107 protein-coding genes (1 of these 107 running past the window's edge) are annotated in these 110968 nt (G+C 62.7%); 64 read left to right on the top strand and 43 right to left on the bottom strand.

The features are described 5' to 3' along the window. The 3 genes from KHO49_RS15210 to KHO49_RS15200 form a co-directional block, all read right to left on the bottom strand. Positions 1-1390 carry the 5' portion of a methyl-accepting chemotaxis protein gene (locus KHO49_RS15210; protein WP_123389995.1) on the bottom strand. Its footprint begins 218 nt before the window's first position, so only the first 1390 of its 1608 coding nucleotides appear in the window; it begins with the start codon at positions 1388-1390; the stop codon falls past the left edge of the window. A gap of 80 nt (positions 1391-1470) precedes the next feature. After that, complete coding sequence (gene tfpB / locus KHO49_RS15205; protein WP_213665222.1) at positions 1471-3249, bottom strand: type IV pilus assembly ATPase TfpB; 1779 nt, start codon at positions 3247-3249, stop codon at positions 1471-1473. Between the two features lie 111 nt (positions 3250-3360). Beyond that, complete coding sequence (locus tag KHO49_RS15200; RefSeq protein ID WP_102881221.1) at positions 3361-3690, bottom strand: ACT-like domain-containing protein; 330 nt, start codon at positions 3688-3690, stop codon at positions 3361-3363. A 124-nt stretch (positions 3691-3814) separates the two neighbouring features. Between KHO49_RS15200 and KHO49_RS15195 the strand changes: the two genes are divergently transcribed. Further along, positions 3815-4285 (top strand): Lrp/AsnC family transcriptional regulator, encoded by a 471-nt coding sequence (locus KHO49_RS15195; protein WP_065902318.1) that lies wholly within the window; start codon positions 3815-3817, stop codon positions 4283-4285. Positions 4286-4294: 9 nt separating this feature from the next. On the opposite strand, the gene KHO49_RS15190 is transcribed toward KHO49_RS15195, so the two are convergent. Continuing rightward, positions 4295-5662 (bottom strand): CYTH domain-containing protein, encoded by a 1368-nt coding sequence (locus KHO49_RS15190; protein WP_102862160.1) that lies wholly within the window; start codon positions 5660-5662, stop codon positions 4295-4297. Between the two features lie 159 nt (positions 5663-5821). Here KHO49_RS15190 and argE point away from each other — a divergent pair, with 159 nt between their 5' ends. The 11 genes from argE to coaA all read left to right on the top strand — a co-directional run bounded on the left by argE (position 5822) and on the right by coaA (position 17218). Then, positions 5822-6979, top strand: a complete 1158-nt coding sequence (gene argE / locus KHO49_RS15185) for an acetylornithine deacetylase (protein ID WP_102881220.1) — start codon at positions 5822-5824, stop codon at positions 6977-6979. A 136-nt stretch (positions 6980-7115) separates the two neighbouring features. Next, entirely contained in the window at positions 7116-8414 is a 1299-nt protein-coding gene (argA, locus tag KHO49_RS15180) for an amino-acid N-acetyltransferase (RefSeq protein WP_102862158.1), read from the top strand. Between the two features lie 499 nt (positions 8415-8913). Beyond that, entirely contained in the window at positions 8914-10281 is a 1368-nt protein-coding gene (locus KHO49_RS15175) for an OprD family porin (RefSeq protein ID WP_213665221.1), read from the top strand. A 274-nt stretch (positions 10282-10555) separates the two neighbouring features. Next, the gene (locus tag KHO49_RS15170; protein WP_102862156.1) at positions 10556-11194 is read left to right on the top strand and encodes a peroxiredoxin; all 639 of its coding nucleotides are present in this window, start codon (positions 10556-10558) and stop codon (positions 11192-11194) included. Between the two features lie 312 nt (positions 11195-11506). Beyond that, on the top strand, positions 11507-12100 hold the full coding sequence (gene ssuE, locus KHO49_RS15165; RefSeq protein ID WP_102862155.1) for an NADPH-dependent FMN reductase: 594 nt from the start codon (positions 11507-11509) through the stop codon (positions 12098-12100). A gap of 89 nt (positions 12101-12189) precedes the next feature. Further along, positions 12190-13155: a sulfonate ABC transporter substrate-binding protein gene (locus tag KHO49_RS15160; protein WP_213665220.1), complete on the top strand. Its 966-nt coding sequence runs from the start codon at positions 12190-12192 to the stop codon at positions 13153-13155. 24 nt (positions 13156-13179) lie between these two features. Further along, positions 13180-14328: an FMNH2-dependent alkanesulfonate monooxygenase gene (gene ssuD, locus KHO49_RS15155; RefSeq protein WP_213665219.1), complete on the top strand. Its 1149-nt coding sequence runs from the start codon at positions 13180-13182 to the stop codon at positions 14326-14328. A gap of 9 nt (positions 14329-14337) precedes the next feature. Continuing rightward, positions 14338-15126: an aliphatic sulfonate ABC transporter permease SsuC gene (ssuC, locus tag KHO49_RS15150; RefSeq protein WP_102862152.1), complete on the top strand. Its 789-nt coding sequence runs from the start codon at positions 14338-14340 to the stop codon at positions 15124-15126. Further along, the gene (ssuB, locus tag KHO49_RS15145; protein WP_102881218.1) at positions 15123-15929 is read left to right on the top strand and encodes an aliphatic sulfonates ABC transporter ATP-binding protein; all 807 of its coding nucleotides are present in this window, start codon (positions 15123-15125) and stop codon (positions 15927-15929) included. The genes ssuC and ssuB overlap by 4 nt, the downstream gene beginning before the upstream one ends. A 35-nt stretch (positions 15930-15964) precedes the next feature. Continuing rightward, positions 15965-16180 (top strand): TOBE domain-containing protein, encoded by a 216-nt coding sequence (locus KHO49_RS15140; RefSeq protein WP_011064106.1) that lies wholly within the window; start codon positions 15965-15967, stop codon positions 16178-16180. 120 nt (positions 16181-16300) lie between these two features. After that, the gene (coaA, locus tag KHO49_RS15135) at positions 16301-17218 is read left to right on the top strand and encodes a type I pantothenate kinase (RefSeq protein ID WP_102881217.1); all 918 of its coding nucleotides are present in this window, start codon (positions 16301-16303) and stop codon (positions 17216-17218) included. Positions 17219-17222: 4 nt separating this feature from the next. Here coaA and KHO49_RS15130 read toward each other — a convergent pair whose 3' ends face one another. Beyond that, on the bottom strand, positions 17223-17861 hold the full coding sequence (locus tag KHO49_RS15130) for a TetR/AcrR family transcriptional regulator (RefSeq protein ID WP_110594277.1): 639 nt from the start codon (positions 17859-17861) through the stop codon (positions 17223-17225). Between the two features lie 135 nt (positions 17862-17996). Next, the gene (locus KHO49_RS15125) at positions 17997-19373 is read right to left on the bottom strand and encodes a glutamine synthetase family protein (protein ID WP_085581012.1); all 1377 of its coding nucleotides are present in this window, start codon (positions 19371-19373) and stop codon (positions 17997-17999) included. Between the two features lie 278 nt (positions 19374-19651). Here KHO49_RS15125 and KHO49_RS15120 point away from each other — a divergent pair, with 278 nt between their 5' ends. From KHO49_RS15120 to KHO49_RS15085, 8 genes are all read left to right on the top strand, one after another. Next, the gene (locus tag KHO49_RS15120) at positions 19652-20434 is read left to right on the top strand and encodes a gamma-glutamyl-gamma-aminobutyrate hydrolase family protein (protein WP_102881215.1); all 783 of its coding nucleotides are present in this window, start codon (positions 19652-19654) and stop codon (positions 20432-20434) included. Between the two features lie 38 nt (positions 20435-20472). Further along, the gene (locus KHO49_RS15115; RefSeq protein WP_102862147.1) at positions 20473-21831 is read left to right on the top strand and encodes a glutamine synthetase family protein; all 1359 of its coding nucleotides are present in this window, start codon (positions 20473-20475) and stop codon (positions 21829-21831) included. A gap of 56 nt (positions 21832-21887) precedes the next feature. Further along, positions 21888-23252, top strand: a complete 1365-nt coding sequence (locus KHO49_RS15110; protein ID WP_102881214.1) for an aspartate aminotransferase family protein — start codon at positions 21888-21890, stop codon at positions 23250-23252. Between the two features lie 185 nt (positions 23253-23437). Further along, on the top strand, positions 23438-24535 hold the full coding sequence (locus tag KHO49_RS15105) for a polyamine ABC transporter substrate-binding protein (protein WP_102881213.1): 1098 nt from the start codon (positions 23438-23440) through the stop codon (positions 24533-24535). Positions 24536-24724: 189 nt separating this feature from the next. Continuing rightward, positions 24725-25819, top strand: a complete 1095-nt coding sequence (locus KHO49_RS15100; RefSeq protein WP_110652456.1) for a polyamine ABC transporter substrate-binding protein — start codon at positions 24725-24727, stop codon at positions 25817-25819. Positions 25820-25890: 71 nt separating this feature from the next. After that, complete coding sequence (locus KHO49_RS15095; RefSeq protein ID WP_041120308.1) at positions 25891-27033, top strand: ABC transporter ATP-binding protein; 1143 nt, start codon at positions 25891-25893, stop codon at positions 27031-27033. A 35-nt stretch (positions 27034-27068) separates the two neighbouring features. Beyond that, positions 27069-27950, top strand: a complete 882-nt coding sequence (locus tag KHO49_RS15090; protein WP_170001853.1) for an ABC transporter permease subunit — start codon at positions 27069-27071, stop codon at positions 27948-27950. Continuing rightward, positions 27947-28837 carry an ABC transporter permease subunit gene (locus KHO49_RS15085; protein ID WP_102862142.1) on the top strand — a complete coding sequence of 297 codons (891 nt, stop codon included), beginning with the start codon at positions 27947-27949 and terminating at the stop codon, positions 28835-28837. Before KHO49_RS15090 ends, KHO49_RS15085 begins: the two co-directional genes overlap by 4 nt. 103 nt (positions 28838-28940) lie before the next feature. On the opposite strand, the gene KHO49_RS15080 is transcribed toward KHO49_RS15085, so the two are convergent. Next, positions 28941-31349, bottom strand: a complete 2409-nt coding sequence (locus KHO49_RS15080; protein WP_213665218.1) for a penicillin acylase family protein — start codon at positions 31347-31349, stop codon at positions 28941-28943. Between the two features lie 108 nt (positions 31350-31457). Then, positions 31458-32036, bottom strand: coding sequence for a DUF6436 domain-containing protein (locus KHO49_RS15075; RefSeq protein ID WP_102881210.1), 579 nt, complete (start codon positions 32034-32036; stop codon positions 31458-31460). A 111-nt stretch (positions 32037-32147) separates the two neighbouring features. On the opposite strand from KHO49_RS15075, the gene bipL reads away from it, so the two are divergent. Further along, positions 32148-33086 carry a phospholipase BipL gene (bipL, locus tag KHO49_RS15070; RefSeq protein ID WP_102862139.1) on the top strand — a complete coding sequence of 313 codons (939 nt, stop codon included), beginning with the start codon at positions 32148-32150 and terminating at the stop codon, positions 33084-33086. Between the two features lie 147 nt (positions 33087-33233). Here bipL and KHO49_RS15065 read toward each other — a convergent pair whose 3' ends face one another. Beyond that, positions 33234-33986, bottom strand: a complete 753-nt coding sequence (locus KHO49_RS15065; RefSeq protein ID WP_102862138.1) for a DUF2059 domain-containing protein — start codon at positions 33984-33986, stop codon at positions 33234-33236. A 162-nt stretch (positions 33987-34148) separates the two neighbouring features. On the opposite strand from KHO49_RS15065, the gene KHO49_RS15060 reads away from it, so the two are divergent. Both KHO49_RS15060 and KHO49_RS15055 read left to right on the top strand, forming a co-directional pair. Then, complete coding sequence (locus KHO49_RS15060; RefSeq protein ID WP_162884161.1) at positions 34149-34781, top strand: 2OG-Fe(II) oxygenase; 633 nt, start codon at positions 34149-34151, stop codon at positions 34779-34781. 2 nt (positions 34782-34783) lie between these two features. After that, positions 34784-35266, top strand: a complete 483-nt coding sequence (locus KHO49_RS15055; protein ID WP_102881473.1) for a 2-thiouracil desulfurase family protein — start codon at positions 34784-34786, stop codon at positions 35264-35266. Between the two features lie 30 nt (positions 35267-35296). On the opposite strand, the gene KHO49_RS15050 is transcribed toward KHO49_RS15055, so the two are convergent. After that, on the bottom strand, positions 35297-36082 hold the full coding sequence (locus tag KHO49_RS15050; RefSeq protein WP_102881208.1) for a transporter substrate-binding domain-containing protein: 786 nt from the start codon (positions 36080-36082) through the stop codon (positions 35297-35299). Between the two features lie 132 nt (positions 36083-36214). Between KHO49_RS15050 and KHO49_RS15045 the strand changes: the two genes are divergently transcribed. Next, entirely contained in the window at positions 36215-36652 is a 438-nt protein-coding gene (locus tag KHO49_RS15045; protein ID WP_213665217.1) for a DUF4399 domain-containing protein, read from the top strand. Between the two features lie 85 nt (positions 36653-36737). On the opposite strand, the gene serA is transcribed toward KHO49_RS15045, so the two are convergent. Further along, positions 36738-37967, bottom strand: a complete 1230-nt coding sequence (serA, locus tag KHO49_RS15040; RefSeq protein WP_011064084.1) for a phosphoglycerate dehydrogenase — start codon at positions 37965-37967, stop codon at positions 36738-36740. 204 nt (positions 37968-38171) lie between these two features. Between serA and KHO49_RS15035 the strand changes: the two genes are divergently transcribed. The 4 genes from KHO49_RS15035 (at position 38172) to KHO49_RS15020 (ending at position 42376) form a co-directional block, all read left to right on the top strand. Next, the gene (locus KHO49_RS15035; RefSeq protein WP_110594287.1) at positions 38172-39566 is read left to right on the top strand and encodes a D-2-hydroxyglutarate dehydrogenase; all 1395 of its coding nucleotides are present in this window, start codon (positions 38172-38174) and stop codon (positions 39564-39566) included. Between the two features lie 43 nt (positions 39567-39609). Continuing rightward, complete coding sequence (locus tag KHO49_RS15030) at positions 39610-40275, top strand: fumarylacetoacetate hydrolase family protein (RefSeq protein WP_102862133.1); 666 nt, start codon at positions 39610-39612, stop codon at positions 40273-40275. 162 nt (positions 40276-40437) lie between these two features. Further along, on the top strand, positions 40438-41370 hold the full coding sequence (locus KHO49_RS15025) for an SdiA-regulated domain-containing protein (RefSeq protein WP_213665216.1): 933 nt from the start codon (positions 40438-40440) through the stop codon (positions 41368-41370). Positions 41371-41467: 97 nt separating this feature from the next. Continuing rightward, positions 41468-42376, top strand: a complete 909-nt coding sequence (locus KHO49_RS15020) for an SdiA-regulated domain-containing protein (RefSeq protein ID WP_102862131.1) — start codon at positions 41468-41470, stop codon at positions 42374-42376. An 86-nt stretch (positions 42377-42462) separates the two neighbouring features. On the opposite strand, the gene rpiA is transcribed toward KHO49_RS15020, so the two are convergent. Further along, positions 42463-43134, bottom strand: coding sequence for a ribose-5-phosphate isomerase RpiA (gene rpiA, locus KHO49_RS15015; RefSeq protein WP_102881205.1), 672 nt, complete (start codon positions 43132-43134; stop codon positions 42463-42465). A 227-nt stretch (positions 43135-43361) separates the two neighbouring features. Between rpiA and ilvA the strand changes: the two genes are divergently transcribed. The 4 genes from ilvA to KHO49_RS14995 are packed head-to-tail and all read left to right on the top strand — an operon-like array spanning position 43362 to position 47081. Beyond that, positions 43362-44876 carry a threonine ammonia-lyase, biosynthetic gene (gene ilvA / locus KHO49_RS15010; protein WP_110594292.1) on the top strand — a complete coding sequence of 505 codons (1515 nt, stop codon included), beginning with the start codon at positions 43362-43364 and terminating at the stop codon, positions 44874-44876. A 40-nt stretch (positions 44877-44916) separates the two neighbouring features. Then, positions 44917-45345: a DUF2269 family protein gene (locus tag KHO49_RS15005; protein WP_102881203.1), complete on the top strand. Its 429-nt coding sequence runs from the start codon at positions 44917-44919 to the stop codon at positions 45343-45345. A gap of 15 nt (positions 45346-45360) precedes the next feature. After that, complete coding sequence (locus KHO49_RS15000) at positions 45361-46617, top strand: SDR family oxidoreductase (RefSeq protein ID WP_213665215.1); 1257 nt, start codon at positions 45361-45363, stop codon at positions 46615-46617. Next, on the top strand, positions 46614-47081 hold the full coding sequence (locus tag KHO49_RS14995; protein ID WP_102862127.1) for a DUF2269 family protein: 468 nt from the start codon (positions 46614-46616) through the stop codon (positions 47079-47081). Before KHO49_RS15000 ends, KHO49_RS14995 begins: the two co-directional genes overlap by 4 nt. A 52-nt stretch (positions 47082-47133) precedes the next feature. Here KHO49_RS14995 and KHO49_RS14990 read toward each other — a convergent pair whose 3' ends face one another. Beyond that, positions 47134-47790: a histidinol-phosphatase gene (locus tag KHO49_RS14990; RefSeq protein WP_102862126.1), complete on the bottom strand. Its 657-nt coding sequence runs from the start codon at positions 47788-47790 to the stop codon at positions 47134-47136. A 144-nt stretch (positions 47791-47934) separates the two neighbouring features. Here KHO49_RS14990 and KHO49_RS14985 point away from each other — a divergent pair, with 144 nt between their 5' ends. Further along, the gene (locus KHO49_RS14985; protein ID WP_011064073.1) at positions 47935-48414 is read left to right on the top strand and encodes an RNA pyrophosphohydrolase; all 480 of its coding nucleotides are present in this window, start codon (positions 47935-47937) and stop codon (positions 48412-48414) included. A 22-nt stretch (positions 48415-48436) separates the two neighbouring features. Further along, positions 48437-50716 carry a phosphoenolpyruvate--protein phosphotransferase gene (gene ptsP, locus KHO49_RS14980; protein WP_102862125.1) on the top strand — a complete coding sequence of 760 codons (2280 nt, stop codon included), beginning with the start codon at positions 48437-48439 and terminating at the stop codon, positions 50714-50716. Positions 50717-50789: 73 nt separating this feature from the next. Here the strand turns inward: ptsP and KHO49_RS14975 are convergent, their stop codons facing one another. Beyond that, positions 50790-51536, bottom strand: a complete 747-nt coding sequence (locus tag KHO49_RS14975; protein ID WP_110594297.1) for an NRDE family protein — start codon at positions 51534-51536, stop codon at positions 50790-50792. 123 nt (positions 51537-51659) lie between these two features. Between KHO49_RS14975 and KHO49_RS14970 the strand changes: the two genes are divergently transcribed. The 4 genes from KHO49_RS14970 to KHO49_RS14955 all read left to right on the top strand — a co-directional run bounded on the left by KHO49_RS14970 (position 51660) and on the right by KHO49_RS14955 (position 55118). Then, on the top strand, positions 51660-52442 hold the full coding sequence (locus tag KHO49_RS14970; RefSeq protein WP_102862123.1) for a sulfite exporter TauE/SafE family protein: 783 nt from the start codon (positions 51660-51662) through the stop codon (positions 52440-52442). 81 nt (positions 52443-52523) lie between these two features. Beyond that, positions 52524-53333 carry a prolipoprotein diacylglyceryl transferase gene (gene lgt, locus KHO49_RS14965; protein WP_102862122.1) on the top strand — a complete coding sequence of 270 codons (810 nt, stop codon included), beginning with the start codon at positions 52524-52526 and terminating at the stop codon, positions 53331-53333. Positions 53334-53379: 46 nt separating this feature from the next. Next, positions 53380-54351 carry a thymidylate synthase gene (locus KHO49_RS14960; protein ID WP_015637397.1) on the top strand — a complete coding sequence of 324 codons (972 nt, stop codon included), beginning with the start codon at positions 53380-53382 and terminating at the stop codon, positions 54349-54351. A 179-nt stretch (positions 54352-54530) separates the two neighbouring features. Continuing rightward, positions 54531-55118: an undecaprenyl-diphosphatase gene (locus KHO49_RS14955; RefSeq protein ID WP_110594299.1), complete on the top strand. Its 588-nt coding sequence runs from the start codon at positions 54531-54533 to the stop codon at positions 55116-55118. A gap of 23 nt (positions 55119-55141) precedes the next feature. On the opposite strand, the gene cadR is transcribed toward KHO49_RS14955, so the two are convergent. Further along, complete coding sequence (gene cadR, locus KHO49_RS14950) at positions 55142-55591, bottom strand: Cd(II)/Pb(II)-responsive transcriptional regulator (protein ID WP_092308673.1); 450 nt, start codon at positions 55589-55591, stop codon at positions 55142-55144. Positions 55592-55679: 88 nt separating this feature from the next. Here cadR and KHO49_RS14945 point away from each other — a divergent pair, with 88 nt between their 5' ends. From KHO49_RS14945 to KHO49_RS14915, 7 genes are all read left to right on the top strand, one after another. Further along, the gene (locus tag KHO49_RS14945; protein WP_213665214.1) at positions 55680-58019 is read left to right on the top strand and encodes a heavy metal translocating P-type ATPase; all 2340 of its coding nucleotides are present in this window, start codon (positions 55680-55682) and stop codon (positions 58017-58019) included. A gap of 115 nt (positions 58020-58134) precedes the next feature. Beyond that, a complete protein-coding gene (locus tag KHO49_RS14940; protein ID WP_102881471.1) occupies positions 58135-58998 on the top strand; it encodes a LysR family transcriptional regulator in 864 nt (287 codons plus the stop codon). A 142-nt stretch (positions 58999-59140) separates the two neighbouring features. Continuing rightward, positions 59141-60217, top strand: a complete 1077-nt coding sequence (locus KHO49_RS14935; protein ID WP_102881196.1) for a putative 2-aminoethylphosphonate ABC transporter ATP-binding protein — start codon at positions 59141-59143, stop codon at positions 60215-60217. A 1-nt stretch (position 60218) separates the two neighbouring features. Next, positions 60219-61943 (top strand): putative 2-aminoethylphosphonate ABC transporter permease subunit, encoded by a 1725-nt coding sequence (locus KHO49_RS14930; RefSeq protein WP_102881195.1) that lies wholly within the window; start codon positions 60219-60221, stop codon positions 61941-61943. A 48-nt stretch (positions 61944-61991) separates the two neighbouring features. After that, entirely contained in the window at positions 61992-63017 is a 1026-nt protein-coding gene (locus tag KHO49_RS14925) for a putative 2-aminoethylphosphonate ABC transporter substrate-binding protein (protein ID WP_102881194.1), read from the top strand. A 90-nt stretch (positions 63018-63107) separates the two neighbouring features. After that, on the top strand, positions 63108-64241 hold the full coding sequence (locus KHO49_RS14920) for a TIGR03364 family FAD-dependent oxidoreductase (RefSeq protein ID WP_213665213.1): 1134 nt from the start codon (positions 63108-63110) through the stop codon (positions 64239-64241). Next, the gene (locus KHO49_RS14915) at positions 64241-64789 is read left to right on the top strand and encodes a phosphonate degradation HD-domain oxygenase (protein ID WP_102881192.1); all 549 of its coding nucleotides are present in this window, start codon (positions 64241-64243) and stop codon (positions 64787-64789) included. The genes KHO49_RS14920 and KHO49_RS14915 overlap by 1 nt, the downstream gene beginning before the upstream one ends. A gap of 125 nt (positions 64790-64914) precedes the next feature. Here the strand turns inward: KHO49_RS14915 and KHO49_RS14910 are convergent, their stop codons facing one another. Together KHO49_RS14910 and KHO49_RS14905 are read right to left on the bottom strand one after the other, a co-directional pair. Further along, the gene (locus tag KHO49_RS14910; RefSeq protein ID WP_110594304.1) at positions 64915-66294 is read right to left on the bottom strand and encodes a GTPase/DUF3482 domain-containing protein; all 1380 of its coding nucleotides are present in this window, start codon (positions 66292-66294) and stop codon (positions 64915-64917) included. Then, complete coding sequence (locus KHO49_RS14905) at positions 66287-67666, bottom strand: DUF2868 domain-containing protein (RefSeq protein ID WP_213665212.1); 1380 nt, start codon at positions 67664-67666, stop codon at positions 66287-66289. Before KHO49_RS14905 ends, KHO49_RS14910 begins: the two co-directional genes overlap by 8 nt. A gap of 96 nt (positions 67667-67762) precedes the next feature. Here KHO49_RS14905 and KHO49_RS14900 point away from each other — a divergent pair, with 96 nt between their 5' ends. Continuing rightward, a complete protein-coding gene (locus KHO49_RS14900) occupies positions 67763-68275 on the top strand; it encodes a dihydrofolate reductase (protein ID WP_213665211.1) in 513 nt (170 codons plus the stop codon). A 56-nt stretch (positions 68276-68331) separates the two neighbouring features. On the opposite strand, the gene KHO49_RS14895 is transcribed toward KHO49_RS14900, so the two are convergent. Beyond that, entirely contained in the window at positions 68332-69723 is a 1392-nt protein-coding gene (locus tag KHO49_RS14895; protein ID WP_102881188.1) for an L-cystine transporter, read from the bottom strand. 240 nt (positions 69724-69963) lie between these two features. On the opposite strand from KHO49_RS14895, the gene KHO49_RS14890 reads away from it, so the two are divergent. The 4 genes from KHO49_RS14890 to KHO49_RS14875 all read left to right on the top strand — a co-directional run bounded on the left by KHO49_RS14890 (position 69964) and on the right by KHO49_RS14875 (position 75166). Further along, complete coding sequence (locus KHO49_RS14890; RefSeq protein WP_102862110.1) at positions 69964-71019, top strand: HAD family hydrolase; 1056 nt, start codon at positions 69964-69966, stop codon at positions 71017-71019. Between the two features lie 383 nt (positions 71020-71402). After that, positions 71403-72803, top strand: coding sequence for an MBOAT family O-acyltransferase (locus KHO49_RS14885; RefSeq protein WP_349628963.1), 1401 nt, complete (start codon positions 71403-71405; stop codon positions 72801-72803). Then, complete coding sequence (locus KHO49_RS14880; protein WP_213665209.1) at positions 72790-73941, top strand: SGNH/GDSL hydrolase family protein; 1152 nt, start codon at positions 72790-72792, stop codon at positions 73939-73941. Before KHO49_RS14885 ends, KHO49_RS14880 begins: the two co-directional genes overlap by 14 nt. Before the next feature lies 1 nt (position 73942). Beyond that, complete coding sequence (locus KHO49_RS14875; protein ID WP_102881186.1) at positions 73943-75166, top strand: SGNH/GDSL hydrolase family protein; 1224 nt, start codon at positions 73943-73945, stop codon at positions 75164-75166. A gap of 148 nt (positions 75167-75314) precedes the next feature. Here KHO49_RS14875 and ilvD read toward each other — a convergent pair whose 3' ends face one another. Next, positions 75315-77156, bottom strand: coding sequence for a dihydroxy-acid dehydratase (gene ilvD / locus KHO49_RS14870; protein WP_102881185.1), 1842 nt, complete (start codon positions 77154-77156; stop codon positions 75315-75317). A 313-nt stretch (positions 77157-77469) separates the two neighbouring features. Here ilvD and KHO49_RS14865 point away from each other — a divergent pair, with 313 nt between their 5' ends. Further along, entirely contained in the window at positions 77470-78036 is a 567-nt protein-coding gene (locus KHO49_RS14865; RefSeq protein WP_102881184.1) for a hypothetical protein, read from the top strand. Positions 78037-78247: 211 nt separating this feature from the next. Here KHO49_RS14865 and KHO49_RS14860 read toward each other — a convergent pair whose 3' ends face one another. Next, positions 78248-79444, bottom strand: coding sequence for a class I SAM-dependent rRNA methyltransferase (locus KHO49_RS14860; protein ID WP_102862104.1), 1197 nt, complete (start codon positions 79442-79444; stop codon positions 78248-78250). 214 nt (positions 79445-79658) lie between these two features. On the opposite strand from KHO49_RS14860, the gene KHO49_RS14855 reads away from it, so the two are divergent. Beyond that, the gene (locus tag KHO49_RS14855; RefSeq protein ID WP_162884160.1) at positions 79659-80471 is read left to right on the top strand and encodes an HDOD domain-containing protein; all 813 of its coding nucleotides are present in this window, start codon (positions 79659-79661) and stop codon (positions 80469-80471) included. A gap of 33 nt (positions 80472-80504) precedes the next feature. Beyond that, positions 80505-81317, top strand: a complete 813-nt coding sequence (gene mutM / locus KHO49_RS14850; protein WP_102862102.1) for a bifunctional DNA-formamidopyrimidine glycosylase/DNA-(apurinic or apyrimidinic site) lyase — start codon at positions 80505-80507, stop codon at positions 81315-81317. Positions 81318-81401: 84 nt separating this feature from the next. Here the strand turns inward: mutM and KHO49_RS14845 are convergent, their stop codons facing one another. The 5 genes from KHO49_RS14845 to KHO49_RS14825 form a co-directional block, all read right to left on the bottom strand. After that, positions 81402-81653, bottom strand: coding sequence for a YfhL family 4Fe-4S dicluster ferredoxin (locus tag KHO49_RS14845; protein ID WP_011064042.1), 252 nt, complete (start codon positions 81651-81653; stop codon positions 81402-81404). 134 nt (positions 81654-81787) lie between these two features. Beyond that, a complete protein-coding gene (gene coaD / locus KHO49_RS14840; RefSeq protein ID WP_003195136.1) occupies positions 81788-82267 on the bottom strand; it encodes a pantetheine-phosphate adenylyltransferase in 480 nt (159 codons plus the stop codon). Positions 82268-82382: 115 nt separating this feature from the next. Beyond that, a complete protein-coding gene (locus KHO49_RS14835) occupies positions 82383-83978 on the bottom strand; it encodes a GMC family oxidoreductase (protein ID WP_102881182.1) in 1596 nt (531 codons plus the stop codon). Positions 83979-84153: 175 nt separating this feature from the next. After that, positions 84154-84699, bottom strand: a complete 546-nt coding sequence (locus KHO49_RS14830; RefSeq protein ID WP_102862100.1) for a twin-arginine translocation pathway signal protein — start codon at positions 84697-84699, stop codon at positions 84154-84156. Between the two features lie 27 nt (positions 84700-84726). After that, positions 84727-86157, bottom strand: coding sequence for a coniferyl aldehyde dehydrogenase (locus KHO49_RS14825; RefSeq protein WP_102862099.1), 1431 nt, complete (start codon positions 86155-86157; stop codon positions 84727-84729). A 145-nt stretch (positions 86158-86302) separates the two neighbouring features. On the opposite strand from KHO49_RS14825, the gene KHO49_RS14820 reads away from it, so the two are divergent. Beyond that, the gene (locus tag KHO49_RS14820) at positions 86303-86974 is read left to right on the top strand and encodes a TetR/AcrR family transcriptional regulator (protein WP_102881181.1); all 672 of its coding nucleotides are present in this window, start codon (positions 86303-86305) and stop codon (positions 86972-86974) included. A 33-nt stretch (positions 86975-87007) separates the two neighbouring features. After that, complete coding sequence (locus KHO49_RS14815) at positions 87008-87862, top strand: sulfurtransferase (protein ID WP_102862097.1); 855 nt, start codon at positions 87008-87010, stop codon at positions 87860-87862. Positions 87863-88014: 152 nt separating this feature from the next. Here KHO49_RS14815 and KHO49_RS14810 read toward each other — a convergent pair whose 3' ends face one another. The 5 genes from KHO49_RS14810 to KHO49_RS14790 form a co-directional block, all read right to left on the bottom strand. Continuing rightward, positions 88015-88845 carry an AraC family transcriptional regulator gene (locus KHO49_RS14810; RefSeq protein WP_213665208.1) on the bottom strand — a complete coding sequence of 277 codons (831 nt, stop codon included), beginning with the start codon at positions 88843-88845 and terminating at the stop codon, positions 88015-88017. After that, on the bottom strand, positions 88838-89839 hold the full coding sequence (locus KHO49_RS14805; protein WP_102862095.1) for a hydrolase: 1002 nt from the start codon (positions 89837-89839) through the stop codon (positions 88838-88840). The genes KHO49_RS14810 and KHO49_RS14805 overlap by 8 nt, the downstream gene beginning before the upstream one ends. 74 nt (positions 89840-89913) lie before the next feature. After that, complete coding sequence (gene rsmD, locus KHO49_RS14800; protein ID WP_123389951.1) at positions 89914-90534, bottom strand: 16S rRNA (guanine(966)-N(2))-methyltransferase RsmD; 621 nt, start codon at positions 90532-90534, stop codon at positions 89914-89916. Further along, the gene (locus KHO49_RS14795) at positions 90534-92024 is read right to left on the bottom strand and encodes a M16 family metallopeptidase (protein ID WP_123389949.1); all 1491 of its coding nucleotides are present in this window, start codon (positions 92022-92024) and stop codon (positions 90534-90536) included. The genes rsmD and KHO49_RS14795 overlap by 1 nt, the downstream gene beginning before the upstream one ends. After that, complete coding sequence (locus tag KHO49_RS14790) at positions 92017-93372, bottom strand: M16 family metallopeptidase (protein WP_102881176.1); 1356 nt, start codon at positions 93370-93372, stop codon at positions 92017-92019. Before KHO49_RS14790 ends, KHO49_RS14795 begins: the two co-directional genes overlap by 8 nt. A 355-nt stretch (positions 93373-93727) precedes the next feature. On the opposite strand from KHO49_RS14790, the gene ftsY reads away from it, so the two are divergent. From ftsY to rpoH, 4 genes are all read left to right on the top strand, one after another. Beyond that, the gene (gene ftsY / locus KHO49_RS14785) at positions 93728-95242 is read left to right on the top strand and encodes a signal recognition particle-docking protein FtsY (protein ID WP_102881175.1); all 1515 of its coding nucleotides are present in this window, start codon (positions 93728-93730) and stop codon (positions 95240-95242) included. After that, on the top strand, positions 95239-95910 hold the full coding sequence (ftsE, locus tag KHO49_RS14780) for a cell division ATP-binding protein FtsE (protein WP_016967614.1): 672 nt from the start codon (positions 95239-95241) through the stop codon (positions 95908-95910). The genes ftsY and ftsE overlap by 4 nt, the downstream gene beginning before the upstream one ends. Further along, a complete protein-coding gene (gene ftsX / locus KHO49_RS14775) occupies positions 95907-96929 on the top strand; it encodes a permease-like cell division protein FtsX (protein ID WP_102862090.1) in 1023 nt (340 codons plus the stop codon). The genes ftsE and ftsX overlap by 4 nt, the downstream gene beginning before the upstream one ends. Before the next feature lie 113 nt (positions 96930-97042). Then, positions 97043-97897 (top strand): RNA polymerase sigma factor RpoH, encoded by an 855-nt coding sequence (gene rpoH, locus KHO49_RS14770; protein ID WP_016967616.1) that lies wholly within the window; start codon positions 97043-97045, stop codon positions 97895-97897. A 97-nt stretch (positions 97898-97994) separates the two neighbouring features. Here rpoH and mtgA read toward each other — a convergent pair whose 3' ends face one another. Continuing rightward, positions 97995-98717: a monofunctional biosynthetic peptidoglycan transglycosylase gene (gene mtgA / locus KHO49_RS14765; RefSeq protein WP_102862089.1), complete on the bottom strand. Its 723-nt coding sequence runs from the start codon at positions 98715-98717 to the stop codon at positions 97995-97997. Positions 98718-98791: 74 nt separating this feature from the next. Here mtgA and KHO49_RS14760 point away from each other — a divergent pair, with 74 nt between their 5' ends. The 4 genes from KHO49_RS14760 (at position 98792) to trmB (ending at position 101136) form a co-directional block, all read left to right on the top strand. Beyond that, positions 98792-99172 (top strand): DUF423 domain-containing protein, encoded by a 381-nt coding sequence (locus tag KHO49_RS14760; protein ID WP_102862088.1) that lies wholly within the window; start codon positions 98792-98794, stop codon positions 99170-99172. A gap of 71 nt (positions 99173-99243) precedes the next feature. Next, complete coding sequence (thiS, locus tag KHO49_RS14755; RefSeq protein WP_162884096.1) at positions 99244-99444, top strand: sulfur carrier protein ThiS; 201 nt, start codon at positions 99244-99246, stop codon at positions 99442-99444. Between the two features lie 162 nt (positions 99445-99606). Further along, positions 99607-100401 (top strand): thiazole synthase, encoded by a 795-nt coding sequence (locus KHO49_RS14750; RefSeq protein ID WP_007921204.1) that lies wholly within the window; start codon positions 99607-99609, stop codon positions 100399-100401. A gap of 9 nt (positions 100402-100410) precedes the next feature. Continuing rightward, positions 100411-101136: a tRNA (guanosine(46)-N7)-methyltransferase TrmB gene (trmB, locus tag KHO49_RS14745; RefSeq protein WP_016967620.1), complete on the top strand. Its 726-nt coding sequence runs from the start codon at positions 100411-100413 to the stop codon at positions 101134-101136. 89 nt (positions 101137-101225) lie between these two features. On the opposite strand, the gene KHO49_RS14740 is transcribed toward trmB, so the two are convergent. From KHO49_RS14740 to KHO49_RS14690, 11 genes are all read right to left on the bottom strand, one after another. Continuing rightward, complete coding sequence (locus KHO49_RS14740) at positions 101226-101774, bottom strand: RNA 2'-phosphotransferase (protein ID WP_213665207.1); 549 nt, start codon at positions 101772-101774, stop codon at positions 101226-101228. A 104-nt stretch (positions 101775-101878) separates the two neighbouring features. Then, complete coding sequence (locus KHO49_RS14735) at positions 101879-102202, bottom strand: DUF3392 domain-containing protein (protein WP_011064021.1); 324 nt, start codon at positions 102200-102202, stop codon at positions 101879-101881. A 9-nt stretch (positions 102203-102211) separates the two neighbouring features. Beyond that, positions 102212-103414, bottom strand: coding sequence for a radical SAM family heme chaperone HemW (gene hemW, locus KHO49_RS14730; RefSeq protein WP_249735522.1), 1203 nt, complete (start codon positions 103412-103414; stop codon positions 102212-102214). After that, positions 103411-104007 carry an RdgB/HAM1 family non-canonical purine NTP pyrophosphatase gene (gene rdgB, locus KHO49_RS14725; RefSeq protein ID WP_170001860.1) on the bottom strand — a complete coding sequence of 199 codons (597 nt, stop codon included), beginning with the start codon at positions 104005-104007 and terminating at the stop codon, positions 103411-103413. Before rdgB ends, hemW begins: the two co-directional genes overlap by 4 nt. Then, positions 104004-104438: a DUF4426 domain-containing protein gene (locus KHO49_RS14720; protein ID WP_102881169.1), complete on the bottom strand. Its 435-nt coding sequence runs from the start codon at positions 104436-104438 to the stop codon at positions 104004-104006. Before KHO49_RS14720 ends, rdgB begins: the two co-directional genes overlap by 4 nt. A gap of 26 nt (positions 104439-104464) precedes the next feature. Then, complete coding sequence (gene metW / locus KHO49_RS14715) at positions 104465-105085, bottom strand: methionine biosynthesis protein MetW (RefSeq protein WP_011064017.1); 621 nt, start codon at positions 105083-105085, stop codon at positions 104465-104467. A 7-nt stretch (positions 105086-105092) separates the two neighbouring features. Further along, positions 105093-106232 carry a homoserine O-succinyltransferase MetX gene (metX, locus tag KHO49_RS14710; RefSeq protein WP_102862082.1) on the bottom strand — a complete coding sequence of 380 codons (1140 nt, stop codon included), beginning with the start codon at positions 106230-106232 and terminating at the stop codon, positions 105093-105095. Between the two features lie 163 nt (positions 106233-106395). Further along, positions 106396-106689 carry a DUF167 domain-containing protein gene (locus KHO49_RS14705; RefSeq protein WP_110594334.1) on the bottom strand — a complete coding sequence of 98 codons (294 nt, stop codon included), beginning with the start codon at positions 106687-106689 and terminating at the stop codon, positions 106396-106398. Continuing rightward, entirely contained in the window at positions 106689-107276 is a 588-nt protein-coding gene (locus KHO49_RS14700; protein WP_102862080.1) for a YggT family protein, read from the bottom strand. The genes KHO49_RS14705 and KHO49_RS14700 overlap by 1 nt, the downstream gene beginning before the upstream one ends. A gap of 24 nt (positions 107277-107300) precedes the next feature. Next, the gene (gene proC, locus KHO49_RS14695) at positions 107301-108119 is read right to left on the bottom strand and encodes a pyrroline-5-carboxylate reductase (protein WP_102862079.1); all 819 of its coding nucleotides are present in this window, start codon (positions 108117-108119) and stop codon (positions 107301-107303) included. Between the two features lie 34 nt (positions 108120-108153). Further along, on the bottom strand, positions 108154-108852 hold the full coding sequence (locus KHO49_RS14690; RefSeq protein WP_102862078.1) for a YggS family pyridoxal phosphate-dependent enzyme: 699 nt from the start codon (positions 108850-108852) through the stop codon (positions 108154-108156). A gap of 183 nt (positions 108853-109035) precedes the next feature. Here KHO49_RS14690 and KHO49_RS14685 point away from each other — a divergent pair, with 183 nt between their 5' ends. Beyond that, complete coding sequence (locus tag KHO49_RS14685) at positions 109036-110070, top strand: type IV pilus twitching motility protein PilT (protein ID WP_110594336.1); 1035 nt, start codon at positions 109036-109038, stop codon at positions 110068-110070. An 86-nt stretch (positions 110071-110156) separates the two neighbouring features. Here the strand turns inward: KHO49_RS14685 and KHO49_RS14680 are convergent, their stop codons facing one another. Beyond that, the gene (locus KHO49_RS14680; protein ID WP_102862076.1) at positions 110157-110780 is read right to left on the bottom strand and encodes a C40 family peptidase; all 624 of its coding nucleotides are present in this window, start codon (positions 110778-110780) and stop codon (positions 110157-110159) included. Positions 110781-110968: the final 188 nt, after the last annotated feature.

The following is a 110968-nucleotide window of genomic DNA, read 5'->3' as shown; positions in this document are numbered from 1 at the left end:
GAATCTCGTTGATCGAAGTCCCCGCTTGCTGGGCCATGTGCACCCCGTCGCTGACCCGGCTGACCCCGGTTTGCATGCTGCTCACTGCTTGCTCGGTGGTTTCACGGATGCGCTCGATCATGCCGGTGATCTCCCGGGTGGATTGCGCGGTGCGCGCCGCCAGGTTGCGCACCTCGTCGGCGACCACGGCGAATCCGCGTCCGGCCTCGCCGGCCCGGGCCGCTTCGATGGCGGCATTCAGGGCCAGCAGGTTGGTCTGCTCGGCGATGCCATTGATCACCTGGATGATCGAATGGATCTCCTCCGAGGACTGGCCCAGGGCGGTGATGCTCTGGGACGACTGGTTCACCGCCTCGGCGATGTGGCTCATGCCGTCCACGACCCCGAGGATCACCTGGCCGCCGCTGCCGGCCAGGGACTCGGACTGGGCGGCAATGCCCTGGGCGTTGCGGGCGTGCTCGGCGACCTGGGCAATGTTGCTGATCATCTGCTCCATGGCTGCTGCCATGTCGGTGGCGCCGTCGGCCTGCTCGGTGGCGCCGTCGGCGATGCCCAGCGAAGTGTCGCTGAGGCTGTGGGAACGCCCCCGCAACTCCTCGCTCTCATGGCGGATGGTGGTGATCATCTGCCGCAGGTTGTCCTGCATTTCGCCAAGGGCCTGTTGCAACTGGCCGGCTTCGTCCCGGCTGTCGACACTGATGGGCATGGTCAGGTTGCCCTGGGCGATGGCCCGGGCGGTGGCGACGGATTTTTCCAGGGGCTTGAGGACCCGGATGAGCAACTGGCGGGTCAACAGGCACAGGGCCAGGGCGGCAATCAGACTGCCGCCGATCAGCCACCAGGCGGCTTGGCGTACGGCGGTTTCACTGTCTGCGCTGGTCTGTGCGGTAGCGGCTTCGATCTTGCTGCTCAGTGCCGAGTTGCGGGCCTCCACTTCACTGAAACGCTGAGAAAACTCCGGCATTTGCAGGCGCGCGGCCTGGGGGTCCTTGAGGGCCTGTTCGGCGATGCTTTCGGCCGCATGAATGTAGCTTTCCAGGACCGGCTGCAACTCGCTGATGGCATCGCGGATATCCGGCGCCAGGGGCAGCCGGGCGTTTTCCGCCAGGGCCTTGCGGAACCAATCGCCGTGTTCGCGCAGACTGTTGCGCACCTCCTCTGCGGCCGCGCTGTCGCCGGGTTCGCTGCTCAGAGCCTCCAGCACATCGGCCCGCAGGGCGTCGTGCATCATGTCGGCTTCCAGGTGATTGCGCAGGGCACTGGCATTGACTTCATTGTCATGCAGGGCCTTGGCCAGGCGTGACTGTCCCCAGAGGCCGATGCCGGCTACCAGGGCAATGGCCAGCAGGCTGAGAACCCCGGAGGCGATCATGTTGTGACGAATATTCATGCCTGGTTTCCTGCTTGTCTTGGCGGTGGTTAAAGCGTAGCCCAGCACTTGGGGTTCGCCTCCGGGCGAGCGGGGCCTGGTTACTGGTTTTCGCTTTGAGGTGTCACCCGCAGCACTTCCTCCAGGCTGGTCAGGCCATCGGCAAGCTTTTGTGCGGCGGCCAGGCGCAGGCTGCGCATGCCGTCGTCGCAAGCCTGGCGACGCAGGCCGGCGAGGTCGAGGTCGTCTCGAACAAGGGCTTTGAGCGGGGTACTCAAGGGCATGATTTCGTAGACGCCGGTACGTCCGTGATAGCCGGTGCCACGGCACTCTGCGCAGCCCACGGCCTTTTTGCTCAGGGGCGGGAGCGGCAATTGTCGGGGGGAGGTCAGGCTCTGCCAGTCATCCGGGGCGAGGGCGGCGGGCGCCTTGCAGTGGGGGCACAGGGTACGCAGCAAGCGTTGGGCCATGACGCCGATCAGGGTGGCCTTGATCAGATAGTGAGGCACTCCCAGTTCCAGTAGGCGGCTGATGGCTCCGGGGGCATCGTTGGTGTGCAGGGTGGAGAGCACCAGGTGCCCGGTGAGTGCAGCCTGGATAGCCATTTCGGCGGTCTCCAGGTCGCGGATCTCGCCGATCATGATGATGTCCGGGTCCTGGCGCATCAACGCACGCACGCCGCTGGAAAAGCTCAGGTCGATATTGTGCTGCACCTGCATCTGGTTGAACGCCGGCTCGATCATCTCGATCGGGTCTTCGATGGTGCACAGGTTGATCTCGGGGCTCGCGAGCTTTTTCAAGGTGGTGTAGAGGGTGCTGGTCTTGCCCGAGCCTGTGGGGCCGGTCACCAGGATGATGCCGTGGGCCTGCGCGGTCATGGCTTGCCAACGGTTCAGGTCGTCGGCGCCGAAGCCCAGCTGATCGAAATCCTTGAGCAGCACCTGCGGGTCGAAGATGCGCATCACCAACTTTTCGCCAAAGACCGTGGGCAGGGTCGAGAGCCGCAACTCGATCTCGCTGCCTTCGGGAGTACGGGTCTTGACCCGGCCATCCTGGGGTTTGCGTTTTTCCGCGACGTTCATCCGTCCCAGGCTCTTGAGGCGGCTGACGATGGCCAGGGTCACCTGGGGCGGGAACTGGTAGACGCCGTGCAGCACCCCGTCGATGCGAAAGCGCAGGGTGCCGTGCTCGCGGCGGGGCTCGATATGGATATCGCTGGCCCGTTGCTGGAAGGCGTACTGAAACAGCCAGTCGACGATGTTGATGATGTGGGCGTCGTCGGCATCCGGCTCCTGGTCGCTGGCCCCGAGCTTGAGCAGTTGCTCGAGGTTGCCCGGGCCGCTTGTCCTTTGCTCGCTGCTGGCCCCGCTGACCGATTTGGCCAGGCGATAGAACTCCAGGGTCAGGCGCTGGATATCCACCGGGCTGGCCACCACCCGGTGGATCGAGCGCTTGAGGACATGGGCCAGATCGGCCTCCCAGGCGCTGACATAGGGCTGGGCGCTGGCCACGGTGACGCTTTGGGCATCCACCGCCACGGCGAGGATCTTGTGCCGCTGGGCGAAGGCGCAGGACATCAGCGGTGTGATGCTGGCGACGTCGATCTGCAACGGGTCGATGCGCAGGTAGGGCTGGCCGGCGCGCCGGGCCAGCCAGGCAGTGAGGCTGTCCAGGTCCAGATGCTGGCCGGGACGCTGCAAGTCCGGCAGATGCTGACTGGCGATCAGTTCCAGGGGATGCAAGGGGTTGCTGGTGCCGTGATGGCGGGCGCTGAGGGCCTGTTCGGCGGCATCCTGGCTGATGCGGCCCTGGGCCAGCAGTTCACGCAGCAGCTCACTGAGGTCCAGCCAGTGATCCTGGGCAATGTGTGCGGCAGCCATGGGGGCTCCTTGGGGCTGTTGTCCAGACGCGGGTCTCTGACCACAAATGGCCAAGAATAGCCCCGCCAGTCTGGGCCGCCGCCTGCCAAGGGTTGCAGGGTTTTTCCGGCCTCAGCCAGCGGCCTGCAGTTGCGCCGGCTCTGCCCGTTCCAGTTCTACCGAGCAGACGCTGATCAGGTTGCGCAACTTGTCGCCGATCACCCGAGCCCGGTGCCAACTCAGGCCGTCGAGTTCCACGTCGATGTGCAGCGTGGCGTCTTGCTGGATCACCGTGACCCGCTGGGGCACCAGAAATTGCAGGGCGAAGTGGTTGAGCACCCGACACAGGACATCGGCTTCGGCCTCGGCCGTCATCTGATAGTGCACGCGACAGTGGACATTGTTCTGGTTCCAGACATCGGCGCGGGATGATTGGCCAGGGGCGGGTTCGAGATGGGGCATGGCAGTCTCCAGATCAGTGGAGAAATTTTTACATTCGGTTTCGGGTATTTCTTATCTAAGATTGAGCGGAATTCATGAAAGTAGAATTGTTTGATTCAAGGTTTTATAGATAAGGGAATTTATTATGCATAGCGAGCTGGACGCCTACGACCGCCGGATACTCGCGTTGCTGCAAGAGGACGCGTCACTTTCCAGTGCGCAGATTGCCGAACAGGTGGGCTTGTCCCAGTCACCGTGCTGGCGGCGGATTCAACGCTTGAAGGAAGAGGGGGTGATCCGTGGCCAGGTGACCTTGCTTGATCGCAAGAAGATCGGCCTTAACACGCAGATCTTTGCCGAGATCAAGCTCAACGCCCACGGACGCTCCAACTTCACCGAGTTCACCGAGGCGATTCGCGGTTTTCCGGAGGTGCTGGAGTGCTATGTGCTGATGGGGGCGGTGGATTTCCTGCTGCGCATCGTGACCGCGGACATCGAAGCCTATGAGCGGTTTTTCTTCGAGAAACTGTCCATGGTGCCCGGCATTCAGGAGGTGAACTCGATCGTTGCCCTGTCGGAGATCAAGTCCACCACCAGCCTGCCGGTACTGCGCTGAGGGGGCGGCTTACATGCGCAGCAGGGTTTTCCAGGCGCGGTTCTGGAACACCGCGATGGCCTGTTGCTTGCGGGCATCGAGGGCTTCGTCGGTAATGGGCTCGTTGGCCAGTTGTGCCAGCTTGTTCAGTTCACCGTAGAGGCGGTCCAGTTCCGGAATGTCCAGTGCGGCGCGGGCGTGGTGCAGCCAGGCCTGGATACGTTCGATCCGCGGCAACTGCTCGGCCAGATCTTCCGGCTGCTGCTGGTAGCGCGGCAGTTGCAGGGAGGTCGCTTCCTCGGCCAGCAGGCGTGGCAGCCAGCTGCCCAGTTGCGCTGCACCCTGGCGGTTGCCACGGGTGTTGCGCTCGGCGGTCCAGGCTCGGGCCAGCAGCCAGCGCGAGGTGTTCAGGGAGAACAGGCCCCAGCGTACGTCCTGCAGTTCCTCGATGAACTGCTCCGGCGCGGCTTTGCGCACGTCTTCATCGTCGAGGCCGGCTTGTACCAGCGGACGCCAGTCTTCCAGCAGGGCATCCAGGGCGCTACGCAGCTCAGCGGTGGATTGGCGTGGCGCAGCCTGGCCCAGGCTGCTGGCCAGAGCGCGCAGCTCGGCGAGGTTATCCACCCAGTCCTGCAGCAGGCGCCAGTGACCGTTGAAGCGATACTGTTCGGCCAGGCGCTGGCTGCTGCCCAGCAGGTGCCAGGCCAGGGCGGCGAAGGCATCGTCCAGCGGGGTTTCGGCGCTCAGCTGTGGCGCCGGCAGGCTCAAGGAGTAGCTACCGGCATCGAACAGGCGATAGCCACGCTCGGCCTTGCTGATGTCGCAGGGCATCAGGGGCAGGGTGAGGGCCAGCTCCGCCGCCAGTTCCAGCAGAGCAGCGGGCTCGCCTTCACGCAGTTCCAGCTCCAGCTCGCAGATTTCTTCCTTGTGCTTGCCGGCGATCACTTGGCCCAGGTCCAGGGCCGCCTCGATCACCACTTTGGCCTTGCCACGGCCCCAGGCGATTTCCGCACGCTCACGGACAAAGTCGGTGGTGAACAGCGGCTTGAGGGTCTTTTTGTCCAGCTCGGCCAGGGCTTCGGGCCAGCATTCGCCGTCGAGTTTTTTCACGTCGAGCTTGGCTTTGGCCAACGACCAGTCGTACTCGTTGCGCTCGGACAGGCCAGCAACGCTCTGGCCGCTGGTCTTGAGGGTCTGGATCACTGCGTCACCGTCACGACGCAGGCGCAGGGCGACTTTGGCCCGGGCCAGATCGCGCTCTGGGGTGTCGAAGTACTGGTTCATCAGCTCACGGCGTTCCCAGCCACTTTTGTTGCGTTTTTTCAGTAGCGGGTGCTCGCGCAGGGCGGCGAGGGTTTCGCGGCTGACGCGGAGTTTGATTTCGGTTTCTTTCTGCATGGCCGGAAAATCCAGGATCGGGAGTGCAGCCGGGGGAAGAGTTGGCTGCCAAGGCCGTGCAGTGTACAGGACCAGGCGCCCGGAGGCGCCACGACGGTTCCTTCCTCTCACGAGATGCCTCTATGATGGTCCTTATCTTGGGATCTGCGGAGCCAGTTCATGCCATTGCCGTCCATGAAAGATCAGTTCGCTGCACTGATCGCCGCGCCGTCGGTGAGCTGCACTCAAGCGGCGCTGGACCAGTCCAACCGTCCGGTCATCGACTTGTTGGCCAGTTGGCTTGGCGACCTCGGTTTTGCCTGCGATATCCAGCAGGTCAGCCCCGGCAAGTTCAATCTGCTGGCCAGCTTCGGCAGCGGTCCCGGTGGCCTGGTACTGGCTGGGCACAGTGATACGGTGCCGTTCGATGCCGCTTTATGGCAGACCGATCCGCTGAAGTTGACCGAGGTCGACGGCCGCTGGGTCGGTCTGGGCAGTTGTGACATGAAGGGCTTTTTCGCCTTGATCATCGAAGCGGTGCGACCGTTGCTGGAGCAGCCATTCAAGCAGCCGCTGCTGATCCTCGCGACCTGTGATGAAGAAAGCTCCATGGCCGGTGCCCGGGCCCTGGCGGAAGCCGGGCGGCCCCTGGGGCGCGCGGCGGTGATCGGCGAGCCCACGGGCCTCAAGCCGATCCGCCTGCACAAGGGGGTGATGATGGAGCGCATTGATATCCTCGGGCGCAGCGGCCATTCCTCTGACCCGCGCCTGGGGCGTAGCGCTCTGGAGGCCATGCACGACGCCATCGGCGAGCTGCGGGGGTTGCGGCTGCTGTGGCAGCGCGAGTACCGCAATCCACAGTTCAGCGTGCCGCAACCGACCTTGAACTTCGGTTGCATCCACGGTGGCGACAACCCCAACCGCATCTGCGGCCAGTGCTCCCTGGAGTTCGACCTGCGTCCCTTGCCGGGCATGGACCCGCAAGTGCTGCGCGAGGCGATCCGGCAGAAACTTCAACCCATTGCCGAGCGGCATGAAGTGCAGATCGACTATGCGCCGCTGTTCCCTGCGGTGCCGCCGTTCGAGCAGCCCGAGGACGCTGAGCTGGTGCGGGTGGCGGAGCGGCTTACCGGGCATCGTGCCGAAGCAGTAGCGTTTGGCACTGAAGCGCCTTATCTTCAGCGCCTTGGCTGCGAGACGCTGGTGCTGGGCCCGGGCGATATTGCCTGCGCCCACCAGCCCGGGGAGTACCTCGAAATGTCACGCTTGCAGCCTACTGTGCAGTTGCTACGAGAGTTGATTGAACATTACTGCCTGACGCCGGCCCAATTTCAGTAAATTACCGGCGTCCTGATCCGTACCCATGAGGAGAGTAAGCGTGTTGCCAAGCCTGTTCCGACGATAACCATCAGCCCGCTGTGCGTTTTCCGTTTCGTCCTTTTATAGGCTGCTTTTTATTTACAGGCTCAGGTTCATGCCCGAATACGTCAATTGGCTCCGCCACGCGTCTCCCTATATCAACGCTCACCGTGACTGTACCTTCGTGGTCATGCTCCCGGGCGACGGCGTTGAACACCCCAACTTCGGCAATATCGTCCACGACCTGGTGCTGCTCCACAGCCTGGGGGTTCGCCTGGTGCTGGTGCACGGTTCACGGCCACAGATCGAAGCCCGTCTGGCGGCTCGCGGTCTGGCGCCCCATTATCATCACGGCCTGCGGATTACCGACGCGGCGACCCTGGAGTGCGTGATCGACGCCGTGGGCCAGTTGCGCATTGCCATCGAGGCGCGTCTGTCCATGGACATGGCCTCCTCGCCCATGCAGGGCTCGCGGTTGCGGGTCGCCAGCGGCAACCTGGTGACGGCCCGTCCGATCGGCGTGCTGGAAGGTGTCGACTACCACCACACCGGTGAAGTGCGTCGGGTCGATCGCAAGGGCATCAATCGCCTGCTGGACGAGCGCTCCATTGTGCTGCTGTCGCCTTTGGGGTATTCGCCCACTGGCGAGACCTTCAACCTGGCTTGCGAGGACGTGGCCACTCGCGCCGCCATCGATCTGGGGGCCGACAAGCTGCTGCTGTTCGGTGCCGACCCGGGGCTGCTGGATGAAAACGGCAAGCTGGTGCGCGAGTTGCGCCCGCAACAGGTTCCGGCGCACTTGCAGCGCCTGGGCAGCAATTACCAGGCCGAACTGCTGGATGCCGCTGCCGAGGCCTGTCGTGGGGGTGTGGGACGTAGCCACATCGTCAGTTATGCCGAAGATGGTGCCCTGCTGACGGAACTCTTTACCCGTGATGGCGGCGGCACCCTGGTGGCCCAGGAGCAATTCGAGCGGGTGCGCGAGGCGGCGATTGAAGATGTCGGTGGTTTGTTGGATCTGATCAGCCCACTGGAAGAACAGGGCATCCTGGTACGGCGCTCCCGGGAGGTGTTGGAGCGTGAGATCGAACAGTTCAGCGTGGTCGAGCGCGAGGGCATGATCATTGCCTGCGCTGCCTTGTACCAGATTGCCGACTCCGACGCCGGCGAGCTGGCCTGCCTTGCGGTGAACCCGGAGTATCGTCATGGCAAGCGCGGTGATGAACTGTTGGAAAGGATTGAAACCCGGGCCCGGGCTCAAGGGCTGAAGACCTTGTTCGTCCTCACTACCCGCACCGCCCACTGGTTTCGCGAGCGGGGTTTTGTGCCCAGCAGCGTCGAACGTCTGCCGTCGGCCAGGGCCTCGCTGTACAACTACCAGCGCAATTCGAAGATCTTCGAAAAGGCCCTCTGAGTCTATTTTTCGTTCTGCAATACACAACGCCTCGACCCCAGGATCGAGGCGTTGTCGTTTTCTGCACATGTCAGAAAAATTTCATTTCGACACAAAAACTGTAACAAATTGACGGGAGGATAGGCTCTTAGCCATGATGCGTCGCTTTTTTGATCCTCCATGACGTTTTACGCCTCTGGCGCGGGGGGACCTTGAAGGGCTGAATCGGGGAACAATTTTCAGAAATAAGCTTGCGAGTGCCTAGGCCGGGACTCTCGGCTTTACAGTGGCTAGCGTTATTCCTGAAAAGTATGAAAAAGGACTAAACAATTCTTTTTGGGTTTATGAGTAATTCATTACCCTGCATGGACCAAATCACTGCGATTAGACCATGGTCGTAGACATAGATAGTTACGATTGACTTGTCGGTCACGGTCTGGCGCTAATCGCGCATCTGTGGCACCCGGGCGTTCGATCTGGGGCCAGGAACCACAAGAATTAGAAACGAGAGGAGCGAAACATGAACAAGTCCACCTTGGCCCTGGCTGTGGCCGTAGGGGTTTTGGCGCAGCAGGCAGGCGCCGCCGGTTTCATCGAAGACAGCAAGGCTACCTTGGGGCTGCGCAACTTCTACATCAATACCGATAACCGTGATAGCAACACCAAAGCGGCGAAGGCTCAAAGCAAGCAGGAAGAGTGGGGGCAAGGCTTTCAGCTCAACTTCACTTCCGGTTACACCGAAGGCACCGTAGGTTTCGGTCTCGACGCGATCGGCCTGTTGGGCATCAAGCTGGACTCGGGCGGCGGCACCAACGGCGCTACTGCTTCCTCTTACGGCGGCACCGTATTCCCAAGCAAGTCCAATGGCGAAGCCGTTGATAACTACTCCAGCCTGGGTCTGACCGCCAAAGCCAAGGTCTCGCAGACCGAACTGAAGCTGGGCACCCTGCAGCCAAAACTGCCGGTTATCGTGACCAACGATGGTCGCATGCTGCCGCAAACCTTCCAGGGCGGCCAGATCACTACCAACGAGATCAAGGATTTGACTCTGGTCGGTGGCCAGATCGAGCACGCCAAAGGTCGTAACTCCAGCAACAACGAAGAGTTGTCCATTGCTGGCGCCAACAGCCGCGGTGCAACTTTCCGTGACAGTAACAAGTTCATCTACGGTGGCGGTGACTACAAAATCACCAAAGACCTGACGGCTCAGTACTACTACGGCAACCTGCAAGACTTCTACAAACAGCACTTCGTGGGCCTGCTGCACAACTGGGCTATCGGCCCGGGCGTATTGAAATCTGACCTGCGCTACTTCAACAGCCGTAACGACGGTGCCAATGGCCACGACTCGGCTTACTACACCACCGGTGACTACGGCACTGGCATCACCAAGGGCAAGGTTGATAACCGTCTGCTCAGTGGCTTGTTCCTGTACTCGGTTTCCGGCCACACCTTCGGCGGTGGCTATCAGGTCAGCAACGGTGACAGCGATTTCCCTTGGCTGAACCAGGGTGACGGCTCGTCGGCTTACCTGACCACCGACATGCAGATCCAGAAATTCGCCCGTGCCGGCGAACGCACCTGGCAAGCTCGCTACTCCTACGATTTCGCCAAAGTGGGTCTGCCAGGTCTGACCGCAGGTGTGGTTTACCTGCGTGGCGACAACATCGATACCGCTGGCAAAATCGGTGCAGATACCAAAGCGACCGCAGCCACTGGTCGCTCCGAGTGGGAACGCGACCTGACCGTTGCCTATGTGATTCCGGAAGGTCCGTTGAAAAACCTCGGCCTGACCTGGAAGAACGCCATGTGGCGTAACGACATCCCGGGCCAGCGCGATCAGGACGAAAACCGTCTGATCGTCAGCTACTCGATCCCGCTGTTGTAATAGCGCGATAAAGCCTCGCCCGGCGCAATGCCGGGCGAGGTATTGCTTCAAGTCAGGCCCACCCCCGTGAGCCCTTCCTGAATCCCCCTCTTTGTACAGCTACTCAAGGCCTTCTCGAACCTTGTTGAGAAGGGTGGTCTTCGCCTGCGCGCGCGTCCAGTGAAGAGATTTTTAATATTCAATTTGGTTATGAATAAATCTATATTTATTCTTTTTAAATAAGCTCCGGTGCAGGCAGAGTAGCTCCATCACGCACTCACAGGAGCAGCACCCCATGAGCCTCAGACTAGGCGACATCGCCCCCGACTTCGAACAGGATTCCAGTGCCGGCAAGATTCGTTTCCACGAGTGGCTGGGCGATAGCTGGGGCGTGCTGTTTTCCCACCCCGCAGACTTCACGCCGGTGTGCACCACCGAGCTGGGTTTCACCGCCAAGCTCAAGGACGAGTTCGCTCAGCGCGGAGTCAAAGCCATTGCCCTGTCGGTGGACCCGGTGGATTCCCATCACCGCTGGATCGAAGACATCAACGAAACCCAGCACACCATCGTCAATTTTCCGATCCTGGCGGACGCCGATCGCAAAGTGTCGGACCTCTATGACCTGATTCATCCCAATGCCAGCGACACGCTGACCGTGCGTTCGCTGTTCGTCATCGACCCGAACAAGAAGATTCGCCTGACCATCACCTATCCCGCCAGCACTGGGCGCAACTTCCACGAAATTCTCCGGGTGATTGACTCGTTGCAACTCACCGACAACTACAAAGTGGCCACTCCGGCCAACTGGCAGGACGGTGACGAGGTGGTGATAGTGCCCTCGCTCAAGGACGAGGAAGAGATCAAACGCCGCTTTCCCAGAGGTTATCGCGCAGTGAAGCCTTACCTGCGCCTGACGCCGCAGCCCAATCGCTGACCCACTCACCGCTGTAGGAGCCGGCTTGCCAGCGAAGGCGGTGGTCAGGCCGGTGCAAGTCTTGCGGACCCTTTCGCGGGCAAGCCCGTTCCTACGCAGAACGCTGAGGTAACAGAACCACAAAGCAGGGGTTTTAAGGCCGTTTCGACGGCCTATTTTTTTGCCTGGAAATCATCGCTCCTTATATTCATTTAAGGAATAAACAAATGAATAAATAAGATTTATGGATATATAAATTGGCTGTTAAGGTCTGTTCAGTCCGGCGAGATCGCATCCCGCGAATCGCTTTATCTTGTTCAAGGAATCCCCTGCATGCTGGTGGTCTCTCTCGGTGGCAGTCCCAGCCAACGCTCCCGTTCCGGGGTGCTGCTGGAGTTGGCCAAGCGCTGGTTGCAGCAGCAAGGCGTGGAAGTGGTCAGTTATCAGGTGCGGGACTTCCCGGCCGAGGATCTGCTTCACGCTCGCTTTGACAGCGCCATGGTCATCAACCTGCTGCAACACATTGAACAGGCCGACGGCCTGCTGATCGCCACACCGGTGTACAAGGCGTCGTTTTCCGGGGCGCTGAAAACCCTGCTCGATCTGCTGCCGGAACGCGCACTGAGCCACAAGGTGGTGCTGCCCATGGCCACGGGCGGCAGCATCGCCCACATGCTGGCGGTGGATTACGCCCTCAAGCCTGTGCTCTCGGCACTCAAGGCCCAGGAAATGCTCCAGGGCATCTTTGCCGAGGACAGCCAGATCGCTTATGGCGAAGGCAGTGTGCAGCCGCAGCTGGCCGAGGCTCTGGAGCTGCGTTTGAAAGAGGCTCTGGAGCAGTTTCACAGCGCCATGGCCCGTCGCCCCAAACCGCTGGACCCGCATGTATTGAATGAACGCCTGTTGAGTGCTCGCTGGAGCATTTGAGCCACACCCTGATTTGAAGTACTGGCCTTACTCGCCCGCCAACGGGCAAGCAGGTGCAGCCACAACCCCACAGCAAAAAGGAGAGCGCCATGCGCCCTGTCATTTTGCGTCGCGGTCTGGTCGCTCTGTTTGCTGCGGCTGTGTCCTTCGGCGCCATTGTTCAAGCTCAAGCCGAGACCTTGCGTATCGGTTATCAGAAATACGGCACCCTGGTGCTGCTCAAGGCCAAGGGCACCCTGGAAAAGCGCCTGGCGCAGCAGGGTGTGGACGTGAAGTGGACCGAGTTTCCTGGTGGTCCGCAGTTGCTGGAAGGGCTGAACGTCGGTTCCATCGACTTCGGCGTGACCGGCGAAACCCCGCCGGTGTTCGCCCAGGCCGCCGGTGCCGACCTGCTCTATGTGGCCTACGAACCACCGGCGCCCCATAGCGAAGCCATCCTGGTGCCCAAGGACTCGCCGATCAAGTCGGTGCAGGACCTCAAGGGCAAGAAAGTGGTGCTGAACAAGGGCTCCAACGTTCATTACCTGCTGGTCCGCGCCCTGGAAGACGCCGGCCTCAAGTACAGCGATATCCAGACCGTGTTCCTGCCTCCGGCCGATGCCCGAGCGGCGTTCGAGCGTGGCAGCGTCGACGCCTGGGTGATCTGGGACCCCTACCAGGCGGCAGCCGAGCAGCAACTGCAGGCACGCACGCTGCGTGACGGCAGTGGCATCGTCGACAACCACCAGTTCTACCTGGCGACCAAGCCCTACGCACAGCAGCACCCCGAGGTGATCAAGACCCTGGTGGAAGAAGTGCGGGCCGTGGGCGAGTGGTCCAAGGCCAACCCGCAGGAGGTCACCCAGCAAGTGGCGCCGTTGCTGGGCCTGTCTACCGACATCACCCTGACCTCGGTGAAACGCCAGGGCTACGGTGCGGCCTTCCTGACCCCCGAAGTGATCACCGCGCAGCAGAAAATCGCCGACAGCTTCTATCAGCTCAAGCTGATTCCCAAGCCGCTGAGCATCAAAGACGTGATCTGGACGCCCCCTGCCGCCGTGGCCAAAGCGCCGTAAATCGACCCCTTAGGAGACAACTCCATGAGCCTCAACATCTTCTGGTTTCTGCCCACCCACGGCGACGGCCATTACCTTGGCACCGCCGAAGGCGCTCGCGCCGTGGATCATGCTTACCTGCAGCAGATCGCCCAGGCCGCCGACCGCCTGGGGTTTGGCGGGGTGCTGATCCCCACCGGGCGCTCCTGCGAGGATTCCTGGTTGGTGGCGGCGTCGCTGATTCCGGTGACCCAGCGTCTGAAGTTCCTGGTCGCCCTGCGCCCCGGGATCATTTCCCCGACGGTGGCGGCGCGTCAGGCGGCAACCCTGGATCGCTTGTCCGGTGGCCGGGCGCTGTTCAACCTGGTGACCGGGGGTGATCCGGACGAACTGGCCGGTGATGGCCTGTTCCTCGACCATGAAGAGCGTTACCAGGCCTCCGTGGAGTTCACCCGTATCTGGCGCCGGGTGCTGGAAGGCGAAACCGTGGACTATGACGGCCAGCACATCAGCGTGAAGGGCGCCAAGCTGCTCTATCCACCGCTGCAGCAACCGCGCCCGCCGCTGTATTTCGGTGGCTCTTCGGAAGCCGCCCAGGACCTGGCCGCCGAGCAGGTGGACATGGTCCTGACCTGGGGCGAGCCACCGGCCGCCGTGGCCGAGAAGATCCAGCAAGTGCGGGACAAGGCAGCCAGGCTCGGACGCACTGTGCGTTTCGGCATCCGCCTGCATGTGATTGTGCGGGAAACCAATGCCGAGGCCTGGCAGGCCGCCGAGCGCCTTATTTCCCATCTGGACGACGACACAATCGCCCGGGCCCAGGCGTCCCTGGCACGTTTCGATTCTGTGGGCCAGCAGCGCATGGCGGCCTTGCACGGTGGCCGTCGCGACCAACTGGAAGTCAGCCCCAACCTTTGGGCGGGTGTTGGTCTGGTGCGTGGCGGGGCTGGCACCGCCCTGGTGGGCGATGGCCCTACCGTGGCGGCGCGGATGAAAGAGTATGCGGACCTGGGCATCGATACCTTCATCTTCTCCGGTTATCCACACCTGGAAGAGTCCTATCGAGTGGCCGAGTTGCTGTTCCCGTACCTGGATATCGAGCGGCCCAAGCTGCCCGAAGCCGCCGGTTACGTCAGCCCGTTCGGGGAGATGGTCGCCAATGACATCCTTCCCAAAGCCGCGTCCCAGAGCTGAGGTGCGGCCATGAATGGACAACGCATAGTGCATCGGCTGGCGCCCTGGGGGCTGCCGTTGCTGCTGCTCGCGGTGTGGCAACTGTCGGTGTCGGCGGGTTGGCTGTCGACCCGCATCCTGCCGGCTCCCAGTGCGGTGATCGAAGCCGGGATCAGCCTGGTCCGCAGCGGTGATATCTGGACCCACCTGGCCATCAGTGGCTGGCGTGCGGGGCTGGGCTTTGTCATCGGTGGCGGTATCGGCCTGGTGCTGGGCTTCATCACCGGCTTGTCGAAATGGGGTGAGCGCTTGCTGGACAGCTCGGTGCAGATGATCCGCAACGTACCGCACTTGGCGCTGATTCCCCTGGTGATTCTGTGGTTCGGCATCGACGAGTCGGCGAAGATTTTCCTGGTGGCGCTGGGCACTCTGTTCCCGATCTACCTCAACACGTACCACGGCATTCGCAACGTCGATCCGGCGCTGGTGGAAATGGCCCGTAGCTACGGCTTGTCGGGGTTTGCGCTGTTTCGCCAAGTGATCCTGCCGGGAGCCTTGCCCTCGATCCTGGTGGGCGTGCGTTTTGCCCTGGGCTTCATGTGGCTGACCCTGATCGTCGCGGAAACCATCTCCGCCAGCTCCGGCATCGGCTATCTGGCCATGAACGCCAGGGAGTTCCTGCAGACCGATGTGGTGGTGCTGGCCATCGTCATGTATGCGCTGCTCGGCAAGCTTGCAGACCTTGCGGCTCGGGGCCTGGAACGGGTCTGGCTGCGCTGGCATCCGGCCTATCAAGTGGCCAGGGGAGATGCCCAATGACGGCTCAACAACCTCCACGGCTGCTGCGGGGCATTCCCCTGGCCGTGCGCAAATTGCAAAAGACCTTTGGGGCGCGGCAGGTGCTGCGGGAAATCGATCTGCACATTCCTGCCGGTCAGTTCGTGGCTGTGGTGGGCCGCAGCGGTTGCGGCAAAAGCACCTTGCTGCGCCTGCTGGCCGGCCTCGACCAGCCTTCGGGCGGTGAGTTGCTGGCCGGTTCTGCGCCCTTGAGCGCAGCCATCGAAGACACCCGGCTGATGTTCCAAGAGGCGCGTTTGCTGCCTTGGAAGAAAGTCATCGACAACGTTGGGCTCGGCCTCAAAGGCAACTGGCGGCCCCAGGCCCTGGAAGCCCTTGAGGCGGTGGGCCTGGCGGATCGCGCCCATGAATGGCCGGCGGCGCTGTCAGGTGGCCAGAAGCAGCGGGTGGCCTTGGCGCGAGCCCTGATTCACCAGCCGCGACTGTTGTTGCTGGACGAGCCGCTGGGAGCACTGGATGCCTTGACCCGGATCGAGATGCAGCAGTTGATCGAACGTTTGTGGCAGCAACATGGCTTCACCGTATTGCTGGTGACCCACGATGTCAGTGAGGCGGTAGCGATTGCCGATCGGGTGATCCTGATCGAGGACGGCGAGGTGGGCCTTGACCTGCATGTCGAGCTTCCACGCCCGCGGGTGCGCGGTTCCCATCGCCTGGCGGCCCTGGAAACCGAAGTCCTCAATCGCGTGCTGTCACTGCCAGGCTCACCGCCGGAGCCGGAACCCGTTTCACCCTTGCCCACGCAGTTGCGCTGGGCTCTTTAAAACAGCGACTCATATTCGACCCCAGGAGAAATACCATGACCATTAAAGCCATCAACGTACGCAATCAGTTCAAGGGCACCATCAAGGAAATCGTCGAAGGTGATGTGCTGTCGGAAATCGACGTGCAGACGGCTTCCGGGATTGTCACTTCGGTGATCACCACCCGTTCGGTCAAGGAGCTGGAACTGTCCATCGGCAGCGAGGTGATTGCCTTCGTGAAATCCACCGAGGTGTCGATCGCCAAGTTGTGAGCGATGCAGTGCAACAGCCCCGAAGGGTGCGAGTCCTTCGGGGCTTTTTTCATGGACGCTGTAAATAACGGTCAGATTTGATACTTTCCCTGCTTTCGGCAAGGCCTGAACAGTACAAACATGACAACAGAGCAGGGTCCAAACGTAGGGTATCTGGAGTTTGATCGCGATCGCTGGTCAGCTCTGCGGGCCGCAGAACCCATGAGTCTGTCACCGTCCGAGATGGAGACGCTGACCAGTCCGACCCAGCCCATGGCGCCCGAGGAGGTGAGGCAGATCCTGCTCCCGCTGTCGCGCCTGCTGCATTTGCATGCGGCCCAGGTACAGTCACTCAAGGCCCCCCAGGCAGGTTTCAAGGCGCCTTATGTCATAGGTGTTTCCGGCAGTGTCGCGGTGGGCAAAAGCAGTTTTGCCAGGGTCCTGGCGGCCCTTCTGGCCTATTGGCCGGACAAGCCCAATGTGCATCTGGTGACTACGGACTCCTTTCTTTTCCCCCTGGCGACCCTTCAGGAAAAAAATATCCTGCACCGCAAGGGATTTCCCGAGTCCTACGATGAGCCGTTGTTCGTGGATTTTCTGCAGTCGGTGTGCAGGAAGGGCGAGTCCGTGAAGATCCCCATCTACTCCCACGTCCGCTACGATATCCTGGCCGATGAGGCGCAGTCGGTGGAGGCTCCGGACATCATCATCCTCGAAGGCCTGAATGTACTGCAGGGGGAGCAGGGGCAAGGCCTGAGCTCCCTGGATTTCATCGACTTCTCCATTTACGTCGATGCGTCCGAGGAGGCGATCAAAGCCTGGTACCTGGAGCGCTTTGTCTACTTGAAGAACACCGCTTTCCAGGCGGCAGATTCCTATTTCAACAAGTACAAGGGGCTTTCGGACCTTGATGCCTTGTCGGTGGCGTCCGATACCTGGGACCGGGTCAATCTGAAGAATCTCGTCGAAAACATCCTGCCGACCCGGGAACGGGCGAACCTGATCATTCACAAATCAGCGGATCACAGCATCGACAGGTTGCTGCTGCGGCAGGTGTGAGCGCTCAGAGCGGCGTTGGGCGCTTGGGCAGGTAGGGCGGCAAGTAAAGGCTCAGGTAGGCATCGAAGACCCGCATGCCTTCCTCCGCCATGCGCGGGGTGATCTGCCCGTGCTGCTGCACCGAACGGGCGTACACCCGGTCTCCCAGCTCCATGGCCAGGGCGAATACATCCACATCCTGGGGCAGGGTCGGCAGCTCGAAGTGGTGATTGAACAGCTTGTGCATCAGGTCACCCAGCTCGATATCGTGCTGACGATCGGCCTGGGTGACTTCCGTCAAACCGTGCTGGGCAAGGATCAACTGGCGGGCCGCCGCATCCTCGCCGTAGATGTCGAGCATGCGTTGTTCGACCAGGCGTGACAGGTCCCGCCAACTGTCGAGCCGGTCGTGGTCGATGGGCGCTTGCAGGCAGGCGCGAAACGCTGCGTGAACATCGGCGGTCAGGGCTTCCAGCAGGGCCGGCACACTGGCGAAGAAGTGATAGACCGAGGACGGTGGAATCTGCGCCCGTTCGGCCACGCTGTAGATCGACAGGCTGGCCACACCCTCGCTGGCGAGCAGGGTCCGGGCGGCGTCGAGTATCGAGTCGATCCGGGCCTGGCTGCGTGCACGGGGTTTGCGAAGAGGGGCGGTGCGCGTCATCGGTGTCTCCTACTGGGCAGCGGGCATTGTACGCGAGAGCGTCAGAATTCCTGTATCCGCCGGCCATGGATCAGTGGCACAAAAAAACGCCGCGGGGCTGTCAGCTCCGCGGCGTTGTTTTTTTGCAACAACCGCTTAAACGGTGTGCAGGTACCAGTTGTACTCGAGGTCGGAGATGGAGTGTTCGAACTCTTCCAGCTCGCTCTCTTTGCAGGCCACGAAGATATCGATGTACTTCGGATCGATGTACTTGGCCATTACCTCACTGTCGTCCAGCTCGCGCAGGGCATCGCGCAAGTTGTTCGGCAGGCTCTGCTCGTTCTGCTCGTAGCTGTTGCCTTCGGTCGGCGCCGGTGGCTCGATCTTGTTGGTCAGGCCGTGGTGCACGCCCGCCAGGACCGAGGCCATCAACAAGTACGGGTTGGCGTCGGCGCCGGCGACCCGGTGTTCCAGGCGCACGGCATCGGCCGAACCGGTCGGCACCCGCAGGGCCACGGTACGGTTGTCCAGGCCCCAGCTCGGCGAGTTCGGCACATAGAACTGTGCGCCGAAACGACGGTAGGAGTTGACGTTCGGGCAGAGGAAGGCCATCTGCGCCGGCAGGGTCTCGAGCACACCGCCGATCGCGTGACGCAGTGCGGCGTTCTGCTCGGGATCCTCGCTGGCAAAGATGTTCTTGCCATCTTTATCCAGAACCGAAATGTGGACGTGCAGACCGTTGCCCGCCTGGCCTGGGTAAGGCTTGGCCATGAAGGTGGTATCCATCTCATGGTCGTAGGCGATGTTCTTGATCAGGCGCTTGAGCAGTACCGCGTAGTCGCATGCCTTGATCGGGTCGGCCACGTGGTGCAGGTTGACTTCGAATTGTGCCGGGGCACTTTCCTTGACGATGGCGTCGGCCGGGATGCCTTGTTCCTTGGCACCTTCCAGAATGTCCTGGAGGCAGTCGACGTATTCGTCGAGATCGTCGATCAGGTAGACCTGGGTGGAATGCGGGCGTTTGCCGGAGATCGGCGAACGTGGCGGTTGTGGACGGCCGTTCACGTTCTCCTGGTCGATCAGGTAGAACTCCAGTTCGAAGGCGGCGCAGATGGTCAGTCCCAGTTCGTCGAACTTGGCCACGACTTGGCGCAGTACTTCTCGTGGATCGGCGAAGAACGGATCGCCTTCAAGCTCGTGCATGGTCATCAGCAGTTGCGCGGTAGGACGCTTCTGCCAGGGCTCGTTGCACAGGGTATCGGGGATTGGATAGCAGATTCGGTCAGCATCGCCGATGTCCAGGCCCAGGCCGGTGCTTTCCACCGTAGAGCCATTGATATCCAGGGCAAACAGGGAGGCCGGCAGGTTGATGCCTTTCTCGTAAACCTTGTGGAGGCTGGTGCGTTCGATGCGCTTGCCGCGCACCACACCATTCATATCCGCAATCAGAAGGTCAACGTACAGAACCTCAGGATGTTCCTTAAGGAACGCGTTCGCTTCGTTGAGCTGAACGGCACGCGGGGGTACCGACATGATGCAACACCTTTGTTGTTAAAAATATCAATCATTGATCTTTTCTGGTTTCAGTCAACCCGAACGGCATGCCGAAGTCAAGTAAGGCTCTTTACGCCCTAATAAAGGGCTGGCGAGGCTCTTTTGGGGCAAAACAGGGCGTTTTTTGGGACTCGACTGCCTCGGGTAGCGCAGACTTGAGCGGGCCGTGTTGTATTTTTTACGGGGGTGTTGTGTAAAAAAATGAACAAGGCTAAGCTCGAATCAAACCCATAACAGCAATAATACCGGGGTGTTTCATGTCTCGCCTGCCGTTAATCGGCATCACCGCCTGCTCCAGGCAGATCGGTCTGCATGCCTATCACATCAGTGGCGACGAGTATGTACAGGCAGTAGCCAGCGCAGCCCAGGGCGTGCCGGTGATTCTTCCGTCCATGGCGCAGTTGCTTTCCCCGTCCGATATTCTGGACGGCCTGGACGGCATCCTCTTTACCGGTTCTCCCTCCAATATTGAACCTTTCCATTACCAGGGGCCTGCCAGCGCACCGGACACTGCTCATGATTCTGCACGGGACGCGGCCACTCTGCCGCTGTTGAATGCCGCCGTCGAGGCGGGTGTTCCGGTGCTGGGCATCTGTCGCGGATTCCAGGAAATGAATGTAGCCCTGGGCGGCAGCCTTCATCAGAACGTGCATGACGTGCAGCCGTTCATGGACCACCGCCATGATGACGAGCCTGGTCAGCCCCTGGATGCCTGGTACGCGCCTGCCCATGATTTGCACGTCCAGGCGGGTGGGGTCCTGGCAAATCTGGGCCTGCCGCAGAAGATTCAAGTCAACTCGATTCATGCTCAAGGCGTTGAACGTCTGGCGCCGGGCCTGCGGGTCGAGGCGCTGGCGCCTGACGGCCTGGTGGAGGCCATCTCGGTCGAGGGAGGCAAGGCATTTGCTTTGGGGGTGCAATGGCACCCCGAATGGCAGGTAAGCTGCAATCCTCACTATCTGGCCATCTTCCAGGCTTTTGGTGATGCCTGCCGCAAACGGGCAAAACAACGCGACGCCGAAGCGTCACACAACGCCTGACTTAATAGAGAGTCAGGAAACTCAGCCTAGAGGCATTTATGAGTAACAACCTCGACCAGCTCACCGATTGGTTGAAAGACCACAAGATCACAGAAGTCGAATGCATGATCGGCGACTTGACCGGTATCACCCGGGGCAAGATCTCGCCGACCAACAAGTTCATTGCCGAAAAAGGCATGCGCCTGCCCGAGAGCGTGCTGTTGCAGACCGTGACCGGCGACTATGTCGAAGACGACATCTATTACGAGTTGCTGGACCCGGCGGACATCGACATGATTTGCCGCCCCGACCAGAACGCGGTGTACCTCGTGCCCTGGGCCATCGAACCCACTGCCCAGGTGATCCACGACACCTACGACAAGCAGGGCAACCCTATCGAGCTGTCGCCCCGCAACGTCTTGAAGAAGGTGCTCAAGCTCTACGCCGACCACGGCTGGCAGCCCATCGTGGCGCCGGAGATGGAGTTCTACCTGACCAAGCGCAGTGACGACCCGGACTACCCGCTGCAGCCGCCTATCGGCCGTTCCGGCCGCCCTGAAACCGGTCGTCAGTCGTTCTCCATTGAAGCGGCCAACGAATTCGATCCGCTGTTCGAAGATGTCTACGACTGGTGCGAACTGCAGGAGCTGGACCTGGACACCCTGATCCATGAGGACGGCACGGCGCAGATGGAGATCAACTTCCGTCACGGCGACGCCCTGTCCCTGGCCGACCAGATCCTGGTGTTCAAGCGCACCATGCGCGAGGCGGCCCTCAAGCACGACGTGGCGGCCACCTTCATGGCCAAGCCCATGACCGGCGAGCCTGGTAGCGCCATGCATTTGCACCAGAGCATCATCGACATCAACACCGGCAAGAACGTCTTCTCCAACGAAGACGGAACCATGAGCCAGCTGTTCCTCAACCACATTGGCGGGCTGCAGAAGTTCATCCCCGAGTTGCTGCCGCTGTTCGCTCCCAACGTCAACTCGTTCCGCCGCTTCCTGCCCGATACCTCGGCGCCGGTAAACGTCGAGTGGGGCGAAGAGAACCGCACCGTGGGCCTGCGGGTGCCGGATGCCGGACCGCAGAACCGTCGGGTGGAAAACCGCCTGCCGGGCGCCGACGCCAACCCTTACCTGGCCATTGCTGCCAGCCTGCTGTGCGGCTTCATCGGCATGGTCGAAGGCCACAACCCGAGCGCGCCAGTGGTCGGTCGTGGTTATGAACGACGCAACCTGCGCCTGCCGTTGACCATCGAGGACGCCCTGGAGCGTATGGAAAACAGCAAGACCATCGAGAAGTACCTGGGCCAGAAGTTCATCACCGGCTATGTCGCGGTGAAGCGGGCCGAGCATGAAAACTTCAAGCGCGTGATCAGTTCGTGGGAGCGGGAATTCCTGCTGTTCGCCGTCTGATTCGCCGGGCGCCGCTGCCCCCCAGCGGCGCCTTCACTGACACTTAGGAGAGATTGATGACTCATAAAAACCCGCAAACCCGCGAGTGGCAAACCCTCAGCAGTGATCACCACCTGGCGCCTTTCAGCGACTTCAAGCAATTGAAGGAGAAGGGGCCGCGGATCATCACCCATGCCAAGGGTGTTTACCTCTGGGACAGTGAAGGCAATCAGATTCTCGACGGCATGGCCGGCCTGTGGTGCGTAGCCATCGGCTATGGCCGTGACGAACTGGCGGAAGCCGCCAGCAAGCAAATGCGCGAACTGCCCTATTACAACCTGTTCTTCCAGACCGCCCACCCGCCGGTGCTGGAGCTGTCCAAGGCGATCGCTGATATCGCGCCAGAAGGCATGAACCATGTGTTCTTCACCGGTTCCGGCTCCGAAGGCAACGACACCATGCTGCGCATGGTCCGCCATTACTGGGCGATCAAGGGCCAGCCGAACAAGAAGACCATCATCAGCCGGGTCAACGGCTACCACGGCTCCACCGTGGCCGGCGCCAGCCTCGGCGGCATGAAGTACATGCACGAACAGGGCGACCTGCCGATTCCGGGTATCGTTCATATCCCGCAACCGTACTGGTTCGGTGAAGGTGGCGACATGAGCCCCGAAGAGTTCGGTATCTGGGCGGCCAACCAGTTGGAAGAGAAGATCCTGGAACTGGGTGTGGATAACGTCGGTGCCTTTATCGCCGAGCCGATCCAGGGCGCTGGCGGCGTGATCGTGCCGCCGGACAGCTACTGGCCGCGGATCAAGGAAATCCTCGCCAAGTACGACATCCTCTTCGTCGCCGACGAAGTGATCTGTGGCTTCGGCCGCACCGGTGAGTGGTTCGGTAGCGATTTCTACGACCTCAAGCCCGACATGATGACCATCGCCAAGGGCCTGACCTCCGGCTACATCCCCATGGGCGGCCTGATTGTCCGTGACGAAGTGGTGGCGGTGCTCAACGAGGGCGGCGATTTCAACCACGGTTTCACCTACTCCGGCCATCCGGTGGCCGCAGCCGTGGCCCTGGAAAACATCCGCATCATGCGCGATGAAAAAATTATCCAGCGCGCCCATGAAAAAGCGGCACCCTATTTGCAGAAACGTCTGCGTGAGCTGAGTGATCACCCGTTGGTGGGTGAGGTTCGCGGGGTAGGCCTGCTGGGGGCGATCGAGCTGGTCAAGGACAAGGCCACCCGCGCGCGCTATGAAGGCCGCGGCGTGGGCATGATCTGCCGACAGTTCTGCTTCGATAACGGTCTGATCATGCGTGCCGTGGGCGACACCATGATCATTGCGCCACCGCTGGTGATCAGCGAGGCGGAGATCGACGAACTGGTGGCCAAGGCGCGCAAGTGCCTGGATCTGACCTTGAGTGTGCTGCAGAACTGAGTGCTAGGCTTTGAGCGTGGTGCTTGCGGGCACGGCGCTCGAAGCAGATATAAAGGATGGGTCTTTCCTTGAAAGCCGGCCTTGGATCTTGCCAGACTACCCGCCGTTTTGGTTGCCCCGAGATTGGCCGCTGAGCGAGTGGTTAAAAAAGAATAATTGGAGCATTACGCATGAAGGCATTAGGTATGAAGTTAGCTGGCAAGACCCTCCTCGCCATGTCCCTGATGGGCGTGATGGCGGCGGCAGCGCAGGCGGACGATAAAGTACTGCACGTTTACAACTGGTCCGATTACATCGCCCCGGACACCATCAAGAAATTTGAAGCCGAGTCGGGCATCAAAGTGGTCTATGACGTGTTCGACAGCAACGAAACCCTGGAAGCCAAGTTGCTCGCCGGCAAATCCGGTTACGACGTGGTCGTGCCTTCCAACAACTTCCTGGCCAAGCAGATCAAGGCCGGTGTCTATCAGGAACTGGACCAGTCCAAGTTGCCGAACTGGAAGAACCTCAACGAATCGCTGCTCAAGGCGGTATCGGTGAGCGACCCGGGCAACAAGCACGCCTTCCCTTACATGTGGGGCTCGATCGGCATCGGTTTCAACGCCGAGAAGGTCAAGGCGGTATTGGGTGCCGACGCACCGACCAACTCCTGGGACCTGCTGTTCAAGCCGGAAAACGCCGAGAAGTTGAAGGCTTGTGGCGTCAGTTTCCTCGATTCGCCAACCGAGATGATTCCGGTGGCGCTGCACTACCTGGGCTACCCGACCGACAGTCAGGACAAGAAGCAACTGGCAGAAGCCGAAGCCCTGTTCCTCAAGATCCGTCCTTCGATCGCCTATTTCCACTCGTCCAAGTACATCTCCGACCTGGCTAACGGCAATATCTGCGTCGCCGTGGGTTACTCGGGCGATATCTATCAGGCCAAGGCTCGTGCCGCCGAAGCCGGTGACAAGGTCAAGGTCAGCTACAACATTCCGAAAGAGGGTGCTGGCAGCTTCTACGACATGGTCGCCATCCCTAAAGACGCGGAAAACGTCGACGGCGCCTACAAGTTCATGACCTTCCTGCAAAAGCCTGAAGTCATGGCCGAAATCACCAACGCCGTGCGTTTCCCCAACGGTAACGCGGCTGCAACCCCGTTGGTCGATAAAGACATCACCAGTGACCCGGGCGTTTACCCGCCAGCTGACGTACAGGCCAAGCTGTACGCGATTGCCGACCTGCCGGCCGCGACCCAGCGCATCCTGACCCGCAGCTGGACCAAGATCAAATCCGGCAAATAAGCCAATTTGCAGCACCACCTGTTGCCGTCATCGTGGCGAGGGCGGCAACAGGTAACAATTAAATGACAGAAAGTTTTGCTGGATTGGTTTATCGAGGGTAAGTTGCGCGCCGGTTTTGTTGCTGGGCAGCTCGGAGGCTGTCAGGTAGCGCGGGGCAGCTTGGGCCCAACTATTTAAGAGGACCTCCACTTGCCTATTTCTTTATTTCGCAAAGCCATGCTGGTCGCCGCCAGCCTGACGCTGGTGGCTGGCGCGCAGGCTGCACCGACCGTGCATATTTATAACTGGTCCGACTACATCGGTCAGAACACCCTGGCCGAATTTGAAAAAGCCACGGGCATCAAGCCGGTGTATGACGTTTTCGATTCCAACGAAACCCTGGAAGGCAAGTTGCTGGCCGGTCGCACCGGTTATGACGTGGTGGTGCCGTCCAACCACTTCCTGGGCAAACAGATCAAGGCCGGGGCTTTCCAGAAACTCGACAAGAGCCTGCTGCCTAACTACTCCAATCTCGATACGGCGCTGCTCAAGCGTCTGGAGATGAACGACCCGGGCAACCAGTACGCGGTGCCGTACCTGTGGGGCACCAATGGCATTGGCTACAACGTCGACAAGGTCAAGGCCGTGCTGGGCGTGGACAAGATCGACTCCTGGAGCGTGCTGTTCGAGCCGGAGAACATCAAGAAGCTCAACAGCTGCGGCGTGGCCTTCCTCGATTCTGCCGATGAAATGATGCCCACGGTCCTCAATTACCTGGGCCTGGATGCCAACAGCACCAACCCCCAGGACTACAAGAAGGCCGAAGCCAAGTTGCTGGCGGTGCGTCCCTACGTGACCTACTTCCACTCGTCCAAGTACATCTCGGACCTGGCCAACGGCAATATCTGCGTGGCCATCGGCTTTTCCGGCGACGTGTTCCAGGCCAAGGCCCGGGCCGCCGACGCTGGCAAGGGCGTGAACATCGCCTACGCGATTCCGAAGGAAGGCGGTGCCCTGTGGTTCGACATGCTGGCGATCCCCAAGGACTCGACCAACGTCAAGGAGGCTCACGCCTTCATCAACTATTTGCTGCAACCTGAGGTGATTGCCCAGGTCAGTGACTACGTCGGTTACGCCAACCCCAATCCCGGGTCGGACAAGCTGATGGAGCAATCCATTCGCACCGACGAAGCGGTTTATCCACCGCAAGCTGTACTCGACAAGACCTACGTGTCCATCGAGTTGCCACCCAATATCCAACGCTTGATGACCCGTAGCTGGACCAAGGTCAAGACGGGTAAGTAGTTCCACAGGCTCAAACTATCCAAGGTCCGCCCACGTGGGGTGGGCTGCAAATTTTGTTGGGAGTTTCGCAAATGGCAGTTGCCTCCGGCGCCTATAAGAAAGCCCTCGAGGGCGACCAGACACCTAAGCAGGTGCTGGTCAAGATCGACCGGGTCACGAAGAAGTTCGACGAGACGGTTGCCGTGGACGATGTGTCCCTGGAAATCAAGAAGGGCGAGATCTTCGCCCTGCTCGGCGGCTCGGGTTCGGGCAAGTCCACCTTGCTGCGGATGCTGGCCGGTTTCGAACGGCCAACGGAGGGGCGAATCTTCCTCGATGGTGTGGACATCACCGACATGCCGCCCTATGAGCGGCCGATCAACATGATGTTCCAGTCCTATGCGCTGTTCCCGCACATGACCGTGGCCCAGAACATCGCCTTCGGCCTCAAGCAGGACAAGATCCCTGCGGCCGAAATCGACGCCCGGGTGGCGGAGATGCTCAAGCTGGTACAGATGAGCCAGTATGCCAAGCGCAAGCCGCACCAGCTGTCCGGTGGCCAGCGCCAGCGCGTGGCCCTGGCCCGTTCCCTGGCCAAGCGTCCCAAGCTGTTGCTGCTGGACGAACCCATGGGCGCCCTGGACAAGAAGCTGCGCTCGCAGATGCAGCTGGAACTGGTTGAGATCATCGAGCGCGTAGGCGTGACCTGCGTGATGGTGACCCACGACCAGGAAGAGGCCATGACCATGGCCGAACGCATCGCCATCATGCACCTGGGCTGGATCGCCCAGATCGGCAGCCCGATCGATATCTACGAGACTCCGGTCAGCCGCCTGGTCTGCGAATTCATCGGCAACGTCAACATCTTCGAAGGTGAAGTGGTGGACGATGCCGAAGGTCACGCCCTGATCACTTGCAAGGATCTGGACCGCAGCATCTATGTCGGCCACGGCATCAGTACCTCGGTGCAGGACAAGTCGGTGACCTACGCGATCCGCCCGGAAAAGCTCCTGGTGACCGCCGAGATGCCGACCTGCGAGTACAACTGGTCCAGCGGCAAGGTGCACGACATTGCCTACCTGGGCGGCCACTCGGTGTTCTACGTCGAGCTGCCGAGCGGCAAGCTGGTGCAGTCCTTCGTGGCCAACGCCGAGCGTCGCGGCGCGCGGCCGACCTGGGGTGACCAGGTTTACGTCTGGTGGGAAGACGACAGCGGCGTGGTACTGCGCTCATGAACATGCGAAAGCTCAAGCGCCGACTCAATCGAATAATTCCCGGTGGCCGTCAGCTGGTCATCGGGGTTCCGTTCATCTGGCTGTTCCTGTTCTTCATGCTGCCGTTCTTCATCGTGCTGAAGATCAGCTTCGCCGAAGCGGACGTGGCCATTCCGCCGTATACCGAGATCTACAGCTACGTCGACCAGAAGCTGCAGGTGCTGCTCAACCTGGGCAACTACGCGATGCTCGGCGACGACGAGCTGTACATCGCGGCTTACCTCGGCTCGCTGAAGATGGCGTTCTTCAGCACCATCCTCTGCCTGCTGATCGGCTACCCGATGGCCTATGCCATCGCCAGTGCCCGTAAAGAGCTGCAGACCGTACTGGTGCTGCTGATCATGATGCCGACCTGGACCGCGATCCTGATCCGCGTCTATGCCTGGATGGGCATCCTCAGCAACAACGGCCTGCTCAACGGCTTCTTGATGTCCATGGGCTGGATCAACGAGCCACTGCAGATCCTCAACACCAACATCGCGGTGTACATCGGCGTGGTCTATTCCTACCTGCCGTTCATGATCCTGCCGCTGTACGCCAACCTGGTGAAGCACGACACCAGTCTGCTGGAGGCCGCGGCCGACCTGGGTTCGAGCACCTTCAACAGCTTCTGGAAGATCACCGTACCGCTGTCCAAGAACGGCATCATCGCCGGTTGCATGCTGGTGTTCATCCCGGTGGTGGGCGAGTTCGTGATTCCGGAACTCTTGGGCGGCCCGGAAACCCTGATGATTGGTAAGGTGCTCTGGCAAGAGTTCTTCAACAACCGTGACTGGCCGGTGGCATCCGCCCTGGCGGTGGTGATGCTGGCGATCCTGATTGTGCCGATCATCCTGTTCAACCGCAGTCAGGCCAAAGAAATGGAGGGCAAGGAATGAAGCGCTTCAGTTTCTCAAGCATGATGCTGGTGCTGGGCCTGTTGTTCATCTACCTGCCGATGCTGATCCTGGTGATCTACTCGTTCAACGCCTCGAAACTGGTGACGGTGTGGGGCGGCTGGTCGATCAACTGGTACATCGGCCTGCTGGATAACACTCAGCTCATGGGCTCGGTCCTGCGCTCCCTGGAAATCGCCTGCTACACCGCCGTTGCCGCGGTGGCCCTGGGCACCCTGGCGGCCTTCGTCCTGACCCGGATTACTCACTTCAAGGGCCGCACCCTGTTCGGTGGCCTGGTGACGGCGCCGCTGGTGATGCCTGAAGTGATCACCGGTCTGTCGCTGTTGCTGCTGTTCGTGGCCATGGCTCAGGCGGTCGGTTGGCCTCAGGAGCGTGGCATCGTCACCATCTGGATTGCCCACACCACGTTCTGCGCGGCTTATGTGGCGGTGGTGGTGTCGGCTCGCCTGCGCGAGCTTGACCTGTCCATCGAAGAGGCGGCCATGGACCTGGGCGCGCGGCCGTGGAAGGTGTTCTTCCTGATCACCATCCCGATGATCGCGCCGTCCCTGGCAGCGGGGGGCATGATGTCCTTCGCCCTGTCCCTGGATGACCTGGTCCTGGCAAGCTTCGTCTCTGGCCCTGGCTCCACCACCTTGCCGATGGAGGTGTTCTCGGCGGTGCGCCTGGGGGTCAAACCGGAGATCAACGCCGTGGCCAGCCTGATCCTGCTGGCGGTGTCCCTGGTGACCTTCCTGGTCTGGTTCTTCAGCCGCCGCGCCGAAGAAGCTCGCAAGCGCGCGATCCAGCAAGCCATCGAAGAGAGCGCTGCCGACTCCTGGAAGCAGCCTGACGTACGTCGGGCCCAGGCGCCGGAAGCGGTCTGACCTCAGGTTCGCAACACCTCAGGTTCGCAATAAAAAACCTCGCCCCGTAACCGGGAGCGAGGTTTTTTATTGCCCCATGCCGCCTGTTTCGCCGTAGGAGCGCTCAGGGGCGGCGCGCCGGCAGCAGCTTCAGGGTGCTGCGGGTGTTGGCGGTGACTTCCTCTTCGCTGAAGTGCGCCTGTTGGTAGACCCCTTCGATGTAGGCCTCGGCCTGGTCGTCGTAGTGCTTGTCGAACAGCACGCCGCTCTGGCCCACGGGGTTGATGGTCAGGCTGTGGGCCGGGTAGGCGAAGTCGATGATGCGCCGGGTCGAGGGGCCATACACCACGGACCAGGGTGCCGGGCCGATCTTGGCGGTGAGATTGTTCGGCACTTCATGGCTGCCCGGGGCGTCCAGGGGGCCGACGTTGAATACCCGGTCCAGAGGCTTCTGCATCCCCAGCGGGTGGCCGTGGGTCAGGGTATGGGCGCTGCCCCAGTGCCATTTCGCGGGGTTGGCGCCCAGGGTGCGCTTGAGGTGGTCGATGCTGGCGTGCCAGGCCACCTTGACGGTGTCGGCCCGGCTTTCACGCTGGGGCGTGGTGCGGTTGTCCCACCAGGGGGAATCGGGATCGGCCGCCAGCCGGGGCAGGGCAGCATCCACCACTCGGGCCTGGATCAGGGCATCGAAATAGGCGTCACCGAGTTTTTCATGGAAGGTGGCGTTGGCCAGCTCGAACAGGAATTGGTTGAACAGGGTGGCGCTGGTGGAGTCCAGCGGGTAGTCGCCCTGCCACTTGGCCAGTTGCTCCACCAGCTTCAGTTCCTCGGGCGCGCCGACCACTTCCCGCAGCACGGGCAACAGCGGTGCCAGCAGGCGCGGCCCGTAGGCGGTTGTCGTGCCCAGCTGCAGCTTCTGGGTGTTTTCCAGGTCCCATTTCACGCTTTTGTCACTGAGCTGACGGTCCAGTTGCTGGCCCCGGTCGGCGAGGTTGTAGTAGCCGGGGATCTCCATGCCGGTCGGGGAGACGGGCTGGAAGTTGGCGGAGACGATATAGCCCCGGGCCGGGTTCTCTTCCTGGGGGTTGGCGCTGAAGGGGTAGAAGCCCTCCTTGTCAGCCATGGCGGTGCTGCCGTCGAGCAGGAACGCCGGTTTCGCCCCGGTCGGGCGCTTGGGCAGCAGAGCCGCCGCCCACCAGCCGATATCGCCCTTGGCGTTGGCCCAGACAATGTTCAGGCCGGGGGCGTGGACCTTGGCGGAGGCCGCTCGGACCTTGGCCAGGGTATCGGCGCGGTTGAGCTGGTAGAAACCATCGAGGATCGGGTTGGGGGTTTCCAAAAAGCCCCACCACATGGCCACCGGGGCCTTGCCCACGGTGGCGCCGAGCATGTCGTTGATGATCGGGCCGTGGGGCGACTGGCGCAGGGTCAGGGTCACCGGCGCCTGGCCCTTGACTGCAATCTGCTGCTCGCTGCTGATCAGATCGACCCATTTGTCATGGAACCAGACCTGATTGGGGTTTTCCGGGTTGACCTTCTCGACGATCAGGTCGAGATCGTCGTTCTGGAACATGGTCAGGCTCCAGCCGAAGTCCAGGTTGTGGCCCAGGAAGGCGAAGGGCACCAGGGCCTGATGATGGCCGTAGAGTTCGAAGCCCGGTGCCGACAGCTGCGCCTCGTACCACACCGACGGCAGGGAGTAGCGGATGTGCGGATCGCCTGCCAGCAGCGGGCGTCCGCTCTTGGTTCGAGCGCCGGCCACGGCCCAGGCGTTGCTGCCTTCAAATTGCGGCAGTCCGGCCTCGCTCAGGGCTTGCTGGCTCAGGAGGGCGATCTGCCCCAGGTCCTGCCAGTCGACAGCGGCCAGGGGCTGGGACGGTTGCGGCTTGCCTTTGGCCAGCACGCCCTTGGGCTGCCAGTCGAGGTCGAAGACCTTCAGGTAATCGTTGCCCAACTGGTCGCGGATGTAGGTCAAGAGCGGTTCGGTGCGAAAGGCCATGGCGAAGCTGTAGGCCATGAAACCGGCGACGCTGACGGTGTCTTCTGCGGTGAATGGCCGTTTGTGGATGCCCAGGACATCGAACTCCATGGGGCTGGCGTGGCTGTCCTGATACTGGTTGATGCCATCCAGATAGGCTTCCAGGGCCTTCCAGGCGGGAGACTGACGGTCGAGCCCGGCCACATAGCGGTCAGCGCGCTCGCGGATGCGCAGGCTGCGGAACAGTTTGTCGGTATCCAGTAGCTTGGGCCCCAGGACCTCTGCCAGTTCGCCCCGGGACAGGCGCCGCAAGACTTCCATCTGGAACAGTCGGTCCTGGGCGTGGACGTAACCCAGGGCGCGATACAGGTCGGTTTCGTTCTCCGAGCGGATATGGGGCACGCCACGCTCGTCGTAACGCACAGTGACCGAGCCTTGCAGGCCACGGACTTCCACCTGGCCCTGACGCGTCGGCTGCTTGCTGTAGAGATAACCGACGACACCCGCCAGCACGGCGAGGATCAGGACAGCGACGACGGTCAGGCTGCGTTTCATGCGGGCTCCTTGCTGTTGTTTTCAGTGCCGCCCTGGAAGAGCAGCAGAGATTTAGCACAAGTCATGGGCCTCGCGCAGGAGGCAGTCCTTGAATAGGCGCGAATGCCTTTAATTGGCAGTGACTGGCCAGGGACAGTAGCAGCCTACCGCCAGGGTGTGGGTGGCATTGATCTGGCGATGGTTCTCCAGCGCCTGGAGGATAGGCTCGATGAAGCTGTTGCTGGAGTTGCAGGTCAGGCCTTCGCTGTAGGGCCCGAAGTAGGCCAGCTTGCCGTTGCGGTCCCAGATCGCCACCGCCGGACTGGCGGGAATCTGTTCGGCACCGGGCAGGCTGTCGAGGGGCTTCAGGTGGCCCAGGGTGGCGGGCAGTTGGCCTTGGCTGCCGGGCTTCTGCACGGAATAGAACTCCACGCCCCGCGGACCATAGGTTTCGATCAGTTCAGCCAGGTGCTGCTGGTTGCCGACGTTGCAGGGGCAGGCCGGGTCCCAGAAGTGCACCAGGCGGATGGCCCCGGGGCCGGCCAGCTCGGCGGGCAGTTGCAGCGGGTCGCCGGAGAACACCGCGGTGTGTTCACTGAAGGCCCGCAGATAGCGTCCCTGGAACCAGTCGTAGGCGCACCACAGCACCACGGCGCAGATCAGGACGAGCAGGCTGGCAAGCAGGGAGGTGCGGTAAGGCTGGCGCATTAAGATCGGTCCTCGAAGGTCGCGTAGCTTGCCATGCTTGCCGCGACAGATGAATATCGCAGGCCTAGAAAGCCTGTTTTATCCCCGGTGCCCCCCGCTTTGGAAAATCCCATGTCCGTGACCTTCGACCCCGACCACCTGCGTGCCAGTCTGCAACCTCTGGTGGCTGGGCAGCCCTTGTCGGTGGAGGCCCAGGCCTATCAGCGCTTCTATGGGCTGGACTTCGCCGGACGGGCGCTCGTGCCACGCAGTCGCCTGGGGCGCTTTCAAGTGGAGGGCTACGAGGTGGTCACGCAGGTGTGGTGGCCGGAGCAGCCACAGGCAACGCTGTTTCTGTTCCACGGTTTCTACGATCACATGGGCTTGTACCGGCATGTGATCGAGTGGGCCCTGCAGCGCCGCTTCGTGGTGATTTCCTGTGACCTGCCGGGGCATGGCCTGTCCAGTGGCGAGCGCGCCAGCATCGATGATTTCGCGGTGTATCAACAGGTACTGCAAGGACTGTTCGCCGAGGCGCGGTCTCTGGAGTTGCCCCAGCCCTGGCACTTGTTCGGGCAAAGCACCGGTGGCGCGATCATCATGGATCACTTGCTCAATCAGGGCGCCGAGAGCCCGGCCCAGGGGCAAGTGGTGCTGCTGTCGCCCTTGGTGCGACCTCGAGCCTGGGGCTGGTCGATGCTCAGCTATTACCTGTTGCGGCCATTTGTCAGCGGCATTGCCCGGCGCTTCAGCGAGAACTCCAACGATCCGGATTTTCTTGCCTTCCTCCAGGCCGATCCGTTGCAGCCACAACGTTTGCCCACTGCCTGGGTTGGCGCGTTGGCGCGTTGGATCAAGCGGCTGGAAGCCGCCCCGCGCAGTTCAAGGCAGCCGCTGATCGTGCAGGGGCAGGCGGACATGACGGTGGATTGGGAGCACAACCTGCAAGTGATTCGCGGTAAGTTCACGGCCCCCGAGGTCTTGATGCTGCCGGAGGCGCGGCATCACCTGGCCAATGAAATTCCCTTGTACCGCGATCAGTACTTCGCCTTTCTGACCCAGCACGTCTGAGCCGCGGGAGATGGGTGTAGCCGCTGCCGTAGGCTGCGAACGGCCCGAAGAGTCGCTGGAGGTTCGGCGCTGGATTGCCAGGCAAGGTCCTGCGGAGTTTTGCGCAGCCTCGCGGGCTCGGCAGCGGCTACAGGTGAGTTGGCTGGATCAGGGGGCGAGGCTGGAGGTACTCTGGCCGACCGCCAGGCCGGCGCGAATCGCTGCCAGGGCTGCCTGGTAATAGGCCTTGCCCTCAGTGGATTCGGCGAAGGTTGCGAATTCTTCCAGCTCGGTGTCGGACAGGTCCCGGTAAACGTACAGCAGGGTGTTGTTCAGGTCGTTGCCGATCTGCTGCATCAATCGCTGGCGCTGACCGTTGAGCATGCCCTGGGCCTGCCCCCCTCCCAGCAGGCCGGGAATCATCTGGCTCAGGCTGTCTGCGGCGACTCCGGCGATCGCCAGGCTGACTTCCGCGCCGGCCTCCTTGGCCGGTAGTGCCTGGGCCAGGTGGCCGATGATCAATTGGCGGTTATCGCTGACCTGCATCTTCGGCAGGCCCTGAGCATTCTTGGCCAACTGGTCGCGACGGGTGGCCAGCAGTTCGGCGGCGACGATCTTGCGGCCCAGGGGCGACTGGAAGAAAGCCAGGGCGGGGGCGGGATTGGCGAGATGCCGGCGCAGTTGCTCTTCGGCGCGACGGTCCACGGCCTGGGGCGCAAAGCGCTGGTTACTGTTGTCCACCAGGGCCTGGTAGACCGCCGGCGGCAAGCTGTTCTGGTAGCGCTGCTGGGCGGCGCTGAGGGCATCGTTGAAATGCGCGCGCTGTTCCGGCCAACCGGCGACCTTGTACAACTGGTCGTGGCTGTCTGCCCAGGCAGGCAAGGCGCAGAACATCAACAGTGAGAAAAGCAAACGGCGCATAAGGACTCCTGTCAGCAGGCGACTATTCTCCGGGGCAAGGCGATGGTTGTCGAGAATTCGTATCAGGATCGCCCGCTAAAGTAATGAATGGAAAATGCATTGGAAAAAAATGCGTGATCCTCCGCTCTGTGGCTCTGTCAGATTTATCTGATGCTGGATACTATGCGCGCCATGCAAATACCCTCTGATCATCCGCTGTTGTTGCGTATCGTCGACGACCTGGCCGCCTGTGGCTGGTCGCAGCAGAATATTTTCCTGCCCGAGGGTCTGACCCTCGAACTGGCGGCTGAGTGCCGTAAACGTGCAATAGAAGGTGAACTGGCGCCTGCGGCGGTAGGGCGAGGCCCGGCTCAGGAGATACGCGAGGGTATTCGCGGCGACCATATCCAGTGGCTCGAGCCCGGCCAGGCCGAGGCCGTCGATACCTATCTGGGGTTGATGGACAGCCTGCGCGAGGCCCTCAATCGAGGCCTGTTTCTCGGGCTTGAGGATTTCGAGTGTCACTTCGCGATGTACCCGCCGGGCGCCTTCTACAAGCGTCACGTGGATCGCTTTCGCGATGACGACCGGCGCATGGTGTCGGCAGTGATCTACCTCAACTCGCAATGGTTGCCCGAACACGGCGGGCAACTGCGCATGTACCTGAACGATCAGGAACCATACGATGTAGCCCCCGTCGGGGGCCGGCTAGTGGTGTTTCTCTCTGGCGAGGTGCCCCATGAAGTCCTCCCAGCGACCCGGGAGCGCCTGTCCTTGACCGGCTGGTTCCGGCGTCGTGGTAACGAGCCGTTCTGATGATGCACAAGATTCTGGTCAGTCGCTGTCTGTTGGGCCACCGCGTACGCTACGACGGCGGTGCCAGCGGCCCCTTCGATCAGTTGTCCAGCTGGTTGCAAGAGGGCCGGGTGGTTGCCTTGTGCCCGGAGGTGGCCGGCGGCTTGCCGACGCCACGGGCGGCCGCGGAGATTCCGGGCGGGCAAGGCGTCGAGGTGCTGGATGGCAAGGCTTCAGTGCTGACCTCTGAGGGGGAGGATGTCAGCGCCGAGTTTCTCTCCGGCGCCCGGCAAGCCCTGGAACTGGTGCGCAAGCACGGAATCCGTATCGCCGTACTCAAGGCCAACAGTCCGTCCTGCGGCAATGTGCTCACCTATGACGGCACCTTCAGCGGCATCAAGGTTCAGGGCGAGGGCGTGACTGCGGCGCTATTGCAGCGCCATGGCGTGCAAGTCTTCAGTGAGTTGCAGCTGCCCGAGGCCGCTGCTGCCCTGGCCGCCCTGTAGCCGCAGCGTGCGGCGGCTATTGGGCAAGGATTACTGCCCGGCTTCAGCCTTGGGCGGTTTGCTCGCATCCATGCCGAACCACTTCTCCGACAGGGCCATCAGTCGCCCATCGGCCTTGATCCGCTGCAGGGCGCTGTCCAGGCTCGCCTGGAACGCCGGGTTTCCTTTCTGGAAGGGAATCGCCAGGCTCAGGGTCGGGCCCACCTTGGCGCCTTCCTTTACGGGCAGGCGACTGTCGCGAATGGCATAGGGAATCAGCAGGCGGTCGCTGATGGCCGCGTCGATCTGTTTGTCCGCCACATCCTTGATCGGTTGCTGGGCATCGGCATAGCTGCGCAGGTTGATGCCTTCCACGGTCCGTGCCTGATCAACGAACTGGCTGCCCTGAGCCACGCCAAGCGCCTGGCCACGCAGGGCCTGGAGGGAAAGCAGCGGGCGTTGTTCTTCCTTGCGCACGATCAACTGGGCGCTGGAATAGCTATAGGGCTCGCTGAAATCGAAACGATCCTTGAGTTCCGGGGTCACTGCTATGTGGTTGATGGCCACGTCGAACTTGCCGCTCTCCACACCTGGCAGCAACTCGGCCGCCGCGGTCACCACGAAGTCCGCGCGCACGTCCAGCTCACTGGCCAGCAACTGCCCCAACTCCACCTCGAAGCCGGTGAGTTTGCCGTCGTCCTTGAAGTTGAAGGGTGGTGTATTGGCTTCCAGGGCGATGCGCAGTTCCCCGCGGTCATTGATGTCGTCCATCAGTTCGGCTTGAGCGCCAGTGCTCACAAGGGGTAGCAAAAGTATCAGGCCAGGCAGGAAACGCATGGTCACTCCTTGAATTTATATGAGCGATGCGCCGTTCAGGCTCGCTTTGCTAAGGTGTTGAGTGCCTTCGACAACGAATCGCCACGAAGTTGTCATAACCGTAAAAGATTTGCGGAAAAACTGGAGAAGATAATGAAAAATTTTATGTCCCGTGCGGCCTTGGCCAGTCTGTTGCTTGGAGCCTCGATGCTGGCGGGCGCGGCGGATATTCCTCGTACTCAGGCACCAGAGGGCGCCAAGGTGTTCATCGTTTCACCTGCTGATGGAGCCACCGTGGACAAGACCTTCAAGGTCAAGTTCGGCGTTGAAGGCATTGCCCTGGCACCGGCGGGCGATCAGACCGCCAATACCGGCCACCATCACCTGCTGATCGATGTCGATCAACTGCCGGCCGAGAACCTGCCGATCCCGATGGACGCCAACCACCTGCATTTCGGCAAGGCCCAGACCGAAACCGAAGTGACCTTGGCCCCGGGCAAGCACACCCTGCAGTTGGAGCTGGGCGACAAGAACCACGTGCCGTTCAGCCCGGTCATCGTCTCCAAGAAAATCACAGTAATAGTGAAATAATCGTAAACGCTGCGCAAAAAAAGGGAGCCTTGATGGGCTCCCTTTTTTGCGCAGCTAGCTGCAAGGTTTCAGCTACAAGCTGCTCTTAGAACAGCACACGGCAACGGATGGTGCCGTTGATGTGCTGCAGCTTCTCTTGCGCCAGGTCCGAGTACTCGGCGTCGACGTCGATTACCACGTAGCCGACCTTTTCGTTGGTCTGCAGGAACTGACCGGAGATGTTGATGCCGTTTTCGGCGAAGACCTTGTTGATCTCGCTCATCACACCCGGGATGTTCTCGTGGATGTGCAGCAGGCGGTGCTTGCCTGGGTGGGCCGGCAGCGCCACTTCCGGGAAGTTGACCGAGGAGACCGAAGTACCGTTGTCGCTGTACTTGACCAGCTTCTCTGCCACTTCCAGGCCGATGTTGGCTTGGGCTTCAGCGGTGGAACCGCCGATGTGCGGAGTCAGGATCACGTTGTCCAGGCCGCGCAGCGGGCTTTCGAACTCTTCGTCGTTGGAGCGCGGTTCAACCGGGAACACGTCGATGGCCGCGCCGATCAGGTGCTTGTCCTTGATCGCGTCCGCCAGGGCGTCCAGCTCAACCACGGTGCCGCGAGCGGCGTTGATCAGGATGCCGCCTTTCTTGATGGCGCGGATTTCCTTTTCACCGATCATCCACTGAGTGGCCGCGGTTTCCGGCACGTGCAGGGTGACGATGTCGGACATGCCCAGCAGTTCGTGCAGGTTGCCCACCTGGGTGGCGTTGCCCAGTGGCAGCTTGGTCACGGTGTCATAGAAGAACACCTGCATCCCTAAGCCTTCGGCCAGGACCGACAGCTGAGTACCAATGGAGCCATAACCGACGATACCCAGCTTCTTGCCGCGGATTTCGAAGGAGTTGGCCGCGCTCTTGATCCAGCCACCACGGTGGCAGGAAGCGTTTTTCTCAGGGATGCCGCGCAGCAGCAGGATGGCCTCGGCCAGTACCAGTTCGGCGACCGAACGGGTGTTGGAGTAAGGCGCGTTGAACACCGCGATGCCGCGCTCGCGAGCGGCGGACAGGTCAACCTGGTTGGTGCCGATGCAGAAGCAACCCACTGCGACCAGTTTCTTCGCGTGGTCGAAGATCTCTTCGGTCAGTTGAGTGCGGGAGCGAATACCGATGAAGTGTGCATCGGCGATCTTTTCCTTGAGCTGGGCTTCCGGCAGAGAACCGGTGAGGTACTCGATGCTGGTGTAGCCGGCGGCCTTGAGGACGTCGACAGCGGATTGGTGGACGCCTTCGAGGAGAAGGAACTTGATCTTGCTCTTATCGAGAGAAGTCTTGCTCATCTGCGTAAACCTGTGTCCCGGAGAAAAATGGCAGGGAAATGGACAGCTTGAGCTGACCTGGACGGCATGCAACCGCCACCGCAGAAAGGCCCTTGGGCACTCTCTAGCGGGGGCGGTATGCTAGCATACGCGCCCCGCTAAACACTCATTCCTGCGACGTGAAGCGTTCTCAGGATGACCATGAATTGTTCGAGAGTTCTGTCGATGACCAATCCTGCCCTGATTGATGAGCTGAAGACCCTGGTTGAGCCTGGCAAGGTGCTGACCGACGCTGACTCCCTGAATGCTTACGGCAAGGATTGGACCAAACACTTCGCCCCGGCCCCCACGGCCATCGTGTTCCCCAAGACCACCGAGCAGGTCCAGGCCATCGTGCGCTGGGCCAATCAGCACAAGGTCGCGCTGGTGCCTTCCGGCGGGCGGACCGGGCTCTCGGCCGCTGCCGTGGCAGCCAACGGCGAAGTGGTGGTGTCCTTCGACTACATGAACCAGATACTCGACCTGAACCTGACTGACCGCACCGCGGTGTGCCAGCCGGGGGTGGTCACCGAACAACTGCAGAACCTGGCGGAAGAAAACGGCCTCTACTACCCGGTGGACTTCGCTTCTGCCGGTTCCAGTCAGATTGGCGGCAATATCGGCACCAATGCCGGTGGTATCAAGGTGATTCGCTACGGCATGACCCGCAACTGGGTAGCCGGCATGAAAGTGGTCACCGGCAAGGGCGACGTGCTGGAGTTGAACAAGGACCTGATCAAGAACGCCACCGGCTATGACCTGCGCCAGTTGTTCATCGGCGCCGAAGGCACCCTGGGCTTCGTGGTCGAGGCCACCATGCGTCTGGATCGGGCGCCAAAGAACCTCACCGCCATGGTGCTCGGCACCGCCGATTTCGACTCGATCATGCCGGTGCTGCACGCTTTCCAGAGCAAGCTCGACCTGACCGCCTTCGAATTCTTCTCCGACAAGGCCCTGGCCAAGGTCCTGGCCCGTGGTGACGTGCCGGCTCCCTTCGAGTCCGACTGCCCGTTCTACGCCTTGCTGGAGTTTGAAGCGACCACTGAAGAAGTGGCCAACCACGCCCTGGAAACCTTCGAGCATTGTGTCGAACAGGGTTGGGTGTTGGACGGGGTGATGAGCCAGAGTGAAACCCAGTTGCAGAACCTGTGGAAGTTGCGGGAATACATCTCCGAGACCATTTCCCACTGGACCCCTTACAAGAACGATATTTCGGTCACTGTTTCGAAAGTGCCGGCTTTCCTCAAGGAAATCGACGCCATCGTCGGCAAACACTATCCGGACTTCGAGATCGTCTGGTTCGGTCACATTGGCGACGGCAACCTGCACCTGAACATCCTCAAGCCGGACAACCTGAGCAAGGACGAGTTCTTCGCCAAGTGCGCCACGGTCAACAAGTGGGTATTCGAAACCGTCGAGAAGTACAACGGTTCGATTTCCGCCGAACATGGCGTGGGCATGACCAAGCGTGATTACCTGACCTACAGCCGCTCGCCGGTTGAGATCGAGTACATGAAGGCAGTCAAGGCAGTGTTCGATCCGAACGGCATCATGAACCCGGGCAAGATCTTCGCTGTTTGAGTGCAAGCAGCGCCCTGATGAAGCACACGAGCAGGAGTCGGTAATGAGCTATCAGCACCAGTATGTCGACGGTACCCGGATTCATTTCCCTCTGGGCAAGGTGGTTTGCATCGGTCGTAACTACGCCGAGCACGCCAAGGAGCTGGACAACCCGGTTCCCACCGAGCCCCTGCTGTTTATCAAGCCCGGCAGTTGCGTGGTGCCGCTGGAAGGTGGTTTTGCCATTCCCACCGAGCGCGGCTCGGTGCACTACGAGGCGGAAATCGCCGTGCTGATCGGCAAGCCATTGTCCACCAAGCCCAGCCGCGAAGAAGTGCTGGACGCCATCTCCGGTTTCGCCCCGGCCCTGGACTTGACCCTGCGCGACAAGCAGGCCGAGCTCAAGGCCAAGGGCCTGCCTTGGGAAATCGCCAAGTCGTTCGATGGCGCGGCGGTTATCGCGCCATTCGTGGTGGGCAGCAGTTTTGCCGACCTGACGGATATCGGCATTCGCCTGACCATCAACGGTGAGGTACGCCAGGACGGCAACAGCAGTGACATGCTCAATCCCATAGTGCCGATGATCCAGTACATGGCCGGCTGCTTTTCCCTGCAGGCCGGCGATGTGATTCTCACCGGCACCCCGGTTGGCGTCGGGCCGCTGAATGTCGGTGATGAACTGGTATTGGAGCTGCCGGGCGTCAGTCGCTTCACCAGCAGCGTCCGTTGATCGGGAACTTTCTACGAGGACCCGGGAATCCGGCACACCTCGTAGAAAGATCATGGCCTTTTACTGTTTTTTCACATTCGTTCCGGATAATTCCTAGGTCTATGGTTCGCCGATCTGAACACTGCGTGCTATTAACCATGGCCGACTTCTGGAAATCTTGTGATGGACGCTCCTCCTCTGACTAAGCCTCTCGGCAGTCGTATGTCGCGTATTCGCCTGCGCATGCGCTGGTACTCCTGGCTGCTGCTGGCGGGTGTGATCTGCTATGGCGTTGCCAGTCTCCTGCATTGGGACGACCGTGGCGCGCTCTGGGTGCAGGAGCGGTTTGTCAGTCCTTCCGAGCGCAGCGCCAGCATCTGGCTACCCGGTTACCGCGTGGTCATCGATGCCAAGGCGCTGCCTGGCATGGAGAGCGATGAAGCGTCGGATCTCTCCTACAACCCGCAGACCAAAACCCTGTTTTCGGTGATGGGCAAGCATCCGTTCCTGGCGGAGCTGACCCTGCAAGGCGACGTCCTGCGCAAGATCCCTCTGGTGGGCTGGAGCAACCCGGAAGGGGTGGCAGTCTTGGAGAATGGCTTACTGGCGATAGTCGATGAGCGTCAGCATTCGCTGGTGATCGTCAAAGTTGATGCCAGTACCAAAGAGCTGAACATCGCCGATTTTCCGACCTACGACCTGGGCCCTTCGGAAGATCAGAACAAGGCTTTTGAAGCCATTGCATGGAACCCGCGCAAGCAGCAATTGCTGTTGGGCGAGGAGCGTCCAGCGGCACTCTTCACCTGGAGCAGCGATGGCAGCCAGGCGCTCAAGGGCAGCAAGCAGAAACTCGCCAGCGAGGAGCTCGACTTGCGCAACCTCTCGGCCCTGGGCATTGACCCGCGCACCGGTCATACCCTGGTGCTGTCCGCCGACTCTCATCTGTTGCTGGAGCTGGACGAGCAGGGTGAGCAAGTCAGCTTCATGGCCTTGCTCGGCGGCTTCAACGGCCTGCAGAACACCATTCCCCGGGCCGAAGGCGTGGCCATGGATGAGGCCGGCAACCTGTACATGGTCAGCGAGCCCAATCTGTTCTATCGCTTCGAGAAGCAATGATCTCCTGGTCCGGCGCCTTTGCCGGATCGTCGATTAAGCTTGAATTCAGACGGCTGTGATATTTCATCAGCCTGTCCTGATTTCGAGTTCGCCCGCCATGTATCGTCTGACCCGCTTGCAACCTCTCTATCTGATCCTCTGCCTGATGGCGGTGCTGCTTGCCGCGTTTGCCCACAACCATCGGTTGTGGCAGCGCGCCTGGTTCGACTGGCAATCCTACTGGCAAGTGACGGCCCCGCAATCTCTGGGCCTGGGTGATTATCGAGTGGTACTGGAGGCTCAGCCTATCGAGGGGCTGGATGAGGTTTCGGCACTGACCTACGATCCGCTGCGCAACAGCCTGTTCACCGTGACCAACAAGAATTCCGAGCTGGTAGAGCTGTCCCTGGACGGGCAGGTCCTGCGGCGTATTGCTCTGCTGGGCTTTGGTGATCCGGAGGCAGTGGAGTTCATCAGCGCCAATACCTATGTGATCAGCGATGAACGGCAGCACCGGTTGATCAAGATTCAGCTGGACGACGAAACCACCGTGGTGGATGCGGCAGAGGCCGAGCAGATCACGCTCGGCGTGCACCTGTCGGGGAACAAGGGCTTTGAAGGTCTGGCTTACGACTCACAGGGCCAGCGCTTGTTCGTCGCCAAGGAACGCGACCCGATGCTGATCTATGAGGTGCAGGGCTTTCCCCATCACGATCCGGAAAAATCCTACGGGGTGCATGTGCTGAACAACCCCAAGCGGGATGCCGGGCTTTTTGTACGCGACCTCTCCAGCCTGCAATACGACGAGCGCAGCGGCCATCTGCTGGCCTTGTCGGACGAGTCGCGCCTGGTGGTGGAACTGGACGTCGACGGGCGCCCGCTGAGCACCCTGGCATTGGGCAAGGGCCGCCAGGGCCTGAGCAAGGCCGTGCCCCAGGCCGAAGGAATAGCCATGGATGACGACGGCACCCTGTATCTGGTGAGCGAGCCGAACCTGTTCTATGTCTTCAAGAAACCTGAACTGTAGAGGCGGTCGGGCGGCATTCTGCTTGCCGGCGAAGAGGCCCTTGGGACGGCCTCGCCGGCAAGCCTGAGCCTGCCCGCAGGGCAGGCTCAGGCCTTGAGGGTTTTCACCCCTTCGGCCGTACCCAGCAGCAGTACATCCGCAGGGCGCGCGGCGAACAGACCGTTGGTGACCACGCCAACGATGGCATTGATCTGGCGTTCCAGCTCCACCGGGTTGGTGATCTGCATGTTGTGCACGTCGAGGATGATATTGCCGTTGTCGGTGATCACCCCTTCGCGGTACACCGGGTCGCCGCCCAGTTTTACCAACTCGCGGGCTACGTGGCTGCGGGCCATCGGGATCACTTCAACCGGCAGTGGGAAGTTGCCCAGCACCGGTACCAGCTTGCTGGCGTCGGCGATGCAGATAAAGGTCTTGGCCACGGCGGCCACGATTTTTTCCCGGGTCAGGGCTGCGCCGCCGCCCTTGATCAGGTTCAGGTGCTCGTCGCTCTCGTCGGCACCGTCGATGTAGAACTCCAGGTCGCTGACGGTGTTGAGCTCGTACACCGGAATGCCGTGGCCCTTGAGGCGTGCGGCGGTGGCTTCAGAGCTGGCTACGGCGCCATCGAAGGCGCCCTTGTGCAGGGCCAGGGCATCGATGAAGCAGTTGGCGGTGGAGCCGGTGCCGACCCCGACGATGCTCTTGTCGTCGAGTTTCGGAAGGATAAGGTCGACGGCGGCCTGGGCGACTGCCTGTTTGAGTTGATCCTGGGTCATGCGGGCTCCGAAGCGGGCAATGGGGGGCACAAAGGCCGGCATTATAGGCGCCGCGACAGATCCGGTCATTGCCCGTTTGGCTAATCGGCCAGGCCGGGCGGGAGAGTTGGCAATACGGGGTAGGGCGGCGAGGGCGCCGGCTAAAACCTCTGTATTCGTGTGGTCGCCCGGGCAAACGCTGGGTTAGACTCCTTGGCCCTGCCCAACCCGCTCAGTGATGCTTTCCGATGCTCGAACAGTACGTCAAGAAGATCCTCACCTCGCGCGTTTATGACGTTGCCGTAGAAACCCCATTGCAGACTGCCCGCCAGCTCTCCGAGCGGCTGGGCAATCAGGTCTGGCTCAAGCGCGAAGACTTGCAGCCGGTGTTCTCGTTCAAGATTCGCGGCGCCTACAACAAGCTGACCCAACTCAGCGACGCCGAACGCGCCCGTGGCGTGGTCACCGCATCGGCGGGCAACCATGCTCAAGGCCTGGCCCTGGCGGCCAAGGTGCTGGGGGTCAAGGCCACCATCGTGATGCCCAAGACCACGCCGGAGATCAAGGTTGAAGGCGTGCGCTCCCGCGGCGGCAAGGTGGTGCTGCATGGCGACTCTTTCCCCGAAGCGCTGGCCTATTCGCTGAAGCTGGTGGATGAAAAAGGCTACGTCTATATCCACCCTTACGACGATCCCCACACCATTGCCGGGCAGGGCACTGTGGCCATGGAGATCCTGCGTCAGCACCCGGGGCCACTGGACGCGATTTTCGTGCCGGTGGGCGGCGGCGGGCTGATCGCCGGTATTGCCGCTTATGTGAAGTACCTGCGTCCTGAGATCAAGGTGATCGGTGTCGAGCCGGACGACTCCAACTGCCTGCAAGCGGCCATGGCAGCGGGTGAGCGGGTCGTGCTGCCGACGGTGGGCATTTTCGCCGACGGCGTGGCGGTGGCGCAGATCGGTCAGCACACCTTCGATATCTGCAAGGACTATGTGGATGAAGTGATCACCGTCAGCACCGATGAAATCTGTGCGGCAATCAAGGACATCTACGACGATACCCGCTCGATCACCGAACCTGCCGGCGCGTTGGGCGTTGCGGGGATCAAGAAGTACGTCGAGCAGCGCGGTATCACCGGGCAGACCCTGGTGGCCATCGATTCCGGGGCCAACGTCAATTTCGACCGCCTGCGCCACGTCGCCGAGCGCGCCGAGCTGGGCGAGGGCCGCGAAGCCATCATCGCCGTGACCATTCCCGAGAAACCGGGCAGTTTCAAGGCGTTCTGCGAGGCGGTGGGCAAGCGTCAGATCACCGAATTCAACTACCGCTACAACACCGGCAGCGAAGCCCACATCTTTGTCGGCGTTCAGACCCACCCGGAAAACGATCCGCGCAGTGCCCTGGTCGCCAGTCTGACCGAGCAGGGTTTTCCGGTGATCGACCTGACCGACAACGAACTGGCCAAGCTGCATATCCGTTACATGGTCGGTGGCCATGCCGAGAAGGTCAGCGACGAAGTGGTGCTGCGCTTCGAGTTCCCGGAGCGTCCGGGGGCATTGTTCAACTTCCTCAACAAACTGGGCGGGCGCTGGAACATCTCCATGTTCCATTACCGTAACCATGGTGCGGCCGATGGCCGAGTGGTCGCCGGCCTGCAAGTACCGGCCGATGAGCGTCATCTGGTACCGGCGGCTCTGGAGCAGATCGGCTATCCGTACTGGGATGAAAGCGATAACCCGGCTTATCAGCTGTTCCTCGGCTGAACGACTACGCTGAGGATCGGAGCCTTAAGGAAGCGAGAACATGGAAACACTGACCACGCTGAAGACGCTTCATGTGCTGGCTACCGTGCTGCTCTTGGGCAGTGCGCTGGGTTTGGCGATCTGGGTCTGGCGCTTGCGCCGCCAAGGTGATGCGACGGTCTACAGCCGCGTGCTGCACCGCCCGGGACTGTTCGGCTGGCTGCTGCTGGCGGTGGGTTTGCTGGCCCTGCCATTCAGCGGCTGGTGGCTGGTGCATCTGGTGGGTTGGCCGCTGGGGCAGACCTGGATTCTGGGCTCCAGTGTGCTCTACACCCTGGGCGCTCTGGCCTGGCTCTGGCTGATGGTACGCCTCAACCGCCTGCGTCTGGCCAAGGCGGCCAGTGGCCTGACCTTCACCCTGGCGCTGGCGATCTTCAGTGCGGTGTGCTTCGTCACCATTGCTGGCCTCATGGGCGCCAAGCCGGTCTAAGCCTTAAGGATTGCCATGAAGGTTGTTCTGGTGGGGGCGACAGGGTTTGTCGGCCGTCATCTGCTGGCGGCGTTGCACGCCGCCGGCCATCAGCTCATCGCCACCAGTCGCCATCGGCAAACCCGGAGTCTGCCTGGCGTGGAATGGCGGCAACTGGACCTCGATCGCCTGGGCCTTGAGCCCCAGCCTTTTGACTTGCCCGCTGATACCGACCTGTTGATCAACGCTGCCGGGTTGTTGAGCAATGATGCCCAGGCGTTGACCCTGACTCAGGATCTGGGGACTCGTGCGCTGTTTGATCTGGCGGCGGCCCGGGGTGTGCGGGTGTTGCAGATTTCCGCCTTGGGCGCCGGCCAGCAGCCGCAAGTGCCGTTTCTGGCGAGCAAGGCGGCTGCGGATGATTACCTGCTGCGCCTGGGGGTTCCGGCCGTGGTGTTGCGGCCATCCCTGGTGCTCGGTGCGGGTGGCGCCAGCAGTGGCTGGCTGGCCCGGCTGTCGCCCTGGCCGCTGATTCCGTTGTTGTCCGCCAAGGCCAGAATGCAGCCCCTGCATGTGGATGACCTGAGTGCTGCCGTGCTTGCGTTGATCGGGCAATGGCCCGCGCAGTCCATGGTGCTGCCGCTGGTTGGCCCTGAACGGATGACCATGGCGCAGTTGCTGGACCGTCTGCGTGCGGCCCAGGGCTGGGCCCCGGCGCGCTATTTCCAGTTGCCCTCAGTGGTCCTGGCGCTGGTCGCAAGGGTGGGGGAGCGCCTGGGCTGGCGGGCCCTGAACCGGCAGAGCCTGAGCATGGCCCGTTGCGACAACCTAGGGGACCCTGAAGTACTGGCGTCGGTCTGCGGTTATCACGCCGCGCCCCTGGCAGCCCGGCTGCAAGACTGGCCGCAGGCCGCGCAGAGCACCCAGTTGGCCCTGCGACCGTTGCTGCTGGCGGTCATGGTGCTGATCTGGCTGGGTACGGCGGTGGTGTGCATCGGTCCCGGCTATGACTGGGGCTTGCGGATCATGGCCGAGGCCGGGGTGCAGGGCGCCTGGGCGGTACTGGCGGTGATCGCGGGATCGCTCTGCGACGCGGTGCTGGGGGTCGGTCTGCTGCTGCGGCGTTGGCGCCGGCGGGCCCTGCAGGCGCAGCTCGCACTGATGCTCGGCTACACCCTGATCATCAGTCTGATCCTGCCGCATTTCTGGTTTGACCCTTATGCTGCCGTGGCCAAGAACCTGGTGCTGATGGTGGCGACCCTATGGCTGTTGTGGACTGAACCCCGTCGATGAGTGCTTATCTGCTGTTGAAAACCCTGCATATCCTGTCCTCGACCGTTCTTTTCGGCCTCGGCGCGGGCTCGGCCTATTACGCACTGCGGGCCTGGCGCAGCGGCAAGCTGGAAGTGATTGCCGTGACATTCAAGCATTTGGTGTTCGCCGATTGGGCCTTTACTGCAACGACGGCCGTCTTCCAGCCGTTGAGTGGGCTGGGATTGGTGCATCTGGCGGGCTGGCCGATCCAGCAAGCCTGGCTGATGTGGAGCTTGGGGCTCTATGTCCTGGCGGGGCTGTGCTGGTTGCCGGTGGTCTGGTTGCAGATCCGGGTGCACAAGATGGCTGAGCAGGCGCTGCGGGACGGCGTGCCGATGCCACTGCGGGCCAATCTTTACATGCGCTGGTGGTTCGCCTTGGGCTGGCCGGCGTTTCTGGCCTTCATGGCGATTTTCTATCTGATGGTGGCCAAGCCGGTTTAGCAGCCTTCGCCGGCAAGCCGGCTCCTACGGCTTGTAGGAGCCGGCGCAGCGCTCAATCCCGCAGGCTGATCACCTGCCAGCCGCGCTTCAGAGCCTCGGCCCGCAGGTTTGGATCAGGGTCGACGGCCACTGGGGTGGCCACTTGCTCCAGCAACGGCAGATCGTTCATCGAGTCGCTGTAGAAGTAGCTGCCTTCCAGGTCATGACCGGTTTCTTCCAGCCAGCGCTGCAGGCGGATGACCTTGCCTTCACGGAAGCACGGTACGTCGGTGCTGCGTCCGGTGTAGCGGCCGTCCTGCATTTCGCATTCGGTGGCGATCAGGTGTTCCACTCCCAGGCGCTCGGCGATCGGCGCGGTGATGAAACGATTGGTGGCGGTGATGATCACCAGCTTGTCGCCGGCCTCGCGGTGCTGGGCCAGCAGGGCCTGGGCCTTGGGCAGCAGGATGGGCTCGATGCAGTCGCGCATGTAGTCGCGATGCCATTGCTCAAGCACGGCCATCTCGGTGCGGCCGAGGATTTCCAGGCAGAAGTTCAGGTAGGCGGCGTTGTCGAGTTTGCCGGCCAGGTAGTCCTGGTAGAACTCGTCGTTGCGGGTCTTGTAGGCGACGGCGTCGAGGAAGCCTCGCTCGCACAGGTAGTCGCCCCAGGCGTGGTCGCTGTCGCCGCCCAGAAGCGTGTTGTCCAAGTCGAATAAAGCCAGGCGCATTGCAGTTACTCGCTGAAAAGTCGCGGAAAAAGGTGCCCAGAATACGGTCTTTTCACAAGAGTGCACATAAGGTAAGCAGCCTCGTTGCTGCATTCCCAAGCTTTGTGGAACAATGCGGCGACATGCGTTTGCGAGGTTGTAGCCGTGATCGACCCCGATGGTTTCCGCCCCAATGTCGGGATCATTCTGACCAATGATGCCGGACAGGTGCTATGGGCTCGCCGTATCAATCAAGATGCCTGGCAGTTTCCTCAAGGGGGTATCAACCCCGACGAGACGCCGGAAGACGCCTTGTATCGCGAGTTGAACGAAGAAGTAGGGCTGGAGCGCGAAGATGTGCAAATTCTCGCCTGCACCCGGGGCTGGTTGCGCTATCGTTTGCCGCAGCGCCTGGTCCGGACCCACAGCCAGCCGCTGTGCATCGGCCAGAAACAGAAATGGTTTCTCCTGCGCCTGATCTCCAACGAGCAGCGGGTGCGGATGGATTTGACCGGTAAACCGGAATTCGATGGCTGGCGCTGGGTCAGTTATTGGTATCCGTTGGGCCAGGTGGTGACATTCAAGCGCGAAGTGTATCGCCGCGCTCTCAAAGAGCTTGCCCCGCGCCTTTTAGTGCGCGACTGACGACGGAGTTCGACCCCGAGCCATGCTCAATACGCTGCGCAAGATCGTCCAGGAAGTTAACTCCGCCAAGGATCTCAAGGCGGCGTTAGGGATTATTGTATTGCGCGTCAAAGAGGCCATGGGCAGCCAGGTCTGCTCGGTCTACCTGCTGGACCCGGAAACCAACCGTTTTGTGCTGATGGCCACCGAAGGCTTGAACAAGCGTTCCATCGGCAAGGTCAGCATGGCCCCCAACGAAGGCCTGGTGGGCCTGGTGGGCACGCGGGAAGAGCCCCTCAACCTGGAAAACGCCGCCGATCACCCGCGTTATCGCTACTTCGCCGAAACCGGTGAGGAGCGTTATGCCTCGTTCCTCGGCGCCCCGATCATTCACCATCGCCGCGTAGTCGGTGTTCTGGTCATCCAGCAGAAAGAGCGCCGCCAGTTCGATGAGGGCGAAGAAGCCTTCCTGGTGACCATGAGCGCGCAACTGGCCGGGGTGATCGCCCACGCCGAGGCCACCGGTTCGATCCGCGGCCTGGGGCGTCAGGGCAAGGGTATTCAGGAAGCCAAGTTTGTCGGCGTGCCAGGTTCCCCCGGCGCCGCGGTAGGTAGCGCGGTGGTGATGTTGCCACCGGCTGATCTGGATGTGGTCCCGGACAAATACATCACCGACATCGACGCTGAACTGGCGCTGTTCAAGACCGCCCTGGAAGGGGTGCGCGCCGATATGCGGGCGTTGTCGGAAAAACTCGCGACCCAACTGCGTCCGGAAGAGCGCGCGCTGTTCGACGTCTATCTGATGATGCTCGACGACGCCTCCCTGGGCAGCGAAGTGAAGACCGTGATCAAGACCGGGCAATGGGCCCAGGGTGCGTTGCGCCAAGTGGTCACCGATCACGTCAACCGTTTCGAACTGATGGACGACGCCTACCTGCGCGAGCGCGCCTCGGACGTCAAGGACCTGGGGCGGCGGCTCCTGGCCTATCTGCAGGAAGAGCGCCAGCAGACCCTGGTCTACCCCGACAACACCATCCTGGTCAGTGAAGAACTGACCCCGGCCATGCTCGGCGAAGTGCCGGAAGGCAAGCTGGTGGGGCTGGTCTCGGTGCTGGGTTCGGGCAACTCCCACGTGGCCATCCTGGCCCGGGCCATGGGCATTCCCACGGTGATGGGCCTTGTCGACCTGCCGTACTCCAAGGTCGATGGCATCCAGATGATCGTCGACGGCTATCACGGCGAGGTCTATACCAACCCCAGTGACGTGCTGCGCAAGCAGTTCGCCGATGTGGTGGAAGAAGAGCGGCAACTGGCCCAGGGCCTGGACGCATTGCGCGACCTGCCTTGCATCACCCCTGATGGCCACCGCATGCCGCTGTGGGTCAACACCGGCCTGCTGGCCGATGTGGCCCGGGCGCAGAAGCGCGGTGCCGAGGGCGTAGGCCTGTATCGCACCGAAGTGCCGTTCATGATCAACCAGCGCTTTCCCAGCGAGAAAGAACAGCTGGCGATCTATCGCGAGCAGTTGGCGGCGTTCCATCCGCAACCGGTGACCATGCGCAGCCTGGACATCGGTGGCGACAAGTCGCTGTCGTACTTCCCGATCAAGGAAGACAACCCCTTCCTCGGCTGGCGCGGCATCCGCGTCACCCTCGACCACCCGGAAATTTTCCTGGTGCAGGCCCGGGCCATGCTCAAGGCCAGCGAGGGCCTGAACAACCTGCGCATCCTGCTGCCGATGATTTCCGGTATCCATGAGCTGGAAGAAGCCCTGCACCTGATCCACCGTGCCTGGGGTGAAGTCCGCGATGAAGGCACCGACGTGCCCATGCCGCCAGTGGGGGTGATGATCGAGATTCCGGCGGCGGTGTATCAGACCCGGGAACTGGCGCGCCAAGTGGACTTCCTCTCGGTGGGCTCCAACGACCTGACCCAGTACCTGCTGGCGGTAGACCGCAACAACCCGCGGGTCGCCGACCTCTACGACTACCTGCATCCGGCCGTGCTGCAAGCGCTGCAGAACGTGGTGCGTGATGCCCACGCCGAAGGCAAGCCGGTGAGCATCTGTGGCGAAATGGCCGGTGATCCGGCGGCGGCGGTGCTGTTGATGGCCATGGGTTTCGACAGCCTGTCGATGAACGCCACCAACTTGCCGAAAGTGAAGTGGATGCTGCGTCAGATCAACATGAGCAAAGCCAAGGAACTGCTGGACGAGATGATGACCATCGACAACCCGCAAGTTATCCACAGCTCGCTGCAATTGGCGCTGAAGAAACTCGGCCTGGCACGGATGATCAATCCGGCTTCGAGCAAGACCCTGTAATCGAAGTATTTGCTTCGCCAACCAGCCGACTCCTACAACGGCCTGTGTAGGAGCCGGCTGGCTGGCGAACGTTTCACACTTTCAGCTCGACCTCTCCCAGATGCCCGCCATAAGGGCCAAAACTGCGCTCCAGCAGATGCCGCGAGCCGTCCGCGTTGACGATCAGCGCGGTGCTGGCGCGGGTGCCGTAGCTGGGGCTGGCGATGAATACGCTGGACAGCAGGCTTTCCGTAGCCAAACCCACTCCGGTGTCCGGCAGTTCGGCGAAGGGCGCGGTGTGCGGATCGCTGAGTAACGCCAGCAGGGCCTGGGGTTGTGGATTGGACAGCACTTCCTGCAGCGCGGCCTTGGCCTTGAGCAGCTTGGGCCACGGCGTATCGAGCCCGGCATTGGACAGGCCGTAGACGCCGGGCTTGAGTAATTGCGGTTGCACATCCTGGGCGTTGTAGTGCCACAGTTGCTCTGCTGTGCCCAGTAACAGGTTGAACCCGGCGTACTCCACCGAGCGGCCCACCACATCGTGCAGATAATCTTCCAGGGCTACGTCGCCAGCGAGAAAGCGCGCCACCAGTTCGCCCCGGGAGCGTCGTGCCGGGGGCTGATGCGGGTTGCGGATATTGGTCAGGGCGGCAAAGCGGCCATTGGCACCGACACCAAGCCAGGTGCCTCCGGCCTCCAGGTCGCGTCCGGCGTGGATCTGCGGCGACTCCGGCCATTGCCCCAGAGGCAGGCTGGGCCGGGCGTAGAATTCGTCACGGTTGGCCGCGACGATCAGTGGCTGAGCATGACCCGGCCGCCAGGCGAATACGATCAAGCACATTAAGGTGGCCCCCTGTGTGTTTTTGCCCACTTTACGCACAGATCCAATGGGTATCCATCGCCATCCAGTGGAGTCCGGGGCGGCGCATCCGTTACCATGCCGGTCTTATTTTCGGATGCTCCCATGGAATTTCTGCTCTATCTGCTGCTGGGCGCCTGTGCAGGTGTGCTGGCCGGGCTGTTCGGCGTGGGCGGCGGGATCATCATTGTCCCGGTGCTGGTGTTCAGTTTCACCCTGCAAGGCTTCGATGCCTCGGTGCTGACCCATTTGGCGGTCGGCACTTCTCTGGCCAGCATCATCTTTACCTCGGTCAATGCCGTTCGCGAACACCATCGCCGTGGCGCGGTGCGCTGGCCGATCTTCGCCTGGATGGCCCTGGGCATCCTGCTGGGGGCCGGTTTCGGCGCGCTGACCGCCGAAGCGATTTCCGGCCCGCACCTGCAAAAAATCATCGGTGTCTTCGCCCTGGTGGTGGCCTTGCAGATGACCCTGGAGCTCAAGCCCAAGGCCAGTCGCCAGGTGCCCGGCAAGCTGGGGCTGGCGGCGGCCGGCGGTGTGATCGGCTGGGCTTCGGCGATCTTCGGCATTGGCGGCGGTTCGCTGACCGTGCCGTTTCTCACCTGGCGCAGCGTACCGATGCAGCAGGCGGTGGCTACATCCTCGGCGTGCGGCTTGCCCATCGCCCTGGCCAGCGCCTTAAGTTTCATGATTCTGGGCTGGCATGATCCGCAGCTTCCGGCTCATAGTCTCGGCTTCGTTTATTTGCCGGCGCTGCTGGGCATTGCCCTGACCAGCATGGTGTTCGCCCGTATCGGTGCGCGCCTGGCCCACACACTGTCGCCACGCCTGTTGAAACGCTTGTTCGCCGCGCTACTGTTCTGCGTGGGGATCAGCTTCCTGTTCTGAGTGGTGACGCAATCCTGGCTTAATCCTGGGCTGGCAGTTTGCCCCGGGACATTTGAGTTCTAACCCTTACGAGGAGTCGCAATGCTGCCTTACCCGCAGATTGATCCGGTAGCGCTGGCCATCGGCCCGCTGAAAATCCACTGGTACGGCCTGATGTACCTGATCGGCATTGGCGGCGCCTGGTTGCTGGCGTCGCGCCGGCTGAACCGTTTCGATCCGACCTGGAGCAAGGAGAAGCTCTCGGACATGGTGTTCTGGATGTCCATGGGGGTGATCGTCGGTGGGCGACTGGGTTACGTGCTGTTCTACGACCTCAGCGCCTATCTGGCCAACCCGACCCTGATCTTCGAGGTGTGGAAGGGCGGCATGTCGTTCCACGGCGGTTTCATCGGAGTAATGCTGGCGGCCTGGTGGTTCGGCAAGCGCAACAACAAGACTTTCTTCGAACTGATGGACTTCGTCGCGCCCATGGTGCCAATCGGCCTGGGTGCCGGGCGAATCGGCAATTTCATCAACGCCGAATTGTGGGGTAAACCTACCGACGTGCCATGGGCGATGATCTTCCCGCCGTTCAGCGATCCGGCGCAGTTGCCGCGTCATCCGTCGCAGTTGTATCAGTTCGCCCTGGAAGGCGTGGCGTTGTTCCTGATCCTGTGGCTGTTCTCGCGCAAACCCCGGCCGACCATGGCGGTTTCCGGTATGTTCGCCCTGTTCTACGGGATCTTCCGTTTCATCGTCGAGTTCGTCCGGGTGCCGGACGCACAGCTGGGCTACCTGGCGTGGAACTGGCTGACCATGGGTCAGGTTCTGTGCGTGCCGATGATCCTCGGCGGCCTGGGACTGATCTGGCTGGCTTATCATCGCGCTCCGGCCCAGAGCGCGGCGCAATAAATTCGAATCCCGGGGCGTGCCCCGGGTTCAAGGATGCAGGTAATTCATGAAGCAATATCTTGATCTGGTGGCCCACGTCATCAACAACGGCACCAAGCAGGCCAACCGCACCGGTGTGAACACCATCAGCTTTCCCGGGGCCATGCTGCGCTACGACCTCAAGGAAGGTTTCCCGGCCATCACCACCCGCAAGATGGCCTTCAAGTCGGCCATCGGCGAAATGGTCGGCTTCCTGCGCGGGGTGAACAACGCCGCCGAGTTCCGTGCCCTGGGCTGCAAGGTCTGGGACCAGAACGCCAACGAAAACGCCCAGTGGCTGGCCAACCCGTTCCGCCAGGGCGATGACGATCTGGGCGAAATCTACGGCGTGCAGTGGCGCAAGTGGCCGGCCTACAAGCAGATCAAGACCAGCAACCAGGCAGCCATTGACCTGGCATTGAGCCAGGGCTACCGGCAGATCGCCGCCGGCGAGGAGGACGGCCAGGGTTACGTGGTGCTGTACAAGGCCATCGATCAGGTACGCCAGTGCGTTGACACCATCATCAACGACCCGGGCAGCCGGCGAATCCTGTTCCACGGCTGGAACTGCGCGCAGCTGGATGAAATGGCCCTGCCGCCGTGTCATCTGCTGTACCAGTTCCACCCCAATGTCGAGACCCGGGAAATCTCCCTGACCCTCTACATCCGCTCCAACGACCTGGGGCTGGGGACGCCGTTCAACCTCACCGAAGGCGCCGCGCTGCTGAGCCTGATCGGCCGCCTGACCGGCTACACGCCGCGCTGGTTCACCTATTTCATCGGTGATGCTCACGTCTACGAAAACCACCTGGACATGCTCAACGAACAGCTCAAGCGCGAGCCGTTCCCGATGCCCAAGCTGGTGATTTCCGAGCGCGTGCCGGAGTTCGCCAAGACCGGCGTCTACCAGCCTGAATGGCTGGAACTGATCGAGCCGAGCGATTTCTCCCTGGAAGGCTATGAGCACCACGCGCCGATGACCGCGCCGATGGCGGTTTAAGTCTTTTAGCGGCTGCACCCAGGGGCCGCGCGGCCCCTGTCGATTTCCCCCGATATCTTTATCGACCTTTGCCCGGGAGCTCTTCCGGGCATTGCCCTGCCTGCCGGGCGTCAAGGCTCTCAGGAGTGGTCCGGGAAAGCCTGGACGTCGTCCTTTTGACGTTGATCGCGAGCCCCTGAATGGAAGAACTCAATCGCAGCCTGTTCCTGGCCATCAATGCCAGCGCCGAGGCATCGCTGCCGATGCGTGAACTGGCGATTTTTCTCGCCCAGTGGGTGGTCCTTTGTGTCCCGCTGCTGCTCCTGGTGCTCTGGGTCTTTGGCGAGCGCCGGCAGAAAATGATCGTCCTGCTGGCGACCTCGAGCATCGTGGTCGCCCTGGCCTGCAACCTGGTGATCCGTGGCCTGTGGTTTCATCCGCGGCCCTTCATGCTGGAGTTGGGGCAGAATTTCCTCGCCCATGCGCCTGGAGCCTCTTTCCCCAGCGACCACGCCAGCGGCATGTTCGCCATGGCTTTTGCCCTGATCCTGGCGTCCTTGCGCAAGACCGGGCTGGTCATGCTGGCCCTGGCCGTGCTGGTGAGCTGGGCGCGGGTCTACCTGGGCGTGCATTTCCCCTTCGATATTCTTGGCGGTTGCCTGGTGGGTTTGTTCAGCGCATGGCTGGTACGCCTGGGCCTGGCCTGGCGACAGCTGGATCAGCGTCTGCTGGATGTACTGGAGTTTGTGTATCAGCGACTGCTGGCGGCGGGACGCCGGGGTTCCTGAAACCACGGCGCCCAGCCCCAGGCTCAATGCCCGTGGCTGCGGCCGACGTGGGATGGCTCGGCCTCGCTGGGGGCCACTGAACCGCTGACTTCCAGACGCTGGAGGATGCCGCAGTGATCCAGGTCCGGCCCTTCGCTGCAGCGCTGGCGCAGGTCCAGCAGTTGTTCCTGGAGCACCAGTAGCCCGTCGATGCGCGCCTTGACGTGATGGATGTGCTCGTCGATCAGGGCGTTGACGCTGGCGCACTGGCCTTCGGGGCTGTCCCGCAGGTTGAGCAGGCTGCGGATTTCCTCGAGGGTCATGTCCAGGCTGCGGCAGTTGCGGATAAAGGTCAGGCGCTCGGTGTGGGCCTGGGTGTAGAGGCGGTAGTTGCCTTCGCTGCGGGCCGGTTCCGGCAGCAGTCCTTCGCGCTCGTAGTAACGGATGGTCTCGACCTGACAGTCGGTGAGTTTCGCCAGTTCGCCAATCTTCATTGCCGTCGTCTCCGAATGGGTGCTTGACCCTATAGTGGCTACAGGGTGTTCACTTGGCAACAAGCACCTTTATACGGACGCGACCCCTATGAGCGACTCCATTCACAACCCGCGCAAACCCGACGCCCAGCACGCCCATGCTGATCACGATCACGATCACGATCACGATCACGATCACGATCACGATCATGACCATTCCCATGCCCCTGCGGGCAAGCTGCAGCCGGTCAAGGCGCATGATCACGCCACCCACGGTGCCTCCTGCTGCGGTTCTGCCGGCCCGGCGCCGTCCAAGGTCACCCTGAGCGAAACACCGACTGCCGGCGCGCGTCTGAGCAGCTTCCGCATTGAAGCCATGGATTGCCCCACCGAGCAGACCCTGATCCAGAACAAGCTGGGCAAGCTGGCGGGGGTTCAGGCGCTGGAGTTCAACCTGATGAACCGCGTGCTGGGGGTGACCCACGACCTGCCGAGCACGACGCCGATCATCGAAGCGATCAAATCCCTGGGCATGCACGCCGAGCCTCTGCAGCAGGACGGCGCCGAAGTCGCGCCTGCCGCAGCGCCGGTGAAGAAAGCCTGGTGGCCGCTGGCCCTGTCCGGTATCGGCGCGCTGGCCGCAGAAGTCATTCACTTCACCAATGCCGCCCCCGACTGGGTCGTGGCGCTGGTGGCCCTGGTGTCGATCCTCAGTGGCGGCCTGGGCACCTACAAGAAGGGCTGGATCGCCCTGAAGAACCGCAACCTGAATATCAATGCGCTGATGAGCATTGCCGTGACCGGTGCCGTGCTGATCGGCCAATGGCCGGAAGCGGCGATGGTGATGTTCCTGTTCACCGTGGCCGAGCTGATCGAGGCCCGCTCCCTGGACCGGGCGCGCAACGCCATCAGCGGCCTGATGCAGATGACCCCGGAACAGGTCACGGTGCAGCAGGCGGACGGCAGCTGGAGCGAACTGGAGGCGAAAAACGTCGAACTGGGCGCCCGCGTGCGAGTTCGCCCGGGAGAGCGCATCGGTCTGGACGGCGAGGTCGTGTCCGGCAGCTCCACCATCGATCAGGCGCCAATCACCGGTGAAAGCCTGCCGGTGGAAAAGACCGTGGGCGACAAGGTGTTCGCCGGCACCATCAACCAGGCCGGTTCCCTGGAATATCGCGTGACCGCCGCCGCCAACAACTCGACCCTGGCACGGATCATCCACGCCGTGGAGCAGGCTCAGGGCGCTCGGGCGCCGACCCAGCGCTTCGTCGATACCTTCTCGAAAATCTACACCCCGGCGGTATTCGCCTTCGCCCTGGCCGTGGCGCTGATTCCGCCGCTGTTCATGGGTGGCGTCTGGTTCGACTGGATCTACCGCGCCCTGGTGTTGCTGGTGGTGGCTTGTCCCTGTGCCCTGGTGATCTCCACCCCGGTGAGCATCGTCAGCGGCCTGGCGGCTGCGGCCCGCAAGGGCATCCTGGTCAAGGGCGGGGTCTACCTGGAGGGCGGTTACAAGCTCGACTACCTGGCCCTGGACAAGACCGGCACCATCACCCACGGCAAACCGGTACAGACCGATTTCCTGTCTCTGGACCCGTTGGCGCAGGACACGGCCCCGGCCCTGGCCGCGAGCCTGGCGGGACGTTCCGATCACCCGGTGTCCCTGGCCATTGCCCAGGCGGCTGTGGATAAACAGCTGGCCATGCACCCTGTGGATAACTTCGAAGCCCTGACCGGGCGCGGAGTGCGCGGCGAAATCAACGGTCAGCTGTATCACCTGGGCAACCACCGCCTGGTGGAAGAGCTGGGCCTGTGCTCCCCGGCCCTGGAGGAAAAACTCTTCGCCCTGGAGAAGCAGGGCAAGACCGTGGTCCTGTTGCTGGACAGCAATGGCCCCCTGGCGCTGTTCGCCGTGGCGGACACGGTCAAGGAATCCAGCCGCGAAGCCATCCAGCAGTTGCATGAGCTGGGGATCAAGACCCTGATGCTCACCGGCGACAACCCTCACACCGCCCAGGCCATTGCGGCCCAGGTGGGCATCGATCAGGCCCGGGGCGACCTGTTGCCCACCGACAAGCTGCAAGCTATCGAGGCGTTGTATGCCCAGGGGCATCGGGTGGGCATGGTGGGCGACGGCATCAACGACGCTCCGGCCCTGGCCCGGGCCGAGATAGGTTTCGCCATGGCCGCGGCGGGCACCGATACGGCCATTGAGACTGCGGATGTAGCGCTGATGGACGACGATCTGCGCAAGATTCCGGCTTTTATTCGCCTGTCGCGCCAGACCTCGGTGGTGCTCAAGCAAAATATCGCCCTGGCCCTGGTCATCAAGGCGATCTTTCTTGGGGTAACCTTTGCCGGGCTCGCCACCATGTGGATGGCGGTGTTTGCCGACATGGGCGTCAGCCTGCTGGTGGTATTCAACGGCCTGCGCCTGCTGCGCAAATAGGCCACCGTAGCGGCAAGCAACAAGCAACTGAGGGGAGAACCAGAGTGATGAACTCACACGCACCGGCTTCAGCTTGCGGCTTGCCGCTCAAAGCTTGCAGCTGCGGCAAGCCGCCATGCTGAGTGCCGAGCTGAAGGCTTTTTACATGGTCGCCCGCCTGGGCAGCATCACCCTGGCGGCGAAGAAGCTTGGCCTCAGTCAGCCGACGGTGACCACGCAGATCCGCAACCTGGAAAGCCAGTATTCGGTGGAACTGTTCTACCGCGGCGGTCGCCGCTTGAGCCTCAGCGACGAAGGCACGCGCCTGCTGCCCATGGTCAAGGACCTGTTGCAGCAGGAGGCTGACATCGAGTTCTTCCTGCGCAACAGCGGGCAGGTGCAGGGCACATTGCGCATCGCTGCCACCGCGCCGTACTACATCCTCGATCTGGTGAAGACTTTCCGCGAGCGATTGCCCCAGGTCGAAGTGTCGGTGGAGATCGGCAACTCCCAGCAAGTCCTCGAAGCCCTGGAAGACTACCGGGTGGATGTGGCGGCCTCCTCGCAACTGCTGGAGGACGCGCGGCTGATCCGTCGGGTATTGGGCAGCGATCCGCTGGTGCTGGCGGTGCATCGCAACCACCCCCTGGCGGCGCTGGATCACGTGCCGCTCAATGCCCTGGCCGGGCATACCCTGTTGATGCGTGAACCGGGCTCCACCACCCGCAGCCTTACTGAAACCTTGCTCAAGGATGCCCACGTCAGCTTTGGCCCGCTGCTGGAAATCGGCAGTCGCGAATCGATCCGCGAGGCGGTGCTGCGCAATATCGGCATCAGCATCATTGCCCGTCAGGAAGTGCCCCACGATCCGCAACTGCGGGTCCTGACCATCGAGCATGCCCCGCAGATCGTCGAGTACCTGTACTGCCTCAAGGAGCGCAAGAACGCGCGCCTGCCCGCGGCCTTCCTCGGCCTGGCCCAGGAAATGGCTCCCGCCTGAAAGACCTGCATCGGAGCAGCACCTGACTGACAGGTTGAACCAAAATCCCTGAATACCACTATCGGTCGTTTTTGCCTTACTGCCATATGGCCGACGCATTACAACTCTAGGATTTGCCTCATCTGCTAGATGAGGTCCGTCCATGAACCACTCCACTGCAACTGCCCTGAGCAACCCCGGCGCGCCGATGAAGGTGCGGGGCATCCAGAAGCGTTTTGGCGCCTTCACCGCCCTGGACAACGTGTCCCTGGACGTCGCGGCCGGCGAGCTGGTGTGCCTGCTGGGCCCGTCCGGCTGCGGCAAGACCACACTGCTGCGCTGCATCGCCGGCCTTGAGCGCCAGGACCAGGGCGAGTTGTACCTGGGGGATCGGGACGTTTCGCTGCTGGCGCCACAAGCCCGGGACTACGGCATCCTGTTCCAGTCCTACGCGCTGTTTCCCAATCTCACGGTGGAAGCCAACATCGCCTACGGCCTGGCCGGTAGTGGTCGTGAGGAAGTGCGCAAGCGTGTGGCACAGATGCTGGAACTGGTCGGGCTGACCGGCAGCGAGAAGAAATACCCCGGCCAGCTGTCTGGCGGCCAGCAGCAACGCGTCGCCCTGGCCCGTGCCCTGGCGCCGTCACCGTCGCTGCTGCTGTTGGACGAACCGATGTCGGCCCTGGACGCCCGGGTCCGCGAGCACTTGTGCACCGAGCTGCGCCAGCTGCAACGGCGTCTGGGGATCACCACCCTGATGGTCACCCACAATCAGGACGAGGCCATGTTGATGGCCGACCGCATCGCCGTGATGAACAACGGCAAGGTCGAGCAGTACGCCACGCCCCAGGAAATCTACGATCGTCCGGCTACGCCCTTCGTCGCCGAGTTCGTCGGCCAGGGCAACTGGCTGCCTTTTAGCCGCAACAGCGACAGCCACGCCCAGGTCGGCGGGATGAATGTGCGCCTGGCCGACGATTCGGCCAAGGCCGCTTCGGGTCGCCTGTTCTGCCGCCCGGAAGCCATCAGCGTGAACCCGCCGGTGCATGAGGAAAACCTGTTTCCGGCCAAGGTCCGCGAGATCACCTTCCTCGGTAATCGCTGCCGCATGAGCTTCGAACTCAACGAGCTGCCGGGGCATGCACTGCTGGCCGAGCTGGCCCCGGAAGCCATGCCGCGCCTGGGCGCCCAGGACATCTGGGTGGCCTTGCCGCCGCGCAGCCTCCAGGTGTTTGCCTAAGATGAGCGTGCCAATGTCCCTGCCGCTACCTGCCAAGCGGGCGCGCCAGGCTTCTCGTGCCGAGATCGGCGACCGTATCTTTGTCGTCGGCGGCAAGGTTCTGCTTCTGCTCCTGCTGGGTGTAGCGGTGCTGTTGCCCCTGTTGGCGATCTTCTGGCGCGGTTTCAGCGCCGAGGCCGGGCAGGGCGGTGGCTGGCTGGCGGCCCGTGAACTGGTGGCCAGCGACAACTTCCACTGGTTGCTGGGCAACAGCCTGAAAGTCTCCCTCAGCGTGGCCGCCATCGTGGTGCCCCTGGCTTATCTGTTCGCCTACGCGCTGCAACGCACGCTGATTCCCGGCAAGGGCTTGTGGCGTGGTCTTTCACTGTTGCCGCTGATGGCGCCGTCGATGCTGCCGGGCATTGCCCTGGTCTATCTGTTCGGCAACCAGGGGATGCTGCGTGGCCTGTTCGCCGAGAACATCTACGGCTTCTGGGGCATCGTCCTCGGCGAAGTCATCTACACCTTTCCCCATGCCCTGATGATCCTGCTCTCGGCCCTGTCCCTGGCGGATGCGCGGCTGTTCGACGCCGCATCGAGCATGGGCGCCAGCCCCGCCAAGGCCTTTCGCAGCATCACCTGGCCGGCCACCCGGCAAGCGGTGTTCGCCGCGTTCTGTCTGGTGTTCACCCTGACCATCACCGACTTCGGCGTGCCGGTGGTGGTGGGCGGCGACTATCAGGTCCTGGCCTTGGAGGCCTACAAGGCGGTGGTGGGCCAGCAGCAGTTCGGCCGCGGCGCCTTGATCGGCATGGTGTTGCTGCTGCCGGCGTTGTTCAGTTTCGGCGTCGATGCCTGGTTGCGCCGTCGTCATGGCGACTCCATGAGCGGTCGTGCCCAGGTGTTCAAACCGGCGCCGTCGCGGCTGCGCGATGGTTGCTACCTGGCCATCGTGCTGCTGATCTGCGCGACCTTGCTGCTGGTGTTCGGCATGGCGGTGTATTCCTCCCTGGTGAAGTTCTGGCCCTACAACCTGTCGCTGTCGCTGAACCACTACCAGTTCAACGACACCGCCGGTGGCGGCTGGCTGGCCTACCGCAACAGCCTGACCATGGCCCTGTGCACAGCGTTGATCGGCAGTGTGGTGATCTTCACGGGGGCCTACCTGATGGAGAAAACCAGCGGCCAGCGTGGCCTGAACCTGGCCTTGCGCATGCTCAGCTTCGTGCCGATGGCGGTGCCCGGTTTGGTGCTGGGCCTGGGCTACGTGTTCTTCTTCAACCTCAACGGCAATCCGCTGCATGTGTTCTACGGCAGCATGGCCCTGCTGGTGGTGTGCACCATCGCCCACTACCTGACCACCGCGCAGATGACTGCCACCACCGCCCTGCGCCAGCTGGATGCCGAGTTCGAGGCCGCCGCGCTGTCGCTCAAGGCGCCGCTGTACCGGCACTACCTGCGGGTTACCGTACCGATCTGCCTGCCGGCGTTGCTGGACATCGTGCGCTACCTGTTCGTCTCGGCCATGACCACGGTGTCGGCAGCGATCTTTCTCTACAGCCCCGACACCATCCTCGCCGCCGTGGCCGTGCTGAACATGGACGACGCCGGCAATGTGGGCGGCGCTGCGGCGATGTCGACCCTGATCCTGTTCACCTCGGCCGGCGTCTCGCTGCTGCTGGCCGGGGCTTCCCGCGGGCTGTTGCGCCGCTCCCAGGCCTGGCGGCAAAGCGCCCCGGGCCACTGATTTCCTGCTCACTCACCCTCTGATCTGCACTCACTAAGGAACCGCACCATGTTCAAGCCCCTGGCTCTTGCCGCTGCCGTCCTCTCTGCTGTCAGCCTGAACGCCTTTGCTGCGAAAACCGAACTGACGGTCTACACGGCCCTTGAAGCCGAGCAATTGAAGTCCTACAAGCAAGCCTTCGAAAAGGCCAACCCGGACGTGGAGATCAAGTGGGTGCGTGATTCCACCGGGATCATCACCGCCAAGCTGCTGGCGGAAAAAGCCCGGCCACAAGCGGACGCGGTCTGGGGCCTGGCGGCGTCCAGCCTGGCGATCCTCGATCAGCAGGGCATGCTGCAAAGCTACGCGCCCAAGGACCTGGGCAAGATCGGCCCGAACTACCGCGACGCCGCCAACCCACCGGCCTGGGTCGGCATGGACGTGTGGGCCGCGACCATCTGTTTCAACACCGTGGAGGCCGAGAAGCAGGGCCTGACCAAACCGGTGAGCTGGCAGGACCTGACCAAGCCCGAGTACAAGGGCAAGATCGTCATGCCCAACCCGGCGTCCTCGGGCACCGGCTTCCTTGACGTCAGCGCCTGGCTGCAGACCTTCGGCGAGAAACAGGGTTGGCAGTACATGGACGACCTGCACCAGAACATCGGCCAGTACGTCCACTCCGGTTCCAAGCCGTGCAAGCTGGCCGCCGCCGGCGAGTTCCCGATCGGCATTTCCTTCGAGTACCCGGCCGTGCAGCTCAAGCGCCAGGGCGCGCCGCTGGACATCATCCTGCCCAAGGAAGGCCTGGGCTGGGAAATCGAAGCCACGGCAGTGATCAAGGGCACCCCTCATGAAGAGGCGGCGAAGAAGCTCGCCGACTTCTCCGCCAGCCCCGAAGCCATGGAGCTGTACAAGGAAAACTTCGCTGTCCTGGCCCAGCCGGGTATCGCCAAGCCGCAGACCGAACTGCCAGCGGACTACGAGCAGCGCCTGATCAAGAATGACTTTGCCTGGGCCTCGAAGAACCGCGACCAGATCCTCGCCGAATGGCGCAAGCGCTATGACGGCAAGTCGGAAAAGGTTGCCAAGCAGTAACCGATCAATCGCTTTCGCCGGCCAGCCGCTTCTACCGGGTTTGTAGAAGCCGGCTCGCCGGCGAAGGCGCTTCCCACCAGGACACCACTCATGACCCATCACAGCGATCTACTGATCGTCGGCGCCGGCATCCTCGGCCTGTCCCACGCCTACGCGGCTGCCAAACGCGGTCTGCGGGTGCGAGTTTTCGAGCGCAGCGCCACGCCCCTGGGGGCTTCGGTGCGCAACTTCGGCCAGGCCCTGGTCACCGGCCAGCCACCTGGCCCCATGCTGGAGCTGGCCCGTGCCAGCCGAGAGATCTGGGCGGACTGGCAGCAACTGGCCGGCTTGCCACTCAAGCGCAACGGTTCTTACCTGTTCGCCCGCAACGAAGCCGAAGAGCAGTTGCTGGAGGCCTTCTGTGCCGGCCGCGCGCGCGAGCACGGCTACCGCGTCGAGCTGCTTCAGGGCGCGGCGCTGAATGATCTGTACGGCGGTCAATTCCGCCATCACCGGGCGGCGTTGCACGGTCTGGACGACCAGCAACTGTATTCCCGGGAAGCCATCCCGCTGTTGATCGACTATCTGCGCCGCGACCTGGGGGTGCAGTTCCACTTTTCGACCCTGGTGCGTGACATCGAGCCGGGGCAACTGCACAGCACCGCTGGCCGCTTCCACGCGCCACGCATCGTGCTGTGTTCGGGGCACGATTATCAGACCCTGCTGGCCGAGCAGATCGCCGCCTTGCAACCGCAGATCTGCCGCTTGCAGATGCTTCGCGCCCGGCCCCAGGTCAACCTGAACCTGCAACATGCGTTGCTCACCGGGCTCAGTTGCGTGCATTACGGCGCCTTTGCCGATCTGCCAGAAGCGGCCGCCGTACAGGCGCAGATCCTGCGTGAAGCGCCACACCTGCATGAGCACGGCATCCATTTGCTGATCAGCCCAACCCCCTATGGCGAGGTGATCATCGGCGATTCCCATGATTACGGCAGCGATCCGTCGCCTTTCAATGGCGAACAGGTGGATAACTGGTTGATCGAGCTGGCCGAGCAGACCCTGGGCTGCAAGGTCCAGGTGGTGGAGCGCTGGCAGGGCGTCTATGGTGCTCGCGGGCCCGGGCCGTTCTCCTTCCTGGAGGCGGCACCCGGGGTTCATGTGGCGCTGATGCACACCGGGGTCGGCATGAGCGTCGGTCCGGCCATGGCCGAGGGCAATATCGTCCGGGTACTGGAGGAGGCGTGATGAGTCGCCAGCAAGTGATTGACGAGGTTTTCGGCCTGTACGAGCGCTTTGGCGATGACGACTACATCGGCGAGCCGGTGTCGCAGATCGAGCATATGTCCCAGGCGGCGCAGTTGGCCCTGGCGGAAGGTTATGACGACGAAGTGGTGCTGGCGGCGTTCTTCCACGATATCGGGCACATCTGTCAGCAGGATGCCGAGAACATGGGCGGTTTTGGCGTGGTCAGCCATGAGCGCCTGGGGGCCGATTATCTGCGCCGGGCGGGCTTCAGCGAGCGCCTGGCACGACTGGTGGAATACCACGTCCAGGCCAAGCGTTACCTGACGTTCAAGGAGCCGGGGTACTACCAGCGGCTGAGCGAGGCCAGCCGACGCACCCTGGCGTATCAGGGTGGGGTGATGAGCGCGGCAGAGGCGGCGGCCTTTGAACTCGACCCGCTGTGTGCGTTGAGCTTGCGCATGCGTCACTGGGACGAGCAGGCCAAGGAAATGTGGGTGCCGGTGATGGACCTGCAGATCCTCAAGGACAAGGCCTTGGCGCTGCTTTGATCGTGGTTCAGGCTTGGTTTTTGTAGCCGCTGCCGCAGGCTGCGAACGGCTCCGCAGGAGGCGCCGCTTTTGGGAGTGTTGAAGGTCCTGCGGCCCTTGGCGCAGCCTCGCGGGCTCGGCAGCGGCTACAGCAGATGTTGAGCCAGGGCCTCGATCTGCTCCTGGCGCTCGGCCTGGCTCAGGCGCGCATGGGGATTGAGCGACGACCACTGCGGATGAGCCCGAGCCTTGCTCAAGGCTGGCGGCAACTTGCCCTCGCGCCAGCTCTTATCCTCCGGCGTGGCCAGGCGGATGCTGTCCATGGCCGCGTGCCCGCGCAGGTTCAGCGCCTGCACCAGCTGCCGCTGACGCAGGGCCAACAGCCGCAGCACGCTGTCGTCCACGGTCAATTCGCGCTGGCCCTTGAGCTTGCCCAGCAGGCGACTGCCATAACTGCGTGCGGTCTGCAGCGCGCCGCCGGCAATGGCCCCGGCCAACGCCGCGGCGCCCAGGGTCAAGCCGCCCACCAGCAGATCCACGCCGGCCCCGGCCGCCGCGCCCGCGGCAATCCCGCCACCGACACGCACCCCCAGTTGCTTGAGGGTTTCCGGGTTGAACAGGTCGTCGCCCCAGCGCCCATCCAGCAGCGGCAGATCGCTGGCCGAGGCGTCCTGAGGGCGGAAAGCGTAGAGCTTGAGCAGGGCTTCGACGCAGCGCTGTTCACGCTGGCGAATCGCCTGACGCAACTCGCTGATGGCTTGCTGTTCCTGCTGAGTGTCGCTGGCTACGCTGCGGCGGCAGGCGGCGCAGTCCACCAGCAGTTCGGCAATCAGCCGCGCCGCACTTTGCTGGCGCACCAGGCGTTGGGCCTGCTGGTCGTCGATCAGCCGTTGCAAGGCCGGGCGCGCATGCTCCAGCAGCAGGGACAGGCTTTCATACAGGCGCCGTTCGCCGTCTTCCGGTGGCGCCACGCTGTCGAACCGCACCAGGGCGTGCAGCCCCAGGCGGGCCAGGGCTTCGCGCCAATCGCCTTCACGCTGCTCGGCGCTGCTGACGAAGTTCAGCACCGGCAGCAGCGGCTTGCCGCAGCCGCTCAGCACTTCCAGCTCATCCCGGTACTTGGCCAGCACCGGTTCCCGGGCGTCGATCACATAGAGCCCGGCGTCCGAGGCCAGCAGCTGGCGCAGGACCTTGGCTTCCTGCTCGAAGCGTTGCCGAGCCTCGCTGCCGTCGAGAAAGCGTGCCAGCCGGGCCGGGCCGTCCAGGCGCTCGCCCGGGCGTTCCAGGCGCTCCAGATAGTCCAGCAGGGCGATGGCGTCTTCCAGGCCCGGGGTGTCGTAGAGCTCCAGCAGGGGCTGGCCATCCACCGACAGGCGGGCGCCCTCCACATGCCGGGTGGTGCTGGGGCGGTGGGAGACTTCGCCAAAGTCCACGTCCCGGGTCAGGGTGCGCAGCAGCGAGGTCTTGCCGACGTTGGTGTGGCCGACCACCGCCAGTTTCAGCGGCTTTTGGCGAGCATCAGTCATGACCGGTCTCCAGCCAGTTGAGGGGCGCGCAATCGGCGAACGGCAGCTCCAGCTGCTGCAGGGCGGTGTGCCAATCGCCCAGGCGGTCGGCATCCAGGGCCTGGCCGGGCGGAGCTTGCAGCAGCCAGACCCGGGTGGCCGTGGCGCTGCGGGCCAGTTCGGCGATCAGTCCCAGGCTGCCGCGATCCGGCGAGCGTCGCGGATCGCAGGCGATCACCAGGCGCGCCGGGGGGAAGCGGCTCATCTGTTCCAGCAGGCGGTTGCGCGACTCGCGGCTGTCGAGGATGCCGGCATTCTTGACGCTGTCCGGCAGTTGCGGTGGCCAGGGGCGCTGCTCGTCCAGCTCGATGGCCACCAGCAAGGCGCCGCTGCTGTCCTGGGCGCTGACGCCGCCTTCGACGCGATGCAGTTGCTCGGGTGCCGCATCGTTGACCCCAAGGCGTTCGCTGCTGGGCATCAGGCGTTCACGCAACTGGCTGTAGCCCGGCAGCTTGAGGTCCAGTTGCAGGCGGGCCAGACCGTGTTTCCAGCGCCAGCGGCAGAACAGCATCAGCACCAGGCGTGGCAGTACGCCGTAGATCACCACCAGCACCACCAGCCAGATGGCCCAGGATTGGCGGACCAGCTCGGTGTTGTAGACGTCCCGGGTGCTGGCCTGGATGCTCGCCAAGCTCGGCGCGCCAAAGCCCAGGCCACGGGGCAGGGCACTCAAGGTGTTGGTAATGGCCACGAAGGCATCGGCGCCCAGCAGGGTGCTTTCCCAGACAAAGCTGTAGCGGTGGGTGGTCAGCAGCAACAGCAGCATGACCACGGCGCTGAACAGGGCCAGGCACCACAGGCCGTTGACCAGGGCGCCCAGGGCCCAGCGATTGAGCTTGCGCCGCTGCAGCAACAGCAACAGGGCCGGTGGCAACTGTGCGGCTTTGGCGTCGCGGGAGAACTTTTCACTCAGCCATAGCCACAGCCGGCCCAGGCTGGCGCTGTGCTCGCCGGCGAACAGCAGACCGATCAGCCAGCTCAGCAGCAGGATCAGGTTCAGGCCCAGCAGGCTGCCCAGGGCCCAGAACACATTGACCGGTTGCTGGGTGTTGCCCAGGGCGCTGAAGGCCAGACCGGCACCGCTGAGGACCGCCAATACTGCCAGCATCAGCAAGGCCAGGCGGGCGCCTTGCAGCCAGTGCAGCAAAGCGCTGTGCAGGCCGTCGCGCTGGGCCAGCCACAGGGCACGGGTCTGGATGCGGGTCGCCAGGTCGCCGCCCTGGTTGCGGGCCAGGCGGTTGGCTTCCTGATCGTCCAGTGGCCCGGCGTGCTCCTCGCGCAGGCGCACGGTTTCGGCCAACCACAGTCGTTGCAGGGGAGTCAGTGCAGTCACGCGTCATTCCATCGCTTTAAAGTGCGCTGAGCATAACTGCTGCAGCGGCGGTCGGGTGAAGTTGCCAGGCTTGGGCCCTCTGGTATCCTCGCCGGCATGAAAAAATCTCTCCCTCTCAGCCTGATCGCGGCCCTCGGTGAAAACCGCGTGATCGGCGTCGACAACAGCATGCCCTGGCACTTGCCGGGGGATTTCAAATACTTCAAGGCCACGACCCTGGGCAAGCCGATCATCATGGGGCGCAAGACCTGGGACTCCCTGGGCCGGCCCTTGCCGGGGCGGTTGAACATCGTGGTCAGTCGTCAGACCGATCTGGTGCTCGAAGGTGCCGAGGTTTATCCGTCATTGGCTGCCGCGGTGGCCCGGGCCGAGGAGTGGGCCCTGGAGCAGGGGGCCGACGAGCTGATGCTGATAGGCGGCGCGCAGCTCTATAGCCAAGGCCTGGAGCAGGCCGATCGTCTGTATCTGACGCGGGTGGCCTTGAGCCCGGAAGGGGATGCCTGGTTTCCAGCGTTCGATCTGGACCAATGGCAGTTGGTGTCGGATGTGCCGAATCCGCCGGAAGGGGACAAGCCGGCGTACCGCTTCGAGGTGTGGGAGAAGCATTAAGCGCTTCGCCGGCAAGTCGTCCCTTGTAGGAGGTGGCTTGCCGGCGAAGAGGTCAATCAAGCCTGAGCCAGTTCCGCGTGCTCATCGGCGTCCAGCAACGCCTTGTCGGTTTGCTGCATCACTTGGCTGGTGATGGCGCCGGCGGTCATCGAACCGCTGACGTTCAGCGCCGTGCGGCCCATGTCGATCAGCGGCTCCACGGAAATCAGCAACGCCACCAATGACACCGGCAAGCCCATGGCCGGCAGCACGATCAGCGCGGCGAAGGTCGCGCCGCCGCCTACGCCGGCCACGCCCGCGGAACTCAAGGTCACGATAGCCACCAGGGTGGCGATCCACAGCGGGTCCAGTGGGTTGATGCCCACGGTGGGGGCAACCATCACCGCCAGCATGGCCGGGTACAGGCCGGCGCAGCCGTTCTGGCCGATGGTGGCGCCGAACGAGGCGGCAAAGCTGGCGATGGACTGGGGAATGCCCAGGCGCCGGGTCTGGGCTTCGATGCTCAGGGGAATGCTGGCGGCGCTGGAGCGGCTGGTGAAGGCGAAGGTCAGCACCGGCCAGATCTTGCGGAAGAAGCGCAGCGGGTTGATCCCGGCCAGGGCCACCAGCAGGCCGTGGACCACGAACATCAGGCCCAGGCCGAGGTAGGACACCACCACGAAACTGCCAAGCTTGATGATGTCCTGCAGGTTGGAACCGGCCACCACCTTGGTCATCAGCGCCAGCACGCCGTACGGGGTCAGTTTCATCACCAGGCGCACCAGGCGCATCACCCAGGCTTGCAGGGTGTCGATGGCGTTGAGCACTTTCTGACCCTTGTCGGCATCATCCTTGAGCAGCTGCAGCGCCGCGACACCGAGGAAGGCGGCGAAGATCACCACGCTGATGATCGAGGTCGGCTTGGCCCGGGCCAGGTCGGCGAAAGGGTTCTGCGGGATGAACGACAGCAGCAACTGCGGCACGTTGAGGTCGGCGACCTTGCCGGCGTAATCGCTCTGGATCACTTGCAGGCGGGCCATTTCCTGGGTGCCGGCCACCAGCCCTTCGGCCGTCAGGCCGAACAGGTTGGTCAGGCCGATGCCCACCAGCGCTGCGATGGCGGTGGTGAACAGCAGGGTGCCGATGGTCAGGAAGCTGATCTTGCCCAGGGACGAGGCGTTGTGCAGGCGGGCCACGGCGCTGAGGATCGAGGCGAACACCAGTGGGATCACGATCATCTGCAGCAACTGCACGTAGCCATTGCCCACCAGGTCGAACCAGCTGATGGAGGCCTTGAGCACCGGGTGGCCGGCGCCGTAGAGGCTGTGCAGGGCGATGCCGAAGACCACGCCCAGCACCAGGGCCAGCAGGACCTTCTTGGCCAGGCTCCAGGTGGTGTGGCGGGTTTGTGCCAGGCCCAGCAGCAGGGCCAGGAACACCAGCAGGTTGAGGATCAGCGGCAGATTCATTGGGGCTCCGATAAGACTTGTGTCAATCGCGGCTCAGGGCGATTGCGAACCGGCAAGCCTAACAGCTTGAAATCTATTGAATTAATAACGATATCGCATGGCAACTGTCGTTTTTGGAATAAGCGGCTGACGCTCAGGCGCATGTGGTTGGCGCTCTCGGGACGCAAGCGGTCGTGTAGAGACGGGAACTGTCACAGGGATTTGTTAGCGTCGAACCTTTCACTCAGGGAGAAACCGCAGATGAAGTTCGCGCCGAAATTTCTAGCCGTTGCACTCTGCCTGGGCCTTGCCGGCCAGGCCTTCGCTACCGAGTTGAAGCACTGGCCGCAGGAGCAGGCCAAGCAGCTGGACGCGATGATCGCGGCCAACGCCAACAAGGGTAACTTCGCGGTGTTCGACATGGACAACACCAGTTATCGCTACGACCTGGAAGAGTCCCTGCTGCCCTTCATGGAAAACAAGGGGCTGATCACCCGCGAGACCCTCGACCCGTCGCTGAAACTGATTCCGTTCAAGGACACCGCCGAGCACAAGGAAAGTCTGTTCAGCTACTACTACCGCCTGTGTGAAATCGACGACATGGTCTGCTACCCCTGGGTGGCCCAGGTGTTCTCCGGCTTCACCCTCAAGGAACTCAAGGGCTACGTCGACGAGCTGATGGCCTCCGGCAAGCCGGTGCCGAGCACCTATTACGACGGTGACGTGGTCAAGACCATCGAGGTCAACCCGCCCAAGGTCTTCACCGGGCAGACCGAGCTGTACAACAAACTGATGGAGAACGGCATCGAGGTCTATGTGATGACCGCCGCCTCCGAAGAACTGGTGCGCATGGTCGCCTCCGATCCCAAGTACGGCTACAACGTCAAGCCGCAGAACGTGATTGGCGTAACCACCCTGCTCAAGGACCGCAAGACCGGCGCCCTGACCACCGCGCGCAAGCAGATCACCGACGGCAAGTACGACGAGAAAGCCAACCTTGGCCTGGAGCTGACGCCTTACCTGTGGACCCCGGCCACCTGGATGGCGGGCAAGCATGCGGCGATCCTGACCTACATCGACGAGTGGAAGAAACCGGTGCTGGTAGGTGGCGACACCCCGACCAGCGACGGCTACATGCTGTTCCATGATGTGGACGTGGCCAAGGGCGGCATCCACCTGTGGATCAACCGCAAGGACAAGTACATGACCCAGCTCAACGGCATGATGGCCAAGCACGCCGCGGCCCAGGCCAAGGAAGGGCTGCCGGTGACGGCGGACAAGAACTGGGTAATCGTCAAGCCCGAAGACATCCAGTAATCCTGCCTCTACACCGCCCCTCTGTAGGAGCCGGCTTGCCGGCGAACAGGCCTTTGGGTCTGGCGTCGTCCTCGCGGACGCTTTCGCTGGCAATCCAGCTCCTACGGTAAACCGATCCGCCAAGCCGCTTTCATCCGTAGGAGCCGGCTTGCCGGCGAAGAGGTCCTTGGATCTGGCATCGCCCTTGTGGACGCTTTCGCTGGCAAGCCAGCTCCTGCAAGGGGCGCCTGTCGCCCGGTGCGGAGCCGGCGTCCGCAATAGGCGGAGAATGTTTCAACTTGTGACTGCCAAACCCCCTCTGCCATAATCGCGCCCGTTTCCACTCCTCCTGCCTGCTCTCCCTGTGCCGGGTTTGTCCCCGTCTGCACGTAATGGACTACGTTGTGAGCTATCTCTCGATCGAATTCGGCCTCTGTTTCATCCTGTTCTTCATTCTTTATTGGGGGTTGGGCTTCAGCCTGCGCCTGCAGAACGGCCTGCTACTGGCCGCCAGCTACGCGATCCTCGCCAGCTTCAGTCTGAGCTTTCTCTACATCCTGCTGGGCTATACGGCCCTGGTGTATCTGCTCGGCCTGTTGAGCCAGCGTTACCCCGGGCGGGGCTGGGTCAATGGCCTGATGTTGCTGCTGGTGCTCGGGGCCTTTTACCTGTTCAAGTACCAGGACTTCTTCACCAGTACAGTGCAGAACGCCTTCGCCCAGTTCGGTATGGAAGTGTCGTTGCCACTGCTGGAGGTGCTGTTGCCGGTGGGGCTGTCGTTCTATGCCTTCCACTCGGTCAGCTACCTGGTGTCGATCAACCGTCGAGAGCTGACGCCGGGTTCGCCCTTCGACCTGGCGCTGTACCTGGCGTTTTTCCCCAGCCTGATTGCCGGTCCGGTGAACCGGGCGATCCCCATGCTGGAACAGATCAACCCGCCGCAGTTGCGTCAGGTGCTGGAGCCGCAACGGGCCCTGGGCCTGATCGCCGTGGCGGTGGTCAAACTGTTCTTCCTCAGCTCGTGGCTGGCCAATGAATGGGTCGACCCGGTGTTCGACAGCCCGGTGGCCTTCTCGGCCGAGCAGATCCTGCGGGCGGTGTACGGCTATTCGTTCCTGATCTACTTCAACTTCAGCGGCTACACCGATCTGGTGACCGGTATCGCCCTGTTGCTGGGTTTTCGCCTGCCGTTGAACTTCAACTACCCCTATGCGGCGCGCAACCTCAAGGAGTTCTGGGGGCGCTGGCACATCAGCCTGTCGACCTTCATCCGTGACTACGTGTACATCCCGCTGGGGGGCAACCGGGGGCCGGTGTGGCGCGGCAACCTGAACATGCTGCTGGCGATGCTGATCTCTGGCCTGTGGCACGGCGCCAGCGCCAACTTCATTATCTGGGGCGCGCTGCACGGCGTTGGCCTGGCGCTGTACAAACTGTGCAGCCCGTTGCTGGCCCGGGGGCCGAGCTGGATCGGTTCGGATCTGATGGCTCGCCTGCTGACCTTCCACTACGTGGCTTTTGCCTGGATCTTCTTCCGCTGCGCGACCTTGTCCGACGCCATGGACATGCTCAGTGGCCTGGGCGGCCTGTCCTTCAGCGGGCTGGCCAGCAGCGCCTTGAGCCTGTTGGGCTGCCTGTTGTTCGTCGCCTTCTACCCACGGATCGTGGCGCTGCTGCAGCGCCTGTTCGCCGCCGCCACCGGCTTGCCATGGCTGTTGTATCCAGTGCCGCTGGGGCTGTTCATCTGCGTAGTCATCTTCGCCTCACCGTCGGGCGTGCCGGGGTTCATCTATGCCAGTTTCTAACCGTTCGCCCTTATCGGTCAGCCTCGGCAGCGCAGCCAAGGTGTTCTATGCCCTGGTGGTGACCAGCCTGTTACTGGTGTGGTTCAACCAGCAGTCGATCCGTCTCTACTGCCAGCAGAAGTACCATGATGACTGCGAGATCCCGGGGCTGTCGCAGAACCCGCAGTGGCGCTTTGGCGCGCAGCTCAACCAGGCCCTGGAAAATGCCCGGGTGGCTTTTGTCGGCAGCTTTGCCGCAACCGCCGACCTGAGCCTGGTGGCCCAGGCTGAAGCAGCCGCGGACGAAGAGCCTGCGCCGTTGCCGAAGGTCGCGGCTGCGCCGGCCCCCGAGCACCCGCCGCTGAGTGCTGCGCACGCGGCACCGACCCATACGGCCACCCAGGCTCCTGTCCCGGCCCCGGTGCATCCGCAGCCAGTGGCCGTGGCTCCTGTGGTCAGCCATCCGCCTCAGGTCGAGTCGGGACGCACGGCGCCGCTGATGGCCAGCCTGGCCACGGGGGATGAGGTGTTCTTCGTCGGTGACTCCTTGATGCAGGGCGTGGCGCCGCACATGGCCAACACCTTGCGCAAACGCTACAACGTCAAGAGCCTCAACCTCAGCAAGCAGAGCACTGGCCTTGCCTACCCGAGCTTCTTCAACTGGCCCAAGACCGTTGAGAGCACCTTGGCCAGCAATCCCAACATCCGTCTGATGGTGATCTTCCTCGGTCCCAACGATCCCTGGGACATGCCGGTGGTCAAGGGCAAACCGTTCCTGCGTTTCAAGACCCCGGACTGGGAAGCAGCCTATCGCCAGCGCATCGATTCGATCCTCGACACCGCCCAGGCCCACAATGTGCAAGTGATCTGGGTCGGTCCGCCGAACATGGAGAAGCCCAAGCTGTCTACGGCCATGGCTTACCTGAGCGACCTGTACAAGAGCCAGATCGAGCGCTATCAGCAGCATTTCGTCTCGGCCAACGAGATTCTCGGCTACCAGAACGACGAGTTTTCCTATTACCGCACCACCGGCGATGGCAAGAAGGTCAAGACCCGGGTCGACGACGGTATTCATTTCACCACCACTGGGCAGAAGCTGATCGCTGAGCGTGTGATCTCGCTGATCAACTTTCCCAGTCAACAATTGACGGAGCACTGATATGGGGCGACTGCAAGGCATTGCGCTGTTGCTGGGCATTACCTTGCTGAGCAGTTGCAGCCCGACCACCGAGGTCCAGGCCACTCCGGCCTCGGCCCTGGCCCGGTCCGGGAGCGGAACCAAGAAAGTCGTGACCACTGGCACCGACCCGAACCTGGCACTGCTGGCGCGCAAGTTCAGCACCTCCAACCGCACCCCCATCAACATCGTGCAACTGGGTGACTCCCATACCGCCGCCGACCTGTTCAGCGGCGAGATGCGCCGTCTGCTGCAAGCGCAGTACGGCGATGGCGGCATTGGTTTCGTGGCGGCCACACCGGTTCCCGGCACCCGCTATGAACGGGTGATCCTCGGGGCTGCCAAGCGCCAGTGGTCCCTGGTATCGGCGCGCAACCAGCAGAGCAACCAGTTTCCCTTGGGCGGTTACCTGTCGCTGCCGATGACCCCAGGGGCGCGGGTGCATATCGCCGAGCGCCAGCCGAGCAACCAGCAGTACCGCATTTCCGCGCTGTACCAGGCGTCCAGCAACAACACCCTGACTGCTCGGGACAACCTCAACAAAAGCAGCCGCATGCTGGCCGCCACCGGGGGCCAATGGCGCTTCAGCCCGCCGTTCAACAACCTGACCCTGCCGCTGGACTTTAACGTGGCCAACAACCAGGGCCTGGCCCTGGGCGGCTGGAACATCCTCGGGCAGAAGAGCGCCGGGGTGATCTACTCCTCCCTGGGCATCAATGGCGCGCGCCTGGACGTGCTGGACAAGTGGCAGCCCGGCTGGCTGGAAACCCTCAAGGCCCTGCGCCCAGACATGGTGGTGCTGGCCTATGGCACCAACGAAGCCTTCGATGACGATCTGGATCTGCAGCTGTACCGCAACCAGTTGCAGGAAAAGGTCAGGCTGCTGCGCAAGAACCTGCCCAAGGCCGTGATCCTGCTGGTAGGGCCGCCGGACTCCATCAAGCGCCGCAATGCCGGCAGCTGCGCGGCTTCCCAACCGCAACCGCTGCGGCAGATCGTGCAGATCCAGAAGGACGTGGCGAAGACCAGTCGCACGCTGTTCTGGGACTGGCAGGCGTTCATGGGCGGGGATTGCTCCATCAGCAAATGGCAGGGCAGCGACCTGGCGCGCAACGACCTGGTGCACCTGACCGCCGACGGCTATCGCAAGAGTGCCGATGGCCTGTACCGCTTCCTGCGCGGGCAGTTGGGCGAACGCATGCCCTGAGAACCCGGAACCGGCTCCTATGCTGGCGCCACCAGCACCCCGAATGCTGCTGTAGGAGCTGGCTTGCCAGCGAAGGCGCCCGCAAGGGCGATGCAAGGCCAAAAAAATGCCCCGCACTTGGCGGGGCATTTTCATTTGCGGGCGACGATCACAGGCCGTCGAGCATGGCCTTGTTGCGTACCGCGCCCTTGTCGGCGCTGGTGGCCAGCAGGGCGTAAGCCTTCAGCGCGGTGGTCACTTTACGTGGGCGAGCTTCCACTGGCTTCCAGCCTTTCTTGTCCTGTTCGACGCGGCGCGCCGCCAGTTCCTCATCGCTGACCAACAGGTTGATCGAGCGGTTGGGAATGTCGATCAGTACCTTGTCGCCGTCCTGCACCAGGCCGATGGCGCCGCCGGCTGCCGCTTCTGGCGAGGCGTGGCCGATGGACAGGCCCGAAGTGCCGCCGGAGAAGCGGCCGTCGGTGAGCAGGGCGCAGGCTTTGCCCAGACCCTTGGATTTCAGGTAGGAGGTCGGATAGAGCATTTCCTGCATGCCCGGGCCGCCTTTCGGACCTTCGTAACGGATGATCACGATGTCGCCTTCTTTCACTTCGTCGGCGAGGATGCCGCGCACGGCGCTGTCCTGGCTTTCGAAGATCTTGGCGTTGCCTTCGAACACGTGGATCGACTCGTCGACACCGGCGGTCTTCACCACGCAGCCGTCCAGGGCAATGTTGCCGTAGAGCACGGCCAGGCCACCTTCTTTGGAATAGGCGTGTTCGACGCTGCGGATGCAACCGTTTTCACGGTCGTCATCCAGGCTGTCCCAACGGGTCGACTGGCTGAAGGCGGTCTGGGTCGGGATGCCCGCCGGGCCGGCCTTGAAGAAGTGATGCACGGCTTCGTCGCTGGTCTGGGTGATGTCCCACTGGGCGATGCCCTCGGCCAGGGTCTTGCTGTGCACGGTGGGCAGGTCGGTGTGCAGCAGCCCGCCACGGGCCAGTTCGCCGAGGATGCTGAAGATGCCGCCGGCGCGGTGCACGTCTTCCATGTGGTACTTCTGGATGTTCGGCGCCACTTTGCACAGCTGCGGCACATGGCGCGAGAGGCGATCGATGTCGCGCAGATCGAAGTCGATCTCGGCTTCCTGGGCGGCGGCCAGCAGGTGCAGGATGGTGTTGGTGGAACCGCCCATGGCGATGTCCAGGGTCATGGCGTTCTCGAACGCCTTGAAGTTGGCGATGTTGCGCGGCAGCACCGACTCGTCGTTGTCGCCATAGTAGCGCTGGCACAGCTCGACGATGGTGCGCCCGGCCCGCAGGAACAGCTCTTCGCGGTCGCTGTGGGTGGCCAGGGTCGAACCGTTGCCCGGCAGGGCCAGGCCCAGAGCTTCGGTCAGGCAGTTCATGGAGTTGGCGGTGAACATGCCGGAGCACGAACCGCAGGTCGGGCAGGCGCTGCGCTCGTACTCGGCGACCTTCTCGTCAGAAGCGCTGGAGTCGGCGGCGATGACCATGGCGTCCACCAGGTCCAGGCCGTGGCTGGCGAGCTTGGTCTTGCCGGCTTCCATCGGGCCGCCGGAGACGAAGATCACCGGGATGTTCAGGCGCAGGGCGGCCATCAGCATGCCGGGGGTGATCTTGTCGCAGTTGGAGATGCAGACGATGGCGTCGGCGCAGTGGGCGTTGACCATGTATTCCACGGAGTCGGCGATGATCTCGCGGCTCGGCAGGGAATACAGCATGCCGTCGTGGCCCATGGCGATGCCGTCGTCCACGGCGATGGTGTTGAATTCCTTGGCCACGCCACCGGCGCGTTCGATCTCACGGGCCACCAGCTGACCCAGGTCCTTCAGGTGCACGTGCCCCGGGACGAACTGGGTGAAGGAGTTGGCAATGGCGATGATCGGCTTCTTGAAGTCGTCATCTTTCATCCCCGTGGCGCGCCACAGGGCGCGAGCACCGGCCATATTGCGGCCGTGGGTGGATGTTTTCGAGCGGTAATCAGGCATGGAGCACTCCGGGCGGCTAATCAGGGAACAAATGGGGAGTGAGCTTCTATTGACCTTGGGAACACTCAGAAATGGCCGTGTGTCCGAAAGCTGCCGATGACGCCGCGGGATCGCCGCGCGCCTCAGCCTGAGCTCATAAACCCGCCGGGGGATGACTGGCGATGAATTCGCCGATTCTACACCGCTGGCGTCAGGAAGGAATGCCGTGGCCGCTCTGTGGCGTGCGATTGCCAGGATCTGAGAGGGAGGCTGCCCGCCTGGCCGCTCCTGGTTTAGACTCGCCGCCCCTCGATCACCTTCCAATGGAGCTGGAATGTCCGCGAACATGCGATCCCTGAGGTTCTACCTCGGCACGGGCCTGCTGCAAGGGCTGATGCTGATGTGGCTGGTGCTCTATAGCGACTGGCCCGGCAGCACCATGGCCGTGGTGGGCGCGGCCCTGCTGACGGGTGGCGGCTTCGTGCAACTGCTGGCCGGGCAGCGGCGCCAGTGGCGCACCTGGAAGGCCGCGCTGTTGCTGGCCTTTGCGGCGGCGGTCGTGGTGCAGGCCTGCAGTGAGTTGCCCTTTACCCGCGGGGTGATCTACAGCGTGGTGGCGTTCCTGCTGCTGATGACGCTATTCAGCGCCAGCTGGCTGCCGGGACGTGACGGTTTTAAACGACGGCTGTTGGGTGACGGAGCCTGGATGTTGGTGGCTCTTTGCGCTGCGTGGCTGGTGCAGGCGTTGTTCGATTTCTGGACCCGCGAGCACCATCTAGACCCCTTCAAGAGCGGGTTTTTGTCCTTGCGCTACTTCACTGGCCCGCCCTTGGCGTTTTCCTTCCTGCTGTACCTCAGGGATTTGTGCCGTCTGCGCGATCTTCAGACGCAAGCGCCCTGATAGCGACGATTGACCAGGCTGTTCAGGCCCAGGGCGGCAGCGCTCAGCAGCAGAATGACTACCGAGGTGTTGTTCGGGGTGGCGGGGAGTGGCCCATGGTGTGGTGCTCTCGGTCCTTGAGAAGCTGCCGAGAATCGAGTCGTGGCGGTGCAAAGTCAATCGAGGGCGATGGCCCTTCCCGCGCTGGGTGGGAAGGGCCGTCGGCCCGGGCTCAGCTGTTGGGCAGCAGGCGGCAGGTGATGCTCTTGATGTAGCGGGTTTCCGGGATGGCTGGGTGCACCGGGTGATCCGGGCCCTGGCCGCCGCGTTCCAGCAGTTGGATATTGCGGTCCAGGTGACGGGCACTGGTCAACAGGATGTTCTGCAGGTCGTCCTCGGGCAGGTGCATCGAGCACGAGGCGCTGACCAGGATGCCGTCCTTGTTGAGCAGGCGCATGGCTTGCTCGTTCAGGCGGCGGTAGGCGCCTTCGCCGTTCTTCAGGTCTTTCTTGCGCTTGATGAAGGCGGGTGGGTCGGCAACGATTACGTCGAAGCGCTCTTCACTGGCTTTCAGTTCTTTCAGGGCTTCGAAGACGTCGCCTTCGATGCAGGTCATTTTCTCGGCGAAGCCGTTCAGCGCGGCGTTGCGCTCCACGCCATCGAGGGCGAAGGCCGAGGCATCGACGCAGAACACTTCACTGGCGCCGAACGCCGCGGCTTGCACACCCCAGCCGCCGATGTAGCTGTACAGGTCCAGCACGCGCTTGCCCTTGGCGTACGGCGCCAGGCGGGCGCGGTTCATGCGGTGGTCGTAGAACCAGCCGGTTTTCTGGCCCTGGATCACCGGGGCTTCGAACTTGACGCCGTTCTCTTCCAGGGCAACCCACTCCGGCACCAGGCCGAACACGGTTTCGACGTAGCGGTTCAGGCCTTCGGCGTCACGGGCGGCGGAATCGTTCTTGAACAGGATGCCGCTGGGCTTGAGCACCTGGGTCAGGGCGGCAATCACGTCGTCCTTGTGGGTTTCCATGGTCGCCGAGGCGATCTGTACCACCAGGATGTCACCGAAACGGTCGACCACCAGGCCCGGCAGCAGGTCGGAGTCGCCGTAGACCAGGCGGTAGAACGGCTTGTCGAACAGGCGCTCGCGCAGGGACAGGGCCACGTTCAGGCGGTGCACCAGCAGCGACTTGTCCAGGGCCAGCTTGGCGTCCCGGGACAGCAGGCGGGCGCAGATCAGGTTGTTCGGGCTCATGGCGACGACGCCCAGGGGCTTGCCGCCGGCGGCTTCCAGTACCGCCTGGTCGCCTGCCTTGAAGCCGTGCAGAGGGGTGGCGGCTACATCGATTTCGTTGCTGTAGACCCACAGGTGGCCGGCGCGCAGGCGGCGATCGGCGTTGGCTTTGAGGCGCAGGCTTGGCAGGGACATGACGTCGCTCCGGAAAAAAGGGCGCGATTATACCTTGCTGCGCAACTTCAGCGACGGCCAATGGACCTGCGGCTAAAGGCGCAGGGTAAAGTTCCTGTCCGTTCGCCCAACATTGGCTCGTTAGAGGTTAGAATCGCCGCCTCAGCCAGAGTGTGTACTTATGTCCCAAGAGCTATCAGCCGAACAGATTCAGCAGGCCCTGCAAGGCATCAGCGTGCCGCCTCAACCGCAAATCATGGTGGATTTGCAGATGGAGCAGTACATGCCCGACCCCGACCTGGAAGTGATTGCCAAGCTGATATCCCAGGACCCGGGCCTGTCCGGCGCGCTGCTGAAGATCGTCAATTCGCCGTATTACGGCTTGAGCAACAAGATTGCCTCGATCCAGCGCGCGGTGAATCTCTTGGGCAGCCGCTCGATCATCAACCTGATCAACGCGCAGTCGATCAAGGGCGAGATGAGCGATGAAACCATCGTCACCCTCAACCGCTTCTGGGACACCGCCCAGGATGTGGCCATGACCTGCCTGACCCTGGCCAAGCGCACCGGCTCCCAGGCGGTGGATGAAGCCTACGCCCTGGGGCTGTTCCACGACTGCGGCGTGCCGCTGATGCTCAAGCGTTTCCCCGATTACATGAGCGTGCTGGAAGAAGCCTATGGCAGTGCCGGGCCGGAGCAGCGGGTGGTGGATACGGAAAACCGTGCCTTCAACACCAACCACGCGGTGGTGGGGTACTACACCGCCAAGTCCTGGCGCTTGCCGGAGCATGTGACCAATGCCATCGCCAATCACCACAACGCCCTGGCGATCTTCAGCGACGAGTCCTCGCGCAACAGCCAGCTGAAGAACCTGCTGGCGATCCTGAAAATGGCCGAGCACATCTGTGCGTCCTACCGGGTGCTGGGCAACCAGGTGGAAGATCACGAGTGGAACAGCATCGGCCATCTGATTCTCGACTACGTCGGTCTGTCGGATTACGACTTCGAGAACCTCAAGGAAACCGTGCGCGAGCTGGGCGCACACTGATCGTTCATTTCGCAATGAGTACCAGGGGCGGACATGCCTGAATTACCTGAAGTCGAAACCACCCGGCGCGGGATCGCACCGCACCTGGAAGGCCAGAAGGTCAGTCGGGTCATCGTCCGTGACCGGCGTTTGCGCTGGCCGATCCCCGAGGATCTGGATGTGCGCCTGTCCGGGCAGCGCATCGTCCAGGTGGACCGTCGGGCCAAGTACCTGCTGATCAATGCCGAGGTCGGCACCCTCATCAGTCATCTGGGCATGTCGGGCAATCTGCGCCTGGTGGAAATCGGCCTGCCGGCGGCCAAGCACGAACATGTGGATATCGAACTGGAATCGGGCCTGGCCCTGCGCTACACCGACCCGCGCCGGTTTGGCGCCATGCTCTGGAGCCTGGACCCGCTGAACCACGAGCTGCTGGCGCGCCTGGGGCCGGAGCCGCTGACCGACCTGTTCGATGGTGAGCGCCTGTTCCAGCTATCCCGGGGACGCTCCATGGCGGTCAAACCGTTCATCATGGACAACGCGGTGGTAGTGGGGGTGGGCAATATCTATGCGACCGAGGCACTGTTCGCCGCAGGCATCGATCCACGTCGTGAAGCCAAGGGCATTTCCCGGGCCCGCTATCTGCAACTGGCGATCGAGATCAAACGCATCCTGGCGGCGGCCATCGAGCGGGGCGGCACCACCTTGCGCGACTTTATCGGCGGCGACGGCCAGCCTGGGTACTTCCAGCAGGAGCTGTTCGTCTACGGACGTGGCGGGGAGCACTGCAAGGTCTGCGGCACGGGGCTGCGGGAGATCAAGCTGGGCCAGCGGGCCAGCGTCTACTGCCCACGTTGCCAGCGCTGAGAAGCTGCGCCGGCAATCCGGCTCCTACGAACGCCGTAGGAGCCGGATTGCCGGCGAAAATGCCCTGAAGGGCCGCTGAATTCCTCAAGCCTTGCCGGTGATCTTCCGGTACTTGGCCATCAACTCTTCTTCGGTTTCCGGACGCGCCTCATCCAGCGGAATGCAATCCACCGGGCATACCTGTTGGCATTGCGGCTCGTCGTAGTGGCCGACGCACTGGGTGCACAGGTTCGGATCGATGACGTAGATCTCCTCGCCTTGGGAGATGGCCGCGTTGGGGCACTCGGGTTCGCAGACGTCGCAGTTGATGCAATCGTCGGTGATGATCAGGGACATGGGGGACTCCGGCCTGGGCGGCAGGCCCGGGCATGTAAAAACGAATGCGCGCAATTGTGCCGTATTGACGCCCGCAGTGCACGCGGGCGCGATGGCTGACGCCTGGCAAGGGCCCCTCTGCGGGGCCGCACGGCTTATTTCTTGAAGCGCAGGGTCAGCGCGTCGGCGACCGCCGGGTGCACGAACTTGGTGATATCGCCACCCAGGGCAGCAATTTCACGAACCAGCGTCGAGGAAATGAACGAGTAGCGCTCCGACGGCGTCAGGAACAGGCTTTCCACGTCCGGCGCCAGTTGGCGGTTCATGTTGGCCAGCTGGAACTCGTATTCAAAGTCCGAAACCGCTCGCAGGCCCCGCAGAAAGACATTGGCGTTCTGCTCCTTGGCAAAGTGCGCCAGCAGGGTCGAGAAGCCGACGACTTCAACGTTGGGCAGGTGCTTGGTCACCTCTTGCGCCAGTTCCACGCGTTGTTCCAGGGGGAACAGCGGGTTTTTCTTGGGGCTGGCGGCAACGGCGATGATCACGTGGTCGAACAGCCGGGAGGCGCGCTCGACCAGATCGCCGTGGCCCTTGGTAATAGGGTCGAAGGTACCTGGGTACAACACTCGGTTCATCGCGTCGTCCTGGCGGGAATCCGTTGGGGAGTCGGATGGTATCGCAGCCTTCCCGGTCGGCCAAGTCGCCTTTTAGGGAAGAAAGCACTATAGACGACGAAAATACCCCGCTTTTTCACGCCGTTTTCAAGCGCTCCGCCAGGGCCGTGGCCAGTTGCGCGGTCAGGCCGTAGACCGACAGCTGTGGGTTGGCACCGATGCTGGTGGGAAACAGCGAGCCGTCGTGGATCGACAGATTGCGCAGTTGATGGTGACGCCCGAGGCTGTCGGCCACGGCGTTTTTCGGGTCTTCGCCCATGGCGCAGCCACCCATCACGTGGGCGCTGCCCAGGCGGGTGCGGTACAGCGCCAGGTCCAGGCCGTCGATCTGGGTGCGGACTTCATTCAGGGTCTTGGCGAAGCGGGCGTCGCTGTGCAGCGGCTTGACTGCCTTGGCGCCGCCGGCGAACTGGATCTCCGCCATGCTGTGGAAGGCCCGGCGCAGACCGTCCCAGGCGTAGGGCGAGACCTGATAGTCGAGCACCGGGGTGCCGTCACCGCGCAGCTCGACGTTGCCACCGGTGCTATCGGGGTGGAAGCCGTCCCGCAGCAGGGCCAGCATGGCGTGGGTGTGGGGCAGTTGCTCCATGGACAACCCGCTCTGCGGCCCGAAACCGCCTAGCAGGGTACTGGCCAGGGCCGGTTGCAGGGGCGGTACTTCGAGTTTGTAGGACATCTTGCCGGTGGTGCCGTCCTGCCACTGGAAATGGTCGGAGTAGATCGATTGCGGCGCGCCGTAGAACGGGTTGATCACCTCGTCGAACTGGCCGGCGGAGAAGTTCACCAGGTGCAGGAAGGTGCGTTTGCCCAGGCGCGAATGCGGGTCCGGGGCATCGGAGCGCAGCAGCAGGGCGGGGCTGTTGATGCCGCCGCCGGCCAGCACGTAATGCTTGGCCTTGACGGTGATGGTTCGTCCCGTGGGCGCCACGCAACGGGCATCCATGGCCACACATTGCAGGCTACTGACCTGGTCACCCTTGAGCAGCAGGCGATCGGCCCGGGCCAGGTACAGCAGCTCGCCGCCTTTCTCCAGGGTTGCCGGAATGGTGGTCACCAGCATCGATTGCTTGGCATTGGTGGGGCAGCCCAGGCCGCAATAGCCCAGGTTCCAGCAACCACGGACGTTGCGCGGAATCACGTGCCAGCTGTAGCCCAGGGCTTCGCAGCCCTTGCGGATCACGTCGTTGTTGGCGTTGGGCGGCATGACCCAGGGCGCCACCCCCAGGCGCTGCTCCATTTTCTCGAACCAGGGCGCCATCTCCGCCGAGCTGTGGCCCACCACCCCGTGTTCCCTGGCCCAGTGTTCCAGGGTCGGGTCGGGAGTGCGGAAGCTCGATGTCCAGTTGATCAGGGTGGTGCCGCCCACGGCGCGGCCCTGGAGGATGGTGATGGCGCCGTCCTTGCTCATGCGCCCGATGCCTTCTTGATAGAGGCTGGTGTAGGCCTGGTCCTCCAGCATCTTGAAGTCGTCGCTGGTCTTGAGCGGGCCCTCCTCGATCAACAGCACCTTGTAGCCGGCGGCGCTGAGGATTTCGGCGGTGGTGCCGCCACCGGCGCCGCTGCCGATGATGGCGACATCGGCTTCCAGGGTCAGGTCCTGCTCCAGCTGCGAGCCGTTGTAGGTTTTCCAGCCACGGTTCAGGCCTTCGCGGAACAGATCAGGTACAGGCATATCGGACGCTCTCTTATTATTGAAGGCTCGGCGCGGATCCACTGTAGCCGCTGCTGAGCCTGCGAAGCTGCGAAAAGGCCCGCAGGGCCTTGCTTGACGATCCCCAGCCGCTGCCCCATCGCCCCACGAACCTAAGCGCTCGCGCGCAGCCTATGGCGGCGGCTACAAAAGCCGGTCAGACCTTCGGTGGCCCGGGATAACCGCAATGGGCCCAGGACTCAGGGCGGGTGTACCAGGCCATCATCACCAGTTGCAGCAACGAGGCATGGCCCATGCGCAGTAGGGCCAGGAAGCTGTTTTCCCAGCGGCTGAGGAAGTTGCGGATGGCCTCGGCGCTGGCGTTTTCCCAACTGCCCCAGATCCCCGTCAGCGGGCCGCGGGTGACCGCCATGCCCAGCACATCGAACAACTGCTGGGTGAGCTTGAACATTTCCGGCGATAGGTGATTGAGGGCGTTGTCCAGGTTGGCCAGGGTGCCGTCGATGGCGGCGGGCATCTTGTCCGCCGCCACGGCGCCTTCAAGCATCACCGGGATCAGCGCCCGCAAAAACGGCAGGTCATTGCTGCGCAGCATGGCGAAGCCGCTGGCGGGCGTGCTGGCGGAGCAACCGCTGAGGCTTGCGCCCAGTCCTGCGGTGGCCAGGAAGGCGCTGGCGCAAAGGCTGATTTTCAGCAATCCGCGCCGTGACAGCGCGGGTGTTTCAGACAGGCTAGGGGTCATTGTTGTTATTACCCGGCGATGTACTGGTTAACGAATGAACAGCTTCTGGATGAGTTTCTGGATCGATTTTCCATAAGGCGGGTAGATCAGGCGCGCCGCGTTGAAGCGCTGCTTGATGAACACTCCCTTGGCCTTGCTGAAGGTCAGGAAGCCTTCATGCCCGTGGTAGTGGCCCATGCCGGAAGGGCCGACACCACCAAACGGCAGGTCATCCTGGGCCACATGCAGCAGGGTGTCGTTGAGGCACACGCCGCCGGAGTGGGTTTCGTTGAGCACCCGCTGCTGTTCGGACTTGTCGTAGCCGAAGTAGTACAGGGCCAGGGGGCGCGGACGCTGGGTGATATAGGCGAGGGCCTGGTCCAGGGTCTTGTAGGGCACGATGGGCAGGATCGGACCGAAGATCTCGTCCTGCATCACGGTCATGTCGTCGGTGACATTCAAGAGCAGGCTATGGCCCAGGCGCCGCTCCTGGCTCTGTTCGAACAGCGGCACCAACAGCGCGCCCTTGCTGGTGGCGTCGCTCAGGTAGCCGTTGAGCCGGGTCAACTGGCGCTGGTTGATGATCGCGGTGTAGTCGGGGTTGTCCGCCAGGGTCGGGAAGAAACCACGCACCACCTGACGATAGGCTTCGACAAAGGCACCGATGCGTTCTTCCGGCACCAGCACGTAGTCCGGGGCGACGCAGGTCTGCCCGGCGTTCAGGGTCTTGCCGAAGGCGATACGTTCGGCGGCGTCCTTGAGGGGCACGGTGTGGGACACGATGGCCGGGGACTTGCCGCCCAGCTCCAGGGTCACCGGGGTCAGGTTTTCGGCCGCTGCGCGCATCACGTGCTTGCCGATGCTGGTGGCACCGGTGAACAGCAGATGATCGAAACGCAGCTTGGAGAAGGCCATGCCTACTTCGGCTTCGCCCAGCACCACGCACACCAGATCCTCGGGGAATACCCGGGCCAGCAACTGTTTGAGCAACTGGCCGGTGGCCGGGGTGGATTCACTGAGCTTGAGCATCACCCGGTTGCCGGCGGCCAGGGCCCCCACCAACGGGCCCATGCACAGGTACAGCGGGTAGTTCCACGGCACGATGACCCCCACCACCCCCAGCGGCTGATAAACCACCTTGGCCGAGGCTGGCTGGAAGGCCAGGCCGACGGCGCGACGAGACGGCTTCATCCATTTTTTCAGGTGCTTGCTGGCGTAGTGAATGCCATGCAGGCTGGGCATCAGCTCGGCCAGCAGGGTTTCATCGGCGCTGCGGTTGCTGAAGTCCTGGCTGATGGCATCGATCAGTGCCTGGCGTTCGGTGTCGAGCAGGTTCTGCAGTGATTTGAGCCATTGTTGGCGTTGTGCGGCCGGTGGCATGGGATTGGCGGCGAAGGCCCGGCGCTGGGCTTCGAACAGCGCATGCAGCTCGTCCTGTTGCTGAAGGGAATCCTGCAGGTAAGCGATTTCGGCAGACATGGACGGGCTCCGGTTTTTATAGGGTGGCTAGTTTTTTAGAGCTTATGCTCTAAATTGTCAAATACCATCCGGTGCCGGTCGCGATTTATCCACAGGGGGATAGAACGTAAGATGCACCCCAGCCTTCTGATTAAAGCCCACGCCCATGGCCCCACGTATAAAAACCCGCGAGCGCATCGTTCAGTTCAGTCTTGAGCTGTTTAACCAACAGGGCGAGCGCAACGTCAGTACCAACCATATTGCTGCGCACATGGAGATTTCTCCGGGCAACCTGTACTACCACTTCCCCAACAAGCAGGCGATCATCGCCGTGTTGTTCGCCGAGTACGAGAGTCTGGTGGACAGCTTCCTGCGCCCGCCCCCCGGGCGTGCGGTCACCGTCGAAGACAAGCGCTATTACCTGCAGGCGCTGCTGGCGGCCATGTGGCGCTATCGCTTCCTGCACCGCGACCTGGAACACCTGCTGGACAGCGACGCCGAACTGGCGGCTCGCTACCGGCGCTTCTCCCAGCGTTGCCTGATCCAGGGCATGGCCATCTACGGACGTTTCGTCGACGCCGGGATCGTCGCCATGGACAAGGTGCAGATCGAATCCCTGACCCTCAATGCCTGGATCATCCTCACCTCCTGGGTGCGTTTTCTGTGCACCACCCGGGAGAACTCCACCCACCTGAGCGAGGAAGCCATCAAGCGTGGCGTCTATCAGGTGCTGGTGCTGGAAGCCGGTTTTGTCACCGAGCAGGCCCGGGAAGCGGTCAACGGCCTGTTCGAAGAGTTTTACGTGCCGCTGGCCCAAGCCCTGGAAGAAGTGCAGTAGGATCAATCTCCGACTTACTCACAGGAGCCCGCTATGCCCCTCGCGCAGTTGATCAGCCCGCTTGCCCTGGACCAGAAAAAACAACAGCCCGGCCTGGTGATTCTGGATTGTCGCTTTGCTCTGGAAGACCCGGATTACGGCCAGCGCAGTTACGCCGACGGGCATATCGCCGGGGCGCATTTCGCCGATCTGAACCGGGATCTGAGCGCGCCGGTGATCAAGGGCGTGACCGGCCGGCATCCGTTGCCGGAGCCGGCGCAACTGGTGGCCCGCCTGCAGGCCTGGGGCATCGATAACGACAGCGAGATCGTGCTCTATGACGACGGCCCCGGTGCCTACGCTGCCCGCGCCTGGTGGTTGCTGGCCTGGTTGGGCAAGCGTGATGGCGTGTTCATTCTCGATGGCGGCCTCAAAGCCTGGCACGCCGCGGGCCTGCCCCTGAGCCTGGATGCACCGCAAACCGTGCCGGGCCGGTTCGCCGGCCAGCCCGACCACAGTCTGCTGCTGGATGCCGAGCACCTGCGCCAGCGCCTGGGTCAGGCGGACCTGACCCTGCTGGATGCCCGTGGCCTGCCGCGTTTTCGTGGCGAGGTGGAGCCCATCGATCCGGTGGCCGGGCATATTCCCGGTGCCCAATGCGCGGCATTCACCGACAACCTGGGCGAGGACGGGCGCTTCCTTGCGGCCGACCGACTCAAGCAGCGATTCGCGCAAAAGCTCGCAGGACGCTCCCCGGAGCAGTTGGTGGCTTACTGCGGCTCTGGCGTCACCGCTTGCCACAACCTGTTCGCCTTGTGCCTGGCCGGCTACCCGCTGGGGCGCCTGTATGCCGGTTCGTGGAGCGAATGGATCACCGATGCCCAGCGGCCTGTCGCCACCGGCGATTGACGGGCTGCCCCCGTCGGCCTCTTCGCTGGCAAGCCAGCTCCTACGGCCCGCAGGCCCCCGCGAACCTGTAGGAGCGAGCTTGCTCGCGAAAGCGTCGACAGGGACGCGTTGGCGGCAGCAGGCGCGAACCTGCTCGCGAAAGCCGCGCCGCCCTACTGCAGAACGGCGCTGCGATAAGCCGCCGGCGTCACCCCATACACCTGCTTGAACTGCCGGCTCAGATGGCTTTGGTCGGCAAATCCCAACTGTGTCGCCACTGCCAGCGGCAGGCAGCCATCGCGCAACAAGGCCCGGGCTTTGGCGATGCGCTGTTGCATCAACCAGGTATGGGGCGCAATCCCGGTGGTCCGGCGAAACACCCGGGCGAAATGGAACGGCGACAGGTTTACCGCCGCCGCCAACTCTTCCAATGACGGCGGCGCGGCCAGTTGCGAGCGCAGCAGTTCCTTGGCTTGGACAATCGCCCGGTGTTCCTGCCCAGGTTCACCCAGTGCCCGGACTCCGGCGTGGCGCTGCAACAGCATCAGTAGCATTTCCCGCCACTGGGTCTGTTGTTGCAGGGCGGTGGCCGGGCTTTCCAGCAGGTGGTGCAGGCGGGCAAAACCCTGCACCAGATCCGGGTCCCGATACAGGGTGGCGCCAAAGGCCGGCAGGCGGCCGCTGGGCAGTTCCAGTTCATCCAGCAAGCCGAGAATCTGCCGGTTGTCCGGGTAAAAGGCCCGATACAGCCAGCCGTCTTCAACACCCTTGGCCCCGGTGTGCAGTTCGTCCGGGTTGATCAGCACCAGGGTGCCGCTGCCCGCCAGGTGTTCGGCCCCGCGGTAGCGGTAGCGCTGAGCGCCAGCCATGATCATGCCGATCACATAACCCTCGTGCACGTGGGGCACGAAGCGCTGTTCGATGTAACGCGCGGCCAGCAACTCGACCCCGGCCAGGGGCGCGGTCTGCCAGAAGCGGATCGACTCCCGGGCGGGCTTATCCATGGCGGTCCAGGCCGGTCAGCCATTGCGGGATGCGTTGTTCCAGGTAGTAGCTCGGGTGTTTCAGGCTGCCTCCGACAAAGCCTACGTGGCCGCCCTTGGCCTGCAGTTCGAACTGGGTACTGGCGGACAGTTCGCCGGCCTCGGGCAGGCTGTGGGGGAACACAAAGGGATCGTCCGCGGCCTGGATGATCAGGGTCGGGGTGCGGATTTCCCCAAGGTAATAGCGGCTGGAAGCGCGGCGGTAGTAGTCCTGGGCATCGGCAAAGCCATGCAGCGGCGCGGTGACCCGGCCATCGAAGTCCCAGAAGGTGCGCATCTTGGTCAGCGGGCCCAGTTGCGCCAGGGTCGCCAGGCCTTCATGGCGGCCGTCGTGCTGGAACTGGCGTTGCTTGTCCTTGATGTAGGCCAGCATCTCGCGCATGAAGTGGGCCTGATAGACCTTGGAGAACCCCTGGCCAATGCGGTCGGCGCATTGGTCCAGGCGAAACGGCACCGACACCGCCGTGGCCCCTTGCAGCGGGCTGGCGCTGCCGCTTTCCCCCAGGTACTTGAGCAGCACATTGCCCCCCAGGGAGTAGCCCACCGCGTACAGCGGTGCCTGGGGGCGCTTGGCCCGCAGATGGGCAATGGCTGAAGCCAGGTCTTCGCTGGCGCCGGAGTGGTAGCTGCGGGGTAGCAGGTTGGGTTCGCCGGAGCAGCCGCGCCAGTTCAGCGCTGCGCTGGCCCAGCCTCGGGCGGCGAGGGCCTGTTGCAGGCCGGCCACATAAGGTGAGTTGGAAGAACCGGTCAGCCCATGCAGCACCAGCACCAGCGGGGCCTCGGCGCTATGGGGGCCGTGCCAGTCAAGATCGAGAAAGTCGCCGTCATCCAGCCACAGACGTTCGCGCTGGCGCTCAAGGTGGGTGGTCGGGCGCCACAGCGGACCCCACAGCGTCTGCAGGTGCGGGTTGCCAAGGCCGAAGGCGGGGATGAAACGATCAGGCGAGTTGGGCACGGGGGGAGTCTCGATGCGGCGCTGCGCAGCCCGGGTGGGCTGCGCAGCTTGTTCCGGCCGAGCGTAAACAGGTTCTACGCGGCGCTGTCTGCCATACGTTGCCACAAGGAGTAATACACCTGCCCGGATTTTTGCTCACGGTGCAGGCGCCAGCTGCCGGGCAGGCCCAGGGTCGATGGCGCGGTTTCGCTTTCGGTGTAGATCCAGGCGTCGTCCGCCAACCAGCCGCGTTCCTCCAGCAGGGCGCAGGCGGCGGGCAACAGGTTCTGGTTGAACGGCGGGTCCAGAAACGCCAGGTCGAACGGCGTGGCCGGCTGGGTTTCCAGGTAGCGCAGGGCGTCAGCGGTCTGCGCCTGGCCCACGGTGCAACGCAGCGTTCCCAGGTGCTCGCGCAGGCTGGAGACCGCTACGCTGCTGCTGTCCAGGGCCAGCCCCGAGGCGGCGCCGCGGGACAGGGCTTCAAGGAACACCGCCCCGCTGCCGGCGAACAGGTCGATGACCTTGGCCCCGGCCACATAGGGGGCCAGCCAGTTGAACAGGGTTTCGCGCACCCGGTCCGGGGTCGGGCGCAGCCCCGGCAGATCGGGGAAGCTCAGCTTACGGCTGCGCCACTCGCCGCCGATGATGCGCAGCTGGCCCACGCCATTGTGCTGGTTGTGGACGGGCTTCTTGCTGGGACGGGCTGGACGGGCCATCAGTGCTCCGGAACCCCGAGCGGCTGCTCGGCGGGTTTGTCAGTGGGGGGCGGCAACGGCTTCTGCGCGACGGTGGGGCCGGCGCTGACGATGACCATCTTGTCGACGCCGAGGTGTTTGTTCATGGCGGCCTTGACCTGTTCCACCGTCAGTGCCTGGGATTGACGCATGAAGTCCTCCAGGTAGCTCAACGGCAGGTTGTAGAAGCCCATGGCGCCCAGCTGGCCGACGATATCGGCGTTGCTGGCGGTGGACAGCGGGAAGCTGCCGGCCAGTTCACGCTTGGCGTCATCCAGTTCCTTCTGGGTCGGGCCGTTTTTCAGGTAATCGGCGAACACGTCCTGCACCAGTTTCAGGGTGCCTTCGCTCATTTCTGCGCGGGTCTGCAGGTTGATCATGAACGGGCCGCGGGCCTGCATCGGGGTGAAGCCCGAGTACACGCCGTAGGTCAGGCCGCGTTTCTCGCGCACTTCACTCATCAGCCGGGTGCCGAAGCCGCCACCGCCCAGGATCTGGTTGCCCAGGGACACGGCGGCGTAGTCCGGATCGTCACGGTCGATCCCCAGTTGCGCCAGCAGCAGGTTGGTCTGGCTCGATGGGAATTCGATGTGGCCGATGCTGGCCTTGGGTTCAGTGGGTTGCTCGACCTTCGCCAGGGCCGGGCCTTTGGGCAGGGCGGCGGAGACTTGCGCGGCGATTGCCTCAGCGTCGCTGCGCGACAGATCGCCGACCAGCGCGATCACCACGTTGCCGGCGGTATAGGCCTTGGCGTGGAAGGCCTGCAGTTGCGCCAGGCTGATGCCCGGAACACTCTTGGCGTTGCCCTCGCTGGCATGCGCATAGGGATGGCTGCCGTACAGGCGCTGCATCAGCTCCAGGCTGGCGAGCTTGCCGGGGTTCTGCTTCTGGTACTCGAAGCCGGCGAGCAACTGGTTCTTGATCCGCGCCAGGGAGTCGGCAGGGAAGGTCGGCTTGCCCACCACTTCGGCGAACAGCTCAAGCGCCGGTTCGCGTTTATCCACAGCGCTGAGGCTGCGCAGCGAGACCACGGCCATGTCCTTGTAGGCACCGTTGCCGATATCCGCGCCCAGGCTTTCAAAGCCCTGGGCGATGGCGCCCACGTCCTTGCCGGGCACGCCTTCGTTGAGCATGGCGTTGGTCAGCAGGGCCAGGCCGGAAGTGTTGCCGTCCTGGCTGCTGCCGGCGGCGAAGATCAGGCGCATGTCGAACATCGGCAGCTCGCGGGCTTCGACGAACAGTACCTTGGCGCCCTCGGCGGTGCTCCAGGTCTGCACATTGAGGTTGCGGTGGCTGGGGGCCTTGCCATCCAGCTCGGCCAGAGATTGCAGCTTCTGGCTGCTCTTGGCGTTGTCCAGGGCCTGGCTGGCATTACTCTCGCCGGAGCGCGACAGGTACAGGCCACCGGCGGTGAGCAGGGCGACCAGGGCCAGGCCCAGCAGGACCGGTGAAGCATTCTTGCGCTTACTCATGAGCGGACTCCTCAGGCAGTACATGGGCCACGCTCATACGCTCCCGGGTGAAATAGGTGCGGGCGGCTTTCTGGATGTCTTCCGGGGTCACGCTTTGCAGTTCCGCCAGCTCGGTGTCCATCAGCTTCCAGGACAGGCCGACGGTTTCCAGCTGGCCGATGGCACTGGCCTGGCTGGTGATTGAGTCACGCTCGTAGACCAGCCCGGCAATCACTTGTGCCCGGACCCGCTCCAGCTCTGCGGCCGACGGCGGGGTGGTTTTCAGTTGGTCCAGCAGGCGCCACAGCCCGGCTTCGGCCTGGGCGATGGTTTTCTTCTTCTGGCTGTTGGGGGTGGCCGAGAGGATGAACAGACTGTCGCCTCGGGTGTAGGCGTCATAGCTGGTGGAACCGTTGGACAGCAACTCTTCGCCGCGCTCCAGCTGGGTCGGAATGCGCGCGCTATAGCCGCCGTCCAGCAGGGCCGCGGCCAGGCGCAGGGCGTTGACCGAACGCTTGTCTTCAGCTGTGGCGATGCTTGGCACGTTGAAGGCCAGCATCAGGCTCGGCAGTTGGGTCTTCACATGCAGGGTGATCAGGCGCTCGCCGGGTTCGGCCAGCTCCAGGGGGATCTTCGCCGGTGGCACGTCGCGCTTGGGGATGGCGCCGAAATAGCGCTGGGCCAGGGTCTTGACCTCATCCGGGGTGACATCGCCCACCACCACCAGGGTGGCGTTGTTCGGCGCGTACCAGGATTGGTACCAGTGGCGCAGCTCCTCGACCTTCATCCGGTTCAGGTCGGCCATCCAGCCGATGGTCGGGGTGTGGTAGCCGCTGGCGGGGTAGGCCATGGCCTTGAAGCGCTCATAGGCCTTGGACAGCGGCTTGTCGTCGGTGCGCAGGCGGCGTTCTTCCTTGATCACTTCGATCTCGCGGGCGAACTCGTCGGCCGGCAGGCGCAGGCTGGCCATGCGATCGGCTTCCAGCTCCAGGGCCACGCCCAGGCGGTCGCGGGCCAGGACCTGGTAATAAGCGGTGAAGTCGTCGCTGGTGAAGGCGTTCTCTTCGGCGCCAAGATCCCGCAGGATCAGGGACGCTTCACCCGGGCCGACCTTCTCGCTGCCCTTGAACATCATGTGTTCCAGGGCGTGGGACAAACCGGTCTGGCCCGGGGTTTCGTAGCTGGAGCCGACCTTGTACCAGACCTGCGACACCACTACCGGTGCGCGATGGTCTTCGCGGACCACCACTTTGAGGCCGTTGTCGAGGGTGAATTCGTGGGTGGGTTGCGGGTCGGCAGCCAGGGCTGCAAGGGGCAGACAAACTGTGCTGAGCAGCAGGCCTGCAGCGCGGCGGGCTAGAGCATTCATTCGTTTTTAAACCTGTTGGGCTGCCCGCTTGGTCTTAGCCTGTGCGGGCGAGGAGGTGCTAGGATACTGATCCGTTTTACTGGCGGCCACGCCTATCAGGCTTGCACGAATCAGAGTGTGCTTGAGCAGGTTGTATGAGTTACCGGCAAAAAGCCTTGATTTGTCAGCTAAACTTCGACTTTTCGCCGATTTTGCCGTTCCAGTCCTTAAGTAAAATCGATCCTTGAAGTGCTTTTGGGCATTTCGACAACATGTTGCGCGTGAACAAGCTGGATGAAACACAGTCTGTTCTGCATCGAATATTTATTTACCGAAGCGCCCACTGGCGCATCGCTACCTTGAGATAGCCGTCTCCATGTTTGGTTCCAACGACGACAAAAAGACCCCAGCCGCGGCTGGCGAGAAGAAAGGCCTGTTCGGATGGCTGCGCAAAAAGCCGCAGGAACCCGTCGTCGAACAGCCGCAAGTGCCTGTCGAGCCGGTGCCGGCTCCGGTCATTGAAACCGCTCCCAGCGTAGCCCCGACCGAGCCGGTGGTGCTGTCGACCGGCGAGCCGGTGCTGCAACCCCGGGTCGAGGCCGAGCCGGTAGCGGCCGTTGCGCCCGAGCTGCCCCTGACTCCGAGCCCGGAGCACAAGCCCTGGCTGACTCTACCGGTAGCGGAAGAGCCGGTGGCCCTGGTGGAGGACGCTCAGGCGGAGCACGTCACTCCGCCGATTCCAGCCCTGGCCCCAGCATCTGAACCGGTGGTCGAAGCGCCGGTTGTCACCCCGGCCCCGGTGCTCGAAGTGCAAACGCCGGTAGCGCCGGCAGCGCCGGTATTCGTCGCGCCGGAGCCTGTTGCTCCTGCTCCTGCTCCTGCTCCTGTTGCCGAGCCGGTTGCCCAGGTGGCGGAGCCCGAGCCCGTGGTCGAGCCGGTCCGTCCTGTTGAAGAGAACAAGGTCGGTTTCTTCGCCCGCTTGAAGCAGGGCCTGTCCAAGACCAGCGCCAGCATTGGCGAAGGCATGGCCAGCCTGTTCCTGGGCAAGAAGGCCATCGATGACGAGTTGCTGGAAGACCTGGAAACCCGTCTGCTGACCGCCGACGTCGGGGTCGAAGCGACTTCGGTGATCATCCAGAACCTGACCCAGAAGGTGGCGCGCAAGCAGCTCACCGACTCCGATGCGCTGTACGCCTCGTTGCAGGCCGAACTCACCAGCATGCTCAAGCCGGTGGAGCAGCCGCTGAAAATCGTCGCCCAGAACAAACCCTTCGTGATCCTGGTGGTGGGCGTCAACGGCGCCGGCAAGACCACCACCATCGGCAAGCTGGCAAAGAAACTGCAGCTGGAAGGCAAGAAAGTCATGCTGGCGGCCGGCGATACCTTCCGCGCCGCGGCGGTGGAGCAACTGCAAGTCTGGGGCGAGCGCAACAAGATCCCGGTCATCGCCCAGCACACTGGCGCCGATTCCGCTTCGGTGATCTTCGACGCCGTGCAGGCGGCCAAGGCCCGTGGTATCGATGTGCTGATCGCCGACACGGCGGGGCGCCTGCACACCAAAGACAACCTGATGGAAGAGCTGAAGAAGGTTCGCCGGGTGATCGGCAAGCTCGACGCCGATGCGCCGCACGAGGTGCTGCTGGTGCTGGACGCCGGTACCGGCCAGAACGCCATCAACCAGGCCAAACAGTTCAACCAGACCGTGGAATTGACCGGCCTGGCCCTGACCAAACTCGATGGCACTGCCAAAGGCGGGGTGATCTTCGCCCTGGCCAAGCAGTTCGGTCTGCCGATCCGTTATATCGGGGTCGGTGAAGGCATCGATGACTTGCGTACTTTTGAAGCAGAACCCTTTGTCCAGGCACTGTTTGCCGAGCGGGAGCGTTCATGATTCGTTTCGAACAGGTCGGTAAGCGCTATCCCAATGGCCACGTTGGCCTGCATGAGCTGAGCTTTCGCGTCCGTCGTGGCGAATTCCTGTTTGTCACCGGCCATTCCGGCGCCGGCAAAAGCACCTTGCTGCGCCTGCTGCTGGCCATGGAGCGTCCGACCTCGGGCAAGCTGCTGCTGGCCGGGCAGGATCTGGGTCAGATCAGCAACGCGCAGATCCCGTTCTTGCGGCGGCAGATCGGCGTGGTGTTCCAGAATCACCAGTTACTGTTCGATCGCACGGTGTTCAACAACGTCGCTCTGCCGTTGCAGATCCTCGGTCTGTCCAAGGCGGAAATCGCCAAGCGCGTGGATTCGGCCCTGGAGCGCGTGGCCTTGTCGGACAAAACCGATCTTTACCCAGGTGATCTGTCCACCGGTCAGCAACAGCGCGTAGGTATTGCTCGAGCCATCGTCCACCGCCCGGCTCTACTGCTGGCGGACGAACCCACGGGTAACCTCGACCCGCGTCTTGCGGCGGAAATCATGGGCGTGTTCGAAGACATCAACCGCCTGGGCACCAGCGTACTGATCGCCAGTCACGACCTGGCGCTGATCGCGCGCATGCGTCACCGCATGCTGACCCTGCAGCGCGGCCGATTGATTGGCGACGGGGAGGCCGGCGTATGAGTGCCACACGTACCCCTAAAGTGGCGGAGCGCGTAGCGCCCAAGGCCTCCGAAGCACCGCCACCGAAGAAAAAGCGCGACGAGGACGACGGTCCGGATTTCGCCACCCTGTTGCATGCCTGGATCGAAAGCCATCGCGCCAGCTTGCTGGACAGCCTGCGGCGCCTGGGCAAGCAGCCCATCGGCAGTTTCTTTACCTGCCTGGTGATGGCTGTGGCCCTGAGCTTGCCCATGGGCCTGTCGTTGCTGCTCAGCAACGTCGAGCGCCTGGGCGGTTCCTGGCAGCGGGCAGCGCAGATTTCGCTGTACCTGGATCTGGGGGCTTCAGCCAGCGAAGGTGAGAAGCTTGGCGAAGAGATCAAGGGCCTGCCCGGTGTGGCGGATGCCGAGTTCATCAGTAAGGAAAAGGCGCTGGAAGAATTCCAGCAGCAGTCCGGCCTGGGTGAGGCTTTGCGCGAGCTGCCCCACAATCCGCTGCCGGGCGTAGTGCTGGTCACGCCGAGCGAAGTGGACAAGGCGACCCTGGAGGCCTTGCGTCAGCGGTTGTCGGAAATGCCCAAGGTGCAACTGGCGCAGTTGGACCTGGTATGGGTCGAGCGGCTGGCGGCCATCCTCAAGCTGGGGGACCGTTTTGTCTTCGGCCTGACGGTGTTGCTGGTTTCTGCATTACTTTTGGTGATAGGCAATACCATTCGTCTTCATATTGAAAACCGCCGCACAGAGATAGAAGTGATTAAACTCGTCGGCGGCACAGACAGCTATGTGCGCCGTCCCTTCCTTTATATGGGCGCGTTGTATGGCTTCGGTGCGGGGATTCTGTCCTGGGGCGTACTGGCGTTTGGCCTGAACTGGCTGAACGACGCGGTGATCGGTTTGGCCGGCTTGTACGGCAGTGATTTTGCCCTGGCGGGGGTGCCGGTTGCTGATGGTCTATCGCTCTTGCTTGGTGCGGTGCTGTTGGGTTATATCGGTGCGTGGATTGCGGTGGCCCGCCACCTGAGGGAGCTGGCACCGAAGTAATGTCATTTTGCTTGTATTGACCTTTCAGAATATTTGGGAACTTGTTTCGCGGTTTCCGGTCAATTTTCGCAGTGCTGAACTGCACGAGTTATGTGAGTCGGAGGTTTTTTCGTATGACCACTTCTTTGCAACCTGCTTACGCATTGGTTCCAGGCGCAAACCTGGAGGCCTATGTGCATACGGTGAACAGCATTCCATTGCTGACGCCCGAGCAGGAGCGTGAACTGGCCGAGAGTCTCTACTATGAGCAGGATCTTGAGGCGGCTCGGCAGATGGTGCTCGCCCACCTGCGTTTTGTCGTACATATCGCCCGTAGCTATTCCGGCTATGGGTTGGCCCAGGCTGACCTGATCCAGGAAGGCAACGTTGGCCTGATGAAAGCCGTGAAGCGCTTCAACCCGGAAATGGGTGTGCGCCTGGTGTCCTTTGCGGTGCACTGGATCAAGGCGGAAATTCACGAGTTCATCCTGCGTAACTGGCGGATTGTGAAAGTCGCGACCACCAAGGCTCAGCGCAAGCTGTTCTTCAACCTGCGCAGCCAGAAGAAGCGTCTGGCCTGGCTGAACAATGAAGAAGTGCATCGCGTGGCGGAAAGCCTGGGCGTCGAGCCCCGTGAAGTGCGCGAGATGGAAAGCCGTCTGACCGGCCAGGACATGGCCTTTGATCCGGCTGCTGAAGCGGATGATGACAGCGCCTTCCAATCGCCGGCCAACTACCTGGAAGACCATCGCTACGACCCGGCGCTGCAACTGGAAGATGCTGATTGGAGCGACAACTCCACCCACAACCTGCACGAAGCCCTGGAAGTGCTGGACGAGCGCAGCCGTGACATCCTCTACCAGCGCTGGCTGGCCGAAGAGAAAGCCACGCTGCACGACCTGGCGCAGAAGTACAACGTTTCGGCCGAGCGTATCCGCCAGCTGGAAAAGAGTGCGATGAACAAGTTGAAGCTGTCCATCGCCGCTTAAGCCTGAAGCGTCATGCAAAACGCCCCGAGATGATCGGGGCGTTTTTGTTTGCGCGTCTTTTGTAGGAGTGGCTTGTCGGCGAATAGGCCTGGTTTACCTAACCCGCCCACGGTGCTTTACGGGCTTCATTCAACCGATTCAGGTAATCGGCCCCACCCAACTGGCTCATCTGCCGCCGAACCCAGCCCGCCCGCTGCATCACGTAAGTGCTGGGCCGCGCTGCGCTCCACACCCTTGGATTGGGCAGGACAGCGGCCAGCAGGCTGGCTTGCTGGCGCGACAGGTTGGCCGCGCTGACGCCGAAGTGATGGCGCGCCGCGGCTTCTGCCCCGAACACCCCTTCATCCCATTCGACACTGTTGAGGTAGACCTCAAGAATCCGCTGCTTGGGCCAGAACACCTCGATCAGCGCGGTGAACCAGGCTTCCAGCCCCTTGCGCAAGTAGCTGCGGCCGGACCAGAGGAACAGGTTTTTCGACACTTGCTGACTCAGGGTGCTGGCGCCACGGATCGAACCGCCCCGTTCGTTGTGGATCAACGCTGCCTGGATTGCATCGATATCGAAGCCCCAGTGCTCGGGGAATTTCTGATCCTCGCCGGCGATCACCGCCACCTTGAGGTTGTCGGAGATTTCATCCCAAGGCTTCCAGGTGCGTTGCAGGTCGATGGGGTCGTTGTCGATCCAGGATTCGACCTTGCGCTCCACCATCAGGGCGGTGCCCGGCGGCGGCACGAAACGGAACAGCAGCACCAGCAGCACGCTGCCGACGACGAACCACATCAAGGCTTTTACAAGGCGACGAAACAGATAACGCAGCATAGAGATGGCTTGGCCGAACCCGTTGAGCGCGCCATTATACAGACCCTTTGCGCTGAATCTGACTGGAGTTCCTCATGTTGCGTGGCTTCCTGATGCTGGCCGCTTTCTTCGGTTTCACCGGGGTCGCCCTGGGTGCCTTTGCCGCTCACGGTCTGAAAAACCGCCTGAGCACCGAGTACCTGGCTATTTTTCATACAGGGGTCACTTACCAGCTGGTGCATACCCTGGCGCTGTTCGGCGTCGCCTTGCTGGCGGCGCATATTCCAGGGCGGCTGGTGACCTGGGCCGGCATCGCGTTCACCCTGGGCATCCTGTTGTTCTCCGGCAGCCTGTACCTGTTGACCCTGAGCGGCATCAGCAAGCTGGGCATCATCACTCCTTTCGGTGGCCTGGCCTTCCTGGTTGGCTGGTTCCTGCTGGGCCTTGCCGCCTGGCGCCTGCAAGGTGCTGGCTGACGCTTGTAGCTGACCTTTAGGTCACGATCGGGCTAGAATGCTGGCCCCTAAAAATGATGGCGGCCTTGAGCATGCGCATTCAGTTGAACGGTGAATCCTTTGAACTGCCCGACGGCTCGACCGTTGCGGCCCTGCTGACCCGTCTGGACCTGACCGGACGCCGGATCGCGGTGGAACTCAATCTGGATATCGTTCCGCGCAGCCAGCACGCCGAGACCGCCCTCAACGAGGGCGACCAGGTGGAAGTGGTCCACGCCATCGGCGGCGGCTAGCCACTGGCGTCAATCGCGCTGCTACGTATTCTGCGCAGCGCCCTGGCCCGACTCCGGGCCTCTCCCATGGAAGACGCGTTCACCGGCCCCGGAATGAGGGCTCCAGGGCCCCGGGCCTGATGAAGAATTCTGCAAGAACCTCACCCCAACAGAGGATTTCCGATGAGCAACGTTCGTAGTGACAAGCCTTTCGTCCTGGCCGGTCGGACGTACCAGTCGCGTTTGCTGGTAGGCACCGGCAAGTACCGCGACATGGAAGAAACCCGCCTGGCCATCGAGGCCTCGGGTGCCGAGATCGTCACCGTCGCCGTGCGCCGGACCAATATCGGCCAGAACCCGGGCGAACCGAACCTGCTGGATATCCTGCCACCGGATCGCTACACCATCCTGCCCAACACCGCCGGCTGCTATGACGCAGTGGAAGCGGTACGCACCTGCCGCCTGGCCCGTGAGCTGTTGGATGGCCACAACCTGGTCAAGCTGGAAGTCCTGGCCGATCAGAAGACCCTGTTCCCCAACGTGCTGGAAACCCTCAAGGCCGCCGAAGTGCTGGTCAAGGAAGGTTTCGACGTGATGGTCTACACCAGCGATGACCCGATCATCGCTCGCCAACTGGCGGAAATGGGCTGCATCGCGGTCATGCCCCTGGCGGGCCTGATCGGCACCGGGCTGGGGATCTGCAACCCGTACAACCTGCAGATCATCCTCGAAGAAGCCAAGGTTCCGGTGCTGGTGGATGCCGGTGTCGGCACCGCCTCCGACGCCACCATCGCCATGGAGCTGGGCTGTGAGGCGGTGCTGATGAACTCGGCCATCGCCCATGCGCAGCAACCGGTGCTTATGGCCGAAGCCATGAAACACGCAATTGTCGCGGGCCGCCTGGCGTACCTCGCCGGTCGCATGCCGAAGAAACTCTATGCCAGCGCCTCCTCGCCGCTGGATGGTCTGATCAAGTAAGAGCCATTGATGACTGAATCAAACGACACGCCAATCCAGCCGGAAGCCGGCGACGAGCGCCAACACCGCCGTATCAAGAGTTTCGTGATGCGCGCCGGGCGCATGACCGAAGGCCAGCAGCGCGGCCTGGACCAGGGCGCGCCGCTGTACGTGCTGCCCCTGGCTGACGCCCCGGTGGACTACGACCAGGTGTTCGGCCGTTCAGCGCCGCGCTCTTTGGAAATCGGCTTCGGCATGGGCCACTCGCTGCTGGAAATGGCCGCGGCGGCTCCGGAGCAGGACTTCATCGGCGTGGAAGTTCACCGTCCGGGTGTCGGCGCGCTGCTCAATGGCGTGCTGACTCAGGGTCTGACCAACCTGCGGGTCTACGATTGCGACGCCATTGAAGTGCTCAATCGCTGCATCGCCGACAACAGCCTGGATCGGCTGATGCTGTTCTTCCCCGATCCGTGGCACAAGAGCCGGCACCACAAGCGCCGCATCGTCCAGGCCTCCTTCGCCGAGCTGGTGCGCAGCAAGCTCAAGGTGGGCGGCATTCTGCACATGGCCACCGACTGGGAGCCCTATGCCGAATACATGCTGGAGGTGATGAACGTCGCCCCGGGTTACCGCAACCTGGCCGAAGACGGCAAGTGCGTACCGCGCCCGGCCGAACGCCCGATCACCAAGTTCGAGCGTCGTGGCGAGCGCCTGGGCCATGGCGTGTGGGATCTGAAGTTCGAAAAAATCGACTGAGCCGGACTCGCTGTTGTAGGAGCTGGCCGGGCGGCGTTCCGCTGCCAGCGAAGGTGCCCTTAAGGACGCCTTCGCCAGCAAGCTGACTCCTACAGGACTTGGATGAAACTCACCGGCACCTGGTCGGTCAGCCACACTCCATTCTCTGCCTGATAGAAGGTGAAACCCTGGGCCTGCATGGCCTGGGCGTCGACCTGCAGGATCACCACCTTGCCGTAACGCTGGCCCACGGCCTTGGCGGTTTCGATTTCCTGGGACAGGTGCACGTGGTGCCGTGAGCCCGGGATCAGCCCCTTCTCATTGATCGACTCCATGAAGCGCGTGGCAGTGCCGTGGTAGAGCACGGCGGGTGGTTGCTTTGCCTCAAGCTGCAATTGCACGGCCTTGTTGGAGTGTCCCTGAACGGCACGAATTCGCTGGCCGTCGGCGGAGAGGGCGAAGCGCTTTTTGTCGTTGCCTTCGACCACCCGCTCGATCAGTTCCCGGTTCAGTTGCCTGCCGTTCTTGGCCGCGCCGCTGATCAGCGCGTCGATATTGCCCCAGCCTTGGCTGTCCAGCTCAAGACCGATGGCCTGTGGCTCGTGGCGCAGCACGTAGCTGAGGAACTTGCTGGTGTCCTCGATGATTTTCTTGCTCATGTTCTTCCTTGATAACGGGGGCGGCCGTTGGATTGCGTTCGCCGGCAAGCCGGCTCCTACGGGGGGCTGTAGGAGCCGGCTTGCCGGCGAAGGGGGTCGACAGGTCAGCGACGATCAGCGACCACGCCAATCAGCACCAGCACCACCAGCAGCACCGGCGCCAGGCTGTAGTTGTTGAACTGACTCAGGCCGCGGACGATCCATGGCGTGGCGTAGATCAGCGCCAGGCCGCTGCCGACCATGCACAGCAAGGCCATCAGCGGCACGCGCAAGGCGCCGGCGATGCCGCCCAGGCGTTGCTCGACCCAGCCCTTGATGTCCGCGCCGAACAGCACCAGCAGGCAGCCCACCAATGCCAGGGCGATTTCCGAGAGGTTGCTGCGACTCCAGCGGGACACGGTGGCAAGCAGGTCGAGTACCAGATCCATGTGATTTCCTTAGATCAGAAAGTATTGCAGCAGGTCATTGAGGAAGAGTTGCCCGCGGGCCGTGGCCGCCAGGCGTGACGGTTCGACCTGCAACAAGCCACTTTGTTCGGCCTGGCGCCGACCTTCGGCAAGGCTGGCCAGATCCAGGCCGGTGCGTTGGGCGAACAGCGCCGCTTCCACACCGTCGGTAAGGCGCAGAGCGTTCATCAGGAACTCGAACGGCAGCTCCTCGTTGCCCAGGGCCTTCTCGCCGGCCTTGAACGGCTTGGCCGGGTTCAGGTAGTCCTTGGGCAGGCGGGTCTTCCAGGTGCGCAGAATGCGCCCGTCCGGGTGGCTGAGCTTGCCGTGGGCACCGGCACCTATGCCGATGAAGTCGCCAAAGCTCCAGTAGTTCAGGTTGTGCCGCGCTGCGCGTCCGGGCTGGGCGTAGGCCGAGACTTCGTACTGGGCGTAGCCATGCTCGGCCAGCAGGGCCTGGCCGGCTTCCTGGATATCCCACAGGGTGTCGTCTTCCGGCAGCACCGGTGGCTGGTTCCAGAACACCGTGTTGGGTTCCAGGGTCAGCTGATACCAGGACAGGTGGGTCGGCTTCATGGCGATGGCCTGACGCAGATCGCCCAGGGCATCGTCCAGGGACTGATCCGGCAAGCCGTGCATCAGGTCCAGGTTGAAGTTGTCGAACCCGGCCTGGCGCGCCATGCCAGCGGCGCGAATCGCTTCGTCGCCGTTGTGGATGCGGCCCAGGGCCTTGAGTTTCTGTTCCTGGAAGCTCTGGATGCCGATGGACAGGCGGTTGATTCCCAGGGCGCGATAGGCGGTGAATTTCTCCTGCTCGAAGGTCCCGGGGTTGGCTTCCAGGGTGATTTCGATATCGCTGGCGAAGGCGATGCGTTGTTCCACGCCCTGGAGCAGCCGCCCCAGGGCCTGGGCGCTGAACAGGCTCGGAGTACCGCCGCCGAAGAAGATCGAACTCAGCTCGCGGCCATGCACCGCGTACAGCTCCAGGTCGAGGTCGGCCAGCAGGGCGTCGACGTACTCTTCTTCCGGCAACGTCGGGCTGGCGGCGTGGGAGTTGAAATCGCAATAAGGGCATTTGCGTACACACCACGGGATGTGGATGTACAGCGCCAGGGGCGGCAACTGGGGCAGCGCCGCCCGAGGCGTTGGCGCGCCGCCGAGAATCAGCGGCGACGCGGATCGGTCCTGGCTCATTGCAGGCCCAGGCGTTGCCGCAGAATGGCCATGGCGCGGGCGCGGTGGCTGAGCTGGTTTTTCTCCACGGGGCCCAGCTCGGCGCTGGAGCAGTCACGTTCCGGCACCCAGAACAGCGGGTCGTAGCCGAAACCGTGTTCGCCACTGGCGGCGGTGAGGATGCGCCCGTGCCACAGGCCTTCGCAGAGGATCGGCAACGGATCGTCGGCGTGCCGCACCAGGGCCAGGACGCAGACGAACTGCGCGCCGCGTTGCTCCTCGGGCACATCCTTCAGGGCTTCGAGCAGCTTGGCGTTGTTCGCCGCGTCGCCCTGGCCGTCGGCATAGCGCGCCGAGTAGATGCCCGGCGCGCCGCCGAGAAAGTCCACGGCCAGGCCGGAATCGTCCGCCAGTGCCGGCAAGCCGGAAATGCGCGCCGCATTGCGCGCCTTGAGGATGGCGTTTTCGACGAACGACAGACCGGTTTCTTCCGGCTCGACGCTGCTGAACTCGCCGATCGAGCGCAGTTGCACCGAGGCGCCGAGCATGGCCTGGAGTTCTTTGAGTTTGCCGGCGTTGTGGCTGGCCAGTACGAGTTGCGTGAGGTTCATTATTCGCCCGGGAATAGCTCTTGGTTGAAGCTGAAGCTGTTGGTGTCACCGCCCGTTTGCACGGTGATGGTGAACGTACGGTTTTCTTGCTGTTCCACCGGGAACTGGGCGATGTAGTAGATCGCGCCCTGTTCGGTGATCTGGCGGAATTTCAGCGGGATGCTCTTGCTGGTCAGGTCCTTGACCGTACCGCTGACCTGGCCGACCAGCGGCTTGCCATCCTTGATCAGGGAGACGTTGATCACGCCCTGGTTCTTGCTGCGAACCAGCTCCGCAGCCCTGGCGATGTCAGGCTGCAGGTAGGTGGAGTTGAAGGTGTTGTAGTGCACGGTGATGTCACCGAACACTTCCTTGCGTTCGCCCTTGATCGGGTCCGCGGCCAGGGCGCTCAGGCTCAGGCAGGCGGCCAATAGAAATGTAACCAGACGTCCCATGGTGGTTCTCCTCGATGCAACGTGGTTTATACCGCGACTTTGTGATCCTGCAGGCCGGGACTGCTGACGCGGTAGATGCCGATCTCTCCCAACAGATTAGGCCATAGCTTACTGGCCCACCCGTGGCGGTGTTGTTGATCGACGGCAAGGCGGTTGATCACCCGGGCTTGCCGCTCGCGGCACAGCTCTTCGAAGTCCTCGAAGGTGCAGAAGTGGATGTTCGGCGTGTTGTACCAGGTGTACGGCAGGAACTCCGAGACCGGCATCCGACCCTTGCTGGCCAGGTACCAGCGGCAGCGCCAGTGGCCGAAGTTGGGGAAAGTGATGATGCACTGGCGGCCGACCCGGAGCATTTCGTCGAGGATCTTGTCCGGGTAGTGCACGGCCTGCAGGGCCTGGGTCATGACCACGATATCGAAGCTGTTGCTGGCGAAGTTGCCCAGACCCTTGTCCAGGTCCTGCTCGATCACGTTGATGCCCTTGGCCACGCACTCGGCAATGTTGTCCGGGTCGTTTTCCAGGCCGTAGCCGGTGACTTGCTTGTGTTCCTGCAGCCAGCTCAGCAGCTCGCCGTTACCGCAGCCCAGGTCGAGGACGCGGCTGCCGGCGGGGATCCATTCCTGGATGATTTCCAGATCGGCTCTCATCGTGTCCTCACAAGGTAATGCGGTTCATGTAGTGACTAAAGGCCTGCAAGTAGCGCGGGATCGGGATCAGGAAGGCGTCGTGCCCCTGGGGTGCGTCGATCTCCAGGTAGCAGACGTCCTTGCGCGCCGCCATCAGCGCGTCCACCAGCTCCCGGGAACGGGCCGGGGAGAAGCGCCAGTCGGTGGTGAAGGACATCACGCAGAACTTGGCGCTGGCGTTGGCGAAGGTCTTGGCCAGGTCGTCGTCGAAGTTCGCCGCCGGGTCGAAATAGTCCAGGGCCTTGGTCATCAGCAGGTAGGTGTTGGCGTCGAAACGCCCGGAAAACTCTTCGCCCTGATAGCGCAGGTAGCTTTCCACCTGGAATTCGACGCTGTGGAAGTCGTAGTTGAGCTTTTCGCTCTTGAGGCCGCGGCCGAATTTCTCGCCCATGGAGTCATCGGACAGGTAGGTGATGTGCCCGACCATGCGCGCCAGCATCAGCCCGCGCTTGGGGATCACGCCTTGTTCCTGGAAGGAACCGCCGTGGAACTCCGGGTCGGTGAGAATCGCCTGGCGTGCCACTTCGTTGAAGGCAATGTTCTGCGCCGAGAGCTTGGGGGCCGAGGCGATGGCTAGGCAGTGCCGTACCCGGTCCGGGTAGGTGATGGTCCATTGCAGGGCCTGCATGCCGCCCAGGCTGCCGCCGATCACCGCCGCCCACTGGGCAATGCCCAGGCGGTCCGCCAGGCGCGCCTGGCTGTGCACCCAGTCTTCCACGGTGAGCACCGGGAAGTCGGCGCCGAACGGCTTGCCGGTTTCCGGATTGAGGCTGCTGGGGCCGGTAGAGCCGTTGCAACCGCCGAGGTTGTTGAGGCTGACCACGAAGAACTTGTTGGTGTCGATCGGCTTGCCGGGACCGATGCAGCTGTCCCACCAACCGGGTTTGCGGTCATCAACGCTGTGGTAGCCGGCGGCGTGGTGATGGCCGGACAGGGCGTGGCAGATCAGCACCGCGTTGCTGGCGCTGGCGTTGAGCTGACCATAGGTTTCGTAGATCAGGTCGTAGGCCGGTAGCGCGCGTCCGCAGGCCAGGGCCAGAGGATCGCTGAAGTGCGCTATTTCTGGCGTGACCAGACCAACAGAATCGGGGGGAAAGGCAGTTGGCATCGACCCTGCTCTCATTTAAATGAGGCGTAAGTCTAAAGACCGCTGCCCCCAGCGGCAAGCAAAGCCCGGGGCTGTATTTGGTTGGAGAAATGGCGGGGTGAGATTCGCTGGCAAGCCAGCGCCTACAGCGGACCTGGGCCGTAGGAGCCGGCTTGCCGAAGAATCAGGCAGGGCGCGCCAGCCCCGGCAGATCCGGCAGCTTCTTCGGCGCTTGCAGGCGCACGCGCTTCTGCCGGTTCAACTCGCCACTGACCAGGCTGACGTGGCTCTTGGGAATGCCGAAAGCCTTGGCCAGGAACGCCATCAAGTGAGCATTGGCCTTGCCCTCCACAGGCGGGGCGGTGAGGCGGATCTTCAGCCGCTCCCCATGCAGGCCAGCGAACTCGTCGTTGCTGGCCTTGGGTTGCAGGTGACAATCGAGAATCAGATCGTCACCGTCCCAGCGGAAGTAGCTCATCAGATCAGCCCGAACAACTCAGGGGGCATGAAGGTGTAGAGCGCCAGGCGCGGAATCAGCCACTGTTGCACCAGCTGGATCACGATGAAGGCCAGGATCGGCGAGATGTCCAGGCCGCCCAGGTTGGGCACGATGCGTCGGAATGGTGCCAGCAGCGGCTCGCTGATCTGGTAGGCCAGTTCTGCGCCCGGGCTCTGGCTGCCAGGAGCGACCCAGGACAGGATCACGCTGATGATCATGGCGAAGAACCAGATCTTCAGGAACAGCGCGAAGATGCCGATCGGCGCCCACAGCAGCAGGCCCAGGGCATTGAAGGAGATTTGGCTGAGGGTCAGGACGATGGCGAACAGCGCCATTTGGACGATCAGGGCCAGGACCAGCGAGGACATGTCGAGCCCGAACATGCTGGGGATCACCCGGCGCAGGGGTTTGAGCAGTGGCTGGGTGGCGCGCACGATGAACTGGCAGATAGGGTTGTAGAAGTTCGCCCGCACCACTTGCAGCATGAAGCGCAGCAGGACCACCAGCAGGTACAGGCTGCCCAGGGTCTGAATCACAAAAATGGCAGCGTCGTTGAGTCCGAACATTATCGATTCCTTTGTAGGGGCGAGTTAACGACCGAGTTGTTCGGCCATTTCGGCCGAGCGGTGCGCGGCGGCACCCAATGCTTTTTCCACCAGGGCTTCAAAGCCGTTGGCCTGGAACGATTTGATCGCGGCTTCCGTGGTGCCGGCTGGCGATGTCACGCGGCGGCGCAGCTCGGCGGCGTCGACGTCACTGGACACTGCCATGTGAGCCGCCCCCAGGGCGGTCTGCAGGGTCAGTTGGGCGGCGGTTTCCCGAGGCAGGCCGAGCTTTTCGCCAGCGGCGGTCATGGCTTCGATCAGCAGGAAGAAATACGCCGGGCCGCTGCCGGACACCGCGGTCACTGCGTCCAGTTGCTGCTCTTGATCCAGCCACAGGGCGATGCCCACGGCGGACAGCAGTTCTTCGGCCTGATGGCGCTGTTCAGGGCTGACCTGGGCGGTGGCATACAGGCCGCTGACGCCCTGGCGCAGCAGCGCCGGGGTGTTGGGCATGCAGCGCACGATCGGTTGCTCGCCGAGCCAGTGGTTCATGCTGGCGCAGGTGATGCCGGCGGCAATGGACACCACCAGCTGCTGCGGCTGCAGGCTCGGGCGCAGGGCTTCGCACACGGCTTTCATGGCCTGGGGTTTGACCGCCAGGACGATCACATCGACGCCGGCGATGGCTTCGGCGTTGTCGGCGAACACCTGGATGCCATGTTCGGCAGCCACCTTGGCCCGGGTTTCGGCGCCGGGGTCACTGGCACGGATCTGTGCCGCCTCAAGGCCTTTGGCCCGCAGGCCACCGATGAGGCTGGCCGCCATGTTGCCGGCGCCGATAAAAGCGATACGAGTCGTGTTCATGACAGGTCCTTATGAGAGGTCAGTGTCAGTCGCATCAGGACTGACTGTAGTCGCGGGCACCAAACAGTGCGGTACCGATCCGCACCCAGGTGGCGCCCTGGGCGATGGCCGCTTCGAGGTCGTGGCTCATGCCCATGGAAAGGGTGTCCAGGGGCAGCTTGAGGTTGTCGCGCAGTTGGTTGTTCAGAGCCTGCACCGCCGCGAAGGCGGCTTCCTGGGCGGCGCGGTCCTCTGTGGGCTCGGGAATCGCCATCAGCCCGCGCAGTTGCAGGCGTGGCAAGGCGCTGATGGCCCTGGCCAGGTCTGGCAGGTCGGCCGGGGTACAGCCGGACTTGCTGGCTTCGCCACTGACATTCACCTGGATGCAGATGTTCAGCGGTGGCAGTTCGGCGGGGCGTTGCTCGGACAGGCGTTGTGCGATTTTCAAGCGATCCACGGAATGCACCCAGGCAAAATGCTCGGCAATGGCGCGAGTCTTGTTCGACTGAATGGGGCCGATGAAGTGCCAACTCAAGGGCAGGTCCGCCAGTTCCTGTTGTTTGCCCAGGGCTTCTTGCAGGTAGTTCTCGCCGAAGTCCCGCAGGCCGGCGGCATAGGCTTCGCGCAGGGCGGCGGCGGGTTTGGTCTTGCTCACGGCCAGCAGCATGACGCTGTCCGGGGCACGCTGTACGGCCTGGCAGGCGCTGCGGATACGCTCGGCTAGCTGGGCAATGTTGTCTGCTATCGTGGACATTCGATTTCTTCTCAAAAGTACCGGCGACCGGGAGCCTGTGACCTTGGCCGCCAACCGCCGCATGAATCCACCAGACCCTGATTGTCGACCGGCCCGAGCATCGCTCAAGGGCCGCGCCGGTCATTGCCCGGCATGGCGGCTGGGTCTGAAGCTCGCGGCATTCTACTGGAATTGGGGGGCACTATGGACATCACCGAACTCCTGACTTTGAGCATCTCCCGGGGCGCTTCCGACCTGCATCTGTCTGCCGGACTGGCGCCGATGCTGCGCATTGATGGCGATATTCGTCCGCTGGACAGCCCGGCCCTGGATGCACAGCAGGTGCTGTCCTTGATGCATGGCCTGATGAGCGAGCCACAGCGGCAGGTGTTCGCCAGCCAGCAGGATCTGGACTTTGCCTACGAACTGCCGGGCGTGGCGCGGTTCCGGGTCAATGCCTTCCAGCACGTCCGGGGAGCGGCTGCAGTGCTGCGCCTGATCCCGTCACGGGTACTGAGCCTGGAGGCGTTGGGACTGGGGCAAGTGTTTCAGCAGATTGCCGAAGCGCCCCGGGGGCTGGTGCTGGTCACCGGGCCCACCGGTAGCGGCAAGTCCACCACCTTGGCGGCGATGATCGATCACCTGAACCAGCATCGGCAGCAGCACATCCTCACCCTCGAAGACCCCATCGAGTTCATTCATCCGCAGAAAAGTTGCCTGATCCACCAGCGCGAAGTGCCGCGTGATACCCGCAGTTTCGCCACCGCCTTGCGTGCGGCGCTGCGGGAGGACCCGGACGTGATCCTGCTGGGAGAGTTGCGCGATCTGGAAAGCATTCGCCTGGCCCTGACCGCCGCCGAAACCGGGCACCTGGTGTTCGCCACCCTGCACACTGCATCCGCGGCCAAGAGCATCGACCGGCTGGTGGACGTGTTTCCGGGGGAGGAAAAGGCCCTGGTGCGCTCGATGCTGGCCGAGTCGTTGCAGGCGGTCATTGCCCAGGTGTTGCTGAAGAAAGTGGGCGGTGGGCGGGTGGCGGCTCACGAAATCATGCTCGGCAATGCGGCGATCCGTAACCTGATTCGCGAGGACAAGGTGGCGCAGATGTATTCGGCGATCCAGACCGGCGGGGCCCAGGGCATGCGCACCCTGGACATGAGCCTCAAGGCATTGCTGGGGCAAGGGCTGATCAGCCGAGAACAGGCGCGGGATCAGGCCCGGATGCCGGAGAGCTTTTGACAGGGCTGGAAATGCATTCGCCGGCAAGCCGGCTCCTACAGGTGGGTGTAGGAGCCGGCTTGCCGGCGAATGGGCGAATCAGCAGATCAGCGCTGCACGACCCGCAGAGGTGCCTGTTCCTTGGGCAGGACCCGCTTGGCAACCACGTAGTGGCTCTGCCAGTAGGGTTTCTTCAGGGTGTCGATGGTCACTGCCTTGCCGCGCCGTGGGGCGTGGATAAAGCGGTCTTCGCCCAGGTAGATGGCGACGTGGTTGACCTTGCGGCTCTTGATGTTGAAGAACAGCAGATCGCCCGGCTTCAGGTCCTTGCGCTCGACCTTCTGCCCGTGGCCGCTGGCCATGGCGTTGGAGGTGCGTGGCAGGTCCACGGCGGCGACGTCATTGAAGGCGTAGCGCACCAGGCCGCTGCAATCGAAGCCTTTACTTGGGCTGCTGCCGCCCCAACGATAGGGGGTGCCCAGCACATTGACCGCACGGCTGAGGACAGTGGTGCTTGGCCGGCCGGCGTTGTTGGCCACCAGCTTGCTGTCGGCCTTGCTCAGGCGGGTGGGGTGCTTGATGGTGGTCTTGTTCTTGGCGGTGACCGTCGAAACATGGGGTTTCGGGGTGTAGCCATTAACGTTGGGAAGTCGTTGCTCACGGTTGGTGGCGTGGGCGGCCAGTGGCATTAATAGGCAAATGGTTAGCCATGTCTTGAAAAATGGTCGCATTAGGCAAGGCTCTTATTTGGTTAGCGCGCAACTTTATAACAGCTTTCAGGTCACTTCCGTGGCCGTTTGTCGATTCAACCTTGGGGTCAACTTCGGCAAAGAGGTGGCAACTTGACGCAGAAAACCGTCAGAAGTCAGGCAGTACAAGGCTTTGGCGGAACAGAAGGTAACATTGTCCACACGTCGAA

The organism is Pseudomonas sp. RC4D1, from assembly GCF_018390395.1.
GTDB lineage: Bacteria > Pseudomonadota > Gammaproteobacteria > Pseudomonadales > Pseudomonadaceae > Aquipseudomonas > Aquipseudomonas danubii.
This window is presented reverse-complemented; position numbering and strand designations above follow the sequence as displayed.

What these genes read in the sequence shown, in the direction of transcription:
- lgt (WP_102862122.1), top strand. Translation starts at nt 52,524, where the DNA reads ATGCTGCCTTACCCGCAGATTGATCCGGTAGCGCTGGCCATCGGCCCG.
- metW (WP_011064017.1), bottom strand. Translation starts at nt 105,085, where the DNA reads ATGAGAGCCGATCTGGAAATCATCCAGGAATGGATCCCCGCCGGCAGC.
- ftsX (WP_102862090.1), top strand. Translation starts at nt 95,907, where the DNA reads ATGAGTGCCACACGTACCCCTAAAGTGGCGGAGCGCGTAGCGCCCAAG.
- KHO49_RS14865 (WP_102881184.1), top strand. Translation starts at nt 77,470, where the DNA reads ATGTCCGCGAACATGCGATCCCTGAGGTTCTACCTCGGCACGGGCCTG.
- KHO49_RS14705 (WP_110594334.1), bottom strand. Translation starts at nt 106,689, where the DNA reads ATGAGCTACTTCCGCTGGGACGGTGACGATCTGATTCTCGATTGTCAC.
- coaD (WP_003195136.1), bottom strand. Translation starts at nt 82,267, where the DNA reads ATGAACCGAGTGTTGTACCCAGGTACCTTCGACCCTATTACCAAGGGC.
- KHO49_RS15105 (WP_102881213.1), top strand. Translation starts at nt 23,438, where the DNA reads ATGAAGTTAGCTGGCAAGACCCTCCTCGCCATGTCCCTGATGGGCGTG.
- rsmD (WP_123389951.1), bottom strand. Translation starts at nt 90,534, where the DNA reads ATGGCCCGTCCAGCCCGTCCCAGCAAGAAGCCCGTCCACAACCAGCAC.
- KHO49_RS15160 (WP_213665220.1), top strand. Translation starts at nt 12,190, where the DNA reads ATGCGCCCTGTCATTTTGCGTCGCGGTCTGGTCGCTCTGTTTGCTGCG.
- KHO49_RS15065 (WP_102862138.1), bottom strand. Translation starts at nt 33,986, where the DNA reads ATGCGCCGTTTGCTTTTCTCACTGTTGATGTTCTGCGCCTTGCCTGCC.
- KHO49_RS14960 (WP_015637397.1), top strand. Translation starts at nt 53,380, where the DNA reads ATGAAGCAATATCTTGATCTGGTGGCCCACGTCATCAACAACGGCACC.
- KHO49_RS15125 (WP_085581012.1), bottom strand. Translation starts at nt 19,373, where the DNA reads ATGTCGGTACCCCCGCGTGCCGTTCAGCTCAACGAAGCGAACGCGTTC.
- ssuC (WP_102862152.1), top strand. Translation starts at nt 14,338, where the DNA reads ATGAATGGACAACGCATAGTGCATCGGCTGGCGCCCTGGGGGCTGCCG.
- mtgA (WP_102862089.1), bottom strand. Translation starts at nt 98,717, where the DNA reads ATGCTGCGTTATCTGTTTCGTCGCCTTGTAAAAGCCTTGATGTGGTTC.
- KHO49_RS15035 (WP_110594287.1), top strand. Translation starts at nt 38,172, where the DNA reads ATGACCAATCCTGCCCTGATTGATGAGCTGAAGACCCTGGTTGAGCCT.
- serA (WP_011064084.1), bottom strand. Translation starts at nt 37,967, where the DNA reads ATGAGCAAGACTTCTCTCGATAAGAGCAAGATCAAGTTCCTTCTCCTC.
- ftsE (WP_016967614.1), top strand. Translation starts at nt 95,239, where the DNA reads ATGATTCGTTTCGAACAGGTCGGTAAGCGCTATCCCAATGGCCACGTT.
- KHO49_RS14995 (WP_102862127.1), top strand. Translation starts at nt 46,614, where the DNA reads ATGAGTGCTTATCTGCTGTTGAAAACCCTGCATATCCTGTCCTCGACC.
- metX (WP_102862082.1), bottom strand. Translation starts at nt 106,232, where the DNA reads ATGCCAACTGCCTTTCCCCCCGATTCTGTTGGTCTGGTCACGCCAGAA.
- KHO49_RS14825 (WP_102862099.1), bottom strand. Translation starts at nt 86,157, where the DNA reads ATGTCTGCCGAAATCGCTTACCTGCAGGATTCCCTTCAGCAACAGGAC.
- argA (WP_102862158.1), top strand. Translation starts at nt 7,116, where the DNA reads ATGCCCGAATACGTCAATTGGCTCCGCCACGCGTCTCCCTATATCAAC.
- KHO49_RS14955 (WP_110594299.1), top strand. Translation starts at nt 54,531, where the DNA reads ATGGAAGAACTCAATCGCAGCCTGTTCCTGGCCATCAATGCCAGCGCC.
- KHO49_RS15120 (WP_102881215.1), top strand. Translation starts at nt 19,652, where the DNA reads ATGTCTCGCCTGCCGTTAATCGGCATCACCGCCTGCTCCAGGCAGATC.
- bipL (WP_102862139.1), top strand. Translation starts at nt 32,148, where the DNA reads ATGTCCGTGACCTTCGACCCCGACCACCTGCGTGCCAGTCTGCAACCT.
- KHO49_RS14915 (WP_102881192.1), top strand. Translation starts at nt 64,241, where the DNA reads ATGAGTCGCCAGCAAGTGATTGACGAGGTTTTCGGCCTGTACGAGCGC.
- KHO49_RS14790 (WP_102881176.1), bottom strand. Translation starts at nt 93,372, where the DNA reads ATGAATGCTCTAGCCCGCCGCGCTGCAGGCCTGCTGCTCAGCACAGTT.
- KHO49_RS15050 (WP_102881208.1), bottom strand. Translation starts at nt 36,082, where the DNA reads ATGCGTTTCCTGCCTGGCCTGATACTTTTGCTACCCCTTGTGAGCACT.
- ssuE (WP_102862155.1), top strand. Translation starts at nt 11,507, where the DNA reads ATGCTGGTGGTCTCTCTCGGTGGCAGTCCCAGCCAACGCTCCCGTTCC.
- KHO49_RS15115 (WP_102862147.1), top strand. Translation starts at nt 20,473, where the DNA reads ATGAGTAACAACCTCGACCAGCTCACCGATTGGTTGAAAGACCACAAG.
- KHO49_RS14795 (WP_123389949.1), bottom strand. Translation starts at nt 92,024, where the DNA reads ATGAGTAAGCGCAAGAATGCTTCACCGGTCCTGCTGGGCCTGGCCCTG.
- KHO49_RS14880 (WP_213665209.1), top strand. Translation starts at nt 72,790, where the DNA reads ATGCCAGTTTCTAACCGTTCGCCCTTATCGGTCAGCCTCGGCAGCGCA.
- ftsY (WP_102881175.1), top strand. Translation starts at nt 93,728, where the DNA reads ATGTTTGGTTCCAACGACGACAAAAAGACCCCAGCCGCGGCTGGCGAG.
- KHO49_RS14845 (WP_011064042.1), bottom strand. Translation starts at nt 81,653, where the DNA reads ATGTCCCTGATCATCACCGACGATTGCATCAACTGCGACGTCTGCGAA.
- ssuB (WP_102881218.1), top strand. Translation starts at nt 15,123, where the DNA reads ATGACGGCTCAACAACCTCCACGGCTGCTGCGGGGCATTCCCCTGGCC.
- KHO49_RS15095 (WP_041120308.1), top strand. Translation starts at nt 25,891, where the DNA reads ATGGCAGTTGCCTCCGGCGCCTATAAGAAAGCCCTCGAGGGCGACCAG.
- KHO49_RS14925 (WP_102881194.1), top strand. Translation starts at nt 61,992, where the DNA reads ATGTTCAAGCCCCTGGCTCTTGCCGCTGCCGTCCTCTCTGCTGTCAGC.
- KHO49_RS15020 (WP_102862131.1), top strand. Translation starts at nt 41,468, where the DNA reads ATGTATCGTCTGACCCGCTTGCAACCTCTCTATCTGATCCTCTGCCTG.
- KHO49_RS15080 (WP_213665218.1), bottom strand. Translation starts at nt 31,349, where the DNA reads ATGAAACGCAGCCTGACCGTCGTCGCTGTCCTGATCCTCGCCGTGCTG.
- rpoH (WP_016967616.1), top strand. Translation starts at nt 97,043, where the DNA reads ATGACCACTTCTTTGCAACCTGCTTACGCATTGGTTCCAGGCGCAAAC.
- KHO49_RS14920 (WP_213665213.1), top strand. Translation starts at nt 63,108, where the DNA reads ATGACCCATCACAGCGATCTACTGATCGTCGGCGCCGGCATCCTCGGC.
- KHO49_RS14740 (WP_213665207.1), bottom strand. Translation starts at nt 101,774, where the DNA reads ATGAGCAAGAAAATCATCGAGGACACCAGCAAGTTCCTCAGCTACGTG.
- trmB (WP_016967620.1), top strand. Translation starts at nt 100,411, where the DNA reads ATGACTGAATCAAACGACACGCCAATCCAGCCGGAAGCCGGCGACGAG.
- thiS (WP_162884096.1), top strand. Translation starts at nt 99,244, where the DNA reads ATGCGCATTCAGTTGAACGGTGAATCCTTTGAACTGCCCGACGGCTCG.
- KHO49_RS14685 (WP_110594336.1), top strand. Translation starts at nt 109,036, where the DNA reads ATGGACATCACCGAACTCCTGACTTTGAGCATCTCCCGGGGCGCTTCC.
- KHO49_RS14680 (WP_102862076.1), bottom strand. Translation starts at nt 110,780, where the DNA reads ATGCGACCATTTTTCAAGACATGGCTAACCATTTGCCTATTAATGCCA.
- KHO49_RS14690 (WP_102862078.1), bottom strand. Translation starts at nt 108,852, where the DNA reads ATGTCCACGATAGCAGACAACATTGCCCAGCTAGCCGAGCGTATCCGC.
- ilvA (WP_110594292.1), top strand. Translation starts at nt 43,362, where the DNA reads ATGCTCGAACAGTACGTCAAGAAGATCCTCACCTCGCGCGTTTATGAC.
- proC (WP_102862079.1), bottom strand. Translation starts at nt 108,119, where the DNA reads ATGAACACGACTCGTATCGCTTTTATCGGCGCCGGCAACATGGCGGCC.
- ilvD (WP_102881185.1), bottom strand. Translation starts at nt 77,156, where the DNA reads ATGCCTGATTACCGCTCGAAAACATCCACCCACGGCCGCAATATGGCC.
- cadR (WP_092308673.1), bottom strand. Translation starts at nt 55,591, where the DNA reads ATGAAGATTGGCGAACTGGCGAAACTCACCGACTGTCAGGTCGAGACC.
- KHO49_RS14945 (WP_213665214.1), top strand. Translation starts at nt 55,680, where the DNA reads ATGAGCGACTCCATTCACAACCCGCGCAAACCCGACGCCCAGCACGCC.
- KHO49_RS14760 (WP_102862088.1), top strand. Translation starts at nt 98,792, where the DNA reads ATGTTGCGTGGCTTCCTGATGCTGGCCGCTTTCTTCGGTTTCACCGGG.
- KHO49_RS15085 (WP_102862142.1), top strand. Translation starts at nt 27,947, where the DNA reads ATGAAGCGCTTCAGTTTCTCAAGCATGATGCTGGTGCTGGGCCTGTTG.
- KHO49_RS15200 (WP_102881221.1), bottom strand. Translation starts at nt 3,690, where the DNA reads ATGCCCCATCTCGAACCCGCCCCTGGCCAATCATCCCGCGCCGATGTC.
- hemW (WP_249735522.1), bottom strand. Translation starts at nt 103,414, where the DNA reads ATGAGCCAGGACCGATCCGCGTCGCCGCTGATTCTCGGCGGCGCGCCA.
- mutM (WP_102862102.1), top strand. Translation starts at nt 80,505, where the DNA reads ATGCCTGAATTACCTGAAGTCGAAACCACCCGGCGCGGGATCGCACCG.
- KHO49_RS14810 (WP_213665208.1), bottom strand. Translation starts at nt 88,845, where the DNA reads ATGGATAAGCCCGCCCGGGAGTCGATCCGCTTCTGGCAGACCGCGCCC.
- ptsP (WP_102862125.1), top strand. Translation starts at nt 48,437, where the DNA reads ATGCTCAATACGCTGCGCAAGATCGTCCAGGAAGTTAACTCCGCCAAG.
- KHO49_RS14900 (WP_213665211.1), top strand. Translation starts at nt 67,763, where the DNA reads ATGAAAAAATCTCTCCCTCTCAGCCTGATCGCGGCCCTCGGTGAAAAC.
- KHO49_RS14975 (WP_110594297.1), bottom strand. Translation starts at nt 51,536, where the DNA reads ATGTGCTTGATCGTATTCGCCTGGCGGCCGGGTCATGCTCAGCCACTG.
- KHO49_RS15000 (WP_213665215.1), top strand. Translation starts at nt 45,361, where the DNA reads ATGAAGGTTGTTCTGGTGGGGGCGACAGGGTTTGTCGGCCGTCATCTG.
- tfpB (WP_213665222.1), bottom strand. Translation starts at nt 3,249, where the DNA reads ATGGCTGCCGCACACATTGCCCAGGATCACTGGCTGGACCTCAGTGAG.
- KHO49_RS15195 (WP_065902318.1), top strand. Translation starts at nt 3,815, where the DNA reads ATGCATAGCGAGCTGGACGCCTACGACCGCCGGATACTCGCGTTGCTG.
- KHO49_RS15055 (WP_102881473.1), top strand. Translation starts at nt 34,784, where the DNA reads ATGCACAAGATTCTGGTCAGTCGCTGTCTGTTGGGCCACCGCGTACGC.
- KHO49_RS15005 (WP_102881203.1), top strand. Translation starts at nt 44,917, where the DNA reads ATGGAAACACTGACCACGCTGAAGACGCTTCATGTGCTGGCTACCGTG.
- KHO49_RS15045 (WP_213665217.1), top strand. Translation starts at nt 36,215, where the DNA reads ATGAAAAATTTTATGTCCCGTGCGGCCTTGGCCAGTCTGTTGCTTGGA.
- KHO49_RS14970 (WP_102862123.1), top strand. Translation starts at nt 51,660, where the DNA reads ATGGAATTTCTGCTCTATCTGCTGCTGGGCGCCTGTGCAGGTGTGCTG.
- ssuD (WP_213665219.1), top strand. Translation starts at nt 13,180, where the DNA reads ATGAGCCTCAACATCTTCTGGTTTCTGCCCACCCACGGCGACGGCCAT.
- KHO49_RS14750 (WP_007921204.1), top strand. Translation starts at nt 99,607, where the DNA reads ATGAGCAACGTTCGTAGTGACAAGCCTTTCGTCCTGGCCGGTCGGACG.
- KHO49_RS14875 (WP_102881186.1), top strand. Translation starts at nt 73,943, where the DNA reads ATGGGGCGACTGCAAGGCATTGCGCTGTTGCTGGGCATTACCTTGCTG.
- KHO49_RS14930 (WP_102881195.1), top strand. Translation starts at nt 60,219, where the DNA reads ATGAGCGTGCCAATGTCCCTGCCGCTACCTGCCAAGCGGGCGCGCCAG.
- rpiA (WP_102881205.1), bottom strand. Translation starts at nt 43,134, where the DNA reads ATGACCCAGGATCAACTCAAACAGGCAGTCGCCCAGGCCGCCGTCGAC.
- KHO49_RS14990 (WP_102862126.1), bottom strand. Translation starts at nt 47,790, where the DNA reads ATGCGCCTGGCTTTATTCGACTTGGACAACACGCTTCTGGGCGGCGAC.
- KHO49_RS14815 (WP_102862097.1), top strand. Translation starts at nt 87,008, where the DNA reads ATGCCCCTCGCGCAGTTGATCAGCCCGCTTGCCCTGGACCAGAAAAAA.
- KHO49_RS14720 (WP_102881169.1), bottom strand. Translation starts at nt 104,438, where the DNA reads ATGGGACGTCTGGTTACATTTCTATTGGCCGCCTGCCTGAGCCTGAGC.
- KHO49_RS14940 (WP_102881471.1), top strand. Translation starts at nt 58,135, where the DNA reads ATGCTGAGTGCCGAGCTGAAGGCTTTTTACATGGTCGCCCGCCTGGGC.
- KHO49_RS14700 (WP_102862080.1), bottom strand. Translation starts at nt 107,276, where the DNA reads ATGTTCGGACTCAACGACGCTGCCATTTTTGTGATTCAGACCCTGGGC.
- KHO49_RS15030 (WP_102862133.1), top strand. Translation starts at nt 39,610, where the DNA reads ATGAGCTATCAGCACCAGTATGTCGACGGTACCCGGATTCATTTCCCT.
- KHO49_RS14860 (WP_102862104.1), bottom strand. Translation starts at nt 79,444, where the DNA reads ATGTCCCTGCCAAGCCTGCGCCTCAAAGCCAACGCCGATCGCCGCCTG.
- KHO49_RS15025 (WP_213665216.1), top strand. Translation starts at nt 40,438, where the DNA reads ATGGACGCTCCTCCTCTGACTAAGCCTCTCGGCAGTCGTATGTCGCGT.
- KHO49_RS15170 (WP_102862156.1), top strand. Translation starts at nt 10,556, where the DNA reads ATGAGCCTCAGACTAGGCGACATCGCCCCCGACTTCGAACAGGATTCC.
- KHO49_RS14735 (WP_011064021.1), bottom strand. Translation starts at nt 102,202, where the DNA reads ATGGATCTGGTACTCGACCTGCTTGCCACCGTGTCCCGCTGGAGTCGC.
- KHO49_RS14835 (WP_102881182.1), bottom strand. Translation starts at nt 83,978, where the DNA reads ATGCCTGTACCTGATCTGTTCCGCGAAGGCCTGAACCGTGGCTGGAAA.
- KHO49_RS15190 (WP_102862160.1), bottom strand. Translation starts at nt 5,662, where the DNA reads ATGCAGAAAGAAACCGAAATCAAACTCCGCGTCAGCCGCGAAACCCTC.
- KHO49_RS14935 (WP_102881196.1), top strand. Translation starts at nt 59,141, where the DNA reads ATGAACCACTCCACTGCAACTGCCCTGAGCAACCCCGGCGCGCCGATG.
- coaA (WP_102881217.1), top strand. Translation starts at nt 16,301, where the DNA reads ATGACAACAGAGCAGGGTCCAAACGTAGGGTATCTGGAGTTTGATCGC.
- KHO49_RS15060 (WP_162884161.1), top strand. Translation starts at nt 34,149, where the DNA reads ATGCGCGCCATGCAAATACCCTCTGATCATCCGCTGTTGTTGCGTATC.
- KHO49_RS14890 (WP_102862110.1), top strand. Translation starts at nt 69,964, where the DNA reads ATGAAGTTCGCGCCGAAATTTCTAGCCGTTGCACTCTGCCTGGGCCTT.
- KHO49_RS15140 (WP_011064106.1), top strand. Translation starts at nt 15,965, where the DNA reads ATGACCATTAAAGCCATCAACGTACGCAATCAGTTCAAGGGCACCATC.
- KHO49_RS14895 (WP_102881188.1), bottom strand. Translation starts at nt 69,723, where the DNA reads ATGAATCTGCCGCTGATCCTCAACCTGCTGGTGTTCCTGGCCCTGCTG.
- argE (WP_102881220.1), top strand. Translation starts at nt 5,822, where the DNA reads ATGCCATTGCCGTCCATGAAAGATCAGTTCGCTGCACTGATCGCCGCG.
- KHO49_RS15175 (WP_213665221.1), top strand. Translation starts at nt 8,914, where the DNA reads ATGAACAAGTCCACCTTGGCCCTGGCTGTGGCCGTAGGGGTTTTGGCG.
- KHO49_RS15110 (WP_102881214.1), top strand. Translation starts at nt 21,888, where the DNA reads ATGACTCATAAAAACCCGCAAACCCGCGAGTGGCAAACCCTCAGCAGT.
- KHO49_RS14820 (WP_102881181.1), top strand. Translation starts at nt 86,303, where the DNA reads ATGGCCCCACGTATAAAAACCCGCGAGCGCATCGTTCAGTTCAGTCTT.
- KHO49_RS15130 (WP_110594277.1), bottom strand. Translation starts at nt 17,861, where the DNA reads ATGACGCGCACCGCCCCTCTTCGCAAACCCCGTGCACGCAGCCAGGCC.
- KHO49_RS14830 (WP_102862100.1), bottom strand. Translation starts at nt 84,699, where the DNA reads ATGACCCCTAGCCTGTCTGAAACACCCGCGCTGTCACGGCGCGGATTG.
- KHO49_RS15075 (WP_102881210.1), bottom strand. Translation starts at nt 32,036, where the DNA reads ATGCGCCAGCCTTACCGCACCTCCCTGCTTGCCAGCCTGCTCGTCCTG.
- KHO49_RS14910 (WP_110594304.1), bottom strand. Translation starts at nt 66,294, where the DNA reads ATGACTGATGCTCGCCAAAAGCCGCTGAAACTGGCGGTGGTCGGCCAC.